Source organism: Idiomarina sp. OT37-5b, assembly GCF_002968395.1.
Taxonomy (GTDB): Bacteria; Pseudomonadota; Gammaproteobacteria; order Enterobacterales; family Alteromonadaceae; genus Idiomarina; species Idiomarina aquatica.
Map to the genome: position 1 here is coordinate 2,742,230 of NZ_CP027188.1, position 115,343 is coordinate 2,857,572.

The 115,343-nt window shown below is 50.1% G+C and carries 98 protein-coding genes, 2 tRNA genes, 3 rRNA genes and 1 pseudogene (2 of these 104 running past the window's edge); 42 read left to right on the top strand and 62 right to left on the bottom strand.

Annotated elements, in window-relative coordinates:
• On the top strand, positions 1-1,181 hold the 3' portion of the coding sequence (gene hutI, locus C5610_RS12865; RefSeq protein WP_105307515.1) for an imidazolonepropionase. Its footprint begins 40 nt before the window's first position; only the last 1,181 of its 1,221 coding nucleotides appear in the window; its start codon lies off the left edge, out of view; it ends in the stop codon at positions 1,179-1,181.
• Here the strand turns inward: hutI and C5610_RS12870 are convergent.
• Both C5610_RS12870 and rraA read right to left on the bottom strand, forming a co-directional pair.
• On the bottom strand, positions 1,144-2,190 hold the full coding sequence (locus tag C5610_RS12870; protein ID WP_105307516.1) for a formimidoylglutamase: 1,047 nt from the start codon (positions 2,188-2,190) through the stop codon (positions 1,144-1,146). The genes hutI and C5610_RS12870 overlap by 38 nt on opposite strands.
• Positions 2,190-2,675, bottom strand: a complete 486-nt coding sequence (rraA, locus tag C5610_RS12875; protein ID WP_105307517.1) for a ribonuclease E activity regulator RraA — start codon at positions 2,673-2,675, stop codon at positions 2,190-2,192. The genes C5610_RS12870 and rraA overlap by 1 nt, the downstream gene beginning before the upstream one ends.
• 182 nt (positions 2,676-2,857) lie before the next feature.
• On the opposite strand from rraA, the gene C5610_RS12880 reads away from it, so the two are divergent.
• Positions 2,858-4,930, top strand: a complete 2,073-nt coding sequence (locus C5610_RS12880; RefSeq protein ID WP_105307518.1) for a putative bifunctional diguanylate cyclase/phosphodiesterase — start codon at positions 2,858-2,860, stop codon at positions 4,928-4,930.
• Here C5610_RS12880 and hslU read toward each other — a convergent pair.
• The 5 genes from hslU to priA all read right to left on the bottom strand — a co-directional run bounded on the left by hslU (position 4,927) and on the right by priA (position 11,510).
• On the bottom strand, positions 4,927-6,276 hold the full coding sequence (gene hslU, locus C5610_RS12885) for an ATP-dependent protease ATPase subunit HslU (RefSeq protein WP_105307519.1): 1,350 nt from the start codon (positions 6,274-6,276) through the stop codon (positions 4,927-4,929). The genes C5610_RS12880 and hslU overlap by 4 nt on opposite strands.
• Positions 6,277-6,295: 19 nt before the next feature.
• Positions 6,296-6,841, bottom strand: a complete 546-nt coding sequence (gene hslV / locus C5610_RS12890; protein WP_105307520.1) for an ATP-dependent protease subunit HslV — start codon at positions 6,839-6,841, stop codon at positions 6,296-6,298.
• Between the two features lie 89 nt (positions 6,842-6,930).
• On the bottom strand, positions 6,931-7,494 hold the full coding sequence (locus C5610_RS12895) for an SPOR domain-containing protein (RefSeq protein WP_105307521.1): 564 nt from the start codon (positions 7,492-7,494) through the stop codon (positions 6,931-6,933).
• A 3-nt stretch (positions 7,495-7,497) separates the two neighbouring features.
• Positions 7,498-9,240 (bottom strand): arginine--tRNA ligase, encoded by a 1,743-nt coding sequence (argS, locus tag C5610_RS12900; protein ID WP_105307522.1) that lies wholly within the window; start codon positions 9,238-9,240, stop codon positions 7,498-7,500.
• Positions 9,241-9,311: 71 nt separating this feature from the next.
• Positions 9,312-11,510, bottom strand: coding sequence for a primosomal protein N' (gene priA, locus C5610_RS12905; protein WP_105307523.1), 2,199 nt, complete (start codon positions 11,508-11,510; stop codon positions 9,312-9,314).
• A 169-nt stretch (positions 11,511-11,679) separates the two neighbouring features.
• Between priA and rpmE the strand changes: the two genes are divergently transcribed.
• Positions 11,680-11,892 (top strand): 50S ribosomal protein L31, encoded by a 213-nt coding sequence (gene rpmE, locus C5610_RS12910; protein WP_105307524.1) that lies wholly within the window; start codon positions 11,680-11,682, stop codon positions 11,890-11,892.
• Positions 11,893-12,168: 276 nt separating this feature from the next.
• Positions 12,169-13,419 (top strand): malic enzyme-like NAD(P)-binding protein, encoded by a 1,251-nt coding sequence (locus C5610_RS12915; RefSeq protein WP_105307525.1) that lies wholly within the window; start codon positions 12,169-12,171, stop codon positions 13,417-13,419.
• On the opposite strand, the gene metJ is transcribed toward C5610_RS12915, so the two are convergent.
• Entirely contained in the window at positions 13,410-13,736 is a 327-nt protein-coding gene (metJ, locus tag C5610_RS12920) for a met regulon transcriptional regulator MetJ (RefSeq protein ID WP_105307526.1), read from the bottom strand. The genes C5610_RS12915 and metJ overlap by 10 nt on opposite strands.
• 173 nt (positions 13,737-13,909) lie before the next feature.
• Between metJ and C5610_RS12925 the strand changes: the two genes are divergently transcribed.
• Positions 13,910-16,351, top strand: coding sequence for a bifunctional aspartate kinase/homoserine dehydrogenase II (locus C5610_RS12925; protein WP_105307527.1), 2,442 nt, complete (start codon positions 13,910-13,912; stop codon positions 16,349-16,351).
• Here the strand turns inward: C5610_RS12925 and C5610_RS12930 are convergent.
• Positions 16,348-18,819: a penicillin-binding protein 1A gene (locus C5610_RS12930; RefSeq protein WP_105307528.1), complete on the bottom strand. Its 2,472-nt coding sequence runs from the start codon at positions 18,817-18,819 to the stop codon at positions 16,348-16,350. The genes C5610_RS12925 and C5610_RS12930 overlap by 4 nt on opposite strands.
• A gap of 131 nt (positions 18,820-18,950) precedes the next feature.
• Here C5610_RS12930 and C5610_RS12935 point away from each other — a divergent pair, with 131 nt between their 5' ends.
• The 12 genes and pseudogenes from C5610_RS12935 to C5610_RS12990 all read left to right on the top strand — a co-directional run bounded on the left by C5610_RS12935 (position 18,951) and on the right by C5610_RS12990 (position 29,308).
• A complete protein-coding gene (locus C5610_RS12935; protein ID WP_105307529.1) occupies positions 18,951-19,736 on the top strand; it encodes a hypothetical protein in 786 nt (261 codons plus the stop codon).
• A complete protein-coding gene (locus C5610_RS12940) occupies positions 19,724-20,233 on the top strand; it encodes a hypothetical protein (protein WP_105307530.1) in 510 nt (169 codons plus the stop codon). The genes C5610_RS12935 and C5610_RS12940 overlap by 13 nt, the downstream gene beginning before the upstream one ends.
• Positions 20,230-21,045 (top strand): hypothetical protein, encoded by an 816-nt coding sequence (locus C5610_RS12945; RefSeq protein WP_105307531.1) that lies wholly within the window; start codon positions 20,230-20,232, stop codon positions 21,043-21,045. The genes C5610_RS12940 and C5610_RS12945 overlap by 4 nt, the downstream gene beginning before the upstream one ends.
• On the top strand, positions 21,045-22,334 hold the full coding sequence (gene pilQ, locus C5610_RS12950; protein ID WP_105307532.1) for a type IV pilus secretin PilQ: 1,290 nt from the start codon (positions 21,045-21,047) through the stop codon (positions 22,332-22,334). Before C5610_RS12945 ends, pilQ begins: the two co-directional genes overlap by 1 nt.
• Before the next feature lie 120 nt (positions 22,335-22,454).
• On the top strand, positions 22,455-22,985 hold the full coding sequence (aroK, locus tag C5610_RS12955) for a shikimate kinase AroK (protein WP_105307533.1): 531 nt from the start codon (positions 22,455-22,457) through the stop codon (positions 22,983-22,985).
• Positions 22,986-23,006: 21 nt separating this feature from the next.
• Positions 23,007-24,077: a 3-dehydroquinate synthase gene (aroB, locus tag C5610_RS12960; protein WP_105307534.1), complete on the top strand. Its 1,071-nt coding sequence runs from the start codon at positions 23,007-23,009 to the stop codon at positions 24,075-24,077.
• Between the two features lie 25 nt (positions 24,078-24,102).
• Complete coding sequence (locus C5610_RS12965) at positions 24,103-25,569, top strand: SPOR domain-containing protein (protein ID WP_105307535.1); 1,467 nt, start codon at positions 24,103-24,105, stop codon at positions 25,567-25,569.
• A gap of 57 nt (positions 25,570-25,626) precedes the next feature.
• Complete coding sequence (locus C5610_RS12970) at positions 25,627-26,505, top strand: Dam family site-specific DNA-(adenine-N6)-methyltransferase (protein WP_105307536.1); 879 nt, start codon at positions 25,627-25,629, stop codon at positions 26,503-26,505.
• The gene (locus C5610_RS12975; protein WP_105307537.1) at positions 26,502-26,942 is read left to right on the top strand and encodes a GNAT family N-acetyltransferase; all 441 of its coding nucleotides are present in this window, start codon (positions 26,502-26,504) and stop codon (positions 26,940-26,942) included. Before C5610_RS12970 ends, C5610_RS12975 begins: the two co-directional genes overlap by 4 nt.
• Positions 26,921-27,613 (top strand): annotated as a pseudogene (locus C5610_RS12980) (class I SAM-dependent methyltransferase); the annotation flags it as partial. The gene C5610_RS12975 and the pseudogene C5610_RS12980, both read left to right, overlap by 22 nt.
• Positions 27,610-28,092, top strand: a complete 483-nt coding sequence (locus tag C5610_RS12985; protein ID WP_126820395.1) for a peroxiredoxin — start codon at positions 27,610-27,612, stop codon at positions 28,090-28,092. The pseudogene C5610_RS12980 and the gene C5610_RS12985, both read left to right, overlap by 4 nt.
• A 19-nt stretch (positions 28,093-28,111) precedes the next feature.
• Complete coding sequence (locus C5610_RS12990) at positions 28,112-29,308, top strand: NAD(P)/FAD-dependent oxidoreductase (RefSeq protein ID WP_105307540.1); 1,197 nt, start codon at positions 28,112-28,114, stop codon at positions 29,306-29,308.
• Positions 29,309-29,311: 3 nt separating this feature from the next.
• On the opposite strand, the gene C5610_RS12995 is transcribed toward C5610_RS12990, so the two are convergent.
• Positions 29,312-32,029 (bottom strand): EAL domain-containing protein, encoded by a 2,718-nt coding sequence (locus C5610_RS12995; protein ID WP_105307541.1) that lies wholly within the window; start codon positions 32,027-32,029, stop codon positions 29,312-29,314.
• 188 nt (positions 32,030-32,217) lie between these two features.
• Here C5610_RS12995 and C5610_RS13000 point away from each other — a divergent pair, with 188 nt between their 5' ends.
• Positions 32,218-33,255, top strand: a complete 1,038-nt coding sequence (locus tag C5610_RS13000) for a phospholipase A (RefSeq protein ID WP_105307542.1) — start codon at positions 32,218-32,220, stop codon at positions 33,253-33,255.
• Position 33,256: 1 nt separating this feature from the next.
• Here the strand turns inward: C5610_RS13000 and C5610_RS13005 are convergent, their stop codons facing one another.
• Positions 33,257-33,808: a DUF1415 domain-containing protein gene (locus tag C5610_RS13005; RefSeq protein ID WP_105307543.1), complete on the bottom strand. Its 552-nt coding sequence runs from the start codon at positions 33,806-33,808 to the stop codon at positions 33,257-33,259.
• A 15-nt stretch (positions 33,809-33,823) separates the two neighbouring features.
• On the opposite strand from C5610_RS13005, the gene C5610_RS13010 reads away from it, so the two are divergent.
• Positions 33,824-34,282, top strand: a complete 459-nt coding sequence (locus C5610_RS13010; protein ID WP_105307544.1) for a methyltransferase family protein — start codon at positions 33,824-33,826, stop codon at positions 34,280-34,282.
• Positions 34,283-34,284: 2 nt separating this feature from the next.
• Here C5610_RS13010 and yjjG read toward each other — a convergent pair whose 3' ends face one another.
• From yjjG to C5610_RS13035, 5 genes are read right to left on the bottom strand one after another with little or no spacing between them, the layout of a single operon-like run.
• Entirely contained in the window at positions 34,285-34,968 is a 684-nt protein-coding gene (gene yjjG / locus C5610_RS13015; RefSeq protein ID WP_105307545.1) for a pyrimidine 5'-nucleotidase, read from the bottom strand.
• A 14-nt stretch (positions 34,969-34,982) separates the two neighbouring features.
• Positions 34,983-35,423: a nucleoside deaminase gene (locus C5610_RS13020; RefSeq protein ID WP_105307546.1), complete on the bottom strand. Its 441-nt coding sequence runs from the start codon at positions 35,421-35,423 to the stop codon at positions 34,983-34,985.
• Positions 35,416-35,934: a DUF2937 family protein gene (locus C5610_RS13025; protein WP_105307547.1), complete on the bottom strand. Its 519-nt coding sequence runs from the start codon at positions 35,932-35,934 to the stop codon at positions 35,416-35,418. Before C5610_RS13025 ends, C5610_RS13020 begins: the two co-directional genes overlap by 8 nt.
• 6 nt (positions 35,935-35,940) lie before the next feature.
• A complete protein-coding gene (locus C5610_RS13030; protein ID WP_105307833.1) occupies positions 35,941-36,519 on the bottom strand; it encodes a uracil-DNA glycosylase family protein in 579 nt (192 codons plus the stop codon).
• Positions 36,520-36,535: 16 nt separating this feature from the next.
• Positions 36,536-37,318 (bottom strand): ferredoxin--NADP reductase, encoded by a 783-nt coding sequence (locus C5610_RS13035; protein ID WP_105307548.1) that lies wholly within the window; start codon positions 37,316-37,318, stop codon positions 36,536-36,538.
• A 109-nt stretch (positions 37,319-37,427) separates the two neighbouring features.
• On the opposite strand from C5610_RS13035, the gene C5610_RS13040 reads away from it, so the two are divergent.
• Both C5610_RS13040 and C5610_RS13045 read left to right on the top strand, forming a co-directional pair.
• On the top strand, positions 37,428-38,483 hold the full coding sequence (locus tag C5610_RS13040; protein ID WP_105307549.1) for a PepSY-associated TM helix domain-containing protein: 1,056 nt from the start codon (positions 37,428-37,430) through the stop codon (positions 38,481-38,483).
• A gap of 2 nt (positions 38,484-38,485) precedes the next feature.
• Positions 38,486-39,316 (top strand): DUF4198 domain-containing protein, encoded by an 831-nt coding sequence (locus C5610_RS13045; protein WP_105307550.1) that lies wholly within the window; start codon positions 38,486-38,488, stop codon positions 39,314-39,316.
• A gap of 12 nt (positions 39,317-39,328) precedes the next feature.
• On the opposite strand, the gene C5610_RS13050 is transcribed toward C5610_RS13045, so the two are convergent.
• On the bottom strand, positions 39,329-40,327 hold the full coding sequence (locus tag C5610_RS13050; protein ID WP_105307551.1) for a lyase: 999 nt from the start codon (positions 40,325-40,327) through the stop codon (positions 39,329-39,331).
• Between the two features lie 112 nt (positions 40,328-40,439).
• Here C5610_RS13050 and C5610_RS13055 point away from each other — a divergent pair, with 112 nt between their 5' ends.
• Positions 40,440-42,215 (top strand): SLC13 family permease, encoded by a 1,776-nt coding sequence (locus C5610_RS13055; RefSeq protein ID WP_105307552.1) that lies wholly within the window; start codon positions 40,440-40,442, stop codon positions 42,213-42,215.
• Here C5610_RS13055 and C5610_RS13060 read toward each other — a convergent pair.
• The 7 genes from C5610_RS13060 to C5610_RS13090 form a co-directional block, all read right to left on the bottom strand.
• The gene (locus C5610_RS13060) at positions 42,209-43,345 is read right to left on the bottom strand and encodes a GNAT family N-acetyltransferase (protein ID WP_105307553.1); all 1,137 of its coding nucleotides are present in this window, start codon (positions 43,343-43,345) and stop codon (positions 42,209-42,211) included. The genes C5610_RS13055 and C5610_RS13060 overlap by 7 nt on opposite strands.
• Before the next feature lie 12 nt (positions 43,346-43,357).
• Positions 43,358-44,188, bottom strand: coding sequence for a putative RNA methyltransferase (locus tag C5610_RS13065; RefSeq protein ID WP_105307554.1), 831 nt, complete (start codon positions 44,186-44,188; stop codon positions 43,358-43,360).
• 127 nt (positions 44,189-44,315) lie between these two features.
• Entirely contained in the window at positions 44,316-44,525 is a 210-nt protein-coding gene (locus C5610_RS13070; protein ID WP_105307555.1) for a cold-shock protein, read from the bottom strand.
• Positions 44,526-44,757: 232 nt separating this feature from the next.
• Positions 44,758-45,657: a citrulline utilization hydrolase CtlX gene (gene ctlX / locus C5610_RS13075; protein ID WP_262339893.1), complete on the bottom strand. Its 900-nt coding sequence runs from the start codon at positions 45,655-45,657 to the stop codon at positions 44,758-44,760.
• A gap of 98 nt (positions 45,658-45,755) precedes the next feature.
• Positions 45,756-46,229 carry a nucleoside deaminase gene (locus C5610_RS13080; protein WP_105307556.1) on the bottom strand — a complete coding sequence of 158 codons (474 nt, stop codon included), beginning with the start codon at positions 46,227-46,229 and terminating at the stop codon, positions 45,756-45,758.
• A gap of 15 nt (positions 46,230-46,244) precedes the next feature.
• Positions 46,245-46,952 (bottom strand): ZIP family metal transporter, encoded by a 708-nt coding sequence (locus tag C5610_RS13085; protein ID WP_105307557.1) that lies wholly within the window; start codon positions 46,950-46,952, stop codon positions 46,245-46,247.
• A gap of 5 nt (positions 46,953-46,957) precedes the next feature.
• On the bottom strand, positions 46,958-48,229 hold the full coding sequence (locus C5610_RS13090) for an anti-phage deoxyguanosine triphosphatase (protein ID WP_262339894.1): 1,272 nt from the start codon (positions 48,227-48,229) through the stop codon (positions 46,958-46,960).
• Between the two features lie 175 nt (positions 48,230-48,404).
• Between C5610_RS13090 and C5610_RS13095 the strand changes: the two genes are divergently transcribed.
• Entirely contained in the window at positions 48,405-48,818 is a 414-nt protein-coding gene (locus C5610_RS13095; RefSeq protein ID WP_105307559.1) for a hypothetical protein, read from the top strand.
• 251 nt (positions 48,819-49,069) lie between these two features.
• On the opposite strand, the gene C5610_RS13100 is transcribed toward C5610_RS13095, so the two are convergent.
• The 5 genes from C5610_RS13100 to C5610_RS13120 form a co-directional block, all read right to left on the bottom strand.
• A complete protein-coding gene (locus C5610_RS13100) occupies positions 49,070-50,206 on the bottom strand; it encodes an alpha/beta hydrolase (RefSeq protein ID WP_105307560.1) in 1,137 nt (378 codons plus the stop codon).
• A 140-nt stretch (positions 50,207-50,346) separates the two neighbouring features.
• Positions 50,347-52,251 carry an exodeoxyribonuclease V subunit alpha gene (recD, locus tag C5610_RS13105; protein WP_105307561.1) on the bottom strand — a complete coding sequence of 635 codons (1,905 nt, stop codon included), beginning with the start codon at positions 52,249-52,251 and terminating at the stop codon, positions 50,347-50,349.
• Positions 52,244-55,915 carry an exodeoxyribonuclease V subunit beta gene (gene recB, locus C5610_RS13110; RefSeq protein ID WP_105307562.1) on the bottom strand — a complete coding sequence of 1,224 codons (3,672 nt, stop codon included), beginning with the start codon at positions 55,913-55,915 and terminating at the stop codon, positions 52,244-52,246. The genes recD and recB overlap by 8 nt, the downstream gene beginning before the upstream one ends.
• Positions 55,915-59,367: an exodeoxyribonuclease V subunit gamma gene (gene recC / locus C5610_RS13115; RefSeq protein WP_105307835.1), complete on the bottom strand. Its 3,453-nt coding sequence runs from the start codon at positions 59,365-59,367 to the stop codon at positions 55,915-55,917. The genes recB and recC overlap by 1 nt, the downstream gene beginning before the upstream one ends.
• 71 nt (positions 59,368-59,438) lie before the next feature.
• The gene (locus tag C5610_RS13120) at positions 59,439-60,290 is read right to left on the bottom strand and encodes a glycosyltransferase (RefSeq protein WP_262339895.1); all 852 of its coding nucleotides are present in this window, start codon (positions 60,288-60,290) and stop codon (positions 59,439-59,441) included.
• Between the two features lie 147 nt (positions 60,291-60,437).
• Between C5610_RS13120 and C5610_RS13125 the strand changes: the two genes are divergently transcribed.
• Both C5610_RS13125 and C5610_RS13130 read left to right on the top strand, forming a co-directional pair.
• Positions 60,438-61,304, top strand: coding sequence for a hypothetical protein (locus tag C5610_RS13125; RefSeq protein ID WP_105307564.1), 867 nt, complete (start codon positions 60,438-60,440; stop codon positions 61,302-61,304).
• Between the two features lie 109 nt (positions 61,305-61,413).
• Positions 61,414-62,484, top strand: coding sequence for a sensor domain-containing diguanylate cyclase (locus C5610_RS13130; RefSeq protein ID WP_262339896.1), 1,071 nt, complete (start codon positions 61,414-61,416; stop codon positions 62,482-62,484).
• Here the strand turns inward: C5610_RS13130 and C5610_RS13135 are convergent.
• Positions 62,481-63,230, bottom strand: coding sequence for a hypothetical protein (locus C5610_RS13135; RefSeq protein WP_105307566.1), 750 nt, complete (start codon positions 63,228-63,230; stop codon positions 62,481-62,483). The genes C5610_RS13130 and C5610_RS13135 overlap by 4 nt on opposite strands.
• A gap of 126 nt (positions 63,231-63,356) precedes the next feature.
• On the opposite strand from C5610_RS13135, the gene C5610_RS13140 reads away from it, so the two are divergent.
• Both C5610_RS13140 and C5610_RS13145 read left to right on the top strand, forming a co-directional pair.
• A complete protein-coding gene (locus C5610_RS13140) occupies positions 63,357-64,523 on the top strand; it encodes a sensor histidine kinase (RefSeq protein WP_105307567.1) in 1,167 nt (388 codons plus the stop codon).
• Positions 64,516-65,157 (top strand): response regulator transcription factor, encoded by a 642-nt coding sequence (locus C5610_RS13145; protein ID WP_105307568.1) that lies wholly within the window; start codon positions 64,516-64,518, stop codon positions 65,155-65,157. The genes C5610_RS13140 and C5610_RS13145 overlap by 8 nt, the downstream gene beginning before the upstream one ends.
• On the opposite strand, the gene C5610_RS13150 is transcribed toward C5610_RS13145, so the two are convergent.
• Positions 65,143-66,999 (bottom strand): DUF885 domain-containing protein, encoded by a 1,857-nt coding sequence (locus C5610_RS13150; RefSeq protein ID WP_105307569.1) that lies wholly within the window; start codon positions 66,997-66,999, stop codon positions 65,143-65,145. The two genes, C5610_RS13145 and C5610_RS13150, sit on opposite strands and share 15 nt — an antisense overlap.
• 113 nt (positions 67,000-67,112) lie before the next feature.
• Here C5610_RS13150 and C5610_RS13770 point away from each other — a divergent pair, with 113 nt between their 5' ends.
• Positions 67,113-67,364, top strand: a complete 252-nt coding sequence (locus C5610_RS13770; RefSeq protein WP_105307570.1) for a hypothetical protein — start codon at positions 67,113-67,115, stop codon at positions 67,362-67,364.
• A 9-nt stretch (positions 67,365-67,373) separates the two neighbouring features.
• Positions 67,374-68,480 (top strand): threonine aldolase family protein, encoded by a 1,107-nt coding sequence (locus C5610_RS13160; protein ID WP_105307571.1) that lies wholly within the window; start codon positions 67,374-67,376, stop codon positions 68,478-68,480.
• On the opposite strand, the gene C5610_RS13165 is transcribed toward C5610_RS13160, so the two are convergent.
• On the bottom strand, positions 68,474-68,878 hold the full coding sequence (locus C5610_RS13165) for a DUF6746 family protein (protein ID WP_105307572.1): 405 nt from the start codon (positions 68,876-68,878) through the stop codon (positions 68,474-68,476). The two genes, C5610_RS13160 and C5610_RS13165, sit on opposite strands and share 7 nt — an antisense overlap.
• A 259-nt stretch (positions 68,879-69,137) precedes the next feature.
• Here C5610_RS13165 and C5610_RS13170 point away from each other — a divergent pair, with 259 nt between their 5' ends.
• Together C5610_RS13170 and C5610_RS13175 are read left to right on the top strand one after the other, a co-directional pair.
• Positions 69,138-70,085 (top strand): transporter substrate-binding domain-containing protein, encoded by a 948-nt coding sequence (locus C5610_RS13170; RefSeq protein WP_262340071.1) that lies wholly within the window; start codon positions 69,138-69,140, stop codon positions 70,083-70,085.
• A 5-nt stretch (positions 70,086-70,090) separates the two neighbouring features.
• Entirely contained in the window at positions 70,091-71,923 is a 1,833-nt protein-coding gene (locus C5610_RS13175) for an ABC transporter ATP-binding protein (RefSeq protein WP_105307574.1), read from the top strand.
• A 4-nt stretch (positions 71,924-71,927) separates the two neighbouring features.
• Here C5610_RS13175 and C5610_RS13180 read toward each other — a convergent pair whose 3' ends face one another.
• Both C5610_RS13180 and C5610_RS13185 read right to left on the bottom strand, forming a co-directional pair.
• Positions 71,928-72,740 carry a mechanosensitive ion channel family protein gene (locus tag C5610_RS13180; protein WP_105307575.1) on the bottom strand — a complete coding sequence of 271 codons (813 nt, stop codon included), beginning with the start codon at positions 72,738-72,740 and terminating at the stop codon, positions 71,928-71,930.
• Between the two features lie 8 nt (positions 72,741-72,748).
• Positions 72,749-73,780 carry a hypothetical protein gene (locus C5610_RS13185; protein WP_105307576.1) on the bottom strand — a complete coding sequence of 344 codons (1,032 nt, stop codon included), beginning with the start codon at positions 73,778-73,780 and terminating at the stop codon, positions 72,749-72,751.
• A gap of 205 nt (positions 73,781-73,985) precedes the next feature.
• On the opposite strand from C5610_RS13185, the gene C5610_RS13190 reads away from it, so the two are divergent.
• Entirely contained in the window at positions 73,986-74,453 is a 468-nt protein-coding gene (locus tag C5610_RS13190) for an Hsp20 family protein (protein WP_105307577.1), read from the top strand.
• 72 nt (positions 74,454-74,525) lie between these two features.
• On the opposite strand, the gene C5610_RS13195 is transcribed toward C5610_RS13190, so the two are convergent.
• From C5610_RS13195 to recQ, 3 genes are read right to left on the bottom strand one after another with little or no spacing between them, the layout of a single operon-like run.
• Positions 74,526-77,369 carry an EAL domain-containing protein gene (locus C5610_RS13195; protein WP_105307578.1) on the bottom strand — a complete coding sequence of 948 codons (2,844 nt, stop codon included), beginning with the start codon at positions 77,367-77,369 and terminating at the stop codon, positions 74,526-74,528.
• Positions 77,369-77,635 carry a DUF3630 family protein gene (locus C5610_RS13200; RefSeq protein ID WP_105307579.1) on the bottom strand — a complete coding sequence of 89 codons (267 nt, stop codon included), beginning with the start codon at positions 77,633-77,635 and terminating at the stop codon, positions 77,369-77,371. The genes C5610_RS13195 and C5610_RS13200 overlap by 1 nt, the downstream gene beginning before the upstream one ends.
• Complete coding sequence (gene recQ / locus C5610_RS13205; protein ID WP_105307580.1) at positions 77,628-79,496, bottom strand: DNA helicase RecQ; 1,869 nt, start codon at positions 79,494-79,496, stop codon at positions 77,628-77,630. The genes C5610_RS13200 and recQ overlap by 8 nt, the downstream gene beginning before the upstream one ends.
• 75 nt (positions 79,497-79,571) lie before the next feature.
• Here recQ and C5610_RS13210 point away from each other — a divergent pair, with 75 nt between their 5' ends.
• Both C5610_RS13210 and rarD read left to right on the top strand, forming a co-directional pair.
• Entirely contained in the window at positions 79,572-80,036 is a 465-nt protein-coding gene (locus C5610_RS13210) for a thioesterase family protein (protein WP_105307581.1), read from the top strand.
• Between the two features lie 4 nt (positions 80,037-80,040).
• Positions 80,041-80,961: an EamA family transporter RarD gene (gene rarD / locus C5610_RS13215; protein WP_105307582.1), complete on the top strand. Its 921-nt coding sequence runs from the start codon at positions 80,041-80,043 to the stop codon at positions 80,959-80,961.
• On the opposite strand, the gene C5610_RS13220 is transcribed toward rarD, so the two are convergent.
• From C5610_RS13220 to lptM, 8 genes are all read right to left on the bottom strand, one after another.
• Positions 80,954-81,382 carry an OsmC family protein gene (locus C5610_RS13220; RefSeq protein ID WP_316042248.1) on the bottom strand — a complete coding sequence of 143 codons (429 nt, stop codon included), beginning with the start codon at positions 81,380-81,382 and terminating at the stop codon, positions 80,954-80,956. The two genes, rarD and C5610_RS13220, sit on opposite strands and share 8 nt — an antisense overlap.
• A 71-nt stretch (positions 81,383-81,453) precedes the next feature.
• Entirely contained in the window at positions 81,454-83,625 is a 2,172-nt protein-coding gene (gene uvrD / locus C5610_RS13225) for a DNA helicase II (protein WP_105307584.1), read from the bottom strand.
• A gap of 41 nt (positions 83,626-83,666) precedes the next feature.
• Positions 83,667-84,452, bottom strand: a complete 786-nt coding sequence (locus C5610_RS13230; protein ID WP_241970640.1) for an HAD-IA family hydrolase — start codon at positions 84,450-84,452, stop codon at positions 83,667-83,669.
• Complete coding sequence (locus C5610_RS13235) at positions 84,412-85,311, bottom strand: tyrosine recombinase XerC (protein WP_105307586.1); 900 nt, start codon at positions 85,309-85,311, stop codon at positions 84,412-84,414. Before C5610_RS13235 ends, C5610_RS13230 begins: the two co-directional genes overlap by 41 nt.
• On the bottom strand, positions 85,298-85,993 hold the full coding sequence (locus tag C5610_RS13240; RefSeq protein ID WP_105307587.1) for a DUF484 family protein: 696 nt from the start codon (positions 85,991-85,993) through the stop codon (positions 85,298-85,300). Before C5610_RS13240 ends, C5610_RS13235 begins: the two co-directional genes overlap by 14 nt.
• Entirely contained in the window at positions 85,990-86,817 is an 828-nt protein-coding gene (dapF, locus tag C5610_RS13245) for a diaminopimelate epimerase (RefSeq protein WP_105307588.1), read from the bottom strand. The genes C5610_RS13240 and dapF overlap by 4 nt, the downstream gene beginning before the upstream one ends.
• Positions 86,818-86,824: 7 nt before the next feature.
• The gene (lysA, locus tag C5610_RS13250) at positions 86,825-88,078 is read right to left on the bottom strand and encodes a diaminopimelate decarboxylase (RefSeq protein WP_105307589.1); all 1,254 of its coding nucleotides are present in this window, start codon (positions 88,076-88,078) and stop codon (positions 86,825-86,827) included.
• Positions 88,075-88,248: an LPS translocon maturation chaperone LptM gene (gene lptM / locus C5610_RS13895; protein WP_222842999.1), complete on the bottom strand. Its 174-nt coding sequence runs from the start codon at positions 88,246-88,248 to the stop codon at positions 88,075-88,077. The genes lysA and lptM overlap by 4 nt, the downstream gene beginning before the upstream one ends.
• Positions 88,249-88,336: 88 nt before the next feature.
• Between lptM and hemC the strand changes: the two genes are divergently transcribed.
• Genes hemC through C5610_RS13270 form a run of 4 tightly spaced genes read left to right on the top strand, consistent with a single transcriptional unit; the run spans position 88,337 to position 92,345 of the window.
• Positions 88,337-89,272, top strand: a complete 936-nt coding sequence (gene hemC / locus C5610_RS13255) for a hydroxymethylbilane synthase (protein WP_105307590.1) — start codon at positions 88,337-88,339, stop codon at positions 89,270-89,272.
• Positions 89,265-89,984 carry a uroporphyrinogen-III synthase gene (locus tag C5610_RS13260; RefSeq protein WP_157982929.1) on the top strand — a complete coding sequence of 240 codons (720 nt, stop codon included), beginning with the start codon at positions 89,265-89,267 and terminating at the stop codon, positions 89,982-89,984. The genes hemC and C5610_RS13260 overlap by 8 nt, the downstream gene beginning before the upstream one ends.
• 1 nt (position 89,985) lies before the next feature.
• Positions 89,986-91,188 carry a uroporphyrinogen-III C-methyltransferase gene (locus C5610_RS13265; RefSeq protein WP_157982930.1) on the top strand — a complete coding sequence of 401 codons (1,203 nt, stop codon included), beginning with the start codon at positions 89,986-89,988 and terminating at the stop codon, positions 91,186-91,188.
• The gene (locus C5610_RS13270; protein ID WP_105307593.1) at positions 91,185-92,345 is read left to right on the top strand and encodes a heme biosynthesis HemY N-terminal domain-containing protein; all 1,161 of its coding nucleotides are present in this window, start codon (positions 91,185-91,187) and stop codon (positions 92,343-92,345) included. The genes C5610_RS13265 and C5610_RS13270 overlap by 4 nt, the downstream gene beginning before the upstream one ends.
• A gap of 4 nt (positions 92,346-92,349) precedes the next feature.
• On the opposite strand, the gene C5610_RS13275 is transcribed toward C5610_RS13270, so the two are convergent.
• From C5610_RS13275 to C5610_RS13305, 7 genes are all read right to left on the bottom strand, one after another.
• Positions 92,350-92,931, bottom strand: coding sequence for a YceI family protein (locus tag C5610_RS13275; RefSeq protein ID WP_105307594.1), 582 nt, complete (start codon positions 92,929-92,931; stop codon positions 92,350-92,352).
• A gap of 3 nt (positions 92,932-92,934) precedes the next feature.
• Positions 92,935-93,507 carry a cytochrome b gene (locus tag C5610_RS13280; RefSeq protein ID WP_105307595.1) on the bottom strand — a complete coding sequence of 191 codons (573 nt, stop codon included), beginning with the start codon at positions 93,505-93,507 and terminating at the stop codon, positions 92,935-92,937.
• 214 nt (positions 93,508-93,721) lie between these two features.
• Positions 93,722-93,837: ribosomal RNA gene (gene rrf, locus C5610_RS13285) — 5S ribosomal RNA — on the bottom strand.
• 128 nt (positions 93,838-93,965) lie between these two features.
• Positions 93,966-96,847: ribosomal RNA gene (locus C5610_RS13290) — 23S ribosomal RNA — on the bottom strand.
• Positions 96,848-97,086: 239 nt separating this feature from the next.
• Positions 97,087-97,162: transfer RNA gene (locus C5610_RS13295), tRNA-Ala, on the bottom strand.
• A 97-nt stretch (positions 97,163-97,259) separates the two neighbouring features.
• A tRNA-Ile gene (locus C5610_RS13300) sits at positions 97,260-97,336 on the bottom strand.
• Between the two features lie 110 nt (positions 97,337-97,446).
• Positions 97,447-98,989, bottom strand: a 16S ribosomal RNA gene (locus C5610_RS13305).
• The 16S, 23S and 5S rRNA genes sit together here with 2 tRNA genes alongside, the layout of an rRNA operon.
• A 492-nt stretch (positions 98,990-99,481) precedes the next feature.
• Between C5610_RS13305 and C5610_RS13310 the strand changes: the two genes are divergently transcribed.
• Entirely contained in the window at positions 99,482-100,030 is a 549-nt protein-coding gene (locus tag C5610_RS13310; protein WP_105307596.1) for a gamma carbonic anhydrase family protein, read from the top strand.
• 6 nt (positions 100,031-100,036) lie between these two features.
• Here the strand turns inward: C5610_RS13310 and C5610_RS13315 are convergent, their stop codons facing one another.
• Genes C5610_RS13315 through C5610_RS13325 form a run of 3 tightly spaced genes read right to left on the bottom strand, consistent with a single transcriptional unit; the run spans position 100,037 to position 105,122 of the window.
• Positions 100,037-103,114: an error-prone DNA polymerase gene (locus tag C5610_RS13315; RefSeq protein ID WP_105307597.1), complete on the bottom strand. Its 3,078-nt coding sequence runs from the start codon at positions 103,112-103,114 to the stop codon at positions 100,037-100,039.
• Positions 103,114-104,529: a Y-family DNA polymerase gene (locus C5610_RS13320; RefSeq protein WP_105307598.1), complete on the bottom strand. Its 1,416-nt coding sequence runs from the start codon at positions 104,527-104,529 to the stop codon at positions 103,114-103,116. The genes C5610_RS13315 and C5610_RS13320 overlap by 1 nt, the downstream gene beginning before the upstream one ends.
• Positions 104,526-105,122, bottom strand: coding sequence for an ImuA family protein (locus C5610_RS13325; protein WP_158682703.1), 597 nt, complete (start codon positions 105,120-105,122; stop codon positions 104,526-104,528). Before C5610_RS13325 ends, C5610_RS13320 begins: the two co-directional genes overlap by 4 nt.
• Positions 105,123-105,269: 147 nt before the next feature.
• On the opposite strand from C5610_RS13325, the gene C5610_RS13330 reads away from it, so the two are divergent.
• Positions 105,270-106,190: an acyltransferase gene (locus tag C5610_RS13330; RefSeq protein ID WP_105307600.1), complete on the top strand. Its 921-nt coding sequence runs from the start codon at positions 105,270-105,272 to the stop codon at positions 106,188-106,190.
• 5 nt (positions 106,191-106,195) lie between these two features.
• Positions 106,196-107,398: a mechanosensitive ion channel family protein gene (locus C5610_RS13335; RefSeq protein WP_105307601.1), complete on the top strand. Its 1,203-nt coding sequence runs from the start codon at positions 106,196-106,198 to the stop codon at positions 107,396-107,398.
• Between the two features lie 178 nt (positions 107,399-107,576).
• Here the strand turns inward: C5610_RS13335 and C5610_RS13340 are convergent, their stop codons facing one another.
• The 6 genes from C5610_RS13340 to C5610_RS13365 all read right to left on the bottom strand — a co-directional run bounded on the left by C5610_RS13340 (position 107,577) and on the right by C5610_RS13365 (position 113,228).
• A complete protein-coding gene (locus C5610_RS13340; protein WP_105307602.1) occupies positions 107,577-108,194 on the bottom strand; it encodes a thiol:disulfide interchange protein DsbA/DsbL in 618 nt (205 codons plus the stop codon).
• A gap of 25 nt (positions 108,195-108,219) precedes the next feature.
• A complete protein-coding gene (locus C5610_RS13345) occupies positions 108,220-109,203 on the bottom strand; it encodes a serine/threonine protein kinase (protein ID WP_105307603.1) in 984 nt (327 codons plus the stop codon).
• Between the two features lie 4 nt (positions 109,204-109,207).
• On the bottom strand, positions 109,208-110,638 hold the full coding sequence (gene ccoG, locus C5610_RS13350; RefSeq protein WP_105307604.1) for a cytochrome c oxidase accessory protein CcoG: 1,431 nt from the start codon (positions 110,636-110,638) through the stop codon (positions 109,208-109,210).
• A gap of 66 nt (positions 110,639-110,704) precedes the next feature.
• Positions 110,705-111,937, bottom strand: a complete 1,233-nt coding sequence (locus tag C5610_RS13355; RefSeq protein ID WP_105307605.1) for a Zn-dependent hydrolase — start codon at positions 111,935-111,937, stop codon at positions 110,705-110,707.
• Between the two features lie 146 nt (positions 111,938-112,083).
• Positions 112,084-112,611 carry a carboxymuconolactone decarboxylase family protein gene (locus C5610_RS13360; RefSeq protein WP_105307606.1) on the bottom strand — a complete coding sequence of 176 codons (528 nt, stop codon included), beginning with the start codon at positions 112,609-112,611 and terminating at the stop codon, positions 112,084-112,086.
• A gap of 71 nt (positions 112,612-112,682) precedes the next feature.
• Entirely contained in the window at positions 112,683-113,228 is a 546-nt protein-coding gene (locus C5610_RS13365; protein ID WP_105307607.1) for a peroxiredoxin, read from the bottom strand.
• Positions 113,229-113,368: 140 nt separating this feature from the next.
• Here C5610_RS13365 and C5610_RS13370 point away from each other — a divergent pair, with 140 nt between their 5' ends.
• Entirely contained in the window at positions 113,369-114,283 is a 915-nt protein-coding gene (locus tag C5610_RS13370) for a hydrogen peroxide-inducible genes activator (protein WP_105307608.1), read from the top strand.
• 6 nt (positions 114,284-114,289) lie between these two features.
• Here C5610_RS13370 and C5610_RS13375 read toward each other — a convergent pair whose 3' ends face one another.
• Positions 114,290-115,343, bottom strand: the 3' portion of a protein-coding gene (locus tag C5610_RS13375) for an FMN-binding glutamate synthase family protein (protein WP_105307609.1). The gene runs 458 nt beyond the window's last position; only the last 1,054 of its 1,512 coding nucleotides appear in the window; its start codon lies off the right edge, out of view; it ends in the stop codon at positions 114,290-114,292.

Below are 115,343 nucleotides of genomic sequence, written 5' to 3' on the forward strand. Positions count from 1 at the left end.
ACGAACAAAACGATTATGGTTTGATCGCTGATGCAGTTGTTATTATCGATAACGAATCCATTTATTGGGCGGGCAATGCGCTTGAGGCACCAGCCACTCCAAGCGCCGACATTATTGATGGTGCCGGGCAACTACTGACACCGGCACTGATTGACTGTCACACCCATCTGGTGTGGGCCGGCTCTCGGGCCAACGAGTTTGCCGAACGGCTACACGGCAAAAGCTACGCTGAAATCGCGGAGCAAGGCGGTGGCATCGCCAGCACGGTGCGAGCAACACGCCAGGCCAGTTTTACAGAGTTGTTGCAACTCGCTGAAAAGCGCGCTCGGACATTGATGGCGCAGGGTGTCGGTACCATCGAAATTAAATCCGGTTACGGACTCGATCTCGCCAACGAGCGTAAACAGTTGCAGGTTGCCCGAGAATTAGGCCGCCGCCTTCCGCTCACCATAAAAACCACCTTATTGGCGGCGCACGCGCTCCCGCCGGAGTACCAAAATGATGCCGATGGTTACATCGACCACATCGTAACTACGATTTTACCGAGCCTTGTCGACGAAGGCTTAGTGGATGCCGTCGATGCCTTTTGTGAAAAGATTGGCTTTAGCGTTGCGCAAACGGAGCGTGTCTTCGAGGCAGCAAGACAGCATGGTTTGCCGGTTAAACTTCATGCTGAACAGATCACTAACCAACACGGCGCTGAACTGGCCGCTCGTTACCAAGCATTGTCCGCCGATCATCTGGAGCAATTGGACGAGGATGGCGTCAAAGCCATGGCAGAGAGCGGCACCGTCGCGGTGCTATTGCCCGGCGCATTTTACTTCCTCCGCGATGAACAGGTACCACCCATTGATTTGTTGCGGCAATACCGTGTGCCGATCGCCGTAGCCACTGATGCAAACCCAGGCTCATCGCCTATTCATAATTTGCAACTGATGTTACAGATGGGAGCGACGCTGTTCCGCTTAACGGCGGAGGAGTGTTTACGAGGTGTGACGGTTAACGCCGCGCGGGCGCTGGGAATTGAGCACGAATATGGGCAGGTTAAAGCCGGAATGAAAGCGCATTTAGCCCTCTGGGACGTCAACGACCCGGCTGAGCTGACCTACCAGTTTGGGGTCAACCCGCTGACTACATTATGGCTTAACGGCGTCGTTCACGACCATGCAAATACGCGGTAGTCAGTTCACACAGAACTTGACCGGCTTGTTTTAAACCTTCCTCAAAACCGGCGCTGCAAAGTGCCGGTGCGGCTTCAGCTAAGTGCACATAGCGCGCATCCGGAAGTTCTGCCAGGCGCTTTACAAACTGAAAACCCTGCGCCAGCGACAAACCACTGTAGTTAATGGCACTGGCCGGCACGGCTGTCAGCACATCCACATCCACTTCGATGCCCAGCGGCCGTTGCCATGAATCGGCTTTGGCCACCACTTCATCCATCACTTCATGAAAAGGCCGTTCAAATAACCGGTGCATCGAATGATAACGCATCCCGGCATCACTCAACTGACGTAAACTGCTGGCCGAGTTCTTACCCGGATGCAAACCGACGACATGATAAAACTCGAGCGCACCGTCCATGTAAGCATAACTAAAGCCATTACCGCTGTGACGCCCTTCGGTTGCACGAAAATCCGCATGGGGATCCAAATTAACGGCCGCAACAGTATGGCCACTCACTTGGTGAAGTGAACGTAACAATGGATAAGCATTATTGTGACCACCGCCGATGACGATGACTTCAAAACCTTGAGCAAATAACGGCTCAACGACACTCGCCACACGCGCATCAACCATCGCACATAAACGTCGTAGTTCTGCCAAGTCATGTTTGTCCGACGCGTCTAATGCGTCACTCTGGCGCATCAAGTCGTGGCAGTCGACTGCACCCACCAACAGCAACTCATGAGTCGACAGCAGTCCTGTTTTTTGCAGGTTGAGAAAACTGTGTAAAAACGCCTGCCATCCCCCTTCAGCACCCGGCCGACCCAGGTTAGCTTTTACCCCGATACTTTCAGGAATACCGACGATGGCAACCCGCTGACCATTGTCCCAGGCGTCCTTTAAGCTTTGTTCGTAAGAACCCTCAGCGGACAGGCAATGAATAGCCTGTCCAATTTTCGTCTCATGCTCGCGAACCTTAACCCAGTGATTAGACTCAACAAGCTGTAAATAAGACAGTTCAGACATTATTCAATATCAAGCGCTTCAGGTGACAAAATGACGCCCGTGCTATCCACGTAAATATGGTCTTCCGGCAGGAAGGTTACGCCCCCAAAGTTAACCGGTACGTCAACCTCACCCGTTCCTTCACTGGGCGCCGCGACAGGAATTGAGGCAACCCCTAAAATGCCAATATCCAGTTCCTCAAGTGCATCAACGTCACGCACAGAGCCATAGCAAATAATACCTTCCCAATCGTTATCCATGGCTTGCTCAGCGATGGCGAGATCAATCAGCGCCCGGCGTACCGAGCCGCCGCCGTCGACAAGCAGCACTTTACCGCCACCGTCTTGATTTAACGTTTCCTCAATTAAGCCTTTGTCTTCATAACTTTTAATAATAACCAGCTGGCCGCCAAACGAAGTACGGCCACCATAGTTTTCGAACATCGGTTCGACCACATCGACCATATCGGGGTAGAGGTCACATAATTCAGACGTATTGTATTCCATGGCTTTTATCCAGGCTGTAGGGGAAGTTATGGCTTTGAGTATAACGGCAATTCACGTTTTCAAAAACCCAAATCAAGAATTGGCGTCAAATAACGAAACATGACGATAATATACACTTGAATTTTAGCCGTAAGGCACATTACTCTAGGGTAAATAAGAATAATAATTATAAAAAATAGCTCATGCCAATACTCGACGTGATCACTAGTTTGGCGATTGAAACCATCACGCACTCAGTCCAGACACTACTGTTAATCGGATTTGCGGCTTTACTGCGGTTTTATTTCGCATCATACGGTTATCCCCATTTACATTACTGGTCTCTGGCCTGTCTGTCTTATGGTGCGAGTGAGCTAACTCGGGTCGTCACCGGTGCCATGGCTATTACTCAGCCGTTGCAGATCAACGAGTTGGCCGCCTTTACCAACAGCCTTGCATTGACACTCCAGTATCTGGCTATTGTTTATATCGGGATTGGTACCTACAGCGCCGTCGGCAAACAATTACCGCGGCGTTCACTGCGTTATTTGGGCTACTCGCTGGCGTTGATGGGCGGGTTGATCTCATTGATGCTTTTAGAGCCAAGTGTTTCACTGCACACCAGCCAAAGTGACAGCGGTGTGATGCGGTTTCTGGTGCCGGGAACGCTGTTTGTCGCCATCGGCCTGCCCATGTGGTTTAACGTAAAAGAGGGCATTGGCCCACGGCTGATCGCCTTTGGTTTCTTATTTGTTGCGGCAAAAAACTTTGTTGTTGTTGGCGCCAACATAACCATGACGTCACCAGCACTGGACTGGGTGTTAAGCGTACAAGCCGTATTTACCGTTATTTTCCTCGCCATCGTCATGCTTGGAATCATTATTTGGCTACTGGAATCCGAACGCAGTAACTCCATTCATGCCATCCAACGCGCCGAATACCTGCACACGCATGATGCGTTAACCGGTGTTTCTAACCGCTCACAACTGGTGTCAAAAATACCGCTGTTGATTGATTTTTGTCGCACCAACGGCCGCCAGCTAACCGTTTGCCTGATTGGCATTTCACGCTTTAAGTCGGTTAATGAAAGTTTTGGCATCAAAGGCGGTGATTTGGTGTTAAAAGAAGTCGCAAGACGGCTGCAACACTTCGACAAAACACCATTATCGGTCGCCCGCATCAGCGGTGATGTCTTCGCGGTGGTCTTTGATCACCTCAAAAGCCGCCAACTGATCAACGACCTTGGCGGTGAACTCCAGGACACATTATCGGCACCCATTGCTATTGGTGAGAAAAACCTGAGCATCAGTGTGGGTGTGGGAATCTCTCGCTATCCTCAACACGGCACCAATGCCGAGGTATTGCTTAACAAAGCAACCATCGCGCTGACCGAGTCCAAGCGTCAACATCAGGCGAGTGTGGTGTTTTACGAACGCGGTATGGATGATGAGTTTACCCAGTTGATGGATATGGAGCCGGTACTGCGAAGAGCGTTTCAGGACGATGAGTTTTTGCTCTACCTGCAACCCCAATTCGACTTTGATCATCAGCAATTGTGCGGCTTTGAAGCGCTGATCCGCTGGCAGCACCCCGAGCGGGGTTTGCTCGCTCCAGCCGAGTTCCTGCCGTATATTGAGCAGCTGGGTTTATCGGAAACGTTGGATACCTGGGTACTGGACAAGGCCGCTAACATTCTTACCCGATGGACAGCAGAGTTTAATCATTGCTGGCCGATTGCGGTTAATTTGTCGGCACAGCAATTCCAGCATTTTCAGTTGATTGAACAATTGCAGTCGTTGGTTCAGAAACACAACATAACACCAGCATCGCTGGAACTGGAGATTACTGAAACGGTGGCCATGTCCGATCTGCATAATGGCATGAGTGTGATTAACAAGTTACGTAACCTTGGCTTCAACGTAGCCATCGACGACTTTGGCACAGGCCACTCGTCACTCGCTTACCTGCGCTCGTTACCCATCAGTAAAATTAAAATCGATCGTAGCTTTGTTCGCGAATTGCAGATAAACCGAACCGATGCGACCATTTTAAAAGCGATGATCCGGCTCGCCCATGGTCTGGGCAAACGTGTCATTGCAGAAGGCATCGAAACCGAAGACCAGCAGACCATTTTACAGCAACTAGGCTGCGACATGATGCAAGGCTATTTTTATGCGCCACCAATGCGGGTTGAGCTGGCGGAGCAGTTAATTGAGGCCGAATTGAATGAAGGGAGAAAGCCGCTACCAGGCTCCCTGGCAGCGGCTACCCATTAAAGAATAAAGCGACTTAAATCTTCATCTTTAGACAGTTCGCCGATGTGCTTATCAACATAGGCCGCGTCAACGTTGATGGTATCACCACTGTGATCGGTGGCATTGAAGGATACCTCTTCCATTAAACGCTCCAGCACCGTATGTAACCGACGGGCGCCAATGTTCTCGGTCGTTTCATTAACGTGAAACGCAATTTCTGCAACACGCTGTATACCGTCCTCGGTAAACTCTACCGTCACGCCTTCGGTCTTTAACAAGGCTTTGTACTGAGTCGTCAGCGAGGCATTCGGCTCCGTCAAAATACGCACAAAATCGTGGCTTGTCAGCGCATCCAGCTCAACCCGAATTGGCAGTCGACCCTGCAATTCTGGGATCAAGTCCGATGGCTTACTCATCTGGAACGCTCCGGATGCAATAAACAAGATATGATCGGTACGGATCATGCCATGTTTGGTATTAACGGTCGTACCTTCCACGAGTGGCAGCAGGTCACGCTGTACACCCTCGCGAGAAACGTCCGGGCCAGAGGTGTCACCGCGTTTACAGATCTTGTCAATCTCATCCAAAAACACAATGCCATTTTGTTCAACCGAATGAATCGCAGCTTCTTTTACCTCATCCGGATTCAATAGTTTGGCTGCTTCTTCATCAACCAATTGCTTAAACGCGTCTTTGATTTTCATCTTGCGTTTTTTGGTCTTGTCGCTGCCAATGTTTTGAAACATATTTTGTAGCTGCGAGGTCATTTCCTCCATTCCCGGAGGAGCCATGATTTCAACGCCCATTTGTGGCATTGCCAGATCAATTTCTATCTCTTTGTCGTCAAGCTGACCTTCACGCAGTTTTTTACGAAATACCTGGCGTGATTTACGTTCTTCATCGGACGGCGCTTCTTCCTGCTGGGCTCCCCAGCCGGAATTGGTTGAACGCGCCGGAGGCAATAGCACATCCAAAATGCGATCTTCGGCGGCTTCCTCCGCGCGATAACGCACTTTCTGCTTCATCTCTTCACGTTTTTGTTTCACCGCAACGTCGGTTAAGTCTTTAATGATCGACTCGATTTCTTTACCAACATAGCCGACTTCTGTGAATTTGGTCGCTTCTACTTTGATGAACGGGGCGTTTGCCAACTTTGCCAAACGTCGAGCGATTTCGGTTTTACCAACACCGGTTGGTCCAATCATCAGAATGTTTTTCGGTGTTACTTCCTGACGCAAATCGTCGTCCAGCTGCATTCGCCGCCAACGGTTACGTAGCGCAACCGCAACCGCCTTTTTCGCATTTTCCTGGCCAATAATATGGCGATTTAATTCGTCTACGATCTCTCTGGGGGTCATATCGGACATCTGTTGGTATCCCCTTCCGTTATTTGTCTTTGTTGGCAACAATCGACTGCTGCTCTTCGATGGTCTGCGTGCCATTGGTGTAAACGCAAATGTCACCCGCAATGGTCAATGATTTTTCGACGATGCTACGTGCGTCCAGTTCGGTATTTTCTAACAAGGCACGAGCGGCTGATTGCGCAAACGGGCCACCTGAGCCAATCGCAATCAGATCGTTTTCCGGCTGCACGACATCACCGTTGCCGGTGATGATCAGCGACGTTTCTTTGTCAGCGACTGCAAGTAATGCCTCCAGTCGCCGTAACGCACGATCGGTACGCCAGTCTTTCGCCAATTCGACCGCGGCCCGCATCAAGTTGCCCTGATGTTGTTCCAGCTTAGACTCAAAGCGCTCAAATAAGGTGAAGGCATCGGCGGTACCACCGGCAAAGCCAGCCAGCACTTGATCGTGATACAAGCGGCGGACTTTACGGGCGTTGGATTTCATTACGGTATTACCGAGAGACACTTGGCCATCGCCTCCGATGACCACTTTATCGCCGCGGCGAACAGATACTATCGTCGTCAAAACGTCATCCTCTTTGTTGTCTTGTGAAGTCGCTAAGCGACGTCAATGACAAGTAGGTGAGGGTCTATGACGCAGATTTCAAGGTGTGATTAATCTAAATTCCAGTTCCAGATAGCACAGCCGTAGATTTGGGCGCGTTGCAATTTATGCCGATCACGCTCGGCGTCTCGCTTGGTCTGATAGGGGCCTAAAATGACACGATACCAGAGTCCGTTGCTACCGGTAGTCGCCCGCACTTGGCTTTCCAGGCCGACCATAGCAATTTGTGCACGCAGCCGCTCAGCGTCGGCTTGCTGACGAAATGAGCCACATTGCATTAACTTCGGTGGACCCAGCTCACGTTCCGGCACATCCACTTCGACTTCTTTGCTTTCCAGCTCTTCGATGTACTGCCAGCGTTCCTGGGGTTTCTCCGGCAATAAGTCCTTCGGCGGAGGCTGCACCACGGGCGTTTGTGCGGAACCGTTAGAGCTACCGTTGATCGATACCAAACCGTAAGTGAACGCGGCGATGAGCGCGATAGCAATGACGATGACGAGCCACGGTACCTGCCGTGACTCAGTCTGTCGACGTGTAGCGCCACGGGCTGCCGGTTTCTTCTTCGACGCGTTGCGTTTAGGCTGCTTTTTCGGTTTACGGTTGGCGTAGTCCACTGCTTACATTTTCTCCAGCGTCGGAATACCGAGTAACTGCAGACCTTGCTGTAACGTATTAGCGGTTAGACGCGCCAGTTTTAAGCGACTATTGCGCAGCTGTGCATCATCCTGGTTCAGGATCGGGCAGGCCTCATAGAAGCTTGAGAAGCGCCCGGCCAAATCAAACAAATAGCCACAAAGGAAATGCGGCATCGCTTTATCATAAACCTGATGCACAACCTCATTAAAACGCACCAGTTGATTTGCCAGAGCCAATTCACGCTCATCTTCCAGAACAAATGGCACCGAGTCATCAAAACCCTGCTCGCCGAGACGCGAAAAGATGCTATTAACGCGGGTAAACGCGTACAGGAGATATGGGGCAGTATTGCCTTCAAACGTGAGCATCAGATCCCAGTCAAAAATGTAATCACTGGTACGGTTTTTCGAAAGATCAGCGTATTTCACCGAGCTGATACCCACCACTTTCGCTATTTCTTGCTGCTGTTGCTCGGTGAGATCCGACGACTTCTGTTGCAACAATTCAAGCGCACGGCGTTCAGCTTCATCCAGCAGATCCGCCAGCTTAGTAACGCCGCCGTCACGGCTCTTGTAAGGCTTGCCGTCTTTGCCCATAACGGTGCCAAAACCAAAGTGTTGCGTGCGAATATCGCCTTCAATGAATCCAGCTTTGCGCGCCAACGTAAAAATTTGCTCAAAATGCAACGACTGGCGGGCATCGACAAAATACATCAGGTAATCACCGCCCAGCTCTTTCTGACGATACTGAATGGCGGCCAGGTCGGTAGTAGCGTATAGATAGCCACCGCCTTTCTTCTGCACGATAATCGGCAGCGGTTCGCCTTCCTTACCTTTAAACTCATCTAAAAAGACACATTGAGCGCCCTGGTCTTCAACCAGCAAACCGCGCTCTTTCAAGTGTTCAATCACGCCGGGCAAACGATCATTGTACGCACTCTCCGCCATGACATCGTTGCGCGTCAACTTAACCCCGAGTCGGTCGTAAACTTCCTGACAGTGGCTGAGCGATACTTCAATAAACTGGTTCCACAGGCGTAAACAATAGTCGTCACCGGACTGCAGTTTTACCACCAGCTCACGGGCACGATTGGCAAAGGCTTCACTGTCATCAAAACGTTGTTTTGCGGCTTTATAAAACGTTTCCAGGTTACTGAGTTCATATTCGGCTTCCTGGTTATCCAGCGCTTCCATGTACGCCAGCAACATACCGAATTGGGTACCCCAATCACCAACGTGATTCTGACGAATGACTTTATGCCCTAAAAACTCACTGACCCGTGATACGGCATCACCAATGATCGCCGAACGCAAATGACCCACATGCATTTCTTTAGCCAGGTTCGGTGATGAATAATCGATAACGATGGTGCGTTTATCGGAGGTTTCGTCAACGGCGAGGCGATCGCTGTCGAACATCGCCTGCAATTGTTGTTTCAGCTGATCCTGAGCGATCGTAAAGTTAATAAAACCCGGTCCGGCAATATCCGTTTTTGCGATAAGGGTGTTTTGCGGCAAGGCTGCAATGATCTGCTCAGCCAGTTGCCGCGGGTTTGACTTAGCCGGCTTGGCTAAGGTCAACGCCAGGTTAGTGGCAAAATCACCATGTGACTTGTCTCGTGGTCGGTCGAGCTGAATGTTCACCGAATGATCTGCGGGTAACACGCCATCGGCTTTGATTTTGCCAATAGCATCAGCAAGTAACTGTTCCAGTTGTTCTTTCATCGACTCGACTACCTGTACGTTAGATAAAAATAATGAATGCAAGACCCGCTAGTTTACTCGTTTTGTGGGTCTTATGTGAAGTCCTGAGGGTCAACATCCAGCGACCAACGCACTTTTCGCCAACTGGGTAGTTCATGAACAATTGGCAGAATGTGCTCAAGCAATTGATAACGCAATTTGCGACTGTTGCAATGTAACAGCAGTTGATAGCGATAGCGACCCGCTTTACGTTCCATCAAGGCCGGCATTGGTCCCAGCAATTGCGCGCCGGCAACCACCGGCACCTGCTGCGCCAATTCGTTGAGAGCGAACTGTACCGCTTGGCGATCGGTGGCTTCAGCTCGGAACAGTCCCATGTGACCAAACGGCGGTAACAAGCCACTCTGACGCTCTGCCAATGCGGTCAACGCGAAGTCCTGATAGCCGTTGTTCAGCAAATCCTGGATCAGGTCATGTTCAGGGTGGTGGGTTTGCAACACCACTTTACCGGCTTTGCGGGCTCTGCCAGCTCGCCCCGCAACCTGTGTAAACAATTGCGCCAACCGCTCTGCGGCACGAAAGTCGGCACTGTATAAGGCGCCGTCAACGTCCAACAAAGCGACCAGGGTCACATTCGGAAAGTGATGTCCTTTGGCCAGCATCTGTGTGCCAACCAGTATTTGATAACGACTTGCGGCTGCCGCTTCCAGTTGCCGGTCCAGTTCTCCTTTGCGGCGGGTAGAGTCCCGATCAATCCGTAACACGCCATAGTCCGGGAATAGTTCTTTTAAACGGTTCTCGAGTTGCTCCGTTCCCACCCCGTGGGTCATCAAATGCAACGAGCCACAGTCACCACACTGTTTTGCAATGGCGCGCTGGGAACCACAATGGTGGCAGTGCAGTTGATGCAGGCTCTTATGCACAGTGTAGTACGCATCACAACGTTGACACTGTGCTATCCAACCGCACTCGTGACACATCAGCGCCGGCGCATAGCCTCGACGATTGAGGAACAACAGCACTTGGTTACCTTTCGCCAGCTCTGTTGCCATTTGCTCTCGCAGCGGCTGCGAAACTCCGGCTTCCAGCTTTTGTCCTTTAAGATCCAGCAACTGATGCTTAACTTGTTCAGCGCCGCCGGCCCGTTGCTCCAGCTTAAGCCAGTTAAAGCGTTGATTAACCGCATTATTGAGTGTTTCCAGAGACGGCGTCGCCGTGCCCATAACAATTGGAATGTTCAGCAACTGCGCGCGCTTGATGGCAACATCGCGGGCATGGTAACGAAAGCCATCCTGTTGTTTGAACGAGAGGTCATGTTCTTCGTCAATAATAATCAGCCCCAACTGCTTGCAGGGCGTGAAAACCGCCGACCGGGTTCCGATAATAATCGCTGCCTGGCCAGATCGGCTGTCAAGCCAAGCTTGTAAGCGCTCACTATCATTCAATCCTGAGTGAAGCATGACAATAGGAACATCAAAGCGCTGTTGAAAGCGCTTTAGGGTTTGTGGCGTCAAACCAATTTCAGGAACCAACACCAACACCTGCTGTCCTCGTTGCAGAACCGGTGTAATGGCCTGCAAGTACACCTCGGTTTTACCGCTGCCGGTGATGCCCTGCAGCAGCATCGCTGCATGTCCTTGTTGCTGGTTAATGGTGGTTACCGCTACCGCCTGTTGCGAGTTAAGCGTGAGCGGCTCGTTATCCTGTACTAACCGCCAGAGTTCGGTTGATATCCGCGGCTGCCGCTGTTGCGCTTCAATCCAGCCTTTCTCGACCACGGCATTAATCACCGTGCTACTGATATTGGCGGCCGTTATCACTGAACGGGGTTGTGCCTCGATGGCCAGCAACTCCAGCAGTTGTTGTTGTTTCGGTGCACGCTTTAACTGCTCCGGCGCAATTTCCCTGCCCGCCTCAGTCAGTTGCCAATACTCCGTCGCCGGATACTCAGCAGCTGCGCCTTTACGCAGCAACACCGGTAACGTATTTGCGGCTACATCACCCAGGCTATGATGATAGTAGTCGGCGCTCCACTGGATCAGCTGCCAAATGTCATCGCTCCAGACCCGCCGCTCATCAATGACCGAGTCAATGTCCTTAACCACAAAATCCGGCTGCTCGTCGGTTTCGCCAATCGCAATGCCAACCAGGTGTCGATTGCCAAAAGGCACGCGCACGCGCACGCCTGGCTCCGGTAATGAACCAGTGTAACGATAACTAAAGCATTGCCGCATCGGAACCGGTAACGCAACTTGGATCAGCCGCTGAGGGCTATTGTTTTCGCTGGGCATGAGGCTATTTTGAGATGCTCTTAGCAAGAATACAAGCAACGATATTTTACTTGATCAAGTGCCCATGATCACATAGAATGCCGCGCTCCTAACGATTGTTGTTTTTTTGCGCATGGTGTCCGGCAACCAATGACCGGATAGCGATGCGGCCCATAATTGAGGTAATCCCATGAAAAAAGGTATTCATCCTAAGTACGAGGCCATCACGGTCACTTGCTCGTGCGGTAACAAGTTCGAAACTCGTTCTACCCGCACTGAAGATTTATTGGTCGACGTTTGTTCAGAGTGTCACCCATTCTACACTGGTAAGCAGCGTGTAATGGACACCGGCGGTCGCGTTGACAAATTTAAGAAGCGTTTCGGTACTCTGGGTAAGAAGTAATTCGCAACAGCGAATACATGCCCCCGGCAAGATAAGAAAACTACTGAAAACAACGCTTTGTTGTCAGTTTCTAGAAAAAGGCGCTATAAAGCGCCTTTTTTGTTTCCCTATCAGCTCACAGCCCCATTTGTTAAAGAAAAGTTAACTGGTGCGTTTTTATACACACCATAAATTAACTTCGCCATTCAGGCTCTCACCAGCAGGTAAGATTTGTTATTAGGCATTAAGTCGTTATGCTATAGAGTCATTGCTAACTTGCTATAGGGCGCTTTCTCTATGTCTGACTTTCGCCAACAAGCGTTGGATTACCACCAGTATCCTACCCCGGGTAAAATCTCAGTCGAGCTGACCAAGCCGGCTAATTCCAGCAAAGACCTGTCTCTGGCTTACAGTCCCGGTGTTGCAGAACCCGTGCGCGCCATCGCTGAAGATCCCGATAACGCCTATAAATACACGGCTAAGGGCAATTTAGTCGGTGTTATCAGTAACGGTACCGCCATTCTTGGTCTTGGTAATCTCGGTCCACTGGCATCGAAGCCGGTTATGGAGGGTAAAGCCTTATTATTTAAACGCTTTGCCGGGTTGGATGCGATTGATATTGAGGTCAGTCACCGTACGACACAGGATTTTATTAATACGGTTGCAAATATCGCGGATACCTTTGGCGGCATTAATTTAGAAGACATTAAAGCGCCGGAATGCTTTGAAATAGAGCAAGCACTGATCGAAAAATGCAATGTACCCATTTTCCATGACGACCAACACGGTACCGCCATTGTAACCGCCGCCGGTATGCTCAACGCACTGGAAATTCAGGGCAAAGAGCTGCGCAGTGCGCGTATAGTGTGCATGGGGGCAGGCGCGGCTGCTATCGCCTGTATGGAACTTTTGATCAAGTGTGGTGCTCAACGCGAGCACATCTATATGCTGGATTCGAAAGGTGTCATTCATACCCGCCGTGACGATCTCAACGAGTACAAAGCCTTGTTTGCTAACAACACCGACAAGCGCACACTCGAAGAAGTCATCGAAGGCGCCGATTTATTCCTCGGTGTGTCCGGACCGGATTTACTGTCACCGGATGCACTAAAATTGATGGCCGACAAGCCAGTGGTCTTCGCTTGTTCTAATCCGGATCCCGAAATTAAGCCAGCGTTGGCCAAAAAAGCCCGTAATGATGTCATTATCGGCACCGGTCGTTCCGACTACCCCAACCAAGTCAACAACGTGTTATGTTTTCCGTTCATGTTCCGTGGCGCGCTGGACGTAAGAGCGACAGCGATAACGGATGAAATGAAAATTGCGGCGGTCGAAGCCATTCGGCAGTTAGCCAAGGAAGAAGTGCCCGCTGCCGTGCTGGAGGCTTCGGGTGATAACGCACTGAGTTTTGGCGCTGACTACATTATTCCAAAACCGATGGATCCGCGCTTGTGTCAGCGAGTTGCCCGTGCCGTTGCCGTGGCCGCTGTAGAGTCGGGCGTGGCGAAAATTCCGTTACCGAAAAATTACATGCTGGATCAAGGTTGATCCAGCTCCTCATCCGTGGGGATAGGCAAGCCGCGGGCTTCCAATTCCTCACGCACCGCTTTCGGAATCTTATGCGGGTTTGATTTCTCCAAGTCTTCATCGGTGGGTAGCGGCTGACCGGTAAAGGCGTGTAAAAACGCTTCACACAGCAGTTCGCTGTTTGTAGCATGGCGCAGGTTATTGACTTGACGTCTTGTGCGCTCATCGGTCAGTACCTTAAGCACTCGGGTCGGAATCGACACAGTCACTTTTTTTACTTGCTGACTTTTTCGACCATGCTCTGCGTACGGGTAAATGTACTCACCGTTCCACTTCATTGTTGTATCTCGCTTTATGAAAAACCCTTATAAGATATAATGAATTGTACTCATCACGATAGCCACGTCAAATTTTATCCATCTAGATGGCCAAAAGTTGCTGACATTTGCTTCGCAATATTTTAGCCTTAGCGTTAATGACGATTTGCAAATAGGTATAAAGGAAGCGATAGATGGCGATTGAAGGGCTAACTGAGGAACAGATTCAAGCTGCAGCGGAAAGCGTGCAGGTCCATAAGTTTGGCGGCAGTAGCTTGGCTGATGCCTTTTGTTACCGTCGCGTGGCCCGTATCGTTACCGAGTACGCGGGAGCCAGCGACGTGGTCGTGGTTTCTGCCGCCGGAGATACCACCAACCGCATTCTCGCCATCCTTACGGCCAGTAAACAAGCCGGTGATACTGCCACAATACTGCTCGATCAATTGGAAAGTTTTCAGCAGGGCTTAATCAGCGAACTGTTAAGCGGTGAGCTGGAACAACAACTGTTGGCCTTATCGAAAGAAGATTTTGCACGCTTCCGTCGTTTCGTTGCCGGTGAGGAAACCATCACCGGCGATGCCGAGCTGCTCTCCTACGGCGAGTTGTGGTCAGCACGGCTGCTGGCAGCGTTACTGCGTAAACAGGGAACCCGTGCCGAGCACATTGATGCACGCGACTTCCTGCGTGCCGAGGACGCACCGGAGCCTATCATTCAGGAACCTGAGTCGCGCGCCGAGCTATTGCGCCGCGTTGCCCCCTTCCCGGGCACGCGGTTTATCGTTACCGGCTTTATTGCCCGTGGCTTGAATAACGAAAGTCTAACCCTCGGACGCAATGGCAGTGACTATTCCGCCACTCTGGTTGGGAGTCTGCTGAACGTAAAGCAGGTGACCATCTGGAAGGATGTAGCCGGCGTCTACTCCGCTGATCCCCGCAAAATTGAGCGGGTCGTCAGCTTACCATCATTAGATTGGGCCGAAGCCGAAGAGCTGGCTCGATTGGGCAGTCCTGTTCTGCACCCGCGTACGTTTCAACCGGTCAACCGCGAACGCATGGTGATTTCAGTACGCTCCAGTTTAAAAGTCGAAAACCAACAAACCCGAATCGGTCAGTTCGAGCATACCGAACCACGCGGCAAAGTCTTTACGTCGCTCTCCGAGGTGGTGTTGTTTAAAGTTGAACTGAATGACAAAGCGCTGGTTGATAAGCTTAACGAGCTCGATTTAGAACCCTTGTTCGCCTGGACAGAACCCGAAAACCACCAACAGTACCTGGTGTTCCACCAAAATCATTTAGAGTACATCAGCCGCTGGCTAGAGCAGATTGACGTTGGTAACACAGTCACGCAAATACGCGGTTACTCGATGGTTGCCTTGGTGGGTAATCGTATTCAGGAGACGGATCAATACACCACGTTCAAACTGCAACTGGGTGAGCAGAAAGTTCGCCGCTTTGGTCTCGGTGAAAACGGTAACTCAGCCATTGCGATCCTTGAACAGCAGTTAGACAGCCGCTTATTAAACCGTCTACACAGTCAGCTGTTTAACTACCGTCGCAGCCTCGGCGTGCTTGTGCTTGGTCGCGGAAATATTGGTACTGCCTGGCTGGAGTTGTTCAAACAGCAACGTGACCGCATCAACCAAATGATGGACGTTCGTGTTATCGGTATCGCAAATTCTAAGCGCCTGTGGCTTGACTACAGCGGTGTTGAACTGAGTGACTGGACAAGCAATTTTGACCGCTTGGCACGACCCTATGTTTTGACCGAGCTGCTGCGCGAACTGCCCAACGCTCCGTACGATGAGTTGGTTATTCTCGACCTCACCGACGCCAAGCCGGTAGCACAGCTCTACCCAAGCTTGTTTGCCAACGGTCTGCACATCATCAGCGCCAATAAGCGGGCTGGCTCCGCGGAAGAGTCACTGTATCGTGAGATTCGCACCATCCAGCATGAGTACAAACGTGAATGGCTTTATAACACCACCGTTGGGGCGGGATTGCCGCTGAATTACGCGATTAACGATTTACGCGGGCAGGGCGATGAAATTCGCAGTATCTCAGGTATTTTCTCTGGTACGATGTCGTGGCTATTTGAGAACTTTAACGCCGAAACCAAGTTCAGTGACCTCGTTGCTGAGGCCAAACAGCGGGGCTATAGCGAACCCGATCCCCGCGAAGATCTGTCCTGTCAGGATCTTGTCCGGAAGTTGCTGATCCTGGCGCGCGAAATTGGCCTCAATCTTGACTGGGAAGACATCAATGTCAACAGCCTGGTACCGGAGCATTTACAGAACATTTCGGCTGAACAATTCATGCAACGGCTGAATGAGCTCGATGAGCCAATGGATGCGATGCTGCAGGAGGCGGCTAAAGACGGCAAGGTACCGAGACTATTAGCCAGTTTCTCAGTCACAGACGAAAAGCGCGTAAAAGCACAAATCGGTATCGAGTACATACCGGAGGGCGACATGCTGGCGAACTTGATCCCCGGCGAGAACATCTTCGTGATCTATACCGACTGGTACTCTGAAATGCCGCTGGTCATCAGCGGACCCGGCGCTGGTAAGCACGTTACCGCAGGCGGCGTGCAGTCTGACCTGAATCAGTTGCTCGCGCGGCTCAGCGCGGCGACTTAAAACAAGTCGTCGCCGCTGTCCTCAAAAATATTGCCGTTACCGCTGTCGCGATCCACGTAGTCAGTCGGTTCGGTACCACTGATAAAATATTCAAACCGGGTCGTATGATCGGTCCGGTGTGATAATTTACCGGTCCCCAAGTCAATACGGACGTTAACAACACCCGGGGGTATCATCAGGTTGTCTGATGGATACTCAGAGACCGCTTTTTCCATGAACAGAATCCAACCCGGCAGCGCCGTTTTCGCACCCGCTTCACCACCGGAGATGGATTGCTGAGCGCTGTCCAGCAGCGGGTGCATCGACGTACTGCCCAACTGTCGGGAAACATCGTCAAAACCCACCCAGGTTGTCGTCACCAGTCCACTGGTAAAGCCTGAGAACCAGGTGTCTCGAACATCGTTGGTGGTACCGGTTTTACCGGCAATTGCCCGCCCAACTTCACTGACAATAGGTTTCGAACGTTGAATGCGCCACGAGGTACCGTTCCAGCCGGTATCATGAGCCCAACTACCACCGCCCCAGATGGCCGAGTTCATGGCTTGAGCGACGAGAAACGCATTTTGTTCAGAAATAATTTGTGGCGCTGGATTATCGCAATCAAAACACGCCAGTTTAGGCTCCGCCTGGTAAATGACTTCACCATTGCCATCTTCAATGCGCTCAATCACGTAAGGCTCAACCAAGAAGCCGCCATTGGCAAACGCCGCATAAGCCCGTGCCACCTGCATCGGTGTCATCGACAACGAGCCAAGTGAAATCGACTCATTCTCCGGCACTTGCGTTCGATCAAGCCCAAACTTGGCAATATGATCGGCCGTTTCTTTAACGCCGACTTCCCGTATCAACCGCACTGAAACGACGTTTTTTGATTTCGCCAGCGCTTTGCGCAGTCGAATCGGACCTTCATACACATCGGGTGAGTTCTTCGGTCGCCAGGCAATACCGGAGCCCGGGTTCCATTGGTTGATGGGCGCATCATTAACCAGGGTCGCCAACGTCAGTCCTTTTTCAAACGCGGCAGAATAAATCAGCGGTTTGATGTTTGAACCGACCTGCCGCTCGGCCTGCAGTGCGCGATTGTATTGGCTTAACTGGAAGCTATAACCACCCACCACGGCCGCAATGGCGCCATCATCCGGACGCAATGAAGCAATCGCAGAGCTTGGCTCAGGGATTTGCGCCAAGCGCCAATGACCATTATCGTCGCGTGCTTCAGCGACTTGCCGCAACCAAATTACATGGCCTGGTTGCATGATATCCGCAGTGGTTTCCGGCGGCGGCCCCTGACGCTCCTCGTTGACGTACGCGCGTGCCCAGTGCATCGATTCCCATGGCAGCTCGAGAATACCGTGATCTTTCACCGCCACCGTTGCCGATTGTTCAGCAATGGATAACACCACCGCCGGGGTCACGACACCAATAGATTTCAATCGTTGCAAATACTCAGCGACCTCGGCCTCGCTCAAGGCAGGCTCACCTTCTTCTTCCGACCAAAGCACACTGACAGGACCTCGGTAGCCGTGCCGCTCATCGTAGGCATGCAGGTTGTCCCACACAGCCTGCCGGGCAGCCAGTTGAACATGACTTTTTACCGTGGTGTAAACGTTAAAGCCGGCATTGTAGGCACGCTCTTCACCGTAGCGGTCAACCATTTCCTGACGCACCATTTCCGCCAAATACGGCGCATCAACGGTTACCTCGGCACCATGCCTGCGCGCAGTAACTTCAGCGTTTGCCGCTTGTTCAAATTCCGCTCGAGTAATTTTCTTCTCGTCGAGCATGCGCAGTAGCACCACTCGCCGACGCTCTTTTGATGCCTGCGGATGGCTAATGGGATTCAAATTTGAAGGAGCCTTGGGTAATCCTGCGATAGTTGCAATCTGCGCTAGTGTCAGTTGATCCAAGGACTTGCCGTAATACACCTGAGCCGCCGCCCCGACACCATGAGCCCGATGGCCAAAAGCAATTTTATTCAGGTAGAGCTCAAGAATTTCATCTTTGTCCAGCAACTGTTCAATGTGTAAGGCGATGAAGGTTTCTTTAATCTTGCGCATCCAGGCGCGGTCAAACGATAAAAAGAAGTTACGCGCCAGCTGCATGGTAATGGTACTGGCGCCCTCTTTAATTTCACCGGTTGTCAGCAATACCCAGAAGGCGCGCATGACACCGATAGGGTCAACCCCAAAATGCTGATAAAAACGACTGTCTTCTGTCGCCAGAAAAGCGTCTATCATCTGCTGCGGAACATCTTCTAGATCCACCGGAATACGGCGTTTCTCGCCAAACTGAGAAATTAACTGACCATCCTTGGTGAATACTTGCATCGGCGTCTGTAGCTCGACATCCCGCAGCGTCGCTACACTCGGCAACTCAGGTTTCACGTACAAATACAGCGCACCTATCGCGCCCACACCCAGTACAGCGAAGATGACCAATATCAAAATTAGGCGTTTAAAAAACTTCAATCGTTAACTCCATTTAGGACGACGGTTGTCGTTGATTTCGCACAGCGTTTCACGACCTCTCATTATGGCTGATTTTTGTTCGGAACACTACGCTTTGAAACTCTTTTCGTAACTTTTACAGAGTTCCTTTTATGGCACATTACGTGGCTCCGTTCGCCGCCGTTGATATCATCGATAAACAGCTGGTTGTGTTGCAGTTGGCTTCAGCTCAGGGTCGCCTATGGGTCCATCAATGGCACCAACAACCTGCGACCCAGGCCTGCTCGCAAAAACTTCACTGTCGCGCCCTGATGACCGTCATGGATCATCGGGCGGTCCATTATCAACAGCTGAGTGAGCACCAGCAGTTGCACCAGGTTCGGGAGTCAGTGCATGCCTCGCTGGGACTGGAACACACCCAGCTTGATACCCTAACCTTAGATTATCAGCATACACCGCTTGGCACACAGGTTGTCAGCGGACACTGCTCTCAGGTACGTAAAAAACAACAACAATTTGAAGTACTGAAGTGTCCGGTTAGTATCGTCGAACCCGCCTTTCAAGCGGTTATCCGAGCCACAAACTTTCTGCTCGCGGAGCACTACAGTCCTGCCCAAAGTCATGCTCTGTCGCCGGAGTGGCAAATTCTGCAACTGGCGGAGCCATTGTCGACGCTTATCCGCTGTCATTACGGCAGCATCTCGGCATTGAGTTTTCATAGCGAATCCGATCTTACATCGATTATCGGTTCGCCGCTGCCAACATTTTACTTCGGTAACCGCAACATCTCGAACCGTCATCAATTTGGCAGCCAGCCGATGTTGCAAACGCTCGCCTTACCAAGCTATCTGCAGGAAAACATGTCGACTGCATTGGGCGATCAGTTATTGCCACTCTTTGGTTGCGCACTGAGGGGGTTTATTAAGTGGCATCATTAAACCTGGTTGACTGGCGCAACCCGAGTATCGCCGGGCAACTCCGTCGTTACCGACGTTTATTCGTCAGTATCGGATTGCTTGCTCTCCTGGCAGGAGGGGCTTACTACCAGTACGCCCAAGCACAACTGCATGAGATGAAAGCCATCGCGGCCACTCAAGCGACAACCCTCAGGGAGCTTGCCAACGTCGAACAGGCTTATCAAACCCTGACCCGACATCAACAATTACAGGAAACCGAGCGTAACACACACCTACAGCATGGCCGGGCGATGCATCATTTCGTCCGGTTAGTGCAACTGAACGAAAACGGTATTCGAATCGAACGCATCCATTGGCTGCCCGGCGAAATTAAAGTAACTGGCCACTATGACCAAGTGGCTGTCGTTAAGCAGCTGCAACAACAGTTACTTGGCATTCATCCGGGGTTTCAGGCAGACATTCAGTTTCCCCGTCCCCAACAGTTCTCAATTTGGCTTACAGCAGTAACTGGCACATGAGCTTGAAAACCTGCATTATCCGTTACTTCCCGCACATCGTTATCACGCTGATGCTGGTGCTCGTTGCCATCATCACTTGGGTCGTTACTCATGGTGAGGTGACTCGCTTAACGGCTCGTATTGCTGAGCAAGAAGCCCAGTTACAACGTTTTCATCACTATCAGCAGGTGCTCTCCGAACAACAGCCGCCGGTTGAACGGAAACTCCGCTTCGACTGGCAAATTGCCGCATGGGCAAATCAGTTGTCTCTGCAACTTACTTTACAGCCGTTAAGTCACGACCGCACCACACTAACCGTCGCTGCTAACGGCCGACCGCTGGCACTGCAACAACTGCTGAGTCTGATAATGGAATACAGTATCGACGGTCGCTGGCAGCAACCCTGGCAGCTACAGCGTCTGAGCTGGAAAGTTGCTGCCGCAGGTTCCGCGCAAGTCAGTTGGCAAGTCACTGCCAATATGGCTGCAACCGCCGACACCAACTCCTCACTAAACGCACCGGAGGTGAGCCAGGTTGATTCTGTGAACGGTATTTGCAGCGACTCGTCGCCCAGCTTATCTGAACACCACCCGTCATTGAATCAGTTACAACTACTGGCGATCATTCAATCCAGTGCGGTTCAGCAGAACAGTCTGGTTTATTGGCGTACTGCCGACGGTGACCGCATAGCGACCAAAATCCATGATTGGTTTAGCGAACCGCTCGCGCAGATTACCGACATTCAGGCCGATCATGTGCAACTCACCCACTGGACACAGGTTGAGGATTGCTGGCTAACACGTAAACACTATCAACGCCTGCAGGAGCATTAATGACGTTTCGATTTATCCCTACTGCTGTAATTATCCTATTGTTAGTCGTTGCTAGCGTAACGGCAAAGGCCAGCTCGGTTGCCACCGACACTTGGGCGCGGTTACTCACTGAGGAACAACGTCAAACTACCGTCAACATTCACCTGAACAACGCCAGTGTTCAGGACGTGTTCCAAATTCTCGCAGACCAGCTTGATCTCAACCTGATCATTGATGATGGCATTGAGGGTCAAAGCAATCTGAAGTTGAATGAGGTTAACTGGGTCGATGCCGTTAACAGTTTGGCGAAAAGCCAGAATGTTTTTCTGCATTTGACCAATAATGTGCTCTGGGTAACTCGACAACCACAAGATACAACCGCGCAAAGTGGCCTGGCCATCGAACTGATCCCAGTGAACTTTGCGCGCGCAGCGGAGTTGGCCGAGTTACTGAACACTAACCACCAAGGACTTCTGTCAGAGCACGGTTCGTTATCCGTGGATGAACGCACCAACACCCTGCTCATTAACGATACCGCTAATCACGTTAACCGTGTCCGCTCGTTAATCGCTAAGTTAGATAAGCCGGTCAAACAAGTCATGATTGAAGCCCGCATGGTTAGCCTAAAAACCAATATTGCGCAGGAATTTGGCGTGCGCTGGGGTGCCTCAAGCACTGGCCTGACAAATCCTGAAACGGAGCCGTCAATGTTCATTAAAGGCATGCGCTTAGAACTGCCGACAACGCAGCCAGCCGCAACCGTTGGGCTTAATGTGGCTCGCTTGAGTGACGACTTGCTGTTGGATCTCGAACTGACTGCTCTGGAGCAGGAGAACAAAGGCAACATCATTGCCAGCCCAAAAATCTTTACGGCCAATCAGCAGCCAGCCTACATCGAACAAGGCACTGAGATTCCCTATGTCGAGAGTGCAGCCAGCGGGGCAACGGCAGTACAGTTTAAAAAGGCGGTCATGGGGTTACGGGTGACACCTCAGATAACCCCCAATGATCACGTTTTACTCGACTTAACCATTACCCAAAATACACGCGGCGATACCGTCAGCACACCAACCGGCCCGGCGGTTGCTATAGACACTCAGGAAATGGGAACCCAAGTGTTAGTCAAAAACGGCGAGACCATCGTGTTAGGTGGAATTTTTCAAACTTTAGAGTTGAACGACGACCGTGGTGTCCCTATTTTATCGTCACTGCCGGTCGTTGGGCATTTGTTCAAGCACCAACAACAGCAACGCCAAAAGCGCGAACTTGTTATCTTCGTCACGCCCACGATTTTAACGGGTTCCGAATAGAGTTGCTAAAACGGTGTTGAATTGCGATAATCGCGCTTCTTTTCGTTGGGTTGGGGGACGTCTCTAGACACTCCGGATTCGTGAGTTACAGCTAATTTAAACAGTGATGTAAGCAGGAATATGGCTGAGAAACGTAATATTTTTCTTGTCGGCCCTATGGGTGCCGGCAAAAGTACTATTGGTCGTCAAATTGCCAGACAACTCCATTTAGACTTCTACGATTCTGACACAGAAATTGAGCGCCGGACGGGTGCAGACATCAGCTGGGTATTTGAGCTGGAAGGCGAAGAAGGCTTTCGTGCCAGAGAAGAAAAAGTCATTGAAGACCTCACCGAACACATGGGGATCGTGCTGGCGACCGGTGGCGGTTCAATCATGAGCAAAGAAAGTCGCAACCGCTTATCTGCTCGTGGTGTGGTTGTGTATCTGGAAACGACCATCGACAAACAACTGGCTCGGACACAACGCGACAAGCGCCGTCCTCTGATTGCCGAGGCCGATGACCCGCGCAAAGTGCTGGAAGAGCTCGCTGAAGTCCGTAACCCTCTGTACGAGGAAATTGCCGACATAACCGTTCGTACCGACGAGCAGAGTGCGAAAGTGGTGGTCAATGAAATTATCGAAAAACTCGGTGTTAATGGGTTAGGCTAAATTAATACAAGGAGCTGCGCGATGGCACAAGTAACCGTTGAACTGGACGAGCGCAGCTACCCTATTCATATCGGAGCAGGCTTCCTAACACTGCTCAAGCAAAAATTAACAGGCCTCAGACACCAGGTCTTGATCATTACCAATCCTACCGTAGCTTCGTTTTATTTAGCGCCTGTGCTGGAACAACTTGCCGACCATCAGGTCGAGGTGTTCGAAATGCCCGATGGCGAACAATACAAAAGCCTCGCGGTTTACACCGAAGTCATGGATCGTTTGATAGCTCGCGGTTTTAACCGTGATTGCGCTATTTTAGCGCTTGGTGGCGGAGTCGTCGGTGATTTGGCCGGTTTCGTTGCCGCTACTTTCCAACGCGGCGTTGATTTCTTCCAGGTTCCGACCACGCTGTTGGCGCAAGTTGACTCTTCTGTCGGCGGCAAAACAGCGGTAAACCACCCTCGGGGAAAAAATCTTATTGGCGCCTTTTATCAACCACAGGCCGTTCTGATTGATACAGAATGCCTACAAACGTTGACGGAAAGAGACTACCTCAGCGGGCTTGCCGAAGTGGTCAAGTACGGCATCATCTATGACGCTGCATTCTTTCAATGGCTAGAAGACCATGCCACCGAACTGAAACAGCGAAACACCCATGCCTTGATTCATGCGATTGAACGTTCGTGTGACATTAAAGCGAAAGTGGTCGCAGCTGATGAACGCGAGGCCGGCATTCGCGCGTTGCTGAATTTGGGTCACACCTTTGGCCATGCCATTGAAGCAGCGACAAACTACGGTGAGTGGACGCATGGCGAGGGTGTTGCAGCTGGCACTGTTATTGCATCTAAATTAGCGGAAGTGACACAGCGACTGTCTGCGTCAGATTTCCGTCGAATTTATGCGTTACTCGATGCGTTAGGGTTGCCCGTTAAGGGGCCGCAAATGCCATGGTCACAATGGCTTGACTACATGCAACGGGATAAAAAAGTCAAAGACGGAAAACTGCACTTTATCTTACCAACCGGCATTGGCTCGGCCGAAGTGGTAAAAGATATTGATTCAAAGACGGTAGCGGCTGTGATCACTGAATGTTGCTAAAAACGCATCAAACAGGAACACAGTTATGCACGCAATGGCTCAACAACACATCGTCGCAGCGCCGGTAAAAGTAAAAAACAGTCAACAACAAATCATCGATCAACTGCATCAGCAGTGTCAGCAAAATGACGCGCTCATTATGTTGCACGGTGGTGACGGCTACGGCAAAACCACCATTGCAGAGTTGTTTCTGGAACAAGCATCTGACTATGCAGAGTGCGCCTTTGTTACCGCTAACGAGCGTTCGACCGTCGACCGATTGCGGGCGCAAATACTGAACCAACTCTTTGGTACCATCAGTTTAAGCGACGAAACACTGAGCCGTCAGATTCAGCGCCAGCAACCACTACGTCACGCCGTTATCGTGATTGATAATGGCCAGCAACTGCCCGATTCATTCCTGGCGGAGTGCGTCGCGACCGTCAGTCAGTTGTCCGCCATCGGCCAGCGCGTTAGCATCATCATTGCGGCTGACAGCCGTTGGGCTTACCAGCAAAAACCCGCCCCTCATCTGCGTTTGCAGGGGCCGGTGATGTTGGAAATTCAGCCTCTCAGTAAAGACGAACAGGTACGTCTTGTGCAAGCACTGCTGCCGGACCGCCTAAAACGTCTTTGGAGCCTTGACCGAATTCAACAGTTCCTTAGCACCATCAACGGCTATCCTGGAGAAATTCAACAGCGGTTACAACTGGCATTGGCGACTCAAGCTCAACGCTACAAAGACGCCCCCGCGGAGCCACAAGAGCATGATGATTCTATCTCCGAAGATGACGTTACGCTGAGCGACAACGCACCGACCGGCGGCCGTTCCATTAAATTACGCTACATCATCGCTTGCGCACTGGCGTTAAGCTTGGTTATGGGCGCCTATTTAAACCGTCAACCATTGCTTGACTGGTGGCAGGCACAAACCGCTTCAGAGCCGGAGCCACAGCAGCCCGTCGAGCAACAAACGGCGGCAGAACCTCAACCAGAAGCAGAACGGCCAGAGTTACCTAAGTTTGAACCCTTAACCCAGCAGACGCTGGAGTTAATGCCGGCTGATTTGGCCATATCCTATCGCGATGCACTGAGTGATCTTAACCGTGTTGCTGCGGCAGAGAACGATCCGCGCGAATTAGACGTGGCATTGATTAAGCAACAGCCGGTTGCTCAGCCCAACGAGGCTGAAGCTCCGGTCGCAACCCCGAAACTACCCTATCAGACGGATGACATTGCCGCTCGCGATCCACAACGTTTCGGCCTCCAAATTGCCGTGATCAGCACCGAAGCGCTGCTGGGAGAATTTCGTAGCGACTACCAGCTCGCCGAGATCACCGAGGTTTATCAGCGTAACGACGGCCGCTTCGTAATCAGTTACGGCAATTTTGACTCGTTGCAACAGGCTCGCGCAGGTGTTGCCCAGTTACCTGAAGCTGTTCAACAGATGGAGCCCTGGGCTAAGTCTTTTGCCGCCATGCAGGCAGAAATCAACCAGCCAGGACAAGAGTAATTTTCATCATCCGGCCTTTCGGGTACACTAGCGGTAAGATCCACCAAAGGCCGGTCAATGAAGAAGAACAGGGCTTTTTTAAAATGGGCGGGCGGCAAGTATTCGCTGATAGAACCCATTAAAAACCAATTACCGCACGGAAAAAAGCTCATCGAACCCTTCGTCGGTGCCGGCTCAGTGTTTTTGAACACTGACTACGACAGCTATCTGCTCAATGATATCAATGCAGATTTGATCACGCTGTATCAATTTGTGAAACGACGCCCGAAAACCTTTATCGAGGATGCGCGCAAACTGTTCGTTAGCCGTAATAACGAGAGTGATGCGTACTATTCGCTGCGGGCGCAATTTAATGCCAGCACCGACCCCTATGTGCGTTCATTATTGTTCCTTTACATGAATCGACATGGCTACAACGGTTTGTGTCGCTATAACAGCAAAGGCATTTTTAATGTGCCGTTCGGTGATTACCGCAAGCCTTACTTTCCAGAAGCTGAACTTGAGTTTTTTGCCGAAAAGGCCAAGCGCGCTAAATTTATCTGCTGTTCATTCGAACATGTTTTCCGACGCGCCCGACGGGGTGATGTGATATATTGCGATCCACCCTATGCGCCACTTGTACAAGCATCAAACTTTACCAGTTATACCACCGGAGGCTTCGGTTTAGATGATCAGAGTGAGCTTGCCAGGCATGCGCTTCGGGCAGCTTGTAAAAGGCAAATACCTGTACTAATAAGTAACCACGACACGCCATTAACCCGGGCTCTTTATCAACCCGCTTCCATTAGTGAACTGTCGGTATCACGCAGTATTAGCCAAAAAGCCGACGGCAGAAAACCGGTGAAAGAGCTGTTGGCATTATACCCCTCGACCTTAACGGCAAAACGGGGGCAGGTTATTCCTTTATCCAGAAAAATTAAGAAAGTGGGCACATGAATTGGTTTTTACGTAAATTTGACGAGCTATCCCTCAATCAGCTTTACCAGATATTGCAACTGCGCCAAGAGGTCTTTGTTGTCGAACAGACTTGTCCTTACCTTGATGCGGATGGCGCAGACAGTCATGCGGAGCATTTATTCGCCCGTAACGAAACCGGCGAGATGGTTGCCTATGCGCGTATCTTTCAGGCCTCCGAGCAACAGTCTTATGCCCGTATTGGCCGTGTACTTACCGCCCAGTCTGTGCGGCGTTCTGGGCTTGGCCGCGAGCTGATGACTCGCGCGGTCGACTACCTAGAGCAACGAGCTCCCGGAACGCCCATTCGGATCGGTGCACAGACTTACTTGCTGACGTTTTACCAAAGCTTTGGTTTTAAAGCCATCAGCGAAGAATACCTGGAAGACGACATTCCGCACATCGATATGGAACGTTAATGAGCAGCGAGTTCGAACTACGACAAACCGACGACGGACTCGCTTTAGTGTGGTTAACCGAGCCGAAACTGCAGCCATTACGGATCGATTTCCATCAAGGTAAAAGTGCTTATCGAGCGCTGCATACGTCACTAAAGTCAGAAGCCATCGCCAAAGCGCTGGGTGTTACCGGCAAGCGTAAGCCTTCAGTTATCGATGCCACGGCCGGACTTGCCCGTGACGCCATGGTTCTGGCCGGATTTGGCTGTCAGGTGCAGTTAATTGAACGCCACCCCAGCGTACGCGCTTTGCTCGCCGACGGTTTGCTCCGTGCCCAACAGCAAACCGACAGTATCGCCGAAGCCGCGCGCCGCATGACCCTGTTGGCAGCCACTCACATTAACCAGGTTCAGGGCGGCACCGCCGATGTGGTGTACCTTGATCCGATGTACCCCAAAACCGGCAAACGTAAAGCGCAGGTTAAAAAAGACATGCAAATGTTTCAGCAGCTGGTGGGTAGCGATGAAGATGCCGATGAACTCCTGCAACCTGCACTGGCCGTCGCGCGATACCGAGTGGTGGTTAAGCGTCCGGCGTCCGCTCCTTTCTTAGCCGGTATTGAACCAAACCAGCAGTTATCGAGTAAAAAGCATCGCTTCGATATTTATATAAACCAAGGATTCGAGTCATGATTAAAGAGAACGATCAACTTCCGACAGGCGCACTGACCAGTAAAGGCGATCTGGGCATTCAACACTATGACCCGCGCGAAATTTTTGCCAAAGGGCGTCATATTATTTTTGCCGTACCCGGCGCATTTACTCCGACCTGTTCGGAGAAGCACTTGCCTGGCTACGTTGAACTAGCTGATGCCTTTAAAAATAAAGGGGTACAGAGCATTAATTGCATTTCAGTTAATGATGCTTTTGTGATGAAAGCCTGGGGCGACGCACTGGGGATCGGAGATAAAGTTCGGTTATTATCGGACGGTAATGGCGCCTACAGCGAAGCCTTAGGGTTGGCTAATGATACCGGTGCCTTTGGCGGTATTCGCTCAAAACGCTACGCCATGGTGGTTGAAGACGGTATTGTCGAGCACCTGTTCGTAGAGGACGAAAAACAGTTTGAAGTCAGTAAAGCCGAATACGTACTGGATAAACTAACCGCATAATAAAAGGTACCGTCCCGGCATGACACAGCCTTCTCCACAGCAATATGATACCTTGATCATCGGTGCCGGCGCAGCGGGTCTTCACTGCGCCGCCAACGCGGCTCGTCGTGGCAAGCGAGTACTGGTCATCGACCATGCCAAGCAAGCCGGAAAAAAGATTCTTATCTCAGGTGGAGGGCGCTGTAACTTTACCAACCTCTATGCCAGCCCGGAGAACTATCTGTCGAGTAACCCCCATTTTTGTAAATCGGCACTTAGCCGTTACACCCAGTGGGATTTTATAGCGCTCGTCGACAAACATCAGATCTCATATCATGAGAAAACACTGGGGCAGTTGTTTTGCGACGACAGTGCCAAAGATATTGTCAAAATGCTACTGGCAGAATGCGACCAGTACGGTGCAAGAGTGCAGCTAAGAACTGAGGTTCTTGCTGTTGAGCATAATGGTCAGTACCTGCTTAAAACCAGTGCCGGTCACTACCAGGCTGAGCAGTTAGTGGTCGCCTGTGGCGGTTTATCCATGCCAAAACTGGGTGCAACACCACTTGGTTATCAGATCGCCGAGCAATTTGGGCATTCCATCATACCAGTCCGTGCCGGATTGGTTCCTTTCACCTTACAGGATGACCAAAAGCAACGTTTCGGCGAAGTCTCGGGCATCTCGGTGCCGGTTACTGCCGCCGCAAACGACGGCTATTTCCGCGAAGCACTCTTGTTTACTCACCGCGGTGTCAGTGGCCCCGCCGTTTTGCAAATCTCCTCCTACTGGCAACCGGGCGACGCCGTAACGGTCAACTTGCTGCCTGATATGGATGCGTTTGAATGGCTTAAAAATCAGCAAAGTGAGCAGCCCAAAGTCCAGTTGAGCACACTATTACAAAGCGTTTTTCCTAAGCGCTTAGTCAACGCACTGGGCGGCGAATTTGACTGGCCACTGAATCAGCGCTTGGCCGACATCAGCCATGCTCGCTTCGAAACCATCGCTGACAATCTCAATAGCTGGTCATTAAAACCCAATGGTACTGAGGGCTATCGCACGGCTGAAGTAACCCTTGGAGGTGTCAACGTTGATGAGATCAGTTCAAAAACCATGGAAAGTAGGTGCCAGCCGGGCCTCTACTTTATCGGCGAAGTCGTCGACGTCACAGGCTGGCTGGGCGGGTATAATTTTCAGTGGGCTTGGGCGAGTGCCTATGCTGCCGCTGAGGCTTTGTAAGGATTAACTGTGCCAGCCGTCCGGGCACTTCCAAGTATTGAGCCATTGCGGTAACTCAGCGGCTGGCATGGGTCGAGCGATGCCGTAACCCTGGCCAACATAACAGCCCAGTTCAATCAGAACACGTCCCTGTTCCGGGGTTTCAACACCTTCCGCAATCACATCGAATCCGAAGGCTCTGGCGAGCCCGATAATACCTTTAACGATGGCCATGTCAGCATCATCTCGCTGCATGTCACGGACAAAACTTTGGTCAATCTTAAGCACCTGAGCAGGCAGTCGTTTTAGATAATCCAGCGCAGCGTAGCCGGTGCCAAAGTCATCCAGCGACACGCTCACTCCCAGTGCTTTACAACGCTCAATCACTTTTGCCGCGTCATCAATCTTACCAATGGCGGCACTTTCGAGGATTTCAATTTCAAACGCACTGGCTGCAACTTTCGGGTAACGGTTTAGCTGGCGTTGAAGCGACTCGACGAAGCCGTCTGCAAGCAATTGCTGAGCACTGACGTTAACACTAACCGGTAGCTCAATACCCTGCTGCTGCCAGGCTTCAATCTGACTCAATGCCTGATTAATCACATAATCACCCACTTCAATCGAGAACGGATGATTTTCGATGTGCGGAAGGAAGTCACCCGGTGGCACCAGACTGCCATCGGCCCGCTGCCAGCGCAGTAACGCTTCGGCACCGACGATCCGGCACGTTCTCATGTCCACCTTCGGCTGATAGTAAAGCACCAACTGCTGTTGATGCATCGCACCTTTTAGATCTTTAATGAGTTGGGTCAGTTGGGTCTGCTCCCGCTCTCGCTCAGCGTCAAACCAATTGACCTGATCCCGGCCTTTGCGCTTGGATAAATGCAACGCTTGCGTAGCATGACGAATCAACGTATCCGCATCGTGGTTATCTTCTGGGTATTGGGTAGCGCCCAGACTGACGGTAATAACAACATCACGGTCATCAATGGACATTGGTTGTGATGCGCGCCGACGAATACGGTCCAGTAGATCCGCGATGTTACGCTGGTTTTTTTCGCCCTCAATGATGAAGATAAACTCATCGCCGCTGACGCGCCCCAACGTATCACCATCACGTAGCATAGCCCGCAATCGCTTGGCCATACATTCAATGGTTTTATCGCCAATTACATGGCCAAAGCGCGAATTAATGCGTTTAAAGTTATCGATATCCAGTGATGCGACAACAACTTTTTCGGTTCCCCGGGATGCCAGGCTCAGGGCATGTTCAAGACGGTCGCGCACCAACATCACATTGGGCAACCCGGTCAGTGCATCATGATAGGCCTGATGCTCCAATTCCCGCTGATGCGCGACCGCCCGTTCGGTGATATCTGATGACATCGAAATAAAATTCTGAATTTGCCCATGGTTATCGCGAATGGCGCTGATAGACGACAGTTCGGCATACAATTCACCGTCCTTGCGTCGGTTCCACAGTTCCCCTTGCCAGACACCGTGCCGGATAATGCTGTTCCACATGGCTTTATAAAACGCTTTGTCCTGTCGGCCGGACTGCAGAAAACGCGGGTTTCTGCCAAGCACTTCCTCTTTGCTGTAGCCCGTCATGCGGGTAAATGCCGGGTTAACGTCAACGATATTACCCTCGGCGTCACTGACGGTTATGCGGTCGTGGCTGTGCATAAATACTTTATCCAGCAGTAACATCCGCCGTTTCACAAAACGCACGATAAGCCATGCAAAAAATAGGCTACTGAACAACGCCAACGGCGATATGATCACGTACCGCCACAATTCATTGTGTGCACTCGCGTAAGCATCACCAGCCTGTTGCTGAATCGAGGCGATGATACGGTTTTCCACTTGCTGCACTTGTTCAATCAGCTTTGTCTGCTGCACAAACCAATTGTCTAATTCCGTCTCGCTTAACAGCCTTGCCGGTTGGTCACTCTCAACCAGCTCTGCTCTTAAATCAGTCGATGTGGCGACGAGGTTTATCTTATCGGCGTATTGTGTCTGGTTTTGTAAACCAACCAACAAGCTGTGTTGTCGGCCCGTCAAATAAATCAAGTCTCGTAGTTGGTGATGTTCAATGCTTCCGTCACTCAACGCGGTGCCGATAAGCACTCGTTCCTGACCCAACAGCTCCCGCAGACGGTTGAGGATAAAATACGCATTAAGCTGGCGAGCAAAGCTCGATACATTGGTATCACGGGATAAGCGACTGATTTGCGCATTAAACTGGTCAACCGGAGCGGAAAAGTAGCCAACAATCTGTCCGGCAGTGACTGAGCGGTTATCCACCCGCTCGCGGATGTCATCCAGTCGCGCTAAACTCCGCAGAATTTCGACCAGATTCTTATAAATAGCGCTCTGTTGATCATCCACCGGCGTTTCAGCTAGAGCCTGCTGTAACTGCTGCAGTTGCTGAGAGCTTGCTTGCCGGCTGGTCGACAAGCGTTGCTGAAATTTGGGATCGCCGCTTTTGAGTGACAACACGCTGTAACCGCGCTCCTGCTGCAGGTTACCGACCAACTGACCTGCTTCGGTCACCAGTTTCAGGTCTGTGGTTAAACGACTTAACTGCGCCACCGATTGGCGTAGCTCTAAAATATTGAAAACAGAAATCCAGACAATAACGATAACGGGGAATAACAGCGCGACGCCAAAACGCGCATACAGCGGTAGCCGGTCGAAGAAGTTTACGCTTGATTTGATAGCTTGCTTGATAAACTGCAACGTATTAAACCCGCCCCTCTATTGTAATGAACGGCTCACACCGTACCGACGAAAAGATCCTGAATTATAGCATAAAAATTCTGTAAATCTTACGTAAACTGATCGATATCAGACTAAGATAAAGTAATAACTGTTATGCACCGCCCGAACTCTCAGGGTTTGATTTCGCCGTTAAGGAAAAAACAACTATGCCGTTATCGAAGACAGCATCGCTGGCAACGCTATTGTCAGCGTTCGCATCCTTGCCTCTGCATGCGCAGGACATCAGCAGCCAGCAAAAGTGCCTGATCGATCGCTTACAAAGCGCCAGTGATGAAGTCACCGTTGCTGAAATAAAGGCCTGGTGCAGTGAATCACTGAAGCAACAGCAGCCGGCAGAGGACGTGGTCGAGGTTGACGCCGTTGCAGAACAACCTGGCGCATTAACGCAGCGCATTCGCAGTGAACAGGTCACCGAGTTCGATCCTTACGTACTAACGCCACATCGACGTAACTATATCTTACCGGTGCTGACCACCAATAACATTAACCGTCTTCAATACGCAGAAGTTGATGGCTATGAGAGCAACCTGGAAGAGTACGAGGCGAAATTCCAACTCAGTTTTAAAGTCCCTTTCAACAAAGAAAGTCTCTTGTTCGAAAAGGATAAACTGTTTTTTGGCTTCACCGTGCAGTCTTGGTGGCAGGTTTATTCCGACAATATTTCCAAGCCCTTCCGGGAAACCAATTACATGCCGGAAATTTTTTATGCGACACCAACTGGCTGGCACCCTTTTGGCACCAATACCGCCGTTGTGTTAGGAGCAGAGCATCTGTCCAACGGCCGTAGCCAGCCGCTGTCACGGAGCTGGAACCGAATTTATGCGCAGTTTGTTGTCGAAAAGGGTGACTGGGTATTTTCGTTAAAGCCGTGGATTAGAGTGCAAGAAGATCCCAAAGAAGACCCTCTGGATTCTAAGGGCGATGACAACCCCAACATTGAAGATTACGTCGGTAACTACGAGTTTGCCAGTGCCTATAATGACGGTGACTTTGAGTACATTTTACGACTGCGACACGCTATTGACACCGGCCGTGGCTCTGCTGAGCTTAGCTGGACCTTCCCGTTATGGGGTAAGTTTACCGGCTACACCAGTGTCTTCACTGGCTACGGCGAGAGCTTAATTGACTACAACCACAAGCAAACTCGTTTCGGACTCGGCATTGCGCTGAATAATGTGCTGTAATTCAACCTTCTGAATTACGAATGTCTGCCAGTATGCATTCAAAAAAGTCCGCGCCTTTACGCCGTGCAAACTCGATGTTCCGCAGCGGAATTTGTTCAGGGTCGGGGGTTTGTTTAAGCACTTCCTCCATTGAGGCTTCACGGAGTAAATGCAGCGTAGGATAGGGCGCACGGTTGGTGTAATTAGCCGGATCGTCCTGTTGCTCACCCTCAAAACAATAATCGGGATGGAAGTGTGCTAATTGGTACACGCCATCATAACCGCTCATTGACATGAGTTGTTCGGCAACGGTGATTACGTCGAGAAAGTCAGCAAACGACGATAGCCCGGGTATGATCAGTAGGGTTGTTTCAACGGCCGGCTGTTCATCAAGAATACGGCACTCGCTAACCACCCGCTCCAGATGCGCCTCAACGTCGTCGCCATTGTCCACCACATAACGAACAGAACGACGCTCCAGTTCGCGTCGCGCGAAAGGGCAAATGGTGTATTTTACGATCAGCCGTTGCACCCACGCTTGGGTTTGGCTGATAATCAGTTCATCGCTCGACACAAAAGCTCCTAAATAATGAAAGCGCTCGAACTTAAAGTACCACCGGTGGTACTCGTCATTCTTATCGCCGGTATCATGTTGCTACTATCGCCCTTATTCCCACAGGTCCATTTTCAGCCGTTACCCAACTGGATCATCGCCATCATAGCGGCCCTCGGGGTCATCATCCCATTGATCGGGGTAATCAGTTTCAAACGCGCTGCCACCACACCGGATCCTCGGGATCCAACAAAAACCAATAGTCTGGTCACTACCGGTATCTACCGCTATACCCGCAACCCCATGTATCTTGGGTTTGCCCTACTGTTACTGGCGTGGGGTCTGTACCTGGCCAACATGGCAACATTGTTTGGCTTGCCCGCCTATATGTTTTACATGAACCAGTTTCAGATTAAGCCAGAGGAGCGCGCCCTCGCTGAAAAGTTTGGCCGCGACTACACCCAGTATCACCAAAAGACAAAGCGCTGGTTGTGATATCAGCGCTCGTTTAATAACGATGTCAGCTGGTCTAAGTGAGTAATGGTATGGTGTGGCCGAATATCCTCGGGTAACTGGCTGTTGTCACGGTTAAACCAACAAGTATGCCAGCCCGCATTGAGGCCGCCCAAAATGTCTGAATGCGGGTTATCGCCAACCATTAAAATACGTTCAGGCGCTGGCTGCTCGCTCATATGGTTTTTGTGGGTATAGTGAAAGATTTCAGGATCCGGCTTAGCGACTCCGAGCTGCTCGGAAACCACCAGGAAATCAAAATACTTAGCGGTCTTCGTCTTTTCTAACCGCTCCTGCTGAAGCTCAACAAAACCATTTGTGATTATCCCCATTTTCGCTTTGCCGTGCAGTGACTCAAGCAGCCGCTCAGTGCCTTCAATGGTTTCACAAATAGTCGCCATACAGCTCATAAACTCTGTGTTAATGGCTTCTGACGGTTTGCCAAGCTTTTGTTCCCACGGCACAAAGCGCCGTTGCTTGATGTCTTTTGCGGTTAATTCTCCGCGTTGAAATCCTTGCCAAAGAGGCTGGTTTACCTGCTTAAATTCGGTAAAGGTCGCATCGTCAAACGGCAGTTCATAGCGGCCGAATAACGCTTCAAGTCCCTGCCGTGCATCGAACGTAAAGAGGGTTTCATCAGCATCAAAAACAACCCAATCGTAAGGCATTACCACTCCTCAGATTATTCGCAGCCGATATCCTCATGCCAAAGCTGAGGCGACTGCTGTATAAATTTTTCCATCAACGCAATACAGGGTTCTGCCTGCAACACGTTAACTTCAACGCCACGGGATTTTAACAGTTCCTCTTCACCCATAAAGGTTTTGTTTTCACCGATGACAACCTTAGGTATGCCATACAACAAAATCGCCCCTGTGCACATAGCGCAGGGCGAAAGCGTCGTATACAGCACGCTGTTTTTATAAACAGCGGCTGGCTGACGCCCGGCATTTTCCAGCGCATCCATCTCGCCGTGTAATGTTGCACTGCCTTTCTGCACTCGCTGGTTATGACCACGACCAATGATTTCACCGTCATGCACAATCACCGAACCAATCGGTATTCCGCCGGTTTCCATGCCCTTTTTGGCCTCTGCCAGCGCAGCTTCCATAAACTTATCCATGCTGTTCTCCTCGTGGTTTGCGGTTAACTGGCCACAATAGCAACCTCAGTAACAGTTCGCCGACACAAGCCAGTAGAAAACCAATGATTAATGCCGTAATTATGGCATCCGGTGTTAAGCGAATCGCGTAATCATAGCTTTGCCTGACTTCCTGCCGAATCGATCCAACCGGACTTAAAAAGGTCTGTTGATAGGCCGCCAAACTGCCACTTTGAAAGTTCTTATGAGCAATTTGCAGTTGCTGATAACGCTGATAAATATTGTCGATGCTGTCACCACCGTCTTTAAATACGTGGTCGTCCGATGCCTTGTAATACGCAATCAGCTTTTCCAGGTCACCGTCAAAGTATTTATCCGCTTCCTGCTGAAACTGTGCCAGATTCTGTTGTATCTCAAGATAATGAGATTGCAACGCTTTGCCATACTGATCGACAAAATGAGGGACCTGCACACCGGCCAGGACGCCTAACACGAACAGTATTAAGCGGCCATAAGAATAGATAATTCGCATGATGGGTTACCTCAGCTGTGCAATACGCCGTTTTAGTTCAGGCACAACTTCAGCCTCGAACCAGGGATTCTTTCGCAACCACAGATTATTACGCGGGCTGGGGTGTGGCAATGGCAATACGCCCTGCTGTAAGGTGTTTTGCCAGTTTTTTACACGCTCAGTCAGTGTTTGTCGGCCCTGTGCTGCTAGATGCCATTGTTGTGCATATTGACCAATGGCCAGTATCAATTGAATATTAGGAAGCTCTGTCAGAATGGTGGCCCGCCAAGTGTCGGCGCATTCTTTTCGCGGTGGCAGGTCACCCGATTTACCGGTCCCCGGATAACAAAACCCCATGGGGACGATGGCCAACTGGCGGGGATCATAAAAACTGTCCTTATCGATACCCATCCAGTCCCTCAACCGATCCCCGCTCGGGTCGTCAAAAGGTTTTCCGGACGCGTGTACTCGGCGTCCGGGCGCTTGCCCTGCAACCAAAATGCGCGCGTCTGGATGAAACTGCACAACCGGCCGCGCACCCAATGGCAAATGCTTTTCGCAGAGCTGGCAAGCACGTATGTCCGTTAACAGTTGGTGCCAGCTGATGGTGCTCTCCGTACGATTACTTTTCGATAAAAGCCTGTTCAATCACGTAGTCACCCTGCTTCCGGGAAGTCGCTTTGGTGAATCCACGCCGATCTAATATGGCCATGATATCTTCAAGCATAGCGTTGTTTCCGCAAAGCATAAAGCGATCAGACTCCGGGTTGATGGCTGGCAGACCGAGCTGTTGCGTCAGGGTATCGGTTTCCAGTAGTTGTGTAATACGTTGTTGATGCGCCTCATCGCGGAACGGCTCGCGTGTTACGGTAGGGTAGTAAAGCAGTTTCTCTTTAACCCAGTCACCAAAAAATTCGTTGTTCGGTAACTCCTCACATATTTCTTTTTGGTAGGCCAGTTCTGACACGTAACGGACACCATGAACCAACACGATCTTATCAAATCGCTCATACATGTCCGGATCTTTTATCACGCTCATAAAAGGCGCCAGCCCCGTGCCGGTAGCCAGTAAATAGAGGTTTTTTCCAGGCAACAAATGACCGGGCACCAGCGTCCCTGTCGGCCGGGTCGACAGCACCACCTCATCGCCCACCTGAATGTGTTGCAGGCGTGACGTTAACGCACCATCCGGCACTTTAATGCTAAAAAATTCCAGTTCATCCTCGTAATTGGCGCTGGCAATACTATAGGCACGCAATAACGGTTTGTCCTCAAGTTGCAGCCCCATCATCACGAATTGCCCATTCTCGAAGGTAAACGTCGGTTTTCGGGTAGTTTTAAAACTGAACAAGGTGTCATTCCAGTGACGTACTTGAGTGACGGTTTCGGAAATAATACTTCTCATAGCACCTTCTCTTAACGGTTACTTAAAAATCCATCCACAAACTCTAAATTGTAAATGCGAATTGTTTTCATATAGAGTAACACTAAGTTGTTTTGTTCCCAAATTAAACATGCGCGCGAAGACAATAAAAGACTGGCACTGGATAAGCTCGGCGGTCTGCCTCATCGGCATCCTGCTGTTTTCAATTACTGGTATTACGCTCAACCACGCGGGCTGGATCGAATCCAGCCCAACGGTGGAAAGCTTTGAAAGCGTGCTGCCGCCGGCTGAGTTAGCACAGCTTTCCAACGCATCAGGCGATGATAACCTACCGCCGGCATTTCATCGTTGGTTTGAATCAATCACGGGCGCCGCCATCAGTAACAATGCACAAATCGAGTGGAACGATTACGAACTCTACGTTGGCATGCCGAAGCCAGGTGGTGATGCTTGGTTTAGCGTTGATCTCGACAACGGGGCTGTCTACGGCGAACGTACCGACCGCGGCTGGATTGCTTATTTTAATGATCTCCACAAAGCCCGTAACACCGGCGCTATCTGGAGCCTGTTTATCGATCTCTTTGCACTTGCGAGCATTATTTTTACGGTTACGGGGTTATTACTATTGAGAAAATACAGCAAGGGCCGAAAATCCACCTGGCCACTGGTCCTGGCCGGCTTCTTGATTCCGTTATTTGCCATCATCGGTTCGGCTCACGCCAAAGCAGTTAAGCAAGCGGAGCTGACCGTTGAAATACCGCGACTAAAGGTTGCCGAATATCACCCTCCCTACCTCGCCGTTTGGCTGGCCGATAAGCGACACCAGCGGGTCGTTGATGTTGCGGTTTGGTACGATCTCAAACTGGCTGACCAAGAAGGCGAGAAATGGCTGAAAGATTTGCGCCAATGGTGGCGCCGCAGTGGCCGTATGACTGATATGCCGATTGACGGTGTTTCCGGAGCTACTCGTCGCCCCGGCATCCAGCGCATTGATCTGTCAGCGCTTACACGCTCATTTAAACAACTCGGCGACGGTACTTACTACCTCTACATCGAAGCCGCCAGGGAAGTTGGCGGGAGGGAACTGATTCGCATCCCGCTCCAGCTTCCGCTTACCGAACCCCTTAAGTTTTCTGATTCCGGCGAGCATGAGCTTGGCCGTATTACCCTGACTTTGGAGCCTTGAACATGAAACTATCATCTGTGCTAACCACCAGCCTGGCGGTATTGACTTTATTCGCCAGCACCAGCAGCACGGCTCATCGTGTTTGGATTAAACCCAGCGCCACCGTGGTATCCGGTGACTCAGAATGGGTTACCTTTGATGCCGCCATTGCCAACGGCATTTTTTATCCAGATCATTACCCGCTTGGCCTCGACCGTGTAAACGCTATGGGTCCTGATGGTAATGAACTGAGTTTACAGAACGGCCATAAAGGTAAGTACCGCTCGGTGTTCGATCTGGAACTCCAGCAGCAAGGCACCTACACCGTATACTCCGCCAGCTCGGGGCTGACCGCACGCTGGCTCGACGAGCAGGGTGAGAGAAAATTCTGGCCACCTCGTGGCGTGCAAAAAACCAGCCAGGACTTCGATAAGGAAGTGCCAAAAAATGCCAGAGAGCTACAAGTCAGTGAACGCTCACGTCGTGTCGAGACTTTTGTGACGGTAGGGGCACCGACTTACGATACCCTGGGCGCGACCGGCAAAGGACTGGAGCTGGAACCGGTAACCCACCCTAACGACTTATACACCGGCGAGAACATCACCTTTAGATTCACCATTGACGGTGAAGCGGCAGCAAACGCAACGCTGGTTTTGGTCAAAGACGGCGAACGCTATCGTGACCAAACCAACGCACTTCAACTGACCACCGATAAAAAAGGTGAAGTTAGCTTCAGTGTGAACGAAGCTGGCATGTATTGGCTTGAAGCCGAGTACCAGGACGATAACGGCAAAGCACCGGCAACGCAGCGCCAGGGTTCTTACGTCGCCGTACTCGAAATTTTACCGTTGTAATCGGCGCCTGGTTTAAGGGGTTAACCTAACGACCCCTACCGTATCAACATCCGTGCCAAACCAGATGGCGTCGCTGGCTTCATCGTAATACATATGACGAATGGTGCCACCGCCACTGGGGATAGGCATTGGCTCGGAGAACGTTTTGCTGTCGGTATCAAAACCCACCAACCGGTTTGGTTGCATACCCGTTTCCACAAACCATACGTCATCACGTTTGTCGATTGCCATCCCATAAGGTCGTGAATTGATTTCTCCGGGCGCCCGCCAGTCGTTATTTTCACCGGTTTGTGGATCGTACGACCCAACGTAGCCCTGATTATAATCAACGTACCAAATTACGCCGTCACTGCTCATACCCAGGCGACGAGGACGGTTGTCTTCACGATCAAGTTCGATTTCTTTAAGCTGACCTTTGTCGATGGTTGCCAACTTGTTGGTACCGAATAATGTTGCCCAGGGTTTGTCATTCTCGACAATGAGGCCATAGGGACGGGCACTGTCAGTCGGCACATCCCACAGCATAATTTGCTCACTTTCCGTGTCGAGAAAGCCGAGCTGATTACCGTTTTGTACCGTAAAATAAATATCACCATCGCGGGTGAAGTCCATGGTGTGACTGTCTTTGGTACCGGCTCCCGGCAACTCGAAACGCTTTACCTCACCGTTTTCCGGATTCACCAGGCCGATGTGCTCATCGAGGTTGCCGGCATACCAAGCTCCGCGATCGTCAACGATAACCGTATGCGGGTGTGCTCCCTCGGGGATTTCATAGCGTTTAAACTCACCGGACTCTGGATTCAATGTCGCTACATAATTGCCTGACTGACCGACAAACCAGACCGTCCCCTCGTGCAGCCAAGGATCCCGCGGACGGGAATCCTCCCACGGCACTTTCCATTCTTGTATCTCGGCCGTTGCCAAACCACGGTGATCGTCCGCTAGCGCTGGCACACTCATTAACAGCGCCAGACTCGCCGTCGATAATGCAGAACAGGTAAGCTGTTTCATTCGTTCGCTCCTCTTGTGAACGTTTCTATTAGGTATAGTTAAACTCTGGTGCTAGTACAACGTAAAACAACTGTGTAATCTGACGATTAAACATCATTAGGAACAAAACCAGATGCTGGATCAGTGGCTCATCGGCGGTATTTTGATCGCTATGTTAATTTTATTGGTGCTGGATAAGTGGCGTTACGATCTGGTCGCTATGATGGCGCTATTAACGGCTGCTGTGCTCGGTCTGGTTCCCACCAGTGAGGTATTCAGTGGCTTTGGTAACGCGGCCGTTATTACCGTGGCCGCCGTCTTGATCATCAGTCAGGCGTTGTGGCGCTCCGGCGTCGTCGACGCGCTTGCCGGCTGGATGAAAAACATCGGTTCAAATGGGTTTCTGCAACTGGTGGCATTAACCTCTGTCACAACGGTCTGCTCGGCCTTCATCAGCAACACCGGCACCATGGCCATCATGATCCCGGTTGCCCTGCAACTTGCCCAAAACAGTGGTAACAATCCGTCTAAATTGCTGATGCCGATGGCTTTTGGCTCGCTGCTCGGCGGTGCTATTACCATGGTTGGTACACCGCCCAACATTATTATTTCGGACATCCGCCGCGACACCGTTGGAGATGCCTTCGGTATTTTTGATTTTACCCCGGTAGGGCTCGGCATTGCAGTAGCCGGCTTGCTGTTCATGTGGCTGCTCAGTCAATGGCTGGTGCCGGCGAAATCCGGACGCAGTAAGTCGCAATCCTTATACGATGTCAGTAGTTATTTGACCGAGCTTTACGTACCCGAAAAATCGAGTTTTATCGGCGAAACGTTATTCGAGCTGGAAAACCGCAGCGAAGACGATTTCGTGATTGTAGCACTGCAACGCGGCGAACAACGCTGGTCAGCCCCCGCCCGTTATTTACGGCTTAAAGCCGACGACGTGCTGATTGTAGAAGCAAACGCTGAAACCATTCAGCAAGTCATTGATGGCACCGGCCTTGAGCTTAACGCCGACGAGGAAATCGATGACCGCTTTTTAAAATCCGATGACATCACGGTGCTCGAAGGGATTGTCGGCCACGATTCACGCCTTATTGGCCGCTCTGCCGGCGACATCCGCCTGCGGAGCCGGTACGGCATTAACGTACTGGGTGTCGCCCGGCAGGGACAAAAGCTCGGCACGGTATTAGCCAACATCCGCTTTAAACCCGGTGATGTCCTGTTGCTGCAGGGCGATGCAGAAACATTGAACGACGTATTCCAACGATTTGGCTGCTTTCCGCTGGCACAACGGAGCCTGCGTATCGGCTCTAGCAAAAAACTACTGCTGCCGCTGGGTATTTTTGTCAGTACCATCGTAGCTGCAGCCCTGGGGTTATTATCCGTTCCGGTTGCCTTTTCGCTTGCCGCCGGGTTAATGGTACTGACCAATATCCTGCCCTTGCGCGAGCTTTATGACAGCATCGATTGGCCCATCATCGTGTTGTTGGGCGCAACCATACCTCTGGGGAGCGCTTTAGAGCGCAGTGGTGCCGCGGACACCATCGCCAATGCGGTATTGGTTCTCAGTGATGGTTCTCCTGAATTTATTGCCGTCGGCTTACTGCTGTTAGTCACTCTGATCCTCTCAAATATCGTCAATAATGCCGCTGCTGCGGTGCTGATGGCACCGATTGGGATCAGTATGGCCAACAGCTTTGGTGCTAGCATCGACCCCTTCCTGATGGCCGTTGCAATAGGCGCGGCAGTGCCGTTTTTAACACCGATAGGGCATCAGTCTAATATTCTCGTCATGGGGCCGGGCGGTTACAGTTTCAGCGACTACTGGAAACTCGGTCTGCCGTTGTCACTGTTAGTGTGCGCGGTTGCACTGGTGTTAATCATGTGGGTATGGCCTCTTTACTGATCCGGCTGTTTATAAGGCGTATAACCGTGTAATGTGTGTAAATGCTCACGCAAAGCACGGCGCTCTTGCAGACAGTAATCGGCTATCGCGTCGTTTAACGGCGATTCCGCGAAGCGATAAAAGCCCTCACGCAGCACCGGTTCGAAGCCTCGATGCAATTTATGCTCCCCCTGTGCGCCGGCATCAAAGTAGCGCAGACCCTGTTTGATGCAATAATCGATGCCCTGATAATAACAGGCTTCAAAATGCAGAAACTCCAGTTCCTGTCGGCAGCCCCAGTAACGGCCGTAAAGGGTATCAGAACCTTTAAAACACAATGACGCGGCGACCAGAATGCCATCTTGATACGCCGCAAACACAACGATGTATGGTGTCAATTGCTCGCCCCAAAGCCGCAATGTAGCGGGCGTCAGGTAACCTCCGTGACCCGACCGTTTTAGGTAGGTGCGTTGGTAAAACACACTCAACTGTTGCCAAAATTCCGCATCCAGTTCCTCACCGTGCAATGTACGCAGTTCTATATTCTGCTCAGTGACCTGGCGGCGCTCTTTACGGATCGATTTCCGTTTGCGCGACACCAGCGTTGCCAGAAAGTCATCGAAACAGCGGTAACTTCGATTCTGCCACAAAAACTGAATATCAAACCGTTGCCACCAGCCCTGTGCTTCCAGCACGGCACTGAAATCCGACTCAACGTATAAACATTGTATGTTGCTGACATCGTGCGCTTTGGCTAACGCCGCTTCGATACGCATCAGCATCTCGCCAGTATTGATGCCCTTGGCAACCGCCAATCGCGGCCCCTGACACGGCGTAAACGGAATCGCATTGATGAGCTTGGGATAGTAGCGTAAGCCGTAACGCTCAAACGCTTCAGCAAACGCCCAGTCAAACAGATACTCACCGTAAGAATGGGTCTTTTTAAACCAGGGCATTATTGCGATCAGCCGATTCGAGTCATCATAGACCACGGCGTATTGCGGCAACCAGCCTCGCTGTTGACCAATACTTCCGCCCTGTTCCAGCGCCAGAAAAAATCCATAACGCATAAACGGATAACAACGACCGACCAAATTATCCCAGTCGCTCTGAGCAATAGCAGTAACACTGGATAGCAGAGTAACGCGCATCGTAAGGCGGCCTCAGTTGGCGGTAAATATTCTGACCCAGATATCGGCCGTCAGCGACAACTTATCAAGTTGACCGGCGCGTTCACGACCTTCTTTACTACTACGGTAGAGGTGCGGGGTCATGATCAACAAATCCTGGATACTGTCGTTATCCATCAATTCTACGGTGAATGTCAGCCGTTGCTCCGAGCTAAGTGCCCACTCAGCAGAACTAACGGGAAAATCGTCTGCCTTGGTCTTAACTTCTGGATAAATGATCCGCTTTAACTCGATGAGATGCTGCGGCGCAGGATCCACCATCAATAGACGCCCCCCGGGCTTCAACACCCGCTTAAACTCCGCACTGACCGGGAACCCAAATACGCACAACAGGGTATCGACGCTATGATCAGCCAATGGAATCGAATTATTTGATGCCACCAGCCAGCTAATACGCTTGTCCTGCTTTGCCGCTGCCTGCACGGCCCACTTGGAAATATCCAGTGCCGCAACCGTTACATCCGTCGACACCTGCTCAGCACCATCAATAATATGGCGTAAGTAATACCCTTCGCCACAGCCAGCATCCAGCAAGCTCTGCTCGCCAGTTTCTAGCACGGCATCCGCTATCGCCTGCGCCAGCGGTTGATAAGTCCCCCGCGCCAGAAAACGCTGGCGCGCCTGCACCATCGCTTTGCTGTCTCCGGGGTCTTTCGACCGTTTGTTCTGTACCGGCAGTAAATTAACGTAGCCCTGCTTTGCCACATCGAAACTGTGACCGTGGGGACAGCGCCAACTGCGTTCATGTAAGCTCAGTGCGGTACCGTCGAGCGGACAGATAAGGGTTGTCAGAGCTTGCGTCACGTTGTGCTCCTGGTATCAATGTGTCATACCATTCTAAAGGGTTTTATGATGAATTTCAGACACAAAAAAAGCAGCCCGTGGGCTGCTCTTCATAATTTTGGCTTACTTAAAAGCTAGTCCAGACGCATTACAGCGCTTGGATGTTCTCAGCTTGAGGACCTTTAGGACCCTGGGTTACTGAGAAAGAAACGCGTTGGCCTTCGGTCAGCGTTTTAAAACCATCGCTAACGATAGCGCTAAAGTGAGCAAATACGTCTGCGCCACCTTGCTGCTCGATGAAACCAAAACCTTTTGCTTCGTTAAACCACTTAACAACACCGTTTACTGAATTAGACATAATCATATCCTGAAAATTTTAAAATATATAAGTACCGGACCGAGACAATCTCGACGCCGATGATCGTGCGGGGTAAAAAATGTGAAACTTAAAACTACAGGACGAGACGATTACTTCTAATAATGCAACGTAGAGGAGTGTTTAACTAACTGTTTCTTATCCAACGCCGCCCACTTTACGCGCTTTAAATATAAAGTCAAATAATATTATCAATTAATTTTATAAAAGTGGTTTATGCTGGCTTGAACACCTGTGCCAGCATGCAGCGAATGGAGCCACCGCCTAATTCTATGGTGGGGACTGGCATTGGCACTAACTTAACCCACTGCGCTAAATGGATTTTTTGTTCATTGGTCAGCGCTTCGACAGCCGTGGTTGATAATGCTAACAACTTGCCGTTTTTGGAATCTAATTCCAACGTATTACCAGCAAACTGCGCGATCTGTGTTTCACTCAGATCAATCAACGCTTTACCGCTGTGCTGAATCGCAGTAATAACGCGTTGCCGTGCTTTTTCCTCAATCATATCAAGTGCCACCATGACAAATTCGGTACCCACCGCCATGATGACATTGGTGTGGTAAACCGGCGTACCGGCGCTGTTACTTGCATCAAAAACCACGGGCTGGTAACCCAGACGTTCGCACAGCGAATTCAACGCTGCTTCGTGCATTCGTTTAGAACGCGCCGCATAAGCCAATTTAGCCTGATGGTCGAAGACAATCGCCCCCGTTCCCTCTAAGAACTGTTCTTTTTGCTCTAAACCGGAGAGATCTAGCGTAGTTGAGTACTTATAGTGGCTTTGCAAAAACTCAATGATGTCGGCGCGGCGCTCTTTACGGCGGTTATTACTAAACATCGGATACAGCACCAATTCACCAGACGCATGAGTACTAAACCAATTATTAGGGAATACCGAATCCGGTGTGTAAGTAGTTTCATCCTCAAACAGATGAACCGTGATGCCTTGCTCCCGCAGCGTATTGGCCACATCAGTCACTTCGTCATAGGCTTTTTGCGCCACATCATTTGCCTGCGACACCGACTGAAAGGTGTTATCAGCTAATGTTTCCGGGTTCGACCTAAAGTGGTGTGGACGCACCATAACAACGGTATCGGACGACTGCTTCATAAGATTTTCGGGCTAATAAATTTGCGCGCAGTTATAGCAATTTGATGACTCGCCCGCAACGGGCAAAGCTCAGTGAACGAACCAAACCCGGCTTACCGCTAACTTTTCTCGGCTGCTACATAAGCTTTGTGCAGTTGATACATTCGGGGCAGTAAGTTATCGACTGGGCCCTCGACTTCAACTTCCGGTGCGATATCCTTAATCGGAAGCTGACTCACACGAGACTCTCCTAAACCAAATTCCTTATGCCACTGGGTCAGCTGTTCAGTCGAATGAATATAAATTACTTTACCTAGCTCAGCCCAACCATGGGCAGCAGAGCACATAGGGCAGTGCTCACCAGAAGTATACATGATGGTATTTCGGCGCTGCTCTCGTGTCAGATTTTTAGCCGCCCAACGCGCCAGCTCAATCTCGGGATGGTAGGTTCTATCCACACTATTCACACGATTCCGGTCTTCTTTTAACACGTTACCGTTTTCATCGACCAACACCGAACCAAACGGCGCATCACCTGCTTTAAGTGCCTCTTCCGCCAGCGCAACGCAACGTAGAAGATGTGGATTAATCATCGCTTTACCTCCTGCTTATCCCAATAACTGCTTACTCAGCATCCCCACAATAAAGCCTAAAACGGCTCCTAGCGAAGGTGTCCAATGACGCCGCATCCGCGCTTGTGGTGCTATATCCTGAAATACCAAATAAAGAATACCGCCCGCAGCAAAACTCATGATGGTTGCGGTAACCTCCGGCGCGTCGCGTAACCAAATATAGCCAAGCAAAGCAGCCAACGGACCAAATAATGACACACCGAATAAACCAACCAACGCTGTTTTTGCTTTTAACTGAGCAAAGCGTAACTCGCGATAGGCGTTGAAGCCCTCCGGCAAGTTCTGAGCTGCAATAAACACCGCCAGCAAAATGGCAGTATTGGGACTTGCAGCGAATAGTGCTCCCAACGATATCGCCTCGGGTAAAAAGTCCAGCAACATTGCCATAAATTGGGCGACATGCCCCCCATGTTTTGCAAGATACGCATCAACAATCGCAAAACTCACCCCGCCTAATGCGAACATCAATGCGAGCTGCCACTCGTTTAGCTCTTTCATGCCCTCCGGCATCAACGCAAACGCCACAGCGGCCATCAAAATACCGCCACCAAAGGCAGTAATACCATGTACGAGTTCGCGCTTACCGGTAGTATTCGCAGAGCCTTCAATATGAGCAATTACGCCGCCAAGTAACGCCATCAAACCAGCGCCCCAAGCCAAAAGCAGCATCCAATAAATGGTCATTGCCGTTATGCTCCAGTACCAAATAATTGGTTGAATTGCTTACGAGCGTAGTGGTCTGTCATGCCCGATATGTAGTCACAGATAACGCGTTTTGGATTCGTTGCTTGCTGGTACTTTTGCAATGTTGATGGTTGCAGTAACTGCTCGGGCGCATCACTCAATGCTTCAAACAGCGCCATAATGATGCGTTGGCCTTTAAACTCCATAGCTTTTACATCAGCACTGCGAATCACATGCTTGAAAACAAACCGCTTCAATAACTCGAGTGTATGTTCAACGTCGGCAGGCAACGTTGCCTGTAAATCCAGTTGTGGGTGCTCAAATTGTTGCTGTGTTTCGACAACTATCTGCGGCACTAAATAGCCAATGAGCTTACTAATGGCATGTTTGCGATCGCGGCTGTCCGGCGAGAACAGTTTGTCGTTATAAAACTTCCCATCGGTTATCAGGGGACTGTCTTCATGCGCCTGTTGTAATACATCTTCGCGCCATTGTCGCTCGGTAACTAATCCCAGCGCCAACGCGTCCTCTAAATCATGCACACCGTAAGAAATATCGTCTGCCAGCTCCATGATCGACGTGTCGAAAGCTTTAAACTGTGCGCGCCGCTTGCCGGATTGATCATCAATTGCCCGAAATGTGTCGCGATCCTGAGGCGAAAACTCGGATAAAATCCAGTTTATGACGTCTTCTTCGTCATCATGAATCGACTTAGGCGGTTTAAACGCCGGCAACGGGGCATCACGGCCTAACTCGGTCGACTGCACCTCGCTGTGCATCACCGGATACTTGAGCACACCCAACAGCGTGCGCCGGGTCACATCCAGCCCATGCTTATCCGAGTACTCGCCCAACTTACTTAAAATGCGCAGCGTCTGCCCATTACCCTCAAAACCACCATAACCAAACATGTGATAGTTCAGTGCCACCTCGCCGCCATGCCCAAACGGCGGATGCCCTAAGTCGTGCGCCAAACATGTCGCTTCAATTTGGAAAAATGAGGGTATCTGCTGCGAAATGGTCAAGTTATTTGCGTACTTTTGCTTTAAATGCTCACAAATTCCAGAACCGATTTGCGCCACTTCCATCGAGTGCGTTAACCGCGTGCGATAAAAATCGTTATCGCCGACACCCAGTACCTGAGTTTTCGACTGCAGCCGGCGAAACGCCGATGAATGGATGATCCGGGCACGGTCACGCTGTGCATCACTGTCGGGTGTGGCGGCATTAAACGGTGTGGTCTTTCCTGAACGGCGTTGGTGCATCGTTTTATTCATAGTGGCACTAGATTGAAAATAACTACCCGACAGCAAAACAAATTTTCAGCCGTTTGCCCAGTGAAAGTTCAAATGAACTGGCACATCCCTTGCTGGGTTAACTCATAGTAATCCAATACCCGACAATCTCGGCAAGTCATTGCCGTTTTTGCCGCTAAAGCACTAGGGGGAGAATATGAACGTCAGCACATTACTGAACACAGCAACGAACCAAACAAGTTCATCACAACAGACCCGTCAGGCCGAGCAGCCGCCAGCACCGGAGGCGAGAAAAGCGAAACTTGGCAATGATGACACCTTTATCGATAAAGCCTACCGCAGTTTGGTACTTAACCGCATGGGTGTGGACACCGAACAACTTGAAGCAATAGAGCAGAAAATCGAAGAGCTGGAGAGTAAGCCCAGCCTGACAAAAGACGAAAAAGACAAGCTTGAAAGCCTGATTAAAGCCCGTGATCAATTGTTTGATGAAGCCATGCGCCGTCAAACTGAGGAAGGTAATTCAAGTCAGTCCTCCGTTAACAGCAACAGCAGTCCCACGGAAATTGCCAATAAATACAACCCTCGGGCTATCTCCCTGATGATATGAGTTTGTTGGCAAAAGACCTCCACGAAGCAGCCGCATGAGCTTTCAGTTCGTGAAAACGCACCTCTATAAAACTCATGCTCCTGAATCACAACAAATCGATCCCAGCGAGCCAATGGACTTTGTAAACGTTTAGGAAGAACGGAAAAAGCTAACAAATACTTTAACGTGCCCGCCGATCAAAAAGCCCGACACCGGGGGATATTGGACGTACTGCGGCGGGTTTAATCAATAGACTTTCGTTTGAAGTGTTATCAATTACGACCGTTCAAATCAGCATTTTGTGCCTCGATTTCACTGAGGTATTTTGACTGATGTTGACGAGCCAGCTTTAACGCCTTATTCGATGCCTGAAACGCACTTTCCGTGTCATCATTCATTGAATACACTGTAGCCAGACTGTCCCAAAGGATTTCTGACTGACCGAACACCTCGACGCCTTTCTCAAGGATCTCAGTGCCCCATTCCAACTTACCTTCATAGGCCGCTTTCAAACCATAAACATTGTACTGATGCACCGACATGGGGAATTTGTAACCCATCGTCTTTTGATAATTGCCATAGTAAGCCTGTAACTGTTCCAGCGACTTAATTTCGATATTCGGCACAGCGTTGTAGCCGCGAAAAATTGATTTAAGCCCTTCAACGTTAGCAATCAATGGTGTGCTGTCGTGGGTTTCCTCAGGAAACTGCTGAGACTCCCAGTCAAAAACGCTTTCGGATTTTTCCGCTAGCACATTCATTAAACGCTGATAACCATCAGCCATTTCATTAGGCTCATTCGCCATGCTGACAAACCAGCGCACCGGCGACTTTTCTGCTGGTTGTTCTGCCGTCTTTATATCGTTGATAAGCGCAAAATCATCCCACCATAAACTTGGGCTCACCGATATTGACGCATTGATAAAACCCGCATGATGAGTCGCCAGGTAACTGGTATAAAGTCCCGACAGCGAATGCCCGGTAAGCAGCGTATAAGGCGAAATTCGATACTCCTCTTTTAGCTTAGGCAACAGTTCGTCTTTCAAGAACCGCGTGTAAATCTCAGCACCACCAGAGCGCCCCTCATAGCCTTCTAGTTCGGTATGAGTAAAGTGTTTTATGCGGCTTTTGGCACTCACCCCAACCACAATCATTTCCGGCACAATCGAAAACGTGCTTAAGAAATTAACGTTACCCGCAATGTGCTCGAATTGCGTCGAGCCGTCCATGACCAGCATTACCGGATACTCAAAGCTGTCGGAGTGGTGATAGCTTTCTGGGAGTACAACACGTGCCGTGACAGTTTCGTTAATGAGTTTGGAGTCAATCCGTAAGGTTTCTGCGGCTTGAGCTGAAGCGCAGAATAAAAAGACACATAAGAAGCTGAAGGCTTTCAGATAAATAGTCATTAGATCAGTGGGTTACGAAGTATTGTGTAAATTTTAGCACCATTTTAAAGACTAACGCTAACCCTCTGGTCTTCTTTCACTCAACCTTATCGCAAAATACTGCTGAGGTTTGCAGCAAATCATAGAGGCCTCGGTGCAAGTCAGACACGCTTGCCTCCCTGACTGAATAGGTTATTCCCCACCAAACTCAACCGTTCTTTTGCCCGGGTGATGCCGGTGTACAGGAGCTCTTTGCTCATCACCGGTGTGTCGTGGTCGGGCAACACCATCACGGTGTGTTTGAACTCGGAGCCCTGCGATTTATGCACGGTCATGGCGTAAACGGTTTCGATATGGGTTAAGCGGCTGGGGAGCACCCAGCGAATGCCGCTTTTACCGGTCTGCGTGTTGTCGCTGTCGTCGGGGAAGGCAACCCGCAAATGTCCGTGTTCCGGGTCGGCAAAAGCGATTCCGATATCGCCGTTGTTTAGTTTTAATCCGTAGTCGTTCTTGGTCACCATTACCGGGCGCCCGTCGTACCAACTGTTGGCGTTCAAACCCAGTATTTCACCAACCTTCTGGTTTACTGCTTTCATTCCCCACGGCCCTTCACGCAGCGCTGTGAGTATCTGGAACTGGGTATTGGCGTCCAGCGTGGCTTTTACATAGTCGTCAAAGCTGTCGAAATCGTCTCGCCGCAGTCGCGGTATTCCGTCTCGTACCAGTTGTTTAAATTCCGGTGCATCGAGGCTGTTTATGTCGAGCACCCTAACCGGGTAATCAGACTCGGCTCGACCCGCCTTCGCCAGCTCTTCAGTAATTTGTTCCTGTTGCTGATGGTTTATGGCGTTTGCCAAATCGGCAATCGGCCCAAAGAAACGCCGGCTTTCACGTAACATCACGACATGCTGTAAACGTTGCGGACCGTCCGCATCGATAAACTCCCGAGGCAATGACGGACTCTGCGCCACCCGCTCCAGCCAACTGACAGTAGCAGGATGGTAATGCCCCTGATCCGCTCCGGCACACAGATTACCCAGCACCGCACCGGCTTCTACCGACGCAAGCTGATCTTTATCTCCGATTAACACTAATCGTGCGTGCTTTGGCGTAGCCTTCAGCAGCGCCACCATCATTTCGATGTCCATCATCGAGGCTTCATCAACAATGACCACGTCGGTGCGCAGTGGATTGCGCTCGTTATGCTTAAACTGGCGCGAGTTGGGCATTACTCCGAGGAGTCGGTGCAGTGTCTTACCGTTTGGCGTAATCGCGTCAAACGCTGCCGTTAAACTGGCCAGCGCGGAGGTGTCTTTGAGGCTTTTCAGTTCGGCTTCGATCGATTCTCGCAAACGAGCGGCCGCTTTACCGGTCGGCGCGGCCAGTGAAATCCGCAGTGGTGGCAGCCCCAGTTTTAAGGTTTGATGTTGCAGAGCGGTCAGCAAACGCACAACAGTATAGGTTTTACCAGTACCTGGCCCGCCGGTCAGAACGCTAAACCGGTGTTTAACGGTATTAGCACAGGCCAGCCGTTGCCAATTAATTTTATCGCCGGCGGAGGACGCAAACAGCAGCGCCAGTGTCTGTTGCAACAATTCTTCGTTGACCACCGGCTCATCGTCCATGCGCTGCTTCAAATCTTCCTCGATAAAGCGCTCATAAAGATAGTAACGGCGCAGATAAAGCTGATCATTTATCAGCACCAAAGGCTGCTGACCTTCTCCTGTCGTATCGACGCAGAGTGTCGACTCAAGCGCACTGGGTTCGGCCTTTGGCCAGCACTGCTCTAACAGCTCTGCGGGTGTGACGCAGTCGCCGGCGGTGCTGTTAACCGGCGGCAAGGCGAGCGTATGATTGGGATTTTCAGCCAGGGCGTTCAAGTGCAACACGGTATGGCCGCGCCCGACCTGATGGGATGCAAATAAGGCGGCTAAGAGCACTGCCGGATTTTGCTCTCCGGCTTGCTGCAACAGCTCGACCAAAGCGACATCAATCGACCGGATCCAGTTGGCATCGCGCCATTGCTGTAGCGCATCTTCCAGCGTCGGTACCAATGTATCAGTCATGACTCACCTCCTGGCCGGCAAACAACTCATCTAAGGCTTCAATTAATGCCCGCGCGGGGCGGTCAAAGAAGGCACCGGCAGTGGCTGCGCGATGCCCCCGCAAAAACAGATATACGGCACCGCCGACATGGTTGTCGTAATCGTATTCCTCACCGATACGGGCTTTTAGTAGCCGGTGCAACGCCAGTGTGTAAATGACGTACTGAAGATCGTAACGGCTGCTGAGTATTTTCTCGCGCATCGCTTCCAGGCTATAGGCATTATCGTCTTCACCCAGCCAGTTCGATTTGTAGTCGGCAACGTAATAGCGTCCGTTATGCTCAAATACCAGATCAATAAAGCCTTTTAGCATGCCGTTGATGCGGTTGTTATCCAGCGCCGGTCGGTTAAAGCCGGGCTGAATAAACTGGCTAACCAACTTGTCCAGTTGCAACGTGCTCACACTGTCGGCGCCGAACCAGAATTCCGGTTCCGCTTTATAAGTACGCAATTGTTGCAGACTCACTGTATGAGCGTCACCATCAATGGCAAAGGGCTGCTGTAAATAGGCGGCAAGCCACGCGTCAAGGCTGTCGGTATGCGCCCGCCAATATTCAGTAACACAAAAACGATCGATCAGGGCACGACGCGCCGTTGCATCGGTCGCAACGTGATCAAAGCCGAGCTTGGCAGACTCCTCCAACAGGTTGTGCAAGAAGGTTCCCGGCCCCGCACCTTTCGGCAGATGATGAATACTGTCGGCGCTCGGCTGACTGACGCTGGCTGGCGTCTCGCGTTCTTCCTCTTCACGCTCATCACGTTGGTTCATTTCGTCCGGAGTTTGCGGCGCCGGTATAGGGCCTGCTGCTGAACTACTGTGAGACAGGGCGCTATAACTCGCCACCCACCAATGCTCCATTCGACGCCCCGGCGGCATCTGCCGCGCACTCAATTCCGCCATGCCCTCCTGGCTGACCATCACCTGTACTTTGGGTTCATCTTCAGTCAGGTGCGTTACCGCCGTGTGTGGGCTTTGCTGCCAGTGCTGGTTAACGACCTGATACAATGGCTCGCTGATCGGGGCGCCGCCATTGAGCAAGTAGAACAACGGATTAACGTTGTGGTCTTTGGTTTTCTCCAGCGCAATAAACGTGGCGTACTGCGCGCGGGTAACGGCAACATAGATTTTGCGAATGTCCTCCGCCAGAATTTCATCACTCAACCGCTGTTTACCGTCGCCTTCGGCAGTCCACAGCGTTTGCAGTTCGCCGTTTTCATCGTGATAACTGGCCGGCGTTTTTATCCGGTGACTGTCCGGCTTGGTGTAGGCAACAAATGGCATAAACACCAACGGATATTGAAGACCTTTCGACTTATGGATGGTGACAATTTTTATTAACGCATCGTCACTTTCCAGCCGGAGTTGCTGCTCATCGGCCTGCGTGCGGCTGTTGGCTTGGTAGCCATGACGTTCATTGATCTGCTCGGCAAAATAATTGACGAGCGCCGGCATACCATCCAGCAGCAGGCTTTGCTGTTGCAACAATTCCGCAATATGAAGAACATCCGCCAACTGCCTTTCACCATTAATGCGGTCGGCCAGCAACCGTGCAGGAATGTGAAAATCGTGCAACAAGCGGTGCAACATGGCCAACAGCCCCTGACGCTGCCACTGCTCGTGGTAACTCAGAAATTGTTCAACACGTTGCTCCCATTCCTGCTCATCACTGTGGATAAAGTTCAATTCACTAAAGGATAAATCCACAAGCTGCGAAGCTAATGCGCTACGAATACGGTCTGGATTACGCGGTTCGGCACAGGCGCTGACCAGATAAAACAAGTCTTTAGCCACTCGCTGAGCAAACACGGATTCCCGATCTGACAAATATACACTTTTCAGGCCGCGCTCATGCAGCGCTCTTTTTATCGTATTGGCTTCATTAAAATTATTCACCAATACCGCGATATCGCCGGCCTTAACGCGTTCAACCAAGGCATCATCGGCGTCGTAATAGCCGGCCTGCGGATCATTAAGCAATTGCGCTATCATGTTGGCATGATGATTTGCCGCGGCATTAAAGAGCGTGTCTTTGTTACGCTTTTCCTCATTCGACACCGACCAGAGTAATGCCGGCGCGGTTTTTAACTGCGACGACAGCAAACAGTGTTTAAAGGTTCTTTTCAGACCATTAGCGGCCACGGAGTAAAACGGTAACTCGTTGTCTTGCTCGGTTTTGAATAAAAACGCGCCGCGGGGTTGCTGCTCAGCTTTTTCAAACAACGCATTAACACTGTCCACCATGGCCTGTGATGACCGAAAGTTTTTCGCCAGATTATAATGGCGGCCGGCTGTATCACGACGTGCTTTAAGGTAAGTAAAAATATCCGCGTTACGAAAACTGTAAATGGCCTGTTTCGGGTCTCCGATGAGGAAAATACCCGTTTCAGGATAGGGCTCCGCCAACCGATAGATGCGGTTAAATATCTCATACTGGACCGGGTCGGTGTCCTGGAACTCATCCACCATGGCCACGGGGTACTGCGCCCGAATGGCACTGGCAAGCGCCTCACCGCTTGGCCCTTTCAGAGCATCCCGCAAGCGCGTCAGCATGTCATCATGGCCCATTTCAGCCCGTTGTCGTTGCAACTCTGCAAAGCGTTCGTTAACCCAGTTAGCCGCGTGTTGTTTAACGGCAGCCAACTCCTGTTGTTGCTGTGCTTTACTTGCGTTAATTTGCTCAATAAATTGCGACAACCGTTGCCACTGCGACTGCATACCGCCGAGTTTCTTCTCGGCAAAACTTGTCAGTTCCGCCGTCGAGATATTTTTGCGGTTGGCGTCGGTAAACAGCTTGTCGTCGATATCATCGCCTCGACACCAGTCGAGAAACTTCTGAAATTGTCCAAGTTTGGTTTTTGTACCACTCGCCTGAGCCGTTTTATCAACCAATTCAGCGAAGATCGGCTCAAACTCCTGTTTAATCGCAGCAATCCGTTGTCTATGCCCTTGTTCCGATTGATTCAATAACGACACCACATCGGCACTCGCCTGAACTGACCCCCCTTTGCCAGCACTCCGACTAAGCGCCAGCAACGCTTCCGGTGTATTGAAGGTCGCCAACAAGCGTTGCCCGCTGTCGGCATCGGCCGGGTAAATAAAACGCCGGAAGTAATCTTCCGCCGCCTGCAGTCGCAATGCCTCATCATCGGTTTCAACGCTCTGGCTGAACAAACTACCGCTGGCGAACGCATGCTCTTTTAGCATCGACTGACACCAGCCGTGGATGGTTTTGACCGCGGCTTCATCCATCGATTGACTGGCTAAATCCAGCAACCGAGCCAGATGCTTAAGATTATGACCCTGAGCAACACAGTCGTCGCGCAAACTGATGAGAAAGGGATCACCTTTTATACTGTCCGGGTCGCGGAAATAGCTTGCAGCCTCAGCCAGACGTTCACGTATGCGATCACTCAGTTCTTCTGTTGCCGCTTTGGTGAATGTCATCACTAAGATGTTTTTCGGCATCAGTTCCCGCGCAAAGGCGGTTTCTTCGCTACCATGGCCAATCACCAGCCGCACAAACAGCGCAGCGATCGTGTAGGTTTTTCCGGTTCCGGCACTGGCTTCAATCAGACGACTGCTGTACAACGGAAAATCCATCGGATTCGACAGTAAATGGCTCATCAGCTGCCCTCCTTGACCAACGTAAGCCGAATGGGCTCATAAAGTTCATCCATAAAACGACGAAACATCGGTGAGTCTTTTAGTTGTTGGTAACTTTTCGCTACTCGAGAACAGTAATCGCTAGCGGTGATCAGCGCAGCGTCGTTATAGTTGCCTTCTTCGTAGAGTTTGCCTGCGGCCTGGTGAGCTTTATCTTCGTTATTATCGAAGCTGTCACGAGCATTCAGCCAGCAAAATGCCAACTGCCAATGCATGGGATGTGGCTCGCTGATGGCATCACTCATCAACGTGAGTAACTGTTGTAACTGCTGCTCGGCCTGAGCCCTGTCCAGCGCCCCGACGGTCATCTGGCAGCCTCCTTTAGAGATCAACAATAAACGGGTAGGTTGCTGTATGTTTAGTAATAGGTAGCCGGGGTAATAAGTAACCGCATGCTTCCAACCGTTCGGGGTTACGCCTTTACCATTATTCGAAACAATACTGCTGCTCGACGTTGCCACCCAAACACGATCGCCCTGGCCATTATGATGCACACCATTCACGGTATCGTCGATGGTCAGGCCTGCCGCCTGGTACCGAACTTCAATCGGTTGCTCATTAACGTGCGGGTAGTCGGCGACCACCTGTTGATAAACGGTCAGGATATCCGTCGCCTGCGTCAACAAATCAGCGGCATTAAGATGGGCAACAGCAGCGACACCCAGTTGTCCTTCGCGTTGCATTTTGTGTATTTCATTATTCAGTGCCGCCTCGACACCCGCTTCATCAACGATCAATGCCGATTTACCGGCCTCCAACAACCGTGACGTTAACGCCCAGTTGGCCAAACCGTCGAGATTAAAGGCTTCGCTGTCCAGCAGGCTTTCTTGCTGGATATGAAAATACGTATCAAGCATCCAGTTAAAGTAGAGCTGCGGCGGCTCTTTGATAAAACGCCCGATATCCGTCAGTGATAACTCTCGTTCGGTGCGCTCACGCAGCCTTAGTTGCCCGGTTGTGGCGACTTGGCCCCGGTGTGCACTCACCCACTCGGAGGCATAGCTGAACAGCGACGCTTCTGAATCCGCATCCACTGCCGAGAAATAGGCGGGGTTAAACGCTTGTAGTTTGTGCACGGTCGTTAGCTGTTCGATAGGGATGCGCCAGCCCTGCGCCAAATGATCGCGTAACTGCGCTACCAGCACCGAAGGCGTGCGTTCGCTGTTATCTTTTACGCTGAACCCCACCCAACTGACATAAAAACTTTGCCGAGCGGATAACAAAGCCTCCAAAAACAGATAACGGTCATCGTCTCTGCGGGAACGGTCTCCCGGACGATAGCGGTCAGTCATCAAGTCAAAGTCGACACGTGACGTCGAACGTGGGTATTCACTCTCGTTCATGCCCAGTACACAGACGTACTTAAAAGGAATCGCCCGCATCGGCATGAGGGTAGCGAAATTAACCGCACCGGCTAAAAACCGCTGATTTAGGTTTTGCTGATCGACCCGAGCCAACCACGCATCTTTAAAAATCGTCAGCTCAATTTCGGTCGTATTTTCAGCTTCTGTGATGATGTCATTTAATTCGAACAGCTCCCGTTGTAGGCGGGCAAGCAACAATCGGTCAGCGTCTTCGTCAGCGGCAAAAAAGTGCTGAAGCAACCATTCGCTCTGTTCAACCCACTGCTGCACCGTTTGTTTCTGGGTGGCTCGCCGCCACCAGTCTTCCAGTGTGCGAATAACATCAGCCAAACGTCCTGCTAACTCAGCGGACAAACCCGCTACTTCGCTGTAGGGTTCGATCTGCATCCATGGATCAGCGCTAGCGGAATCACCAAGGACATAACCACTGATCATGCGTTTCAATGCAAACCACCAGCTGTTGGTGTGCGCATCCGTTGGCATAAAGAATGGTGCCCGCTGCTCCGCACTCAAGCCCCAGCGAGCGCCGGCATCCTGCACCCACCGTTTTAGCAACGGCAGGTCACTGTCATCGATACCGAAGCACTGTTGCACCGCAGGTACCGCCAAAAGATCAAACAAGTCTGTTTGCGAAAACCGCAGTTGATCGGCTTGCAGCAGCAACTCGAGCGCAATCATCAGTGGCCGTTGATGACGCTCTCCCTGATCAGCAATGGTGTACGGAATTGCGCGCGGGTCACGCTCGCCCTGTTGACGGTGATAACGGCCAAACACCGCGTCAATATAGGGTGCGTAGGTATTGACGTCGGGCAACATTACCATGATATCGCGCGGTTTTAGGTCGGGGTCGCGGGCAAATGCGTCCAGTAACTGATCGTGCAGCACTTCCAGTTCACGCTGCGGACTATGACAGACATGAAACTGTATTGACCGATCCGAACGGGCCGGTCGTGGCCACTGTTGCTGAGTTTCATGCAACGGCCGCAAATTAAGAATATCGTCCTGTAACTGGCCCAATAGATGATGGCTATCATGAGCCTCAAACAGCTCCAGCTTGACGTTATTAAATTGTTCCTGTTTTTCCAGAGTTTCGTCATATAAATCCAGCAACCGGATATAATCGCGACCCTGTTTACCCCAGGATGCCAGTAGCGGTTGGGCCAACTGATGTAACTCATCATCGTTAATATCATCTGCTAACGCATCTTTCTGCTTCAGTCGGCTGGCAGCCTTAACTGCCTCCCGCAGCGCCTCTTTGCCATCAACAATGTCTGCCCAGTGGAATTGAGAGGGGTTGTGTACACATAATAAAATCTGTGTGTAGCCTTTCAGCGCGTCCAGCACTTCTAACACTTGCTGCGGCAACGATGAGATACCAAAAACAATGATACGCGGTGGTAACGCGGGCGGGCGGGTTGGCAACGATTTTGCGGTCTCGACAAAACGCCGATGCAGTTCGGCTCGGTTATTCCAGTAATCTTCAATACCGATGTCGTTGCTCAGCGCTCGCCACAACTCGGGTTGCCACTGTTGCTCCGTCGGTACCTGTTGTTCATGATCTAAATAATCTTTACCAGAAACCCATTGATCCAGCCAGTCGGCTCGATACACCGCATATTGGTCAAATAAATCAGCCAGTCGCTCACTTAACTGATACAGCTTTCGCCCGTCCTCATCGTTCTCTAGATAATGGGCTAACGGCGCAAAGCTGGCATGTTGCTCGACCAGCGACGGTAACAGACGCAGAATGCGCCAGGTCAGCCGGTCTTTATCAAACGGCGAGGTTTTGGGAATGTCATCACCCAGTACTGCGCGATACGCTTGCCATTGAAACCGCGCGGGCAGGGTAACGTCGACCATTGCGGCGATGCCACTGGCATTGGCCAAATTAATTTTCAGCCACTGGGCAATACCGTTGCTTTGCACCAACACCGTTTCTTGTTCGAGTGGCGCCAACGGGTAGTTCTGAGTGAACTTCACGGCAACTTCGGTCAGATCCTCCAACCGGTGACCATGTGCCACGATAAAACCAGGGGTCAAATTATTCACGCCGTCCACTCCTTGTTACCTCAACCTAACATCCATGTTACCTGAGTTTGCGACATTTTATGCCGCATTGGCTAGCGCGCCAACAATTTATCTTTTACTTTTCGGTTCGCCTCCCGCAATTTTGAGAACGGCGAGCGTTTATGGTAGCGACCTTTTTCAACATGACGGATGATGCCAACACCTTCAACCTCGATAGGCTGCCCGTGAGTCCCCAACAACCAACGAAAGGTTCGATCTTCATACGTTTTTACCCAACGTTCTTTAGGTTGTTGGTAACACCGTATTTGATCGCAATAGCCATATTTTCGAGCTACGTCACCACGAACAATCTGCACAGGGCCTGTCGCTTTTTCAAACTGGTGGGATTTTACACAATCGCGCTCCATACAGTCGGAGGCGCTAAAACGTTCGGCACACAAGAGTTCATCGTTTTTATCCAATAGCGACGTTCGCAGCACGGTTTCCGGAAAGACCAGGATATTATCCTGGCCAGTTAGCTCCTCAACCAGGGACGGAAACGTATCTTTGCCAAACAACAAGTCACAATCAGTAAACCAAATCCAGTCTGCAACTGTTGATTTAGCCGCCTTATTGCGACCAATCGCGCGACGCATTAGGTCCGGAGCATCTAAAGGGATAAAGTTCCACTCAATGTTTTTTAGTCGGTTTTTTTCCGTACTTCTGAGTAACTTCGTCGTTTTTGCATCTTCGGGAGCATAGAACACCGTATAAATGACCCGTACATCAGCAGGTTCATTTTCAATCAACGACTGTATTTGGTACTGCAGGAGATGAGCGTAGTTCCAGCAGTGACTTACGATTTCGATGGTCTCTGGCGTTCCTGCTGGTTGCTCCAGATTTACCTCACGGGGAGCGTCAAACAGCCAGTTGGCGGGCATTAAGCCTGAGGCAGCGAAACGCATTAAGAACTCTTGAACCGCAAGTATTTTTCGTTGAAGTACCATCGACCAACCTCTAATTCTGAAACTTCAGTCTGTGTTAGGCTACGAGCATAACGTATTCAACCCATCAAATGAACGCTTGTAAATTAACCAACGGGAACAACGAACGTGTCATTACTGCAATATTTACGCTACCGCGGGCTGAGAAAACTGAAGTCTTTAGAGGCGAAACCGTTGAAAAAACGTGCCCAGGAGGTTGTTGCCCGACAATGGCTACAAGGTCAGAACCCTTTGCACGAGAATCCGTTAACTACCCCGGTGATGGTTAACCTGACCTCATTCCCAAAACGCTACAAACATCTGCACCTTACATTGAAGTCACTGCTGTTGCAGGATATCGCCCCGTTTCAGCTTAATTTGTGGTTGTTCCGGGACGACATTGATGCACTACCAGATAATGTCAAAGCGTTAACACAGTACGGACTCTCTATTTATCCGGTCGATGAGGATATTCGTTCGTACAAGAAGCTCATACCGGCACTGCAACAATTCCCCGACGCCTACCATGTTACCGCCGATGATGATATTTACTATCGACCTGACTGGCTGTGCCAACTCTTATTGTCGGCTACCACAGACCGTATTCTTTGTTGGCGCGCGCACCGCATCACGCGCTACAAAGATGGTCAGCCGAAAGCATACCGGCGTTGGGAGCCAAAGACCGAGCACCGTGGCCCGTCCAATGATTTATTCTTTACCAGTGGCGGCGGTGTTTTATTTCCACCGGGAGCTCTTGATGAGCGCGTTACCGACATTCAACTGGCTCAGCAGTTGGCTCCTTACGCCGATGATCTTTGGTGGTATATGATGGCGCGACTCAAAGCCACGCCGATTGAACGGGTGGGCAACAATCCTGCACTCGTCAACTGGCCGGACAGTCGCGAAGGTTCACTCTGGCAATTTAATAAAAGTGAAACAGCCGGCAATGACGTTCAACTGCACAATCTTATCGATTATTTTTCATTTAAGGTGTAAAAAAATTGTATCTCTATACGCGTAGCTTCTTGTATGGTTAAATATTAACCATACAAAAAAATAAGTTACGCTCGTGTGCACACATAATAATCACAGATCATTTGATCAGTTGCTGTCACAACTTTCTACTCGCTTAATTAATAGTGAGTCGGCTGAGACACAAGACTGCATCGCTGAGGCCATTGCGGCATTCGGCAGTTATGTTGATGCCGATCGCTGTTATGTTTTCGAGTTTTCAGACACTATGACCAGCATGAGCAATACCCATGAATGGGTTCGTGATGGCTTGTCTGCGCATATCGATGATCTGCAAGGAATTACCGAAGAGGAACTGCCGTATTTCTTCAATTTAATGAAGAACACGTTTCGCTTTATCGTCCATGATGTCCGTACACTCCCCGAAGCAGCCCGCAATGAAAAGCTTGAGTTTGAGCGTGAAGATATCTGCTCGGTAGTTTGTATTGGCTTAGTGGCGAACCAAAAATTACTGGGTTTTGTCGGCTGCGACATGGTTCATAAACGCTATCACTGGACTGACGACGATGTTCGCCACCTCAGCCTTGTCGCCGACATGATCGCAAATTCGCTTGAACGACAACGCACCTATCAGCAGTTGATTGACACGCAGCGCCAATTAAAAGAAGCCAACAGTAAACTACAGGCTCTTGCCACACGGGATGGCCTAACCGGGATTCCCAACCGTCGGGCGCTCGACGAAAAACTGCTCGAAGAAGTGCGGCGAGCCAAACGGCAGGGTACTGGCCTAGCCATTCTGCTGATCGATATTGATCACTTTAAAGCGTTCAATGACACTTATGGCCACCTGAAGGGGGACGAAGCGTTAAAGCAAGTTGCAACTTGCCTGGACGCCGTTATGCAACGTAGCACCGACTTTGTTGCCCGCTATGGCGGCGAGGAGTTTGCGGTACTGATTTCTACAGACTCAGCCTGGCAGGCACTGCGCAAAGCCAATGAATTACTGGATGCGGTTGAGCAACTGTCCATCGAACATAAAAACTCACCAACAGAACCCTACTTGACCGTCAGCATTGGCGGCTACTTTGAATTACCTCAACCCGATGCTGAAGTCGCCAGCACCATATCCAGGCTTATCGATAATGCGGATCAAGGCCTTTATCAGGCGAAAGCCGACGGTCGTAATTGCATTCGTTTTCGCTAGGGCACGGTCTTTTTGACGCCAGATTGCACGGTATATTTCCGTGTCCAGACGTGAATGGCAATTCCGCCTAAGAGGCCCGGTGCAATCCAAAAAATAAGTTGCCACTGACCCAGCTCCGATAAGACATGACGGGCACCAAATGCGAAGAACGCCGTATAGACCGCGATGCCGGAACCACACATTGAACTTAGATGTTCAATTAACCAACGGTTAGCCGCAACTCTTTTTGAGTAGGCATAATGAAGTACCTGAATGGCACTGATGATGCCAAAAATAGAGAATACGTAACCTAAAATCTGGTTCACAGTACCATTGATGGCCTGTGCCAATAACACCAGGGATGCAATAAATAAGGCCACTGGCGCGATGATATGATGAGCCTGGCGGGCTAACGATCTATCACGCTTTGTTTTAAGCGCCAGCATCGCCTGATTAACGGCGGTGTAAGTCAGTAACGACAACACCAATAGTAGTGTCCAGAAACCGTATATATTTCGTGTTAACTGTGCTGGATTTGTACTTTCTGCGTACCATCCCGCCTTAAAATACTCAGGCGCGATCAGCACCATAACCGACATCAGGATTGCGGACACCGCGACGGTATACATTGTTATTGTGTAGGCTTGGCCGAAGCGGCGATGATTTAATCCCCCTTTCCGGGTAGTGATCGGTATCCAAAACAACATCATTGCGATGACACCCGCCAAAATATGTAAGTACAGTAAACTGGTATGAATTGTCAGCATAACATGCCTCCTTAATGAGCTCTCATCATGCTAAGCCTTTAGGAGCTCTTCGACAGGTGCCAAAAGTCACTTTATTGATCGTGACTTTTGGCCTATTGCTGAGATATCAGATGGTGGCATACTGCAATGATGAATATGTCGTTATTGCATAAACTGGTCGATAACAACTACAGCGTTGATCGTTGGGTTGCTCTGTTGACGTGGGCGCTGTTAACTGCCGCTTGCCTGTACTTTTTGGCTCAGCGTCCGGGCTCTCCTTTCCTTAGTCTGCACTGGCTACTTACAGCATCATGCTTCGTGGTATTTTACCTGGGCTTTCACGTAGCAACCCGTGATGAACCGTTACCGGGTGAACCAACAACGCGAATCGTGCTGGTGGCGATACAATTTGTGTTGGTTGTCGTTTTGTATTTTCTCGTCCCCTATAACTTTGTTGCCATTCTAATGGTGTTGTGGGCCGCGCAGTTGCCCTATTTTATGCCGCTGAATAAAGCGATTACTGCGTCTCCGGTGATTGCGTTACCGCACTTTTTGGTTTACCAGATTTACTGGCAGGATGATTTAGCCTGGCTATCCGCGTTGCTATTCTGGACCTTCATTATCTTTTCAATGACGATGATGGGTACACAGCTGAAGGAAGCTCGTGCAAAAGAGAACGAACAACGTATAAACCGAGAACTAAGAGCGACTCAGGCGCTATTGGCAGAAGCCACTAAACAAACCGAACGTACCCGAATTGCTCGCAATATTCACGACTTGCTGGGTCACCATTTAACCGCGCTCACGATTAACCTGCAGGTTGCCGAACACAAATCCTCAGGTGAAGCCCGAGCATTGATTGCGAAAAGCCGAAGTATCGCGCAATTACTATTAGCGGACGTCCGCGAGGCCGTCTCGACGATACGCGAATCCGATTCGATGGATATCGCTGCGGCACTGGAAGCGCTGGATGTTGATATTGCAGGCAAAACCGTCACCATAAACTATCCAAGTCCGCTCAACATACAACACGTCGAAACAGCAGAAGCCATTCTCGCCTTGGTGCAAGAGTCACTCACCAACTTTATGCGCCATTCAACCGGCAACCACTACCAGGCTAACGTGACGCAAACGGATGACTGGATTAAGGTTAACATCTCTGATAACGGCAAAATGACCAAGCCAATCAATGAGGGCAACGGCATTCGCGGCTTGCGTGAAAGAGTCGCTCTTGCCGGAGGCAATATCGCATTCACTGAGTCGCCAACCTTTACTATCTCCGCACAATTCAGGCGTATGACAGACAATGATTAAGGTACTGCTGGTTGACGATCAAACCCTGGTAAGACAAGGGCTAAAGAGTTTGCTGGATTTAAGCGAGGAGGTCGTGGTTGTCGGCGAAGCGGAGAATGGACAGACCGCTCTGGAGGCTGTTGAAACATGCCAGCCCGACGTTGTGTTGATGGACATTCGAATGCCGGAAATGGATGGCATTGCCGCCGTCACAGAACTTACCAGGCAACACCCTAAACGGCCGGCGTTGATGCTCACTACCTTTGACGACCACGCCTCAGTGATGGCAGCAATTCAGGCTGGTGCAAAGGGATATTTGCTGAAAGACGTGTCGTTAGAAACCTTAGTGGAAGCGATCCAAACCTTGCATCGCGGCGAGTCCTGGATTCAGCCCATTGTAACCGAACGTATCATCAAAGGACTGCAGTCTGTCCGGCCTCATACGCCGGTTGCTGAATTAACCGAACCATTGACGGACAAAGAACTGGCCGTTCTCAGGCTGATAGCGGCAGGACTCAGCAACCAAGAAATTGCTGAGTCCCTGTTTAAATCCACCGGCACCGTAAAAAATCAGGTGTCGTCGCTCATGGCCAAGCTCGGCGTGCGTGATCGCACCCGAGCTGTGCTAAAGGCAATTGAGTTAGGCTTGCTGTGACGCAATCCACTGGTCAACTCGACGCTCGAGGATATGCAACGGCAAAGCTCCGCCGCCGAGCACGGTATCGTGGAAACCACGAATATCGAATTTCTCACCCAATTGTTGCTTGGCTTTCTCACGCAATTCCAAAATCTTAATCATACCGATTTTATAGGCAGTCGCCTGACCCGGCATCACCAGGTAGCGACGGACTTCTGAGCGCACCGCCCCTTCTGCTATCGGCGTGTATTTTTCAAAATACTTAACCGCATCCTCCTCGGTCCAACCTTTTGCATGCATGCCGGTATCAACCACCAGCCGCACGGCGCGCCAAATTTCGGTAATTAAGCGACCAAAGTCTGAATAAGGGTTTTGATAAGCGCCCATTTCTTTCGCCAGTTGCTCAGCATAAAGCCCCCAGCCTTCGCTATAGACGGTAAAGCCGGCCTGGGTGCGAAACTCTGGTACAGACTGCAGTTCTTGGGCAATTGAGATCTGCATATGGTGGCCAGGATTACCCTCGTGATAAGCAATGGCCTCCATTTCATTTTTTGGCATTGCTGTCATATCGGATAAGTGGGCGTAGTAAATGCCCGGACGTGAACCATCTGGCGTACCCGGATAATAATGCTGTGCGGCGCCGTCCTGTTCACGGAAGGGTTCTACCCGTTTCACCACCAAATCGGCTTTCGGTAAGATGCCAAAATAGTCGGGTAAGCGCTCATTGATGAAGTCAAGGTACTTCTTAGAGTCCTCGATATACATCTCGGCGCCTTCATCATTGTTTGGATAAAAGAACTGTTCATCCGTGCGGATAAACGTAAAGAACGCCTGTAAGTCGCCCTCAAAGCCCACTTGATCCTTTATTTTCAGCATTTCATTGTTCAGGCGCTCTACTTCTTGCAGACCCAACTGATGGATCTCATCGGCTGTCATATCTGTGGTGGTGTAGTTTTTTAACATTGCGTTGTAAAACTCAATGCCACCGTCAAAACGATGCACGCCGGTCGCAATTTCCGGGGTGTTTTCGATGTCACTCTGATAAAACGCGATGATTTGTTCGTAAACCGGCATAACCTGTTTGTATAAAACGTCAGCCGCTTGAGTGCGCAACGCATCAGCGGTCTGCTGGTCGATTGTTTGTTGCTCTAACAACGCGTCTATTTTTTTGTTCACATCCGCCATAAACGCAGAGTCCTCGCCTTCCGTGAAAGGGGCTCCGGTAATGACTTTCTTAGATTCTTCAATGATCAGCTCATAGGCAAAGCGTGGTGCGCGAATGCCCTCAGAGACTTGCTGCTCGGCGCGCGCTAATAGCTGCTCAAGTGCACGTGCTGACTCACCTAAGCGGCTGATATACGCATCCATGTCCTCTTTGTTTTCAACACGGTGAAAATTAAGCAAAAACTGCGGCATAAAGGTATGTGCCCCACGCATTTGATCGAACACGTAATCGTATTTGCGAAAATCGGCGTTACGTTTTGCTTGTTCGTACTGATACACCCAAACATCGTATGAGGTCTTTGCCTCATCCGTCAGTTGCTCGTACTCAAATTCAGCCTGTAATTCATCGACGGTTTGCTTCATCCATTGCAGCTGTTGTTGCTCCGCCTCGATACTCAAGTCATCAATTTCACCGTAGCGATCTTTTCGCCCCAGGAAAGTCATTTGCATTGGGCTTTGTTGCAGCTGCTCTTCATATTTTTGCTCAAACCAGGCATTTAAACGCTCTGTCTCGGACTGTTGAGCCTGCTCTGCCGTCTGCTCGGTATTGGCGGTCGTTTGTGACTGCGGCTCTGCTGGCTGACCACACCCAGCAAGCAACCCCGCCAGTGCTAAAGCAACAAGTGAGTATTTCATAGCGAACCTTCCATTTTGATCGTTAGGGCGATAATGAAGAAAAACTATAGCGCGCTTGATACACTGTATGGAATAGTTTTTAACCAATAAGTTGTAAGAGGACTTTTCGAGTTATGGCAAAGCCGAACAAAAAAGGTCCAAAGCGCACCGTACAAATCTCATGCCTACAGTGCAAAACTCCGATCTTTAAATATCGGAAAGGCGGCAAGGGCGCATTAGTGAAATGTTTTATGGAGCGTATTGTGGAGGACCATACCACCACACCCTGTCATTGTCCCGGGTGTGGTCAGGAGTTCGCCAGAGAGACGATGATTCGAGGCACACCGGCCTACAAAATCATTGGCGGAAAAGTGCATATGAAATAAGGAAAATGGATGATCGACGCCGACATTAAACTGCGCTACCAACGAGCCTGTGAACTGGCAGGCCCCTCAATCCTGCGGCATCCGCAATTAACCATGGCGGAGCAATTACGACAGCTCGCCGACAGCATCGAGCCGCAAGAACAACGTGATGTCTATGGTAAAGGTTCGCTGATCGAGCAGTTTGAGCAGGAGGTCGCCCGTCGACTTGGTAAGGAGGCGGCGATCTTCCTGCCCACCGGCACCCTGGCACAGCCACTAGCGCTAAAACTGCACAGTCTCGAGCGAGCACGTCAACGGGTCGCCATGCACCCGACATCGCACTTATTGTTACACGAACACATGGGTATCGAGGCTCTCTGGCAACTTGACAGCTGCACCGTCGGAGCCAGCGATCAGCCAATTGATATCAGTGATTTGCAGAGCCTGAACGGCGATAGTCTCGCCGCCGTCGTACTGGAGCTGCCTATGCGAGAGATTGGCGGCCAGTTGCCAACCTGGCAGTCGCTGATTCAACAACACCAGTGGGCAAAACAACACGGAGTGCGCTTACATTTGGATGGTGCGCGCCTATGGCAGGCTCCGGCGCATTACCAAAAGTCGTTAGCGGAAATTGCCGCACTCTTTGATTCCGTTTATGTCAGTTTCTACAAAGACCTGGGCGGTATCAGTGGTGCGGTGCTCGCGGCTGACCGCGATTTTATTGAACAAGCCCGTATCTGGGCGCGCCGCGCCGGTGGCAATCCTATTTCACTGTATCCGGAAATCGTGGCCGCACGACAGGGCCTGAAGGATAACCTACCGGTGATGAAAGACGCGGTTCATTATGCGGTAGGTTTAGGCACGCAATTACAAAAAATGGACGGTGTTACGGTAACGCCAAACCCGCCACAAGCTGCGATGTTTCATCTGCACTTTCCGTTGTCACCGAATTGTCTGGCAGACAAAATAGCCGATTATATCCAGGCCCATGGCGTGATGATTTTGCCCTTGCCAAGGGCAGGAGATGAGCACCACAGCGTCTGTGAAATCTCGATAGGGAGAAATGCCCTGTCGCAACCGCAGGACTTTTGGTTGCGACATATCAGGGCGTTTATCCAATCACTTAATGATCAGTGATTGTCATGATGCTTGTGATGTTCACCCAGCAAGTGGTTTAAGGTGTTTAAATAATCTTTACCAAAACCTTTAACACGCGGTTTGTTCATTTGCTCTGAGCCCAGATGTACTTCTTCCAGTGAATTTGCCGCGACATCCAATTCTTTGCTTAAACGGGCAAGTGCAACTTCCAGCGTGTACGTCAGTTCATGCACTTTCGCCATATCCTGAGCGCTTAAATCACCGTTCACGATCTCTTGCAGCTTGGCATTGTATTCCACCAGATTCATGATGGCTTGCTGCAGATTTTCAGCTGGTTCAGGCTTGAAATGTTGATACTTCTGCTCGTCATCATCGGCAATTGCCGAGGTTGAAAGCGACATCACCACAATAAATAATCCAGCCAGTAAACGTTTCATTGTAACCTCTCTATTGTTAATAACAATTCTCATTCTCTATTCAATCGCTTGTCAGGTCAACGTTTTCGAGCGAAACCTGATACGATAGTTTTGATCAAACTCAAGTTACTGTTACATCAGGGAGTACGCAATGCTCTATCGCCTGGTTCTTTGGCTTTCGCTAATCCTTATTATGTTATCTCACCCGCCCGCTCATGCGCAGGACGAAGCGCAAGCGCAAACGTTAAAAGTTGCCGTTCGCATGAATGCGCCTTTTGTGATGCAACGCGAGGGCGAGTATCAGGGGCTGGCCATGCAATTGTGGGAAGACATCGCACGACAGCTCGATAGACCCTATGAATTGCACCCAATGCCCCTGGAGCAGCTGTTAAGTGAAGTGGAACAAGGACATTACGATATCGGCATTGGTGCATTGACCATCACCGCGGCTCGTGAGTCCCGTCTGGACTTCTCTCAGCCATTTCATAATGGCGGACTTGCCATAGCGGTGCCGGCCAATAATACAGCGACATGGTGGGCGGTGACTAAACGCTTTGTTTCATTTGAATTTTTAAAGGTCGTTTTAATCCTTGGTGCCGTGCTGTTTATCGCCGGCGCTTTAGTCTGGTTATTTGAGCGCCGTGAAAACCGCGACGAGTTTTCCGATAAGCCCCTTGCCGGCCTGGGTGCCGGTTTCTGGTGGGCTGCAGTTACTATGACAACGGTTGGCTATGGCGATAAATCACCACGCTCGCTCGGCGGACGCATCATAAGCCTGATCTGGATGTTCACTTGCGTGATTATTATTTCGAGCTTCACCGCGTCTATCGCATCATCACTTACGGTATCTCAGTTTCAATCCAAAGTCAGCGGTTTGGGTGACTTACCCAGCGCCAGAGTTGCCACGTTGTCCAACTCCGCTACAGCTCAATGGTTAAGCCAAAAGAACATTGGCTTCCAAGGTTTTGACGACCTTACCAAGGCGCTTGAGAAACTTAATGCCGGGGAACTCGATGCGGTTATCTACGATGAGCCGATTTTGCGTTATTCTATGCGCAGCCAGGCGCTCAACAATATTCGTTTACTGCCTGATCGAGTGCTGCCTCAGGACTATGGTTTTGTTCTGCCACAAGGCAGCCATTTTCGCGAACCTGTCAATCGGGAGCTATTACGGGTTGTCCAGACGGAAGCTTGGCGCGACTCCCTTGACCAGTATTTAGGAAATTAACACTCATGTTTTCTTGGTTTGAGCGACGTCTTAATCCATTCCCGGCAGAGGAACCCACTCAACCGCCGCAGGGATTTTTCGCTTTTTGCTGGCACTTTACCCGCGGAGCAACACCTTACATCGTTGCCACGGCGCTACTGATGGCGGCAATTGCCATCGCCGAAGTTTGGCTGTTCGGTTTTCTCGGTCAGATCGTCGACTGGCTGGCACAGCAAGATCGGGAAACCTTTATTGACGATCAGTTCTGGCCGCTACTGGGCATGAGTGTGTTGGTGTTAGTCGGGTTACCCTTACTGGTCTGGTTCCATTCGTTACTGACACACCAAACGTTGCTGGGTAACTTCCCTATGCGCATCCGCTGGCTGGGTCATCGCTACTTGATGAAACAGTCGATGTCCTATTATCAGGACGAATTTGCCGGTCGCGTAGCCACAAAACTCATGCAAACGGCACTCGCCGTTCGGCAGTGCATCATGACCTTTATCGAAATTGTAAACTACGTGGTCGTGTACTTTTTAGGGATGTTCTTTATCATCGGCAGCGCCGACTGGCGTATGATGTTGCCGCTGGCATCATGGCTGGTCCTGTACGCCCTGCTGTTGCGTTACTTTGTCCCGCGGCTGGGCAAAGTTTCAGCGTTGCAAGCTGACGCCCGTTCCATCATGACCGGACGCATCGTTGACTCCTACACCAATATTCAAACGGTTAAACTGTTCTCACATTCGCAACGAGAAGCGGCATTTGCCAAACAAGGCATGGATAAATTCCTTGATACCGTGCACGCACAAATGCGACTGGTCACCAAACTGTATGGTTTTCTCTACTTCATTAACTGCGCGTTGCTGTTCAGTTCTGCAGCAACCGCCATTTGGCTATGGCGCGGCGATATGGTCAGCCTCGGTGCTGTTGCTGTAGTGATTGGCCTGGTACTGCGGTTATTTGGTATGTCGCAAATGGTGATGTGGCAAATGTCGACGCTGTTTGAGAGCATCGGAACGGTGCAAGACGGCATCGGCTCGCTATCGGTACCACAACGCATTGTCGACAAGCCGAATGCGCCACAATTGACCGTCAGCAATGGCGATATTCAGTTTGACCAGGTGCGCTTTCATTATGGTAAAGGCTCCGGTGTTATGGAGAATTTTAACCTGCATATTAAACCGGGTGAGAAAGTCGGCATTGTTGGCCGTTCAGGCGCCGGTAAATCGACCCTGGTTAATCTGCTGTTGCGCTTTTACGACGTTGAAGGCGGCGCAATACGCATTGACGGACAAAACATCAGTGAGGTTCAACAAGATTCTCTGCGCGCACAAATCGGCATGGTGACGCAGGACACCTCATTACTGCACAGGTCGGTGCGGGATAACATTCTTTATGGCCGTCCCGATGCCAGCGCTGACGATGTACAACATGCCATCGAGCGAGCTCACTGCGCCAGTTTCATCGCTGACTTGTCGGACAGTAAAGGCCGCACGGGACTGGATGCCCATGTCGGCGAACGTGGTGTCAAGTTATCTGGTGGTCAGCGCCAGCGTATTGCCATCGCCCGGGTGATGTTAAAAGATGCACCGATTCTTATCCTCGACGAAGCGACCTCGGCACTGGATTCCGAGGTGGAAAACGCGATTCAGGATAATCTTTATCAATTAATGCAGGGTAAAACCGTTATCGCCATTGCCCACCGCCTGTCGACTATTGCCGCAATGGACCGGTTGGTAGTGATGGACAACGGTGAAGTCATTGAGCAGGGTAGCCACGAGCAATTACTGGCTCAGGATGGCCTCTACGCGAAACTCTGGCGTCATCAGTCCGGTGGCTTTCTGGCGGAGCACCTTTAGCGAGTTAACATTCTCGCGCGGTCTCTACGCGCGAGAATTTCACCTCCAGTTCGAGCAGTCGCTTTTTACCGCGAGCGGTCAAATCCGTCACAAACAGGAACTGTTGCCGAGGATCTATCGGATAAGCTTTTAAGCGATACCGAGTCCCCCAGGGTTCCTCGTTTACCGTCACGACTATCGGTTTTGACAGTTGCAGATAAGGACTGGTTAAGGCAATGTCTTCCAGCGCGTCACGAATCATAAAGGCATCAAACTCAGGCTGAATAAAAAATTCAGCCACGCACATTAAACTCGGCCCGCCATTGTTGGCGTTGTGAATCAGATTATCCCAGAGCTTTAAGTGTGGTACCCATATGACGGTATCATCATTGGTCACCAACTCCACGGTGCGCATACCGATGTGCTTAACTTCACCATAAACCCCATCAACGGACACCCAGTCACCCGGGCGATAGGGCATTTCATGCACTGCGACCACGCCGGCAATTAAACTGCTGACATAATCTTTTAACGCAAAACCGATGGCCAGGCCGGCGGCGCCCAGAGTCGCAACCATATTTTGCAGAGTCGGCTCGATGATGCGGGGAATGATCAGTACCAGCGCCAGCACCAACACCAAAATACGAACCATGGGCACCAGTGCCAGTGTATACAGGCGCTGCTTGCCATGCAGATGGTTAGCGAGCCACGGCAGCAAACGCTGAGACAACCAAACCACAAACCAGGCCGCGAGCAAAATCGCCGCGATTTCAATTAACGCTGCCGTATTAAGTTCTTTGAACAGACCGGCAACTTCGTTCACAGATTCGTTTTCCATGTTGGCCTCTAAAAGTGATCCAGCCACAGTCCTCTGGCACTCAATGCCTGACGTACAACGGGGTAACCGGTCGGCGTAACGTACCACTGTGATTCGGTTTTACGAATCAAACCACAGTAGTTGAGACTTTGCAGTTCAATATCCAAATGCGTCGGCGATACAATCGGCAACACCTGATGCAGTTGATACGATGCAAGCCCGCGATGCAAGAGCAGCATGTGCAAGATAAAGGCGGTACTGTCCGTTGTTTCTGCCGGCATTGACGGCAACTCAAACGGTGATTGCTGTTGCTGCAACTGCCGTCGGTAGCGGCTCCCCGAAAACGCACAGGCGATTCCGAGGTTACCCCGCGATAACGAAGCCAGGTGCTTGAGATGTTCAACGTCTCGGTTAAGACCCAGTGTCTGCAGCGCCTCGGCATCAAAGGCTTGCAGCGTCAGCGTTTTTGGCTGTGATACGGGCCATAATTTACGCAGAAAACTCCAGGCCCAACTGTCACAAACCACCAGTCCTTTACCAATATCACCGCTCAGAGCCTGAGCAAAAAACGCCCGTACCCAGCGCAACCCTTTTGACTGCCGCAAATAGCAATGTGCCAACTCCGGCACAAACCAAGGAGCCGCATGATTACCCTGAGGTAATTCAACGTTTAGCGTATCGAGGCAAAGCTCATCTCGCTTTGGCGTTTGTAAATCGACGATATTGTTGGCGTTAGCCCATGCTTTTGCGATTTCATTAACGGGTGAATGGGGTGGGCTGATCAACCAGCGTACGGATTGATCCTCATCATCGTCACGCCATTCCTGCAACATATGATCAAGCTGTTGTAGCCCTTCATTGATGCTAAACTTCAGCACATCCACGCTTTGCTCGGGCTGTTCCGTTTCATTGTCCTTGCCCGACTGGGCACGCAACGAATGCCACCAACGTTTTATGGTAATCACCGTTGGTGTTGTCGGGCAGCGATAATCACTGCTGGCAACCCATTGCCAAACAGAATCCTGCTGCTGTAATTGTTGTGGTTCTGGCGACTCTGACATCCGGGCATTCCCTGCGGTAACGCGATAAATTCATAGTAAACACTGTACCGTAAAAACAAAAATTTTATTTTTTCTCTTGAAAATTATTGGCTCTGTTCACACATAAGGTAGTGAAGCCGGCGTCTCTCAGAGAGTCGGCTGACAACCGACACAGACGTGTCATTTTGTTAAACCATTAAAGTTATTGCTTCTAAGGAGAATGACTATGGCAACTATCGATTTAAGCCCTCTTTATCGCAGCAGTGTTGGTTTTGACCGCATGGCATCTTTGCTTGATGCAGCATTGCGTTCTGACACCAGCGCAAGTGGTTATCCTCCCTACAACATCGAGTTAATCGCTGAAAATCAATACGCGATCACGCTGGCTGTTGCAGGTTTTGAAGAGGATGATCTTGAGATTGAAGTCGAAAATGGCGTACTTCGCGTTTCCGGCAGCAAACCGGAAGAAAAAGAAAAACGCGAATTCTTGCACCGTGGTATTGCCAACCGAGCCTTCGAACGTAAGTTCAGCTTGGCTGAGCACATCGAAGTAACCGGTGCAGCGCTGAAAAATGGTTTGTTGACCATTGGCTTAGTTAAGAACATTCCTGAATCGATGAAACCGAAACGCATCAGCATCGGTAACTCGACCAAGGAATTACTTGAAGATCGCTCGAGCAAAAGCGATAGCTAAGCTGTTAAAACGACTTCCCTGGATACATTAACAGCGATTAAGAGAGGCGGGTAAACCGCCTCTTTTTTATGGCTATGGTGTGTTTTCAGCCGGTTGCCACTGTGTTGGCCGCCCGCACACATACCCTTGTAAATAGTCTACCTCTGCATCGATCAATGCCGTTCGCGTTTCCTCATTTTCGACACCAACCGCACTGACTTCAACGCCCGCGGCTTTCGCCAACCGGATACAGGATAAAACCAGCTCTGCCTCGACCGCATCGAGGAGCATATTTTGCACCCAGAAACGATTGATTTTTATCTGCGTCAACGGCATTTGTCTGAGTAAACGGAACGAATTGAAACCGGTTCCAAACTGGTCGATTACGGTAACACAGCCCAACTGTTGCAGTTGTTTAAACAGCTCATAAGCACGCTCAAAGTTTTCCGCGACAACCGGTTCAGCGAGTTCAAACGCCAATTGCTCGGGTCGCATATTCGACTGTTCAATTTTTTGCTCTAGAAAATGAATCAGCTCACTGTCTTCAAGGCTTTGAATCGATAAATTAATGTGACAACGCCAGGTTCGGGTTGCAATAAAGGGGTTATCATTAAAATAATCCAGCACGTGTCGCACCAGCCAGCGGTCCGCTTTACCCATAATGCCGGCATTTAACGCTGCGCTCAGGAACTGTTGCGGTGCCAGTGCTTCATCTGGATCTGTTTGCCCAGATTCGGGCAACCGCAACAAGATTTCATAGCAATGCTTGTCACGATTCTGATCAGCACTGACCATCACTTGTTGATACAAAACCCAATCTTCGTTGACCAAGGCGTCTCGTAATCGCTGTTCCCAGTTCTGTTCTTCGCGTCGCAACAGGCGTTGCTGATCGTCCGCTGTTGCGCTGTGTACCTTGAAATCGCCCAACTGTTGCGCAAGCTTTAACGCACCCTCTGCCCGCCGTAACAGGCTTACTCCATTAAGGGTCGCTGCGGTCGCACAAGCAATGCCCGCATGAGCGGTAAACTGAAACACACGGTCTTGAGTTGAAAAACGAAATTCCCGGCAAACCTGAATCAGCTGATACGCAAGCGCAAAACCGGCTTGCTCGGTGTCGCTGATCATAATGCCGAGACGTTGCTCAGCCACCCTGGCAATACGCGCTCTTTGCGGCAATTTCTCCCGCAGATTCAGTACCATTTGCAATAAAGCCTGATCGCGGACGGCCGGCTCGGTTTGATCATGGATTACCTGCAAACCATTAATGTGCAGCAGTATCACCACACAGTCCTTTTGCTGATCGACCTGTCGTTGCAACACACGATGAAATTCTCGCTGATTGAGCAGCCCGGTCAACGGGTCGTGCTTTGCCAGGAAATTCAGGTGCATTTCCGCTTCAACCTGCTCGGTCACTTCCAAAATACGGCCGCGCCCGTCAGCGAAAATCTCTATCTGCAACCAAATTGTTTTGCCGTCAATCCGTTCTACCGATTGCAGGTGTTGCCAACTCTCTCGCCGTTGTGGTTCGTTCCAGGTCGTGCACTGGCTGTTAAACAAGGCATCCGCCGTTGGCCAATGACGGCGCAGGAAATCGGCATTGTTTAAACCTAAAATGGCTAAAAAGCGTTTGCTAACCCGCCGCCAATGATGATCCGCATCAAGCTCAAACCAGCCCTCATTACTGCGGTTGATAAACCGCCAGTAAGCGTCCCGATAATAGTCCTTCATACGGCGTAAGCTGCCAATTCTGCGATCCAGACGCACCAGCGCTTTATCCAATTGTGCCAGTATCAGCGCCAACATGTTTGCGGTCAGTAGGCTATACAACACAATGCCCGAGAGGCCCTGCCATAAGGTATTAACACGCGGAAGAATGAGTAGCCAGGCAATGACCGATAGCGGCAATAACAGCAGTACAAACCACTTTACGATACGGTCATGGTCACTGTTAACCACGCGCCAGCCAACCAATGCCGTGATCGCGACGAGGATACTGATTTGCAATGACAGCCAAGTGCTCGACTGCAGCTCAGGCCACCAAGGCTGAGCAATACTAACCAACAGCTCAAGCACCATAAGCCCATTAAAAAAGCGGTTCCAGTTAACGCTTTTCAGCCAACTTCGTACGCACTCCCTCAGCACCCACGTCAGTGCCAACAATAACCACTGTTTAGAGTATGGGAGTAACACGCCGGCAATGGCCGGACTAAACGGTGAGAAATAAGTGATCCAAATACCACTGTGCAGTAGCATGACCAGAATAAACGCGGTGGCAACAAGACCGGTACTTATCTGCAGTTTGCGCTGAGTGCCGCGCGCCAGGCTAAAAGCAGCTACCGCAAGCAACAACAGCACGCCGGCATTCACGCCCAGCGCCGTTTGTTTTTGCTGTAAGTGCAGTTGTAATGGCTGCGGTGCCCAAAGTGACAAGGTGTTTATCTGTTTTGGCCACTGTTTCATGCTCATGACCAACCACATTGTCTGATTGGCCGGAACATCAACCGGCAACATGATCTGTTGCGAAATATGTGGACGGTTTACCAAAGGGTCATCGAACTCAACCCGTTCGGAGTCCAGTACCTGAAATTCAGCGTTCAACAGATAGACACTGGCTTCATCGATGTAACTGTCGCCGAAGTCAATGATATAACGTTGTGATGAGCGGCTTCGGTTGAATACTTTTACCGCAGCCCAGATGAGCGGTTTATCGCTTCCAATTTGATGCGAGCGCAATTGTTCGAACGACTCCCATCGCTCGGGGCTATCCAAACCGATTCGGGATAATGAAAAGTTGTCGTGAGTGACTCGGAATGCCAATTGCTGATTGAGCTTTACCCGTTCTGTTTGTGCCGAAACCGTCAGTACTTGGCGAGTTTCAGTTGCCACACTCTCGACAGAAACAAGCAACACCAATAACGCCAGAAGCCTAAATAACATCAAATATAGTCCTCTGCTTGCAACGCCGTCATCACCTCTTTGTCGACACCCTCAAGTGGCTGCAGCCAAGCGGCTTCGCACAGGTGCGAGTAAAACAACAGCCAATGACGGTTACGGATCGACAACCGCCAGCAATACTGATCGGCTGCCAGCTCAGACTCGCGAATGGTCGCGTCCAGCGCAGCTGCGACGTCAGACGCCCAACTGTCGATGTCCGTTTCTGCTGTCGGACGATGCTTTAATATCAACGTGTCTAAATCAGCCATTGAATAACTGTCGTTCACTCGCTCCGTTTAAAAAATGATTAATTGCGTCAATAAATTCTGCGCCGTAACGCTCTAATTTAACCTGACCTACCCCCGAAATTGCCAACATATCGGCATCGGAGGTCGGATAGTCGATACACATTTCAACCAAACTGGCATCACTGAAAACAACGAACGGTGGCACGCCATCGCGATCGGCAATGTCTTTTCGTAGTTTCCGCAGGCGCCGGAATAATACCTTATTATAGTCACCGCGATCAGTGATACTGTTTCGCGTCGCAGTCAGGTTAATACGTGGCTTCGCCAGTTCTAGTGTCACTTCTCCGCGCAAAACCGATCGCGCGGCTTCGGTCAGTTGCAAGGCCGCAAAGCGGCGAATGTCCTGCACAATCAGGCCACGATGTATTAACTGCCGTAAAATTGAGAACCAGTACTCATGGCTCTGTTCCTGGCCAATGCCATAAGTACTCAGTTGATCATGTTTTAATTCCAGCACGCGCTGGTTTTTAGACCCTCGCAATACCTCAACAATATGAGCAATACCAAACTGTTGCCCCACTCTGTAGACACAACTCAGCGCTTTTTGCGCATCTTCCAGAGCGTCAAACCGTTGTGGCGGGTCCAGACACAAGTCACAGTTACCACACTCTTTGTCTGTAAACTCATTAAAGTAGTTCAATAGCACCAACCGTCGGCAGGTTTGTGCTTCCGCCATCGCTTGCATGGCGGCAAATTTTTGTTTTTCCACGAGCCGGCGGTGTTCGTTGTCCTGCTCTTCTATCATCCGTTGAATCCACTGCGCATCCCTCGGATCAAACAGCATCAGTGCTTCAGCCGGTAAGCCATCACGGCCGGCTCGCCCCGTTTCCTGATAGTAAGACTCGATACTACGGGGGATATCAAAATGCACGACAAAACGAATATTAGGCTTATTGATGCCCATACCGAAAGCAATGGTTGCCACAACAACATCAATGTCGTCACGTAAAAACTGCCGCAGCGTCGACTCCTTTAACGCATGCTCGAGTTTGGCATGGTAGGGTGCGGCCTTTATGCCGGCTTGTTGCAAACTCTCGGAGATTTCTTCAGTTTTCTTACGTGAGCCGCAATAAATAATGCCGGCTGAGCCCTTTTGTTTTTTCACATAGTCTTTAATTTGCTTTAACGGCTTAAACTTTTCCTGTACCACGTATCGAATGTTAGGCCGGTCAAAAGAGCTACGGTGACAATAGGGTTGCTGCAGTTGCAACCGTTCCATGATGTCATGCTGAGTCGCTGCATCAGCGGTAGCGGTTAACGCCATAAAAGGAACATTCGGCAAATACTGACGCAGTTGCCCAAGCTGGCCGTATTCCGGACGGAAGTCGTGCCCCCACTGACTAATACAATGTGCTTCATCAATGGCAATAAAACCCGGCTGGTATTCCTGCAGTCGTTGGATAAAGCTTGGCTGTAGTGCCCGCTCAGGACTGACATAGAGTACTTTTATTTGTTGCCGCTGGAGCTGTTGCAAAGTCGCCAATGCCGTCTCCGAAGACAACCCCGAGTGCAGGGTAGCCGCTGATATCCCCATCGCCTGCAATGCTTCCACTTGATCCTGCATGAGCGACAACAACGGCGAAATCACGACAGTAAGCCCCTCATGACACAGCGCTGGCAATTGATAGCAAAGCGATTTGCCGCCGCCGGTCGGCATCAGCACCAAGGTATCTCGCCCCTGCAGCGCATTCAGCATCACATCCAGTTGGCCATCACGAAAACTGGTATAACCGAATACACGCTGGAGCTGCTGCTTAAGTTTCGCGATCAGATCTTGATTGTGCTGCGATTGGTCACTAACTTCGGCATTTTTGGCTAACATGGGCACCTTGAGCAAGCTTCTGTTGACTTGATTAACATCATCGCTCTATTGTAAGCGTCCTAGCCCCTGATCACCATGATAAAAATGGATATACAACGATTGCTGACGAAAGTTTCCGAGTTTATGAACGACCAAGTTCCGTTTCAACGCATGCTCGGCTTTGAAATCACTGAGTTTACCCCAGAGCGAGGCGAAGTCCGGTTTCGCTGGCGTGACGAACTGATGGGTAATGTACCGCAGCGGATCCTGCACGGTGGTGTAACCTCCACCGCACTGGATACAGCGGGGGGACTCGTTGCGATTGCCGGGATGCTGGCACGATTGGATAATCCGACCGAAGAATATCTCATGGAGCGACTGTCACGCTGTGGTACCATAGATTTGCGTGTTGATTATTTACGACCGGGCCGGGGCGAGGAATTTATTGCCAGCGCCACCATCATTCGATCCGGCAATAAAGTTGCCGTAGCGCGAATGGAACTGCACAACCAGGATGGCACACACATCGCGTTTGGCACCGGTACATACCTAGTAGGATAAAGCAATGACCGATGAAGCGGTGCGGGCTAAGCAGGGCGTAATCTTTGCGCTGGCTGCGTACACATTTTGGGGCGTAGCTCCTGTCTACTTTAAACTCGTTAAACAAGTCCCGGCGTTTGAAATACTGGCGCACCGTATTATCTGGGCGTTTGTTCTGGTGCTCATTCTCATCATTGCGATGCGCCGGATGGACCGGATCTTACCGATTGTACGCAGCCCCAAACTGATTCTTAGACTTGCACTGGCCACCGTATTACTTGGCGGCAACTGGTTTCTCTTTATTTGGGCTATCAATACGGATCACCTGCTCGATGCCAGTTTAGGTTATTACATTAATCCATTACTCAATGTCGCCATCGGCATGGCCTTTTTTGGCGAAAAAATGCGTCGTCTGCAATTGGTGGCTATTGCTATGGCCGTTCTCGGCGTAGCGATTCAGATCATAACCTTCGGCGCTGTACCTTGGGTAGCTCTGGCACTGGCCTCGAGTTTTGCCATTTACGGTGCCATTCGCAAACGACTGCCGGTCGATTCAATCAGCGGGCTGTGGTTGGAAACCGCGTTATTAGCCCCGATCATGCTGGGCTATCTGATGTTTTTTGCCAACTCGTCTGCCAGCGATCTTACCGCCAACAGCTGGCATTTGAACCTGTTGCTGGTTGCAGCCGGACTGGTTACTACGGTGCCGTTGCTGTGCTTTACCGCAGCGGCGCAGCGTATCCGTTATTCCACCCTGGGGTTCTTTCAATACATTGCACCAAGCATGATGTTTTTACTGGCGGTTCTTGCTTACGGAGAGCCGTTGGAGGAAAGCAAACTCATTACGTTCATTATTATTTGGGGAGCGCTGGCTCTGTATACGGTGGATTCCGTATTACAGCGCCAGCGCAATAAACGAGCCGTGGTGCAAGAGCCCGTTAGTTGAGGTTGGCATCTAATGAGATGTCGGCATTCAGTACTTTGCTAACCGGGCAACCTTCTTTGGCTTGGTTGGCAATTTTCTGAAATTCGTCGTCACTGATGCCATCAATCGTAGCTGTTACCGTTAACTTGATGGCATCGATTTTAAAGCCGCCATCATCTTCTACCAATGACACTTCAGCTTTAGCGTCAATTTCGCTCGGCTCATAACCGGCTTCGCCAAGCATTAGCGAAAATGCCATCGCGTAACAGCCCGCATGAGCCGCACCAATAAGCTCTTCGGGATTCGTTCCTGTGCCACTTTCAAATCGACTTTTGAATGAATAAGCCGTGTTATCCAGCGTACCACTTTGTGTCGAGACAACACCGGAACCTTCTTTGATACTGCCTTTCCATACTGCACTTGCATTGCGCTTCATAAACACCTCCGTTTTTAAAGCGTGTGTCTATGTATAGTCGGAAATGTCAGTATGCGTTCAATTTGTTTTTATGTTAATTAACAAGGTTCCAGTCTCGCATAGGCGACAACCAACCATTTGCTGCCCACTTGATCGAAGTTTATCTGGATTCTGCTCTGTGGTCCTGTGCCTTCATAATTCAATACCGTGCCGTCTCCAAATTTCGGATGCCGTACCCGCTGACCGAGTTGATAACCGGTTTGCTCAAAGGCTTCATGGCTTGCTGCGTTATTAAACCGGCTGTAGCTGGATGGGCGTTGGACCTGAGTCTGAAGACGCACTTCATGTAAAGTATCAGCTGGTATTTCAGAGACGAATCGGCTCACCTTATGGAAGAATTCTTGCCCATAAATGCGTCGTTGCTCCGCATAAGTCAGTACCAGCTTTTGCATGGCTCGCGTCATTCCGACATAACAAAGGCGACGTTCTTCTTCGAGTCGCCCGGGTTCGTCCATCGACTGTTGTGACGGAAAGACGCCTTCCTCAACACCGGTCATAAACACCAGTGGAAACTCCAGGCCCTTGGCACTGTGAAGCGTCATCAACTGCACAGCATCCTGATACTCATCCGCCTGTTCTTCACCAGCCTCGAGTGCTGCATGCGCCAAAAATGCGTTAAGCGGACTCATGTCCTCTTCGCTGTCATCCAGGTTAAAGTTTTGACAGGCATTGACCAGCTCTTTCAAGTTCTCAACACGGGTTTCTGCTTTTTCGCCTTTCTCAGCTTCGTACATCGCCAACAGACCTGAGCGACGGATCACCTCGTCACTCAAACGACCCAGCGTGAAGTCTTCGGTTTCGTCGTCTAACCCTTCAATAAAGTCAATAAACGCTGCAACGGCGTTTCTTGCTCGTCCTGCCAGTGCTTTTTCAGCAACCATTAAACTCGCCGCTTGCCATAGCGATTGCTGGTTTTCTCGCGCCGTCTGACGAATGATGTCCAACGTGCGGTTACCAATCCCCCGAGTGGGGGTATTAATGACTCGCTCAAGGGCGGCGTCATCATCACGATTTGATAAAATACGCAGATACCCTAACGCGTCTTTAATTTCCTGACGTTCAAAGAAGCGTAGCCCGCCATAGATGCGGTAGGGCATACGGGCGTGCAACAAGGCCTCCTCCAGCACGCGCGACTGCGCGTTACTGCGATATAAAATCGCAACGTCCTGCAACGCATTACCCTGATCACGCCACTCTTCAATACGCCCAACGATGTAACGGGCTTCATCCATTTCATTAAACGCGGCATAGAGGCTGACCGGTTCGCCTTCATTACCATCCGTCCAGAGATCCTTACCAAGACGCTCTGCGTTGTTGGCGATAACCGCATTGGCAGCTCTCAGTATGGTTCCTGTTGAACGATAGTTTTGTTCCAGTCGGATAGTGGTTACCGCCGGGTAGTCGTCCATAAACTGCTGTATATTTTCAACCCGCGCACCACGCCAGCCGTAAATGGACTGATCGTCATCGCCGACAATAGTGACAAAATTTTCTGCACCGGAAAGCAACCTGATCCAAGCGTACTGAATGGCGTTGGTATCCTGAAATTCGTCCACCAATATGTGTCGGAAACGACGCTGATAATGTTCTCTTACCGATTTGTTATGACGCAACAGTTCATGAGCGCGTAACAAAAGCTCTGCGAAATCAACCAACCCCGCCCGATCGCAACTTTCCTGATAGGCTTGATAGATGGACTTTAACGTCTGTTCGTTCGGATCGAAGGTTTCGATGTGTTGCGCCCGCAAACCTTCGTCTTTCTTACCGTTGATGTACCATTGCGCCTGTTTGGCCGGCCAACGTTTTTCATCCAGATTCATCGACTTTATCAGTCGCTTAATCAGCCGCTGTTGATCATCGCTATCAAGGATTTGAAAGTTTTGCGGCAAGCCAACATCCATATAATGCGCGCGCAATAACCGGTGAGCCAGACCATGAAAGGTGCCAATCCACATATTGCGCACCGAGCTGCCTAACAACTGTTCTACACGGCCGCGCATCTCGGATGCTGCCTTATTGGTGAAGGTAACCGCTAAAATACTGTAAGGAGAATAATTACGTTGCTGGATCAGCCAGGCAATACGATGCACCAACACCCGCGTTTTACCACTCCCAGCCCCTGCCAGCACCAGCATATGACCATCATCAGCACTAACCGCCTGACGTTGTTTATCGTTGAGTCCTGAAATCAAAGGGTGCGTACTGCTCATGTGGGCTCCTCTTTTAGCGGATTAAACCGCAAGTGTAATCGTCAACCACTGTATACGCAACCAGTGTCGAGCAGCTCGTGCAACTGCTGGAGTTGATTAAAACGGAAGGTCGGTAAGACACGCAATTGATCGAATGTCCCCAAACCACCACCAAACCAGCCGGTTTGGCAGCCGGCACGGTGTGCTCCCAGAATATCGGAGGTTGGATGATCACCAATGTGCAACAGTTCCTCTGCCGCGATCGAATAGTGCGCCAGCACCGCATCAAACATGTCGCGGTGCGGCTTGCCTCGCAACCCTTGAGTGGGCTGCACGATAATATCAAACCACTGACTTAGGCCGATACGCTGACAGTCGACATTGCCGTTACTAATAGCAGCCAAGCGATAACGTTGAGACAATTGTTGCAGCAATTGATGGGTTTCCGCAGCAACCTCAAAATCACTGCGATGCCGGTGAAATTGCTCCATCACTCGTTCAGCGGCACGCTCCGGATCTTTCACACCAGCCTCCGCAAAGCCTTCCCGCAGCGTGGTCAAACGCAGTAACGTCATGTTACTCGCGAGCTCCACGTTACGGGTCATCAACTGGTTCCGGCGTTGACGCCAGTGCTCCAGTTGCCAGTGCCGGGTCTGTGGATAATGTTGTTCGATGAAGCGCTGCACATTGTGTTCTGCAGCCTGCATGATCGGGACATTGTCGTACAATGTGTCGTCCAGATCGAAGCTAATAACCGAAAATCGTTTCAGTCGACGGTAGAAGCTCAGCGCCATAATTTGATGACCTTTATTTGCGTGTTCTGGTTGCCCTCGGGTGGGCTTTATCATAGACCTCAGCTAAACGCTTGAAGTCGAGGTGGGTATAAATCTGCGTGGTCGACAGATTGGCATGACCCAACAGCTCCTGTACCGCTCGTAAGTCACCACTGGCCTCCAGCATATGTGACGCAAACGAATGCCGCAATTTATGCGGATGCAGGTCGCCAACGATGCCCTGTTGCTGGCCCCAGTAATTAAGCCGTTGCTGCACCGTGCGCGGGCTGATGCGATTGAGTCGTTTGCTCACGAACAACGCCACCTCGGGTTTGGCCCCCAGCCAAGCAGTACGTACTTTATGCCAGCGCCGGATTGCTTTGATTGCATGCTGACCAACCGGCACAATCCGGGTTTTACTGCCTTTACCTGTTACCCGCAACTGACCCATGCGCAAATCAACCGAGTCCATATCCAGACTAACCAGCTCCGCCAGGCGGATACCGCTGGAGTAAAGCAGTTCCATCATCGCCGCATCCCGGACGGCCAGTTCATCATCGGGCAGATCCAATAGGTGTGTGATGCTATCAACATCAAGGTTTTTGGGTAGTCTTTTAGGTATTTTAGGCGCTTTTACCGACAAAGCCGGGTTATCCGCTAACGCATCATTGTGTAGTAAAAAGTCACAGAATGTTCGCCAGGCCGACAATTTTAACGCAATCGTTCGTTCTCCCAGGCCTTCCCGACGCCAATTGACTAACTGTCGCTCAAGCACCGCAACTGTTAACTGTTGCGGCTGCTCTATCTGTTGTGCGGCTAAACGCTCAATATCCTGGCATACCAAGCGTTGGTAATTTTTTAGCGTAAGGTCTGCGAGTCCGCGTTCACCGCGCAGATGATCAAGCCACTTTTGCTGCCAGTTAAGCAGCGTCATCGTTCACCAGTACTGTGGGTAACAGCGCACTGAGTAAGGCCTGTAATTGGGTGATAAGCAATTTGTCCATCGCTGGTTCAAAATGTCCGGCTTTGGCACTGCCGACCGCCAGCATACCGATATCGCCTTCTTTACCCAGCAGCAACAAAGCCACTGACGCTACCGACTCATCACGAAACAGCAGTTTATGTTCCTGCTCCGTCAGCCGACCGAGGTAAATCGGGTCATCGCTAAAGCGCTTGCTCAGTAATTGCTTATGCGTATCCGAGGCGAAGGTGTATTGTTCCTCCAACTCTATTGGGCTGTTAAAGAATTTTAACGACAATGCTGGCATGTTAAGTTGCGTTTCGAAGGTAAGCTGTAGCTCATCCAAAACTTGCGGTAACGTTCTGCAGTCGAGCAACCTTACATAAAGCTGACTATAGGCGGTAAAGATTTCTTCATTGCGACGCGCATTAACCATCAATTCAGTGATTTCTTCTTCCAGCTCTTTTACTTTGCTGCGTAATTTTTGCTGCTGGCGTTCAACCAGAGACACTGCGCCGCGCTCTTCATGACGGAAACGCAGGTGCGTTAACAAATCGTCGTTATTCATAAAGAAGTCTGGATTTTCAATCAGATATTCGCGTATCAGCGAATCGTCAATGCGTTGCATAGCTTGCTTCTCGGGTTCTGTACTCATAACAACATTTGTCCATCAAAAATAAGTTCGGCCGGCCCCGTCATTTTAACTTGTTGCTCGGGCTGCCAGCGAATCACCAGTTTGCCGCCGGGCAATTCAACGGTCACCTGGTTATTTAATTTTTCCTGTTGCATACCAATCACGGCCGCCGCACAGGCACCACTACCGCAGGCCTGGGTTTCGCCAACGCCACGTTCATGCACGCGTAAACGAATGTTATCGCGATCAACGATCTGCATAAAACCAACGTTTACGCTCTCGGGAAAACGGTCGTGGGCGGCAATCAAGGTGCCTAGTCGGTTTACCGGTGCGGTATCCACATCGTCGACCTCGATCACACAATGGGGGTTACCCAGCCCCATAACACCACATAACACCGTTTCTTCATTCGCTCTTAGCACATAGGTTTGCTCAGCTTTTTGCGCTTTGAATGGCACACTTGCCGGTTCAAATTGCGGTAACCCCATTTCCACCGTGACCTGACCATCTTTTTCCAGATGCAACACCAACTTGCCGGCTTTGGTACTGACCTTTAAATGATTTTTGTTCGTTAGCCCTTTGAGGCGCACAAACTTGGCAAAACACCGGGCTCCATTACCGCACTGAGCAACTTCGCTGCCATCTGCATTAAAAATTCGATAATGAAAGTCGAGATCCGGATCGTACGGCGGTTCAACTAACAACAGCTGATCAAAGCCAATACCCGTGTGCCGATTAGCCCATTGTTTGATTTGCTCCGGATTGACGTAAAGGTTCTGGGTGACATTATCAACCACCACAAAATCATTACCTAGTCCATGCATTTTCGAGAACTGCAGTAACATCGCTGAGTTATGTCCTATCTAACAGTCGTTCGCCACGAATCAAGTCATCAAATGTTTCACGCGCCCGGATTAAAAAGCTATTAGCGCCATCGACCAGAACTTCGGCCGGCTTCGCCCGTGTGTTGTAATTAGAGCTCATGGTAAAACCATAAGCACCAACATGTTTAACCGCCAGCAGATCACCGCCAGTTATCGTTAAATGCCTTGCATGACCTAAAAAGCAGCCAGTTTCGCAAACCGGACCAACCACATCAACCAACTTGCCGCGGCCATTATTGGCTTCATCCACGGCCACAATATCATGCCATGCCTGATAGAGTGAGGGACGCAATAAATCGTTCATACCCGCATCGACCAGGGCAAACCGCTTATCATCGGTTTCTTTCAAGTATTCGACCCGCGTCAGTAACACACCAGCATCCGCAATAATGGCGCGGCCTGGCTCCAGCACCAACGTAAGCTGCGGATAGTTTTCAGCCATCTTCAGGACACCGGTAAGATACGCCTCAAGATCCAGCGACGCTGTACCTTCATAGCTGACACCGAAACCACCGCCCAAATCGAGGTGGGTCAGGGTAATATTTTCGCTCTGCAAACGCTCAACTAACTGAAACATACGCTCCGCCGCGTCCAGGAATGGCGCCGGAGTCATAATTTGCGAACCAATATGGCAGTCTGCACCAAGCAACTGAATATTCGGTAATTCATGCGCGCGGCGAAAGACCGGCATCGCATCCGCCATAGCGATACCAAATTTGTTCGCCTTCATGCCGGTAGCGATGTAGGGGTGTGTTTGCGCATCGACATCAGGGTTTACCCTGAGTGAAACCGGTGCCATTAAGCCTAGTTGCTGCGCAACCATTTGAATCCGCTCAAGCTCTGCCGCCGATTCAACATTGATGCAACCAATCCCCTGCTGTAATGCAAACGTCAGTTCCTCTACCGACTTTGCAACCCCTGAGAACACCACCGATTCGGCTTTGCCACCGGCTTTCAGTACTCGCTTAAGCTCACCACCGGAGACAATATCAAAGCCGGCACCCTGGGCTGCCAGCAACTGCAAAATGGCTAGGTTACTGTTCGCCTTTACCGCATAACACAAGCGGTGCGGGGCTGGCCAATAACGCGTAAAACGTTGCCAGTTATCAAGCAATTGCGCCTTTGAATAGACATATAATGGCGTACCATACTGTTCAGCAAGCGCCGTAGCTGAACATTCTTCCAAATGAAATTGTTGTTTTTTAAAGTCAATAAACGTCATTGCGCTTCCAAGCTGTCTACTTTCGTTTCCGGTTCGCCTTGGGCAGGCTCATTCTGCTCTGGCAAAGGTTGAGGTTGCAGTGGGCCTTTTTGACCGCATCCCACGACTACAATCGCCATCATTAATGGTAGAATGGTTCGTGTTGCCTTGATTATAATTTGTTTGATCATCGCTAAACTATCGTTTCACTAAAAAATACAAGCTATGCGTATCATCGCACTGCGCGCACCAAATGTCATTAAGCTGTAGGGGTAGGATATGAGCAAAACCGTCAGAATAGCGACACGGAAGAGTAAGCTAGCCATGTGGCAAGCAGAGCATATACAAGCTCGCCTGCAGCAGTTATACCCGGAATTAACGGTAGAACTGGTGCCGATGTCGACTCGTGGCGATGTGATTTTAGACACTCCGCTGGCTAAAATCGGTGGTAAGGGTCTGTTTGTTAAAGAGTTAGAGGCAGCTATGATGGAAGGCCGTGCTGACTTGGCGGTGCATTCCATGAAGGACTTACCGGTTGAGTTTCCACCGGGCCTCGAGTTACACACCATCTGTGAAGGTGAAGACCCGCGTGATGCCTTTGTCTCGAACACGTTCAAAAACCTTGACGAGCTACCGGCTGGTGCCGTGGTCGGAACCTGTAGTTTACGTCGTCGCTGTCAGATAAAAGAAGCGTTTCCGCAGCTTGAAATTAAAGATCTTCGTGGCAACGTGCAAACGCGCCTGCGAAAACTGGACGAAGGACAATTTGATGCCATTATTCTGGCCGCGTCTGGACTGATCCGGCTGGAGCTTGGCGAGCGCATTACTTCGTTCATTCCAGTGACACAATCATTACCGGCCAATGGACAAGGTGTTTTAGGCATAGAAGTCCGTAGTGATGACGACGAGATAAAACAATTGCTGGAACCACTTCAGTGTCAGCAGACGCGCTATCGCGTATTGGCCGAGCGGGCAATGAACCGCCGCTTGCAGGGTGGCTGTCAGGTGCCGATTGGTGCTTTCGCGGAAATCACAAACGATCAAGTTTATCTACGCGGCCTGGTCGGGGATCCCGATGGTCTGCAAGTGATTCGGGATGAGGTACGGGGCCCCGTGGAAGACGCTGAAGCACTCGGCATCACATTGGCTGAGAAGTTGCTGGCACAAGGCGCAGGCGACATTCTCGCCGCCGTTTATCAACAAGCTGATGAATAAGCTCCTCCTGATTCAACCGCTCGGCAGCCGACCACGATTATTGCAGCGGCTACAGGCTGCCGACGTCCCTTACTTTGAACAAAGCTTTATTGATATCCAAGCCCTTCGCCCGGCCGTAACTCACCTGACGACTACCGATGCTGTCATCTGGATCAGTAAAAATGCGGTTAAATACGCACTCGAAGCGGGTCTGAAACTACCGCGACAGGTTGCTATGTATGCCGTCGGTCCGGCCACCGCACAGTACGCATGCCAACAATTTAAACGGCCCTGCCAATGCCCAACGTTTGAACACAGCTCGGAAGGGCTATTAAAACTGCCACAATTGACCGACGTCGAAGCACAGCAGTGGTGTTTGATCAAAGGTAAGGGCGGACGCGAATTGCTTGCTGATAGCCTGGTGGCACGAGGCGCTTCGGTGCGTTCACTGGAAGTCTATCAACGGGTAAAAAAACCTTTATCAGATGCCGGGGTTGTGCAAGATTGGATGCAGCAGGTTAACAGGATCATGGTCAGCAGTGCCGAGCAACTCGCTTATTTTCTGTCTGAGTTGCCCCCCCACGCCGATGCCTGGCTGCGCAGTTGCCACTGGATTGTGCCAAGCGAGCGCCTGAGCCTGTTAATTCCTTTTGTGCAGGATGACGCGGTTACAGTTACGCAAAGTGCATCTGAAAACGCTATGATTAACGCATTACTGGAAGATGGAAACTGATATGACCGATGACAACAAACAACCGGAATCGCAACAACCCAAAACAAATGAAGTTGCAGAGCCGGTAAAGGATAGTAAGGCGTCCACGGAAAAGGGCAAAACCCGTACCACCAGCACGAGCAAGAAGCCCCGTGGGAGCAAGCTTAAACGTGCGTTTTGGTACCTAGTATTGGTCATCATAATCGCTACCATCGCCTGGATTGTTGTAGAACAGCCTTATAAACAGCTCGGCCTGGACTTATCCGACAAAAGCTCAGCAACCGACAATGCCAATACGCCGGCTGAGCGCTTTAATGCCGAACAACAAGTAAACGCATTAGCACAACGTTTGAACGCGGCAGAACGTCAGTTGAGACAGCTCAACCAGCAAACAGAGTCGTTCTCATCTGACAAGCAATTGGCCGCGCTGCAAGAGCAGTTGCAATCGTTACGTAGCGATCTTTCACAACAACGACAGCAGCTGAGTCAATTAGCGGACCAGTTACCGCAACAACAATTCGAACGCATGAGTCATTGGCGCCTGTTTGAAGCAAAACAAACGGTCAGTGCAGCAGCACGTTTGTTGTGGGGAACCGAAGATTATCGCAGTGCATTGGCGTTGTTAAAAATAGCAGACCAACAGCTTGCCGGTATCGAGTCCGCTGCGGCAATCCAAATTCGCCAAGTGCTGGCGAGCGATATTGCCCGCGTTGAAGGTCGGTTGAGTTCGCGCCCGGATCAACTGGTATTAACGTTATCGGGTTTACAGCAACGCCTGCAGGAGTTGCCTAATCGTGTCGCTGAAAAGCGCCTTGATGAGCGTGCGACGGACAAGACTGTCTCAACCGACGCCGAAAATTGGCGTGAGAACCTACGGGCCAACTGGAACGATTTTCTGGATACCTTTATTCGTATCCAGCCTGCGACCAGTAATCCCGAGCCATTGCTAAACGCGAGTGAACGCGATGCCATGACTCTGCGACTCGATTTATTAATGACCATGGCACAACACGCAGCCTTGCAGGATAACGCCTCGCTTTGGCGCAGTTATATTGATCAGGCACTGCCCCTCATCGACGCCCTAAAAGGTAACACCGATGCAGCCAACGACATCAAACAGCGTTTAACCGAGCTACGCCAACAACAACCCGGCTCAGACTCTATTGAACGACTGGATGCTCTGGAAGCATTAACCGCCGCGACAGAGCAAGGAGGCTTGCAATGAAGTGGTTAATCATTGTTTTTGCGCTGCTGGTTGCAGGCGCTATTCTTGGCCCGATTTCATCCGGCAATGCCGGTTATGTATTGGTGCAATTTGCGGGTTGGTCATTGGAAACGTCAGTAATTGCACTGGCCATCATCATGATTGTTGTTGCCGTGGCGATCAGTCTGATCTATGCCCTGTTTCGCGCTATTGCGTCGAAAACCAAAAAGGGCGGGCAATGGTTTTCCAAGCGCCGCGAGGGTAAGGCAGAACGACTGCTTGAACAGGGTCAGTTGGCGTTATTGCAACAGGATTATTTGGCGGCGCTGCAGGCGTTCGAGCAGGGCCACAAACAGCAACCGTCGACCCTCTTCGCGGCGTTGGCAAGTTACGCCGCACAGCAATGTGGAGAACTTGGTAAATCCGAGTTTTGGCGAGCTCAGGCTGGTAAAGCTTATGAGGAGGCCGATCGGGTCATCCAGATTAAGTATATTGAGTCCATTAAAAACAAAGAACCTGATGTCGCTGTGAAAAGATTGGATGCATTATTGGCTGCGGGCTTAGCCGATGCAGCTACATTACGACTGGCCGCGGAGCTCTACAAAGCCACAGGACAATGGCAAGCGTTACTGGAGTTGTTACCGAAACTGCAACAAGCCGGATTATACTCGGCCGATGAGTTTGACGAGCTCAAAAGCCGGGTTTATCAAAAGCGATTTATCGAGGAAGGTAAGAAGGGCGATAACGGCTTATACGATTATTGGCGTGCACTGGATAAAAGCTATCGCAGTGATGCCACGGTACGGCTCAGCTACGCAGTAGCGTTAACGCATTTCAATAAGAAAGAAGCGTGCGCCAAAGTCATTTATAAGGGGTTGAAACGCGGTGAGCTCAGTATCGAACAAGTTAACCGAAGCCATGTGTTAACCGCCAGCTATCCTAAGCTTGTCGAGTATATTCAAGATGCTCTTAAGCGCAATCCTCAGCATACGGGTTACATTCGCGCTTTGGCACAATTAGCTTATGACAGTAAGGATTATTCGCTGGCTCAGCGCGCATTGAAAAAACTCGTCGACAGTGAAGCTCGCAGCGAAGACTATAAGCTGTTGGGAGACATTTATAATGCGCTAGGAGACACTCAACTGGCTGCCAACGCCTACAAAAAGGCGTTGGCATGAGGTTTTACTGACGAACGCCTTCGATTGAGAAGAACAGTTCGACTTCTTTTGCTTCCGGACCCAAGTTGTAGTCAATATTGTAGTCGGCCAACGTTAGGTCGACTTCGCCTTCAAAGCCACGGCGAAAGCCACCCCAAGGGTCTTCACCCGCACCGGTATGTGCGACGTCGATGGCAATCTCTTTGGTGACACCGTTTAGAGTAAAGTTACCGTACAATGTACCCTCACCAGCATCATCCTCATCCGGAACATAGCGCGTACTTTCAAAGGTAGCTGTTGGATACTCTCCGACATTTAAGAAGTCATCGCTGCGCAAGTGCTTATCACGCTCGGCGTGGTTGGTATCAATACTGGACGTATCAATGGTTACCTGTATTGATGCGTTTTCCGGCGCATTTTCGTCATACGAAAAAGAACCATCGAACTTATTAAAACGGCCATACAACCAGCTATAACCAAGATGTTTTATCTTAAATTGGATAAACGCGTGTTGACCTTCAATATCAATTTTATAGTCTTCTGCAAAAGATGCGCTGGTAAACAACGCTGACCCAACAATTGCAGCTGCAATTAATGACTTTTTCATGGTTTACCTCTTATCGTTTGAAACGGATTTTGAAACAACGTTTGGAGAAATCATTTTTTTCAACGTTGGTTGTTTATTGATAACTTGATGCTTGACCGCCATAAGCGCATGTCCCGCTGCCAGAATCATCAAAACAACCGCCGCATACCAATGCACAAGTCCTGCGATATCCTCTTGGTTTTCAACACCGAAACTAATACCGGGAACATCGAACCAATCAAATACGCTAATTGCACGCCCATCTGCGGTTGAAATCATGTAACCGCTTAACATCACTACGAATAACATGAAATACAGTGCACCATGACCTAGCTTAGCCGCTTTCTGTTCCCATCGTTTTCCATCAGGATTGGGCACCCCGACAGCGACCTTCCAGAGTAAGCGAAATAACGTCAAAGCCAGTAACAAGATGCCTATCGACTTGTGCCACCAAGGGCCCAGTCGATACCATTCATCGTAGTAAGTGAGTGTTAACATCCACCAACCCAGAGCAAACATGGCGATCACAACCAGCGCTGTGGTCCAGTGAATCACTATACTCACCCAACCGTATTGGTTTGTCGTATTTTTCAGCATTGGGCGTCCTTTATGCGATTGATACAACAAATATAGTCTTATTATTTAGAAATAAAATGGTTAATTATCGGATATAGTTTTCGTATTTTTAGAACAATTAAGAAATATATGAGGAAGTAGAGAAGGGCGATCGTTCGGAGACGAGCCATTGCCGCGGGCGGAGCGAGCATAAAAAAAGCCCCGAGCGTGAGCCCGGGGCTTTCCTTAATTTGAAGTCTGGCGGTGTCCTACTCTCACATGGGGAGACCCCACACTACCATCGGCGCTGGTATGTTTCACTTCTGGGTTCGGAATGGAGCCAGGTGGTGCCATACCGCTATGGCCGCCAGACAAAAACTGTCACAACATGAAGGCTGATTGTACTGCCACTCGTTTGATGTCGCGCTCCGCGCAACCTCTGTTATTCGGTAAAGGTATCGTGCTTGTGCTTAACGATTCCCAAACACCTTGGGTGTTGTATGGTTAAGTCTCACGGGCAATTAGTACGGGTTAGCTCAACGCATTACTACGCTTCCACACCCCGCCTATCAACGTTGTCGTCTTCAACGACCCTTCAGAGCACTTAAAGTGCTAGTGAGAGCTTATCTCGAGGCTCGCTTCCCGCTTAGATGCTTTCAGCGGTTATCGATTCCGAACGTAGCTACCCGGCAGTGCCACTGGCGTGACAACCGGAACACCAGAGGTTCGTCCACTCCGGTCCTCTCGTACTAGGAGCAGCCCCTCTCAACTCTCAAACGCCCACGGCAGATAGGGACCGAACTGTCTCACGACGTTCTAAACCCAGCTCGCGTACCACTTTAAATGGCGAACAGCCATACCCTTGGGACCGACTTCAGCCCCAGGATGTGATGAGCCGACATCGAGGTGCCAAACACCGCCGTCGATATGAACTCTTGGGCGGTATCAGCCTGTTATCCCCGGAGTACCTTTTATCCGTTGAGCGATGGCCCTTCCATTCAGAACCACCGGATCACTATGACCTACTTTCGTATCTGCTCGACGTGTCTGTCTCGCAGTTAAGCTGGCTTCTGCCATTACACTAACCGTACGATGTCCGACCGTACTTAGCCAACCTTCGTGCTCCTCCGTTACTCTTTGGGAGGAGACCGCCCCAGTCAAACTACCCACCAGGCACTGTCCTCACACCCGATTAGGGTGCCAAGTTAGAACATCAAACATACAAGGGTGGTATTTCAAGGATGGCTCCACACCAACTGGCGCCAGTGCTTCAAAGCCTCCCACCTATCCTACACATGTAGGTTCAATGTTCAGTGCCAAGCTGTAGTAAAGGTTCACGGGGTCTTTCCGTCTAGCCGCGGGTACACTGCATCTTCACAGCGATTTCAATTTCACTGAGTCTCGGGTGGAGACAGCGTGGCCATGGTTACACCATTCGTGCAGGTCGGAACTTACCCGACAAGGAATTTCGCTACCTTAGGACCGTTATAGTTACGGCCGCCGTTTACCGGGGCTTCGATCAAGAGCTTCGCTTACGCTAACCCCATCAATTAACCTTCCGGCACCGGGCAGGTGTCACACCCTATACGTCCTCTTTCGAGTTAGCAGAGTGCTGTGTTTTTAATAAACAGTCCCAGCCACCTGGTCACTGCGACCACCATCAGCTTACGACGCGAAGTCTTCACCAACAGTGGCGTACCTTCTCCCGAAGTTACGGTACTATTTTGCCTAGTTCCTTCACCCGAGTTCTCTCAAGCGCCTTAGTATTCTCTACCTGACCACCTGTGTCGGTTTCGGGTACGGTCGATGTTTATCTGAAGCTTAGAGGCTTTTCCCGGAAGCATGGCATCAACAGCTTCGCACCCGTAGGTACTCGTCTCGTGTCTCGACCTTAAGAGCCCGGATTTTCCTAAGCTCTCAGCCTACGCACTTTCACCAGGACTACCAACGCCTGGCCTGCCTAGCCTTCTCCGTCCCCCCATCGCAATAAACATCGGTACAGGAATATTAACCTGTTTCCCATCGACTACGCGTTTCCGCCTCGCCTTAGGGGCCGACTTACCCTACCCTGATTAGCATGGGATAGGAAACCTTGGTCTTCCGGCGTGGGAGTTTTTCACTCCCATTATCGTTACTCATGTCAGCATTCGCACTTCTGATACGTCCAGCATGCTTCTCAACACACCTTCATCCGCTTACAGAACGCTCCCCTACCCAGCAACAAGTTGCTGCCGCAGCTTCGGTGTATGGCTTAGCCCCGTTACATCTTCCGCGCAGGCCGACTCGACTAGTGAGCTATTACGCTTTCTTTAAAGGGTGGCTGCTTCTAAGCCAACCTCCTAGCTGTCTGTGCCTTCCCACATCGTTTCCCACTGAGCCATAACTTTGGGACCTTAGCTGGCGGTCTGGGTTGTTTCCCTCTCCACGACGGACGTTAGCACCCGCCGTGTGTCTCCCGGATAGTACTCTGCGGTATTCGGAGTTTGCATGGGGTTGGTAAGTCGGGATGACCCCCTAGCCCAAACAGTGCTCTACCCCCGCAGGTATTCGTCCGAGGCTCTACCTAAATAGATTTCGGGGAGAACCAGCTATCTCCGGGCTTGATTAGCCTTTCACTCCTAGCCACAAGTCATCCCCTAATTTTTCAACATTAGTGGGTTCGGTCCTCCAGTTGATGTTACTCAACCTTCAACCTGCTCATGGTTAGATCGCCCGGTTTCGGGTCTATACCTTGCAACTCGACGCCCAGTTAAGACTCGGTTTCCCTACGGCTTCCCTATACGGTTAACCTTGCTACAAAATATAAGTCGCTGACCCATTATACAAAAGGTACGCAGTCACCCCACAAGGAGGCTCCTACTGCTTGTACGTACACGGTTTCAGGTTCTATTTCACTCCCCTCGCCGGGGTTCTTTTCGCCTTTCCCTCACGGTACTGGTTCACTATCGGTCAGTTGGGAGTATTTAGCCTTGGAGGATGGTCCCCCCATATTCAGTCAAGATAACACGTGTCCCGACCTACTCGATTTCACTTTTCATGCGCCGTCACATACCGGGCTATCACCGTCTCTGGCTCTGCTTCCCAACAGATTCTGCTAACGCATGTAAAGCTTAAGGGCTGTTTCCCGTTCGCTCGCCGCTACTAAGGAAATCTCGGTTGATTTCTTTTCCTCCGGGTACTTAGATGTTTCAGTTCTCCGGGTTTGCCTCCTGACACCTATAGATTCAGTGCCGGATACTCTGTAAACAGAGTGGGTTTCCCCATTCGGAAATCCATGACTCAAGTGCCTCTTACTGGCTTATCATGGCTTATCGCAAGTTAGTACGTCCTTCATCGCCTCCAACTGCCTAGGCATCCACCGTGTACGCTTAGTCACTTAACCATACAACAACCAAAGTGTCTGTGACTCTTCAGATGCTGTAATCGCAACTAAGATTGTTTGTTCTCGCTGTACACAAGTTCGATACGCCTCTACCTAATCACAAAGGTTCAAATAGAGTGGCATTTCTTTCTTTTTACAATCAGCTTTCCATGTTGTTAAAGAGCGTGTAACACAAAGTTACCGGTAAACATTCAATCCTGAACGCTTAACGCTAACGTCGTATTGCTACAGAGATAAAGTGGTGGAGCCAAGCGGGATCGAACCGCTGACCTCCTGCGTGCAAGGCAGGCGCTCTCCCAGCTGAGCTATGGCCCCGGATAAAGCCTCATTTTTGAGTGACTGGCAAGGCGGGAAGTCGCGAAGCATACACCAGTATGCGAGTGACTTTCCAACGCAGCCCAGGCGCTCAAAATGGTGGGTCTGAGTAGACTTGAACTACCGACCTCACCCTTATCAGGGGTGCGCTCTAACCAGCTGAGCTACAGACCCAGTAAACCTTCAGGCATCATCTTGTGCCAAAGGCACAAGCTACCCAAATGTATCTCTGTATTCTATCAAGCCGGCAAACTGTGTGGACACTCACATCAGTCAGCATAATGTAAGGAGGTGATCCAGCCGCAGGTTCCCCTACGGCTACCTTGTTACGACTTCACCCCAGTCATGAACCACACCGTGGTGATCGTTCTCCCGAAGGTTAAACTAACCACTTCTGGTGCAGCCCACTCCCATGGTGTGACGGGCGGTGTGTACAAGGCCCGGGAACGTATTCACCGTGGCATTCTGATCCACGATTACTAGCGATTCCGACTTCATGGAGTCGAGTTGCAGACTCCAATCCGGACTACGACGCGCTTTATGAGATTCGCTTACCTTCGCAGGTTCGCTGCCCTTTGTACGCGCCATTGTAGCACGTGTGTAGCCCATCCCGTAAGGGCCATGATGACTTGACGTCGTCCCCACCTTCCTCCGGTTTATCACCGGCAGTCTCCCCAGAGTTCCCACCATTACGTGCTGGCAACTAAGGATAAGGGTTGCGCTCGTTGCGGGACTTAACCCAACATCTCACAACACGAGCTGACGACAGCCATGCAGCACCTGTCTCAGTGTTCCCGAAGGCACCAATCTATCTCTAGAAAGTTCACTGGATGTCAAGGGATGGTAAGGTTCTTCGCGTTGCATCGAATTAAACCACATGCTCCACCGCTTGTGCGGGCCCCCGTCAATTCATTTGAGTTTTAACCTTGCGGCCGTACTCCCCAGGCGGTCAACTTAGTGCGTTAGCTGCGTTACTCACGTCTTAAAGACACGAACAACTAGTTGACATCGTTTACGGCGTGGACTACCAGGGTATCTAATCCTGTTTGCTCCCCACGCTTTCGTACCTCAGCGTCAGTCTCTGACCAGGTGGCCGCCTTCGCCACCGGTATTCCTTCCAATATCTACGCATTTCACCGCTACACTGGAAATTCTACCACCCTCTTCAGGACTCTAGCGTGCCAGTTCAAAATGCCATTCCCAGGTTGAGCCCGGGGCTTTCACATCTTGCTTAACACACCGCCTACGTACGCTTTACGCCCAGTAATTCCGATTAACGCTTGCACCCTCCGTATTACCGCGGCTGCTGGCACGGAGTTAGCCGGTGCTTCTTCTGTGGCTAACGTCAACTGTAACCGCTATTAACGATTACCCTTTCCTCACCACTGAAAGTGCTTTACAACCCGAAGGCCTTCTTCACACACGCGGCATGGCTGGATCAGGGTTGCCCCCATTGTCCAATATTCCCCACTGCTGCCTCCCGTAGGAGTCTGGGCCGTGTCTCAGTCCCAGTGTGGCTGATCATCCTCTCAGAACAGCTAGGGATCGTCGCCTTGGTGAGCCGTTACCTCACCAACTAGCTAATCCCGCTTGGGCCCATCTCTAGGTGTGAGGCCCGAAGGTCCCCCACTTTGGTCCGTAGACATTATGCGGTATTAGCCACCGTTTCCAGTGGTTGTCCCCCGCCTAGAGGCAAGTTCCCAAGTATTACTCACCCGTCCGCCGCTCGTCAGCAAAGAAGCAAGCTTCTTCCTGTTACCGCTCGACTTGCATGTGTTAGGCCTGCCGCCAGCGTTCAATCTGAGCCATGATCAAACTCTTCAATTAAAAGTAGTTCAATCAACTCAATGAATTACGCGTTTTTGCTTAGCTTCAAATTTGAAACCTTGCTGAACACTCATTCAAAAGTTGCAATACATAGTTCGTTTTGCTTAACTTTTGCAAGTGCCCACACAGTTTGCTTGGCTTGATATATTGTTAAAGAGCGTTTCTCAGCAGCGTTGCTGCGAGAGGTGCGTATTCTACACACCTGAAGTTTTCCGTCAACACTTTTTTGAAAAAAGATTTTTTAGAAAACTTCTGTTTTCGGCGGCTTCGTTGCCTGCCTCGAACGTGGAGCGCATTTTAGAGATTTATCTCGCACCGTCAAGGCCTTTTTTGCAATTTTAACTGGTTTTATTGCCGTTTGCGCAAAGTTGCATCAAATCGCTTTGTTTATAGGCAGTTTTACCTCTCGTTAGGTATCTAAAGCCAATATCTGTTATAACTTTGTTAGCTCAGGAAGCGATAAATCAGTAATCATCGAGAAGGGGAACGGTAATGGCAGATATCCGCAGTTTTCACGAAAAGCAGCCGCTACTGGGAGAACGCGTCTATATCGATAATAGTTGTGTGCTAGTGGGCGACATTGAAATAGGCGACGACAGCAGTATCTGGCCATTTGTCGCTGCCCGCGGTGATGTGAACCGTATTCGCATTGGCAAACGCACCAACATCCAAGATGGCACCATCTTACACGTTACCCGCCGCTCAGCCGGTAATCCTGATGGGCACCCACTTATCATTGGCGATGATGTGACCGTTGGTCACCACTGTATGTTGCATGGCTGTCAGTTAGGTCATCGGATCCTGGTGGGGATGTCAGCTGTTATTATGGATGATGTTATCGTTGAAGATGATGTCATCATTGGCGCTGGCAGTTTAGTACCACCGGGTAAACGGCTTGAAAGCGGCTATCTGTACGTGGGCAGTCCTGTAGCGAAAAAACGTCCACTGAATGAAGCCGAGCGGGAGTTTCTAAGTCAATCGGCGGTGAATTATGTCGAACTTAAAAACGACTACTTAATGGATGTTCACCCGGTTTCTTGATTACGTTTAATGAAACCGTCGTTCGTGGTGGCGTTTAATCGACAGTAAATCGGTTTTATCTTCAAGGCGCTGGGCAATGATATGCACAACGCCTTGATGACTTTCCAGTACACCTTTGACTTTTACCAGACGACTGCTTAAAAAAGCTTTGCGATATTTACGCGCTATCGTCGCCCAAACCACCACATTAATATTTCCAGTTTCATCCTCCAGCGTAAAGAAGGTGACCCCACTTTTGGTACCGGGCCGTTGCCGGCAGGTGACCAAACCGGCAACTTCTATCAAGCTACCGCTACGGCCATGCAACAATGCATCGGCGGTGATACAGCCTTTCAACTCGATATGCTCGCGAATCAGTGCCAGCGGATGACGCCGTAACGACAACCCCATGCTGGCGTAATCAAAACCAATGTCTTCCTGCTCGTTGGGTTTGAAAGGCGTTTTATCGTAATTTTCCTGTACCGTCGTAAATAACGGCAACTGTTCATCACTCATCATTAATGCATCCCAACTCGCCTGGTAACGATGTCCGGAAATACTTTTTAAGGCATCGGCTTTGGCGAGCGCCTCAATATCAGATTCAAACAAGCCTGCCTGCCGTAAAGCTTCTATTGTTTTAAAGCCATCACCACGTTGCTCAATTGCCGCTAGCGTGCGTGACTTTGCAAGTCCGGCAACTTGCCGCAGTCCCACACGAATAACCTGGCCTTGCGCTGCCAACCACTGGTAATCCCAGTGACTCTGGTTAATGTCGGCAGGCAAAAATTTAACACCGTGACGTTTCGCATCCTGAACCAGTTGCGAAGGTGAGTAAAATCCCATCGGTAAGCTGTTAAGCAACCCAGTATAAAAAGCGCTGGGATAGTGAATTTTCAGCCACGCAGATGCATAAGCTAAATTCGCAAAACTCGCGGAGTGTGATTCTGGAAAACCATATTGACCAAACCCACAAATTTGCTGAAACAAGCGTTGCGCGAATGTTTCACTGTAGCCTCGTGCCAGCATTCCATTAATTAATTTATGTTCAAATTGCTTTAGCTTTCCTGTGCTGTGCCATGACGCCATAGCACGACGCAGTTGATCCGCCTGACCACCACTAAATCCGGCAGCGACCATCGCCAGTTTTATCGCCTGCTCCTGAAAAATAGGCACCCCCAAGGTGCGCTGCAGTACTGATCTCACTTCTTCGCTTGGGTAGTCAATGGCCTCCTGACCAGCCCGCCGACGAAGGTAAGGGTGAACCATGTCCCCCTGAATGGGTCCAGGTCGCACAATGGCGATTTGAATCACCAGATCATAAAACGTTGCAGGCTTTAATCTGGGCAGCATATTCATTTGTGCACGGGACTCTATTTGAAAAACGCCAACGGAATCACCCTTTTGTAGCGTCTGATAGACCTTAATGTCCTCTTGAGGTATCTCTGCCAAACTCAGCCTAATGTTCTGTTGTTCAAGCAGTTGCAGTGTTTTTCTTATGGCCGTCAACATACCCAGCGCCAGCACGTCTACTTTCAGGAGTTTTAACGTTTCAAGATCGTCTTTATCCCACTGAATAACGGTTCGGTCAGGCATACTGGCGTTTTCAATAGGTACTAGCTCGGTTAACGAACCTGCCGCTATGACAAAGCCACCGACATGCTGAGATAAGTGTCGCGGAAACCCCATTAATTGCTCGGTATACTTGAGCAACTGTTGTCCGCGGCGGCTTGCAACCAGTTGTGGATGTTGCTGCTTTAGCTGTTGCTTCCAATCCACACCTTTATCACGACGATCCAACTGCTGCCGAAAATGCTGTAACTGTTGTTCACTAAAACCGAGGGCTTTACCCACATCCCGGAAAGCGCTCCGAAAACGATAACGAATCACCGTAGCCGCTAGTGCCGCTCTGGAACGGCCATACTTACGATAGATGTATTGAATCACTTCTTCACGGCGTTCATGCTCAAAGTCAACATCGATATCAGGGGGCTCATCTCGCTCTTTAGAAATAAACCGTTCGAACAACACCTCTATCTGCGCAGGGTTAACCGCTGTAATTTCAAGACAATAACAAACCACCGAATTTGCTGCAGATCCGCGGCCTTGATAAAAAATGTTGTGTTGTTGCGCAAAACGAACCAAATCATGAATCGTTAAAAAGAAGTACTCATAACGTTGCTCTTCTATAAGTTGTAGCTCTTTTTCGTACTGAGCCACGACATGGTCTGGAACACCAGCGGGGTAGCGTTTACGCGCTCCCGCTTCCGTGAGTTGGCGTAAATAATCACTGGCTGTTAAACCAGCAGGAACCAATTCAGCAGGGTATTCATAGCGTAATTCCGACATTGAGAAATGACATTGTTCAGCAATGTTGACGCTTTCCTGCAACCAATCTGGAGGGTAGCATTGCTGTAGCTCCGTTAAACTTCGTAACCGTTGCTCACCATTGATGCTGGCATGTTCAGGGTGGGCCAGTAACGATTCTCCATGAGCAATTGCAGTAACAATATCAAGCAAGGGCTGGCGACTTGCCTCATGCAACAAGCAGCCGCCGGCAGCAACAACCTTAACCTGCAATTGCTGACTTAAGCGCTGTATAAAACGAAACTGGTCTTTATCATCATGGTGATAGTGCCTTTCATATAAAAGCCAAAAACGCTGGCGCCAATACCGCTTTAGCTGATGACCAAAATTCAGCGCTTTTGCATAGGAAATACCACCTCGCTTGGCCTGCGGTAACCACAACAAAAAACAGTCTTCAAACCCATTGAGGAAATCTTCCGCTAATGCCTGATAATCGCCTTTTACTGCTCGACCACGAAACTCTGTTATTTTTCGACAAAGTTGTGCATAGCCTTTGCGGCTAGGGCAAATCACCACCAACACACCGAGCTCGGCGACATGAAACTCGCTCCCAACAATCAGCTTAATGGACTGATTACGGGCGGCTTCATAGGCTCTGACAATGCCAGCAACGGAACATTCATCGGTGATAGCAATCGCTTCATAGCCAAGTTCTGCCGCTTTATCGACCAGCTCAGCAGGGAATGCCGCAGCCCGCAAAAAGCTGAAGTTACTTAAGCAATGAAGCTCTGCGTAGCGCATTAACTAAACCAGCCCTGCAAAAACCATTGCTGCTGATAAAACAACCAACCGGTTCGCTGTTGGTTGTCTTTTGCAACCCAATAATCGCGCGATGTCGTATCTTCATCCCACCAACCGGTATGCAAACGCTCGGGTCCGTCGATTAACCGCCAGTGCTGAATATCAATAGGTTGTGGTGTTTCAAGCAGCCAGATAGGGCGTTTGGCAATACGTTCAGAGCCCGTCGTGGGAACCCCGGGCTGTTGTTTTTGTTCATTGAGCAAGGGTCGAAAGTCACTTGAAAGCGCCGGGCTGTATACCGCCCGCTCACCAAGTCGAGCCTGTAATCGGCTCAACAAGTCCGGTAAATCACCCTGATGGCGGGAGGCATCAGCCAACAACTGTCCGCTATCACTGTCCAGTTCATGTAAATAATCAGCTCGCAGGCTTAGCGCCATTACCGGCTGCTTCAGTGGATAACGGTCAACCTGTAACTGAATAAGCTGCAGGAACTGTGAGGCACGCCAACTGTCCGATGCCAAGCGTAGAGGAATAAGCGTTTGCTGTTGTTCCCGGTGATGCAGAGTAATATCCAATTGCCGGATCGCTTTTTGGCGCTGATACAAAAACTGCTCAAGTTCTTTCAGGGCTCTTTTTAATGGAAACAACAGACCTTGCCAGCGCTCAATTTCCGTCACCAAATCAAAAGAAACATAAAATCGTTCGGCCGGCTGGTAAAAATGGACAGAAGATTTTTGTTCCCCCCGTAACACCGCTAATGCTTTAACCAGTTCATTGCCAAAACGCTTGCCGATTTGCGCCGTCGGTATTTGAATAAGGTTTTGTAGTGTTTTGATGCCGGTTTTTTTGAGTTTCTCAACGCGTTTTGCGTTCCACCCAAACTGTTCTACCGGCAAGTCAGCTAATGCTTGGTGAATATCCCAGCGATCTGTGGATAATTGCTCGACACCTGCTTGTGCGAGGCATTGTGCTGCTTCAGGGCTATAAGCCAGGCTTAAGCAAGCATCTAATTCAAAAGCCTGAAATTGCTCTTGCAGATGACAAACCAGAGGATCCATTCCCTGGTAAAGTCGCAATAAACTCTCAACGGCTATCGCAATCCCCTGAGGTGGAAAAAGCACCTGCTTATCAACCGACTGATAAAGCTTATCCGCAAGCTGTTGCAGAGCCTGGGCTTCTTTTTTCATAGAATACTGCCGACAAATAAGTTCTGGTACCAAGCTTTGCGCCAGCGCTATGCTCTGACCTTTTTCAACACCGGCAGCTACGGCTTTCGCATTACATTGAACAATGGTTTCTTTATTTGTCTGGCCGTTATCATAGAACGCTAAAGGGTAGTCATCGACAACGGGATGGATACGACACACCGTATCCATTAACAGTTGCGGAAAATGGCAGTATAACCACAGGCTCATAAAGCAATCTTCTGCACCGGCCAACCATAACGGCGCTTAACGATGTCCACTTCAAAACCCCCATGCTGTAATGCAATCCGGTTGGTGTAAGAGCGAGCTTCAGGTTGTGATTGTATCCCGGTAAAAACAAAACCAGGTTGATGCCCACTTTGAGCCGCTTTATACCAACGGCGAACTTTATTGGCATCGATGTCTTCCTGAGAACCCCAGAATAAAGCGATTCCGGTACCACTTTTTAATACTTGCTCAAAAGCCCAGGCTGCATTCTGTTGCTGCGCCTGCACGATAATCTGTAATGAAGGCTCTGCTAATTGCCAGCTCAGCCCTGCTGCCGAAACTAACGCCGGTGGATTAATCCAGAACACCGGCACTTGTCGAACCAAAGCCTGCTGTAACAATGGTTTGATCAACCCATACTCGGTGAATTCATTTTGTCGCTGGCATTCATGTAACCCATCTAACTGCCAGCCTCCGCCCAACTGTTTATCCAAAACATCCGAGCCACTGTGCAAGTACTCTTGCTGTTTTCCTGAGCTAGGCCGACCTTGCCAGAGCAATCCTTTATCAACCAATTTTTTAAGTTTTGGCTGCATAAGAACCTCCAAACAAATACTGTACATATATACAGTATACCAACTTTATTGTTTTTACAATAAAAGGTGTTCAGAACAGACATCGTTCATTTGTTCCGTTATGATTTAGATCAGATTAAACAGGTCGCTATCACACAGGGTTAACGCATGCTGACAAAGTTACTCATTCCTTTTCGCGTAATCATTAACTTTCTCTGGGCTCTGGTAACAACCGCGATGATTGGGGTAGCCATTATTATTGTCGGTATTTTTAAACTGCTGTTGCCTATTGCGCCGGTTCAGGCTTTGCTGTCAACCGTTGCGAATGGCCTGTTCCGGCTATGGGCTTATGCAATGTCGATGTTATTTCAGCTAACCCAACCGATGAGCTGGCATATTGAAGGCGATCTGGCATTACATAAAAAAGGCTGGTACATGATCATGGCCAACCATCGCAGTTGGGTCGATGTGTTTGTCTTGATGCACCTGGCCAGACGCAATATGCCCATGCCACGTTTCTTTTTAAAACGGCAGTTGCTTTGGATCCCAATCGTAGGGTGGGGTTGCTGGGTATTGGATATGCCCTTCATGCGACGTTACTCTAAAGATGTGATAGCAAAAAAGCCTCACCTGAAAGGTCGTGACATAGAAACCACACGTCGCTCCTGCGCTAAGTTTAAGCACATTCCGACAACCGTCGTTAACTTCTGCGAGGGCACGCGCTTTACACCGGAAAAACATCGTCAAAAAGACAGCCCTTATCGTTATCTGCTGCCACCTAAAGCAGGTGGTACAGCTTTCTCTTTACAAATCATGGGTGATCAATTTGAGGCGATTTTGGATATTACCATTGCTTATCCCGGCAAAGATGATCGCCCGGTGGTATGGCATTTACTCAGCGGGCAACTGAGAAATGTTTACGTACATGTACGCACTTTACCCATCAGCGCCGATCTCATCGGTGACTATGGTAACGATGAGCAGTTTAAAACCCATTTTCAAAAGTGGCTGAATCAACGTTGGCATGAAAAAGACGCTATTATTGAAGCGTTGCACGAGAAAATGGAGCAAGCCCACCAACAAAGGTAACGACTATGGATTTAGAGTTCGTCACTGCATGGCTAAACAAAACGGGCTTTGAACAAGGCGTTATTGAACACCTGGCGATCGCTATCAATATCGTGCTTATTGTCTTGGCCAGCTATGTCGCATATGCGGTTTCACGCTTCTTTATTGATCTGGCCATCCATCGATTATTAAATAAAGCCCCCGAGCGCTGGTACAATGCGTTGGTCAACAGTGGTTTCTTCAAACGCTGCGCAAACCTGGCTCCGGTACTGGTCATTAACGCCTTCATTCCGGTCATCTTCGTTGAGCGTTTTGAAACCTGGCAAGACCCTCTGCAAACCGCTGTCAGCATTTATTTAACCTGGATAATCACCAGCATTCTAACGGCCCTGGCTAACGTGGTGCACATAGCCTACGAATATTCCAGTAAAGCCAAAGAGGTGCCAATAACCGGGGTGATTCAGGTTATTAAGCTGATCCTTGTGCTAATGGCCATACTCATCACTGTTGCCATCATCATGAATAAGTCACCGATGTATCTGCTCAGTGGTTTTGGTGCCATGACCGCAATTTTAATGGTGGTCTTTAGAGACACTTTAATGGGCTTTGTCGCCGGTGTGCAGCTCGCCACTAATCGCATGGTCGCGATTGATGACTGGATTCAAGTACCGGATTCAAATGTCGATGGCGTGATCAAGGAGGTCGGCCTTATCACGTTAAAGGTCGAAAATTGGGACAAAACCACAGTGTACTTGCCGACCTATGTGCTTATCCATCAGTCCTTTAAAAATTGGCAAGGCATGATCAACGCGGGTGGCCGCCGCATGATGCGATCGATCATGATTGATTTGGACAGCACGAGCCAACTTAACGATGAAAAACTAACAGCATTAGTCGATACGTATTTTTCGCAAGACCTTAAGTCTTGGCTGGAGCAAAACGAGCTGAGCTGCCCGGTCAGCAACCTGACGGCGTTTCGGTTGTACGCCGAACATTATCTTGCTAACCATCCTAAGGTTCGCCAGGACATGACCCATATGGCGCGCTTACTACAACCAACCCCTGCAGGATTGCCACTAGAGATTTATGCGTTCTGTGAAGAAACTCAGTGGACGCAATACGAAGCCATTCAATCCGCGATTGTCGAGCACCTGTATTCCGTGCTGCCGGAGTTCGGATTAAAACACTATCAGTATTTGAATAAAGCGTTGCCTGACGCAGGCAAATAATTTTTTGTGAAGACGTTAATGCAGGGTAGTACTTCCATGTACCGCTTTCATTCCGTGCAAAACCTACGTTACCAAAGCTTCTTTAATGAAGCAAATTTATTTTTCACACTACAATATGAACATTGTCATATTCGGAACATAAAAAACCCCCAGATATCTGAGGGTTAAGTTTGGTAAATTATTTTTCGATAAGGTAGCTTGCCAACTTGGTGAAGTCCGCAGCGAAGTCCTCGCTGTCACGAAATCCTTGCGGCAACATCTTATACTTACCATTCACAATAAAGGTTGGTGTTGCATTAACGCCCAGATTGCTCGCTCGGCGATCCATTTTACTGGCAGCAGCACGTACGGCGAAACTTGCTAACGCTTTATCAAATTCATCACCGGCTACGCCGTTAACCACAAACACATTACGAATATCCTGCTTACTGGTCAGCATACTGTTTTTGTTAAAGTTGTAATCAAAAATCGCATCACTGATTTTCTCTTCGATATCGAGCTTTTGCGCTGCTGCAAAAGCTTTGGTCATCGTTTCGCCAACATCACCACGCGGGCTGATAAACGACACATGAGCTTTCTCAAAGGCTTCCGGATGCGCTTCTTTTAATGCCTTAGCGATTGGCTCGAAACGGAAACAATGTACGCAGTAGAACGAGAAAAATTCAACAATTTCAGGCTTACTGGTCGCTTCATCAGCGATTGTTTCGTAGTGAACACCTTCTTCAAATTGTTGCGCCTGAGCACTGCCTATTACCAATAAAGCCGCACTCAACAACCCTAAAAACCATTTGCTCATAGTTACACCTTAATTACGTTATTATCTAAAACCCGAGCCGCAGCGGCGCCTCATCCAACGCGGCAAATTGTTCTTTTAATGCCAATACCTGATTTTCCCAATAGCGGTCTTCTGCAAACCAAGGAAACGCCCGCTGAAAGGCACTATCTTGCCAGCGTTTCGATAACCATGCCATATATTGAATGATTCTGAATCCACGTAAAGGTTCAATTAACAGCAGTTCTGATTTATCAAACGAGCAAAATTCCTCATAGCCTTCGATTAGAGCATCAAGTTGTACCGTTTGTTCCTCACGCGGACCATTCAACATCATCCACAAGTCTTGGATAGCGGGTCCGGTGCGACAATCATCAAAATCGACAAACGTCAGTTGATCGTCACGTTGCAAAATATTACCAATATGACAGTCGCCATGCAGCCGCTGTGTACTAAAATCGTTCAGAGGTGTGCTTTCCAGGCGCTTTGCCAGCGGCTCTAAAATGGCAAAAAATGCCGTTTTTATGCTGTCCGGAATCAGCTCGCTTTGTTGCAACTCAGCAACTGACTCACAAACAAACTGCTGATAATTAATGGTTTCACGGGAGTGAAATGTTCCAGCCCGCGCTACCGCATGCAGACGCCCAATTTGCCGGCCAAGCCGTTCGAGCTGATCAAGGTTATCTGGCTCAAAAGCTCTGCCGCCAATGCTGGGGAACAAACAAAAGTGATAGCCTTCATACTCATGCAGCGTCTTGCCATGGATACGCAAAGGGGCAACAACCGGGATCTCTTCATCCGCCAGTTCCTGAGTAAATTGGTGTTCCTCAAGAACCTGTTCTAACGACCAACGTCCGGGGCGGTAGAACTTAACGACGTAACGTTGATGGTTATCGGTACTGAACTGGTAAACACGGTTTTCATAACTGTTGAGCGCCAGCAGGCCACTACTTGGATAAACCTCCAGGGTCTCCAGCGCTCGTATCAGCGTATCAGGACCAAGCCCCTGAAACGCGAAATCATTTTGCAGCATATACCTACTCGTAAATAAAACGTGTTTCGTGTGTTAACACCACGTCGGGATCATTTACGGACTGTACCACAAAATCGAAATCAGAAATTTGCTCTTTTAGCAGACTCGGGGGAACGGCCACGGTGATCGGCAGACTTCCTACCTCACCGGCTTCAACCGTCTTACGCGTATCGCCGATCAGCCGATATTGCTCAAACCCATTGAGAGAAATTTCATAGGTATGGTCTTGCTGCGACTTATTGACGATTTTCAGTGTATAGACGTTTTCTATTTCACCTTGAATGTTTTCACGATACAGCGCATTTCGGTCACGCAGAATATCAACCTCTAACGGAATACGAGTGGCAACGTCGATGACCAGAACCGCGGTTACCGCAAGCATCATAATGAAGTAACCAATGCTCTTCATACGCCAGGGGTTGGTTTTTTCGGATTTCTGTTTAGCGGCGAGGTTACGCTCAGTGGTGAAACGAATCAGCCCTCGAGGATAATTCATTTTATCCATGACGTCGTTACAGGCATCTATACAGGCACCGCAATCAATGCATTCGTATTGCAGGCCGTTGCGTATGTCGATGCCGGTCGGGCAGACCTGAACGCACATATAGCAATCGATGCAGTCACCAAGGCCTTTTTCTTTTGGATCCACTTTGCGCGAGCGAGGTCCTCTTGGCTCACCACGATTGACGTCATAACTGACTGTGTAGGTATCCTTGTCAAACATGGCTGACTGAAAACGTGCATACGGACACATATGGGTGCACATGATTTCCCGCATATAGGCGGCATTGCCGTATGTACAAAACGTAAAGAACAACACACTGAACGTCGCCCAAAACCCGGCTTCCAGGGTAAAAAAGTTAACGAATAGGGCACGAACATCGGTAAAATAACCGACAAATATCATTGACGTTAACAACGCCACAGCAATCCAGCTTAACTGTTTACCGGTCTTGCGCCACAACTTATCAAAATCCATTTTGCGTTGATCTAATTTAATTCGCTTGTTACGCGGGCCTTCAAATTTTTTCTCGAACCACATGAAAATCGCGGTCCAGGTGGTCTGCGGACACATAAAACCGCACCAAACCCGACCCCAGATGGTGGTGACAAAAAACAAGGCTACAGCCGCAACAATGGCAAACAAAGCAACTATGGTGAAGTCCTGAGGCCATAAGGTGAGACCAAAAATTCGGAAACGCTGCTCCATGATATCAAGCAAGATCGCCTGTTCACCCTGATAAGTAATCCAGGGTAGCGCCGCAAAAACCGCTAATAGGATGAAGCCGAAAATACGCCGAAAATACTCCATGCCACCTTTGACATCACGTACATAAATTCGGCTTCTGGGAGAGTAGTCGTTGTTATTCTGAGAGCTTTTCGGACGCTGGATTTTGACCTTATCCGCTGCCTGAACTTTGATTTTCTGTTCCATTGCGCTACCACTTGATATCGGTCATGTATCGCCCAGTATATCTAACATACCGTTGACATGCATCAATTAACTCGCTGACTCGATGATGCAATCTAACAACACATTGGTGCCAGCTTCGACATCGTGCCAGTGAGACCATTCGTCAGGTGCATGACTTACGCCATTCACTGACGGAATAAAAATAAGCCCAGCGTCCGTGATCTGCGCCAGAAACTGCGTATCATGACCTGCACCACTAGGCATTTTCACACAAGATAGCTTACGTGACTTCGCTTTCTTTTCTATGATCTGCGTCAACTTGTCGGAACAAGCCTGCGGTTTCAACCAACTGACCTGTTCGTATTCAAACATCAGTCGGTGTTTTCGCGCGATTGCAGAGAGCGCTTTGCGACACGAATCGGCTAGCTCTTCCATGATCTCGTTGCTCATATCTCGCCCCACAATGGTAAACACAGCTTCTCCTGGAACCGTGTGCGGACTGCCGGGCTTTAAGTCAACTTTACCCACGGTAATGCGAGTTTTATCGGTACCGTCTTCGGCAATGATACGGTCAATCTCGTGCGCGAAGTCTGCCAACCCCATAAACGCGTCACTGCGCATGTTCATGGGTGCCGTGCCAGCATGATCGGCCTTACCTTTTAAGTGAACGATCCACTTGAAGACACCGGATATTCCCTCCACCGCACCAATGCAAATGTCCTCATTAAACAACACCGGTCCTTGTTCGATGTGCAATTCATAGAAAGCTTTTAAACGCTCGGGCGGCCAGGCGGCATCAAGCACATTCATCACATCCAAGCCATGTTCAGCCAGCGCATCTTTTAAATAGACATTATCAGCGTCGTGAGCGGACATCAGCCAGTCCATATTTAAAGCACCGGCTATTGCCTGTGATCCCATCATACCGCCAAAGCGACCTTCTTCCTCGGCCGTTGCAACAACCCATACCGGATGCTCCAACTGCACGTCATGGTCGGTTAACGTGCGCAGTACCTCCAACCCGGACAGTACCCCAAGCGCGCCATCAAAAATCCCCCCGGCCGGTACGGTATCCAAATGTGAGCCCGTCAATACCGCCGGCTTTTTATGATAATCGCCGATGCCAAAAAAGACGTTCCCGGCACCATCCATGTGCGCTTGATAGCCCTCAGCTTTGACGGTATCCAAAAGCCAGTGTCTGGCCTCCATATCCGCCGCGGTAAAGCCCCAACGGTAAACGCCATGGTCTTCCTCGTTATAGCCAATTTGGGAGAGTTCACGAATAGAACGCTTTAAGCGCTCGATATTGATATTCAACATCTTTCCTCCTTTGCTCAGCTTATTAGTAACTGTAGGACATGATGCTGAAATAGAAAGAAAAAAAGCCCGCACAAGGCGGGCTAAAGCGTTGCGAACAGTATGGCTACTGCTCTAGACAGGGGATGGAGCGTGGCGCTCCTGAGGGATTACGACAGTTTGCGCGCAGTCACAGCTGCGTTAAGTACCGCCGCCAACTTAATACTGGATTGAATCGCCTGAGCCGACACCTCGTGTTGCAACAGTGTTTTTACGTGCGAATCAATACATAGGCCACAGCCGTTTAACGCTGACACGGCCAGTGAATACAACTCAAAATCGGCTTTCTCAACACCCGGATTAGCCATTGCGTTCATGCGCAGGCCCGCCGGAAGTTTGGTAAATTGCTTGTCGCTGGATAAGTGCAAAAAGCGATAATAAACATTGTTCATTGCCATCAGGGTCGCCGCTAACTTAGCCGCGCTTTTGACGTTATCTTCAATTTTACCTTCGGCTTCTGCCTCGATGGCCGCGATAAGTTCTTCATCGGCAATGCTGTAAGCCAACGAAAGTGCCGTTCCGTAAAATTGATCCGTCGTTAAACCGGATGTATCAACGTTGTTAAACAAGCTTGATAGATTCAGTTTGGTGTCTTTACCGTGGTCACCTAATAGCTGCTTGTAATCTGCAATTGCCATGAACTACTCCTAAATCGTTTCAACAGACACCCGGAGAGAACCAGCCCGGGTGTCACTATGATTAATCCCTATTACAGAGTGTCGCCACCAACAGCGCGGTTGCACGGACACAGTTCATCTGTCTGTAAACCGTCAAGAATGCGCAGAATTTCTGCTGGGTTACGACCAACATTCAAGTTGTTTACCGATACGTGCTGAATGACGTTGTGAGGATCGACAACGAAGGTAGCACGCAGCGCTACGTTTTCTTCTTTGTCGCGGACACCCAGGCCGTCGACCAATGATCCGTTGTCTGCAAACGAGTATTGGTTCAAGCGATCAAGATCCGGGTGCTCACGGCGCCATGCCAGCTTCACGAATTCGTTGTCTGTGCTACCGCCAAGGACCACCGCGTCGCGATCCGCAAACTCTTCGTTCAACTTGGCGAACTCTACAATTTCAGTAGGGCACACGAAGGTGAAATCTTTTGGATAGAAGAAAATGATTTTCCATTTTCCGGCAAAGCTCTCGTTGTTAATCGTTTCAAACGCGCTTTCGCCGTTCTCTTCTGGCATATTGAAACCAGGCTTAGCTGCAACAACGCTGAATTCTGGTAATTTATCACCGACTGTTAACATAGATTTCTCTCCTAACAAGTGTTTTAAAAAATGTGCTGTAACGTTTCGATGAGTATGTTACGCAGAACGTCTTATTGGATAAAACGAATAAAACCTATTATGATAATCGGTAAATCGGATTAAAATTTCGGAGTGCCATCATGGGAAAGTTACCAAGCTTAAAAAACCTCAGTTATTTACTGGCGTTGCACCAGCAACAAAACTTTAACCGCGCAGCGGCCGCTTGTAATGTCAGCCAGTCAACCTTAAGCAGCGGCATTCAGAACCTCGAAGAGCAATTGGGCTGCCAATTGATTGAACGTGACCACAAGTCGTTTTTATTCACGGCCATCGGTGAAGAAATCGTTGAACAGGCGCGCAACATCATCACCTCAACCGAAGAGCTGGTTCATTACGCCAAAGGCCATGGCAATATCCTGGAAGGTCCGGTTCGGCTTGGGATCATTCCTACCATTGCCCCGTTTGTGGTAGGTGCACTCAGCAAGCGTGTGCAACAGAACTATCCGAAATTGTCACTTCAACTGGCCGAAGATACCACCAACAATTTGCTCAATGCCTTGCGCGATGGCGATTTAGACATTCTGCTGTTGGCATTACCGATGGATATCCAGGGCAACCAAAAATGGACACTCGGCCGCGACCCATTTAAGTTGGTTGCTCACAAATCAATCGCGGACAAACTGGGGGAACCGGTTGATTACGACATGCTACCGGACGGCAGTATTTTCCTGCTCGAAAAAGAGCATTGCCTGACCGGTCATGCGGTGTCCGCGTGTCAGTTAACCGACACGGTAAAGGTGAACCCATTTACCGCAACCAGTTTGCACAGCCTCGTGCAGATGGCAGACGCTCGCGGCGGCGCTACCTTCATGTCACAGATGGCCATAGACCACGGTATTTTAGACAATACCGATTTGATTCCGTTGAAACCCAGTGGGCAAGAGGCGTCCCGGGATATCGGTCTGGTCTATCGGGCGACCACCAGCCGCCGCCAGACATTCCGCAAAATTGCGGAAGAGATTGCAACCTTGTTACCAATTAACACCTTGTCTTAAGCAACCTTAACGTCGGCGGGCAGGCGGCAATGGATAACGATCAGCCAGACTGATGCTTTCACCGTCTGGCTTGATCACCCTGGCATGACGACGGGTTAACTGCCGAGGGTCAGTCACACCACAAGAGTGAGCGATGATGTTAACGCCGTATTCCAGGTATTTATGGTAATTCGCGACCCGTTCCGCTTTGTCGGTTGGATCGAGGCCTTTTTGTAACCTTGGATTATCGGTTGTGACACCGGTTGGACAGGTGTTTTTGTTGCACTGCATCGCCTGAATACACCCTAACGAGAACATAAAGCCGCGCGCCGACACCACAAAATCAGCCCCCATCGCAATCGCCCAGGCCACGTCAGCCGGCGAAATCATCTTACCGGAACAAATCACTTTTACTCGTTCTTTAAGGCCTGCTTCGGTTAATTTATCAATTAAAATGGGTAAGCTTTCTGACAGTTTCAAACCAACATAATCCATCAACGGTTGCGGAGCTGCACCGGTTCCGCCGTCGGCACTGTCGAGCGTAATAAAGTCGGGCGCCGACGCTTCGCCTCGCGCCAGGATCGAATCAACCAGTTCGTCAATCCAGCTGGGATCGCCCATCACAAACTTAAAACCTGTCGGCTTACCGGTGATACACCGAACTTTATCGATAAAATCGAGTAATTCTTCGTTGTTACTGATTTCAAGGTGACGGTTGGGACTGATGGCGTCTTTTCCAACTTCAATGCCGCGGATTTGGGCAATTTCCGCATTAACTTTTATACCGGGCAAGATACCGCCTTTGCCGGGCTTTGCCCCCTGGCTGAGTTTAATTTCAAACATCTTCACATTGTCGTGGCGACCCAGTTCAGCCAGGCGCGACTCATCCAGCTTACCGTCTTTGGTGCGGACACCAAATTTAGCCGTGCCCATTTGGAAAACAATGTCGCAGTGTCCGGAAAGATGATACGGAGACAGTCCACCTTCACCGGTATTCAACCAGCACCCGGCCTTGGCAGCTCCGTTAGACAAAGCTTTGACCGCAACCGGTGACAACGCGCCGTAACTCATTCCGGAAATG

What these genes read in the sequence shown, in the direction of transcription:
- C5610_RS12870 (WP_105307516.1), bottom strand. Translation starts at nt 2,190, where the DNA reads ATGTCTGAACTGTCTTATTTACAGCTTGTTGAGTCTAATCACTGGGTT.
- rraA (WP_105307517.1), bottom strand. Translation starts at nt 2,675, where the DNA reads ATGGAATACAATACGTCTGAATTATGTGACCTCTACCCCGATATGGTC.
- C5610_RS12880 (WP_105307518.1), top strand. Translation starts at nt 2,858, where the DNA reads ATGCCAATACTCGACGTGATCACTAGTTTGGCGATTGAAACCATCACG.
- hslU (WP_105307519.1), bottom strand. Translation starts at nt 6,276, where the DNA reads ATGTCCGATATGACCCCCAGAGAGATCGTAGACGAATTAAATCGCCAT.
- argS (WP_105307522.1), bottom strand. Translation starts at nt 9,240, where the DNA reads ATGAAAGAACAACTGGAACAGTTACTTGCTGATGCTATTGGCAAAATC.
- priA (WP_105307523.1), bottom strand. Translation starts at nt 11,510, where the DNA reads ATGCCCAGCGAAAACAATAGCCCTCAGCGGCTGATCCAAGTTGCGTTA.
- rpmE (WP_105307524.1), top strand. Translation starts at nt 11,680, where the DNA reads ATGAAAAAAGGTATTCATCCTAAGTACGAGGCCATCACGGTCACTTGC.
- C5610_RS12915 (WP_105307525.1), top strand. Translation starts at nt 12,169, where the DNA reads ATGTCTGACTTTCGCCAACAAGCGTTGGATTACCACCAGTATCCTACC.
- metJ (WP_105307526.1), bottom strand. Translation starts at nt 13,736, where the DNA reads ATGAAGTGGAACGGTGAGTACATTTACCCGTACGCAGAGCATGGTCGA.
- C5610_RS12925 (WP_105307527.1), top strand. Translation starts at nt 13,910, where the DNA reads ATGGCGATTGAAGGGCTAACTGAGGAACAGATTCAAGCTGCAGCGGAA.
- C5610_RS12935 (WP_105307529.1), top strand. Translation starts at nt 18,951, where the DNA reads ATGGCACATTACGTGGCTCCGTTCGCCGCCGTTGATATCATCGATAAA.
- C5610_RS12945 (WP_105307531.1), top strand. Translation starts at nt 20,230, where the DNA reads ATGAGCTTGAAAACCTGCATTATCCGTTACTTCCCGCACATCGTTATC.
- pilQ (WP_105307532.1), top strand. Translation starts at nt 21,045, where the DNA reads ATGACGTTTCGATTTATCCCTACTGCTGTAATTATCCTATTGTTAGTC.
- aroK (WP_105307533.1), top strand. Translation starts at nt 22,455, where the DNA reads ATGGCTGAGAAACGTAATATTTTTCTTGTCGGCCCTATGGGTGCCGGC.
- aroB (WP_105307534.1), top strand. Translation starts at nt 23,007, where the DNA reads ATGGCACAAGTAACCGTTGAACTGGACGAGCGCAGCTACCCTATTCAT.
- C5610_RS12965 (WP_105307535.1), top strand. Translation starts at nt 24,103, where the DNA reads ATGCACGCAATGGCTCAACAACACATCGTCGCAGCGCCGGTAAAAGTA.
- C5610_RS12970 (WP_105307536.1), top strand. Translation starts at nt 25,627, where the DNA reads ATGAAGAAGAACAGGGCTTTTTTAAAATGGGCGGGCGGCAAGTATTCG.
- C5610_RS12975 (WP_105307537.1), top strand. Translation starts at nt 26,502, where the DNA reads ATGAATTGGTTTTTACGTAAATTTGACGAGCTATCCCTCAATCAGCTT.
- C5610_RS12985 (WP_126820395.1), top strand. Translation starts at nt 27,610, where the DNA reads ATGATTAAAGAGAACGATCAACTTCCGACAGGCGCACTGACCAGTAAA.
- C5610_RS12990 (WP_105307540.1), top strand. Translation starts at nt 28,112, where the DNA reads ATGACACAGCCTTCTCCACAGCAATATGATACCTTGATCATCGGTGCC.
- C5610_RS13000 (WP_105307542.1), top strand. Translation starts at nt 32,218, where the DNA reads ATGCCGTTATCGAAGACAGCATCGCTGGCAACGCTATTGTCAGCGTTC.
- C5610_RS13010 (WP_105307544.1), top strand. Translation starts at nt 33,824, where the DNA reads ATGAAAGCGCTCGAACTTAAAGTACCACCGGTGGTACTCGTCATTCTT.
- yjjG (WP_105307545.1), bottom strand. Translation starts at nt 34,968, where the DNA reads ATGCCTTACGATTGGGTTGTTTTTGATGCTGATGAAACCCTCTTTACG.
- C5610_RS13020 (WP_105307546.1), bottom strand. Translation starts at nt 35,423, where the DNA reads ATGGATAAGTTTATGGAAGCTGCGCTGGCAGAGGCCAAAAAGGGCATG.
- C5610_RS13025 (WP_105307547.1), bottom strand. Translation starts at nt 35,934, where the DNA reads ATGCGAATTATCTATTCTTATGGCCGCTTAATACTGTTCGTGTTAGGC.
- C5610_RS13035 (WP_105307548.1), bottom strand. Translation starts at nt 37,318, where the DNA reads ATGAGAAGTATTATTTCCGAAACCGTCACTCAAGTACGTCACTGGAAT.
- C5610_RS13040 (WP_105307549.1), top strand. Translation starts at nt 37,428, where the DNA reads ATGCGCGCGAAGACAATAAAAGACTGGCACTGGATAAGCTCGGCGGTC.
- C5610_RS13045 (WP_105307550.1), top strand. Translation starts at nt 38,486, where the DNA reads ATGAAACTATCATCTGTGCTAACCACCAGCCTGGCGGTATTGACTTTA.
- C5610_RS13050 (WP_105307551.1), bottom strand. Translation starts at nt 40,327, where the DNA reads ATGAAACAGCTTACCTGTTCTGCATTATCGACGGCGAGTCTGGCGCTG.
- C5610_RS13055 (WP_105307552.1), top strand. Translation starts at nt 40,440, where the DNA reads ATGCTGGATCAGTGGCTCATCGGCGGTATTTTGATCGCTATGTTAATT.
- C5610_RS13060 (WP_105307553.1), bottom strand. Translation starts at nt 43,345, where the DNA reads ATGCGCGTTACTCTGCTATCCAGTGTTACTGCTATTGCTCAGAGCGAC.
- C5610_RS13070 (WP_105307555.1), bottom strand. Translation starts at nt 44,525, where the DNA reads ATGTCTAATTCAGTAAACGGTGTTGTTAAGTGGTTTAACGAAGCAAAA.
- ctlX (WP_262339893.1), bottom strand. Translation starts at nt 45,657, where the DNA reads ATGAAGCAGTCGTCCGATACCGTTGTTATGGTGCGTCCACACCACTTT.
- C5610_RS13080 (WP_105307556.1), bottom strand. Translation starts at nt 46,229, where the DNA reads ATGATTAATCCACATCTTCTACGTTGCGTTGCGCTGGCGGAAGAGGCA.
- C5610_RS13085 (WP_105307557.1), bottom strand. Translation starts at nt 46,952, where the DNA reads ATGACCATTTATTGGATGCTGCTTTTGGCTTGGGGCGCTGGTTTGATG.
- C5610_RS13090 (WP_262339894.1), bottom strand. Translation starts at nt 48,229, where the DNA reads ATGAATAAAACGATGCACCAACGCCGTTCAGGAAAGACCACACCGTTT.
- C5610_RS13095 (WP_105307559.1), top strand. Translation starts at nt 48,405, where the DNA reads ATGAACGTCAGCACATTACTGAACACAGCAACGAACCAAACAAGTTCA.
- C5610_RS13100 (WP_105307560.1), bottom strand. Translation starts at nt 50,206, where the DNA reads ATGACTATTTATCTGAAAGCCTTCAGCTTCTTATGTGTCTTTTTATTC.
- recD (WP_105307561.1), bottom strand. Translation starts at nt 52,251, where the DNA reads ATGACTGATACATTGGTACCGACGCTGGAAGATGCGCTACAGCAATGG.
- recB (WP_105307562.1), bottom strand. Translation starts at nt 55,915, where the DNA reads ATGAGCCATTTACTGTCGAATCCGATGGATTTTCCGTTGTACAGCAGT.
- C5610_RS13120 (WP_262339895.1), bottom strand. Translation starts at nt 60,290, where the DNA reads ATGCGTTTCGCTGCCTCAGGCTTAATGCCCGCCAACTGGCTGTTTGAC.
- C5610_RS13135 (WP_105307566.1), bottom strand. Translation starts at nt 63,230, where the DNA reads ATGCTGACAATTCATACCAGTTTACTGTACTTACATATTTTGGCGGGT.
- C5610_RS13140 (WP_105307567.1), top strand. Translation starts at nt 63,357, where the DNA reads ATGATGAATATGTCGTTATTGCATAAACTGGTCGATAACAACTACAGC.
- C5610_RS13145 (WP_105307568.1), top strand. Translation starts at nt 64,516, where the DNA reads ATGATTAAGGTACTGCTGGTTGACGATCAAACCCTGGTAAGACAAGGG.
- C5610_RS13150 (WP_105307569.1), bottom strand. Translation starts at nt 66,999, where the DNA reads ATGAAATACTCACTTGTTGCTTTAGCACTGGCGGGGTTGCTTGCTGGG.
- C5610_RS13770 (WP_105307570.1), top strand. Translation starts at nt 67,113, where the DNA reads ATGGCAAAGCCGAACAAAAAAGGTCCAAAGCGCACCGTACAAATCTCA.
- C5610_RS13160 (WP_105307571.1), top strand. Translation starts at nt 67,374, where the DNA reads ATGATCGACGCCGACATTAAACTGCGCTACCAACGAGCCTGTGAACTG.
- C5610_RS13165 (WP_105307572.1), bottom strand. Translation starts at nt 68,878, where the DNA reads ATGAAACGTTTACTGGCTGGATTATTTATTGTGGTGATGTCGCTTTCA.
- C5610_RS13170 (WP_262340071.1), top strand. Translation starts at nt 69,138, where the DNA reads ATGCAACGCGAGGGCGAGTATCAGGGGCTGGCCATGCAATTGTGGGAA.
- C5610_RS13175 (WP_105307574.1), top strand. Translation starts at nt 70,091, where the DNA reads ATGTTTTCTTGGTTTGAGCGACGTCTTAATCCATTCCCGGCAGAGGAA.
- C5610_RS13180 (WP_105307575.1), bottom strand. Translation starts at nt 72,740, where the DNA reads ATGGAAAACGAATCTGTGAACGAAGTTGCCGGTCTGTTCAAAGAACTT.
- C5610_RS13185 (WP_105307576.1), bottom strand. Translation starts at nt 73,780, where the DNA reads ATGTCAGAGTCGCCAGAACCACAACAATTACAGCAGCAGGATTCTGTT.
- C5610_RS13190 (WP_105307577.1), top strand. Translation starts at nt 73,986, where the DNA reads ATGGCAACTATCGATTTAAGCCCTCTTTATCGCAGCAGTGTTGGTTTT.
- C5610_RS13195 (WP_105307578.1), bottom strand. Translation starts at nt 77,369, where the DNA reads ATGTTATTTAGGCTTCTGGCGTTATTGGTGTTGCTTGTTTCTGTCGAG.
- C5610_RS13200 (WP_105307579.1), bottom strand. Translation starts at nt 77,635, where the DNA reads ATGGCTGATTTAGACACGTTGATATTAAAGCATCGTCCGACAGCAGAA.
- recQ (WP_105307580.1), bottom strand. Translation starts at nt 79,496, where the DNA reads ATGTTAGCCAAAAATGCCGAAGTTAGTGACCAATCGCAGCACAATCAA.
- C5610_RS13210 (WP_105307581.1), top strand. Translation starts at nt 79,572, where the DNA reads ATGATAAAAATGGATATACAACGATTGCTGACGAAAGTTTCCGAGTTT.
- rarD (WP_105307582.1), top strand. Translation starts at nt 80,041, where the DNA reads ATGACCGATGAAGCGGTGCGGGCTAAGCAGGGCGTAATCTTTGCGCTG.
- uvrD (WP_105307584.1), bottom strand. Translation starts at nt 83,625, where the DNA reads ATGAGCAGTACGCACCCTTTGATTTCAGGACTCAACGATAAACAACGT.
- C5610_RS13230 (WP_241970640.1), bottom strand. Translation starts at nt 84,452, where the DNA reads ATGATAAAGCCCACCCGAGGGCAACCAGAACACGCAAATAAAGGTCAT.
- C5610_RS13235 (WP_105307586.1), bottom strand. Translation starts at nt 85,311, where the DNA reads ATGACGCTGCTTAACTGGCAGCAAAAGTGGCTTGATCATCTGCGCGGT.
- C5610_RS13240 (WP_105307587.1), bottom strand. Translation starts at nt 85,993, where the DNA reads ATGAGTACAGAACCCGAGAAGCAAGCTATGCAACGCATTGACGATTCG.
- dapF (WP_105307588.1), bottom strand. Translation starts at nt 86,817, where the DNA reads ATGTTACTGCAGTTCTCGAAAATGCATGGACTAGGTAATGATTTTGTG.
- lysA (WP_105307589.1), bottom strand. Translation starts at nt 88,078, where the DNA reads ATGACGTTTATTGACTTTAAAAAACAACAATTTCATTTGGAAGAATGT.
- lptM (WP_222842999.1), bottom strand. Translation starts at nt 88,248, where the DNA reads ATGATCAAACAAATTATAATCAAGGCAACACGAACCATTCTACCATTA.
- hemC (WP_105307590.1), top strand. Translation starts at nt 88,337, where the DNA reads ATGAGCAAAACCGTCAGAATAGCGACACGGAAGAGTAAGCTAGCCATG.
- C5610_RS13260 (WP_157982929.1), top strand. Translation starts at nt 89,265, where the DNA reads ATGAATAAGCTCCTCCTGATTCAACCGCTCGGCAGCCGACCACGATTA.
- C5610_RS13265 (WP_157982930.1), top strand. Translation starts at nt 89,986, where the DNA reads ATGACCGATGACAACAAACAACCGGAATCGCAACAACCCAAAACAAAT.
- C5610_RS13270 (WP_105307593.1), top strand. Translation starts at nt 91,185, where the DNA reads ATGAAGTGGTTAATCATTGTTTTTGCGCTGCTGGTTGCAGGCGCTATT.
- C5610_RS13275 (WP_105307594.1), bottom strand. Translation starts at nt 92,931, where the DNA reads ATGAAAAAGTCATTAATTGCAGCTGCAATTGTTGGGTCAGCGTTGTTT.
- C5610_RS13280 (WP_105307595.1), bottom strand. Translation starts at nt 93,507, where the DNA reads ATGCTGAAAAATACGACAAACCAATACGGTTGGGTGAGTATAGTGATT.
- C5610_RS13310 (WP_105307596.1), top strand. Translation starts at nt 99,482, where the DNA reads ATGGCAGATATCCGCAGTTTTCACGAAAAGCAGCCGCTACTGGGAGAA.
- C5610_RS13315 (WP_105307597.1), bottom strand. Translation starts at nt 103,114, where the DNA reads ATGCGCTACGCAGAGCTTCATTGCTTAAGTAACTTCAGCTTTTTGCGG.
- C5610_RS13320 (WP_105307598.1), bottom strand. Translation starts at nt 104,529, where the DNA reads ATGAGCCTGTGGTTATACTGCCATTTTCCGCAACTGTTAATGGATACG.
- C5610_RS13325 (WP_158682703.1), bottom strand. Translation starts at nt 105,122, where the DNA reads ATGCAGCCAAAACTTAAAAAATTGGTTGATAAAGGATTGCTCTGGCAA.
- C5610_RS13330 (WP_105307600.1), top strand. Translation starts at nt 105,270, where the DNA reads ATGCTGACAAAGTTACTCATTCCTTTTCGCGTAATCATTAACTTTCTC.
- C5610_RS13335 (WP_105307601.1), top strand. Translation starts at nt 106,196, where the DNA reads ATGGATTTAGAGTTCGTCACTGCATGGCTAAACAAAACGGGCTTTGAA.
- C5610_RS13340 (WP_105307602.1), bottom strand. Translation starts at nt 108,194, where the DNA reads ATGAGCAAATGGTTTTTAGGGTTGTTGAGTGCGGCTTTATTGGTAATA.
- C5610_RS13345 (WP_105307603.1), bottom strand. Translation starts at nt 109,203, where the DNA reads ATGCTGCAAAATGATTTCGCGTTTCAGGGGCTTGGTCCTGATACGCTG.
- ccoG (WP_105307604.1), bottom strand. Translation starts at nt 110,638, where the DNA reads ATGGAACAGAAAATCAAAGTTCAGGCAGCGGATAAGGTCAAAATCCAG.
- C5610_RS13355 (WP_105307605.1), bottom strand. Translation starts at nt 111,937, where the DNA reads ATGTTGAATATCAATATCGAGCGCTTAAAGCGTTCTATTCGTGAACTC.
- C5610_RS13360 (WP_105307606.1), bottom strand. Translation starts at nt 112,611, where the DNA reads ATGGCAATTGCAGATTACAAGCAGCTATTAGGTGACCACGGTAAAGAC.
- C5610_RS13365 (WP_105307607.1), bottom strand. Translation starts at nt 113,228, where the DNA reads ATGTTAACAGTCGGTGATAAATTACCAGAATTCAGCGTTGTTGCAGCT.
- C5610_RS13370 (WP_105307608.1), top strand. Translation starts at nt 113,369, where the DNA reads ATGGGAAAGTTACCAAGCTTAAAAAACCTCAGTTATTTACTGGCGTTG.